General features: G+C 70.6%; 109 protein-coding genes, 3 tRNA genes and 4 pseudogenes (2 of these 116 running past the window's edge). 67 read left to right on the top strand and 49 right to left on the bottom strand.

The genetic code is table 11. The features are described from left to right. From secF to DRV85_RS02050, 8 genes are all read left to right on the top strand, one after another. A protein-coding gene (gene secF, locus DRV85_RS02080; protein ID WP_113287744.1) for a protein translocase subunit SecF crosses the window boundary here: on the top strand, window positions 1-830 show its 3' portion. Its footprint begins 139 nt before the window's first position; only the last 830 of its 969 coding nucleotides appear in the window; its start codon lies off the left edge, out of view; the stop codon is at window positions 828-830. A gap of 67 nt (window positions 831-897) precedes the next feature. Beyond that, entirely contained in the window at window positions 898-1,251 is a 354-nt protein-coding gene (locus DRV85_RS02075; RefSeq protein WP_113287743.1) for an Mth938-like domain-containing protein, read from the top strand. Window positions 1,252-1,444: 193 nt separating this feature from the next. After that, window positions 1,445-1,906, top strand: a complete 462-nt coding sequence (locus DRV85_RS18955; RefSeq protein ID WP_147238799.1) for a hypothetical protein — start codon at window positions 1,445-1,447, stop codon at window positions 1,904-1,906. A gap of 464 nt (window positions 1,907-2,370) precedes the next feature. Beyond that, window positions 2,371-2,982: a heme ABC exporter ATP-binding protein CcmA gene (ccmA, locus tag DRV85_RS02070; protein ID WP_113287742.1), complete on the top strand. Its 612-nt coding sequence runs from the start codon at window positions 2,371-2,373 to the stop codon at window positions 2,980-2,982. Continuing rightward, window positions 2,979-3,635 (top strand): heme exporter protein CcmB, encoded by a 657-nt coding sequence (gene ccmB / locus DRV85_RS02065; RefSeq protein ID WP_113287741.1) that lies wholly within the window; start codon window positions 2,979-2,981, stop codon window positions 3,633-3,635. The genes ccmA and ccmB overlap by 4 nt, the downstream gene beginning before the upstream one ends. A gap of 53 nt (window positions 3,636-3,688) precedes the next feature. Beyond that, window positions 3,689-4,435, top strand: a complete 747-nt coding sequence (locus DRV85_RS02060; protein WP_113287740.1) for a heme ABC transporter permease — start codon at window positions 3,689-3,691, stop codon at window positions 4,433-4,435. Then, window positions 4,432-4,590 (top strand): heme exporter protein CcmD, encoded by a 159-nt coding sequence (ccmD, locus tag DRV85_RS02055; RefSeq protein WP_113287739.1) that lies wholly within the window; start codon window positions 4,432-4,434, stop codon window positions 4,588-4,590. Before DRV85_RS02060 ends, ccmD begins: the two co-directional genes overlap by 4 nt. After that, on the top strand, window positions 4,577-5,122 hold the full coding sequence (locus DRV85_RS02050) for a DsbE family thiol:disulfide interchange protein (protein WP_113287738.1): 546 nt from the start codon (window positions 4,577-4,579) through the stop codon (window positions 5,120-5,122). Before ccmD ends, DRV85_RS02050 begins: the two co-directional genes overlap by 14 nt. Before the next feature lie 200 nt (window positions 5,123-5,322). Here DRV85_RS02050 and acnA read toward each other — a convergent pair whose 3' ends face one another. Continuing rightward, window positions 5,323-8,109 carry an aconitate hydratase AcnA gene (gene acnA / locus DRV85_RS02045; protein WP_113287737.1) on the bottom strand — a complete coding sequence of 929 codons (2,787 nt, stop codon included), beginning with the start codon at window positions 8,107-8,109 and terminating at the stop codon, window positions 5,323-5,325. Between the two features lie 273 nt (window positions 8,110-8,382). Between acnA and DRV85_RS02040 the strand changes: the two genes are divergently transcribed. Then, window positions 8,383-9,090, top strand: a complete 708-nt coding sequence (locus tag DRV85_RS02040) for a DUF1223 domain-containing protein (RefSeq protein WP_199525754.1) — start codon at window positions 8,383-8,385, stop codon at window positions 9,088-9,090. Here DRV85_RS02040 and DRV85_RS02035 read toward each other — a convergent pair. The 7 genes from DRV85_RS02035 to dddP all read right to left on the bottom strand — a co-directional run bounded on the left by DRV85_RS02035 (window position 9,054) and on the right by dddP (window position 16,946). Beyond that, on the bottom strand, window positions 9,054-9,986 hold the full coding sequence (locus DRV85_RS02035) for a lysophospholipid acyltransferase family protein (protein WP_113287736.1): 933 nt from the start codon (window positions 9,984-9,986) through the stop codon (window positions 9,054-9,056). The two genes, DRV85_RS02040 and DRV85_RS02035, sit on opposite strands and share 37 nt — an antisense overlap. Window positions 9,987-9,996: 10 nt before the next feature. Beyond that, complete coding sequence (locus tag DRV85_RS02030; RefSeq protein ID WP_233495369.1) at window positions 9,997-10,926, bottom strand: DMT family transporter; 930 nt, start codon at window positions 10,924-10,926, stop codon at window positions 9,997-9,999. A gap of 467 nt (window positions 10,927-11,393) precedes the next feature. Next, window positions 11,394-12,470: a FliG C-terminal domain-containing protein gene (locus DRV85_RS02025; protein WP_113287735.1), complete on the bottom strand. Its 1,077-nt coding sequence runs from the start codon at window positions 12,468-12,470 to the stop codon at window positions 11,394-11,396. A 163-nt stretch (window positions 12,471-12,633) separates the two neighbouring features. After that, on the bottom strand, window positions 12,634-12,795 hold the full coding sequence (locus tag DRV85_RS02020) for an adenylosuccinate lyase (RefSeq protein ID WP_113287734.1): 162 nt from the start codon (window positions 12,793-12,795) through the stop codon (window positions 12,634-12,636). A gap of 51 nt (window positions 12,796-12,846) precedes the next feature. Further along, window positions 12,847-14,160 (bottom strand): adenylosuccinate lyase, encoded by a 1,314-nt coding sequence (gene purB / locus DRV85_RS02015; protein ID WP_113287733.1) that lies wholly within the window; start codon window positions 14,158-14,160, stop codon window positions 12,847-12,849. Window positions 14,161-14,225: 65 nt separating this feature from the next. After that, window positions 14,226-15,443 (bottom strand): bifunctional alpha/beta hydrolase/OsmC family protein, encoded by a 1,218-nt coding sequence (locus DRV85_RS02010; protein WP_113287732.1) that lies wholly within the window; start codon window positions 15,441-15,443, stop codon window positions 14,226-14,228. Window positions 15,444-15,602: 159 nt separating this feature from the next. After that, a complete protein-coding gene (dddP, locus tag DRV85_RS02005; RefSeq protein ID WP_113287731.1) occupies window positions 15,603-16,946 on the bottom strand; it encodes a dimethylsulfonioproprionate lyase DddP in 1,344 nt (447 codons plus the stop codon). Between the two features lie 114 nt (window positions 16,947-17,060). Between dddP and DRV85_RS02000 the strand changes: the two genes are divergently transcribed. Next, window positions 17,061-18,272 carry a class I SAM-dependent methyltransferase gene (locus DRV85_RS02000; RefSeq protein WP_113287730.1) on the top strand — a complete coding sequence of 404 codons (1,212 nt, stop codon included), beginning with the start codon at window positions 17,061-17,063 and terminating at the stop codon, window positions 18,270-18,272. Then, on the top strand, window positions 18,269-19,039 hold the full coding sequence (locus tag DRV85_RS01995; protein WP_113287729.1) for a heme-dependent oxidative N-demethylase family protein: 771 nt from the start codon (window positions 18,269-18,271) through the stop codon (window positions 19,037-19,039). The genes DRV85_RS02000 and DRV85_RS01995 overlap by 4 nt, the downstream gene beginning before the upstream one ends. Here DRV85_RS01995 and DRV85_RS01990 read toward each other — a convergent pair. The 5 genes from DRV85_RS01990 to DRV85_RS01970 form a co-directional block, all read right to left on the bottom strand. Then, a complete protein-coding gene (locus DRV85_RS01990; RefSeq protein ID WP_113287728.1) occupies window positions 19,001-19,867 on the bottom strand; it encodes a hypothetical protein in 867 nt (288 codons plus the stop codon). The two genes, DRV85_RS01995 and DRV85_RS01990, sit on opposite strands and share 39 nt — an antisense overlap. Window positions 19,868-20,060: 193 nt before the next feature. After that, window positions 20,061-20,870, bottom strand: coding sequence for a lytic murein transglycosylase (locus tag DRV85_RS01985; protein WP_113287727.1), 810 nt, complete (start codon window positions 20,868-20,870; stop codon window positions 20,061-20,063). 70 nt (window positions 20,871-20,940) lie between these two features. Then, the gene (locus DRV85_RS01980; RefSeq protein ID WP_113287726.1) at window positions 20,941-21,693 is read right to left on the bottom strand and encodes a hypothetical protein; all 753 of its coding nucleotides are present in this window, start codon (window positions 21,691-21,693) and stop codon (window positions 20,941-20,943) included. A 185-nt stretch (window positions 21,694-21,878) separates the two neighbouring features. After that, window positions 21,879-23,285 (bottom strand): type I glutamate--ammonia ligase, encoded by a 1,407-nt coding sequence (gene glnA, locus DRV85_RS01975; protein WP_113287725.1) that lies wholly within the window; start codon window positions 23,283-23,285, stop codon window positions 21,879-21,881. A 41-nt stretch (window positions 23,286-23,326) separates the two neighbouring features. Next, window positions 23,327-23,665, bottom strand: a complete 339-nt coding sequence (locus DRV85_RS01970; RefSeq protein WP_113287724.1) for a P-II family nitrogen regulator — start codon at window positions 23,663-23,665, stop codon at window positions 23,327-23,329. 242 nt (window positions 23,666-23,907) lie between these two features. On the opposite strand from DRV85_RS01970, the gene DRV85_RS01965 reads away from it, so the two are divergent. Continuing rightward, a complete protein-coding gene (locus tag DRV85_RS01965) occupies window positions 23,908-25,443 on the top strand; it encodes an NAD(P)H-hydrate dehydratase (RefSeq protein WP_113287723.1) in 1,536 nt (511 codons plus the stop codon). Here DRV85_RS01965 and DRV85_RS01960 read toward each other — a convergent pair. Continuing rightward, window positions 25,440-25,934 (bottom strand): Hint domain-containing protein, encoded by a 495-nt coding sequence (locus DRV85_RS01960; RefSeq protein WP_113287722.1) that lies wholly within the window; start codon window positions 25,932-25,934, stop codon window positions 25,440-25,442. The two genes, DRV85_RS01965 and DRV85_RS01960, sit on opposite strands and share 4 nt — an antisense overlap. 136 nt (window positions 25,935-26,070) lie before the next feature. Between DRV85_RS01960 and DRV85_RS01955 the strand changes: the two genes are divergently transcribed. The 3 genes from DRV85_RS01955 to tig all read left to right on the top strand — a co-directional run bounded on the left by DRV85_RS01955 (window position 26,071) and on the right by tig (window position 28,230). Further along, a tRNA-Leu gene (locus tag DRV85_RS01955) sits at window positions 26,071-26,155 on the top strand. A gap of 90 nt (window positions 26,156-26,245) precedes the next feature. Further along, window positions 26,246-26,749 carry a ferritin-like domain-containing protein gene (locus DRV85_RS01950; protein ID WP_113287721.1) on the top strand — a complete coding sequence of 168 codons (504 nt, stop codon included), beginning with the start codon at window positions 26,246-26,248 and terminating at the stop codon, window positions 26,747-26,749. 149 nt (window positions 26,750-26,898) lie between these two features. Next, entirely contained in the window at window positions 26,899-28,230 is a 1,332-nt protein-coding gene (gene tig / locus DRV85_RS01945) for a trigger factor (RefSeq protein ID WP_113287785.1), read from the top strand. A gap of 55 nt (window positions 28,231-28,285) precedes the next feature. On the opposite strand, the gene DRV85_RS01940 is transcribed toward tig, so the two are convergent. The 6 genes from DRV85_RS01940 to rpsF all read right to left on the bottom strand — a co-directional run bounded on the left by DRV85_RS01940 (window position 28,286) and on the right by rpsF (window position 32,103). After that, window positions 28,286-29,182 carry an acyl-homoserine-lactone synthase gene (locus DRV85_RS01940; protein WP_113287720.1) on the bottom strand — a complete coding sequence of 299 codons (897 nt, stop codon included), beginning with the start codon at window positions 29,180-29,182 and terminating at the stop codon, window positions 28,286-28,288. A gap of 230 nt (window positions 29,183-29,412) precedes the next feature. Continuing rightward, the gene (locus DRV85_RS01935) at window positions 29,413-30,114 is read right to left on the bottom strand and encodes a LuxR family transcriptional regulator (protein ID WP_113287784.1); all 702 of its coding nucleotides are present in this window, start codon (window positions 30,112-30,114) and stop codon (window positions 29,413-29,415) included. 52 nt (window positions 30,115-30,166) lie between these two features. Beyond that, window positions 30,167-30,565 carry a helix-turn-helix domain-containing protein gene (locus tag DRV85_RS01930; RefSeq protein WP_113287719.1) on the bottom strand — a complete coding sequence of 133 codons (399 nt, stop codon included), beginning with the start codon at window positions 30,563-30,565 and terminating at the stop codon, window positions 30,167-30,169. Window positions 30,566-30,855: 290 nt separating this feature from the next. Continuing rightward, window positions 30,856-31,494 (bottom strand): 50S ribosomal protein L9, encoded by a 639-nt coding sequence (rplI, locus tag DRV85_RS01925; protein ID WP_113287718.1) that lies wholly within the window; start codon window positions 31,492-31,494, stop codon window positions 30,856-30,858. 10 nt (window positions 31,495-31,504) lie between these two features. Then, window positions 31,505-31,732 (bottom strand): 30S ribosomal protein S18, encoded by a 228-nt coding sequence (rpsR, locus tag DRV85_RS01920; protein WP_037262148.1) that lies wholly within the window; start codon window positions 31,730-31,732, stop codon window positions 31,505-31,507. Between the two features lie 17 nt (window positions 31,733-31,749). Beyond that, the gene (gene rpsF / locus DRV85_RS01915) at window positions 31,750-32,103 is read right to left on the bottom strand and encodes a 30S ribosomal protein S6 (protein WP_113287717.1); all 354 of its coding nucleotides are present in this window, start codon (window positions 32,101-32,103) and stop codon (window positions 31,750-31,752) included. Between the two features lie 241 nt (window positions 32,104-32,344). On the opposite strand from rpsF, the gene DRV85_RS01910 reads away from it, so the two are divergent. The 26 genes and pseudogenes from DRV85_RS01910 (at window position 32,345) to DRV85_RS01795 (ending at window position 52,963) form a co-directional block, all read left to right on the top strand. Further along, entirely contained in the window at window positions 32,345-32,578 is a 234-nt protein-coding gene (locus tag DRV85_RS01910; protein ID WP_113287716.1) for a hypothetical protein, read from the top strand. Window positions 32,579-32,657: 79 nt separating this feature from the next. After that, a complete protein-coding gene (gene fabD / locus DRV85_RS01905; protein ID WP_113287715.1) occupies window positions 32,658-33,593 on the top strand; it encodes an ACP S-malonyltransferase in 936 nt (311 codons plus the stop codon). Window positions 33,594-33,621: 28 nt separating this feature from the next. Beyond that, window positions 33,622-34,359, top strand: a complete 738-nt coding sequence (fabG, locus tag DRV85_RS01900) for a 3-oxoacyl-[acyl-carrier-protein] reductase (protein WP_113287714.1) — start codon at window positions 33,622-33,624, stop codon at window positions 34,357-34,359. Window positions 34,360-34,569: 210 nt separating this feature from the next. Beyond that, entirely contained in the window at window positions 34,570-34,803 is a 234-nt protein-coding gene (locus DRV85_RS01895) for an acyl carrier protein (protein WP_113287713.1), read from the top strand. Window positions 34,804-34,946: 143 nt separating this feature from the next. Beyond that, window positions 34,947-36,206, top strand: coding sequence for a beta-ketoacyl-ACP synthase II (fabF, locus tag DRV85_RS01890; RefSeq protein ID WP_113287783.1), 1,260 nt, complete (start codon window positions 34,947-34,949; stop codon window positions 36,204-36,206). After that, complete coding sequence (mltG, locus tag DRV85_RS01885; RefSeq protein WP_113287712.1) at window positions 36,207-37,370, top strand: endolytic transglycosylase MltG; 1,164 nt, start codon at window positions 36,207-36,209, stop codon at window positions 37,368-37,370. A gap of 247 nt (window positions 37,371-37,617) precedes the next feature. Beyond that, the gene (locus tag DRV85_RS19460; protein WP_233495368.1) at window positions 37,618-37,965 is read left to right on the top strand and encodes a hypothetical protein; all 348 of its coding nucleotides are present in this window, start codon (window positions 37,618-37,620) and stop codon (window positions 37,963-37,965) included. Continuing rightward, a complete protein-coding gene (locus tag DRV85_RS01880; RefSeq protein ID WP_233495374.1) occupies window positions 37,925-39,247 on the top strand; it encodes a DNA-packaging protein in 1,323 nt (440 codons plus the stop codon). Before DRV85_RS19460 ends, DRV85_RS01880 begins: the two co-directional genes overlap by 41 nt. 302 nt (window positions 39,248-39,549) lie before the next feature. Continuing rightward, a complete protein-coding gene (locus tag DRV85_RS01875) occupies window positions 39,550-40,728 on the top strand; it encodes a phage portal protein (protein ID WP_113287710.1) in 1,179 nt (392 codons plus the stop codon). Then, window positions 40,721-40,957 carry a GTA head formation protein, RCAP_rcc01685 family gene (locus tag DRV85_RS01870; RefSeq protein ID WP_113287709.1) on the top strand — a complete coding sequence of 79 codons (237 nt, stop codon included), beginning with the start codon at window positions 40,721-40,723 and terminating at the stop codon, window positions 40,955-40,957. The genes DRV85_RS01875 and DRV85_RS01870 overlap by 8 nt, the downstream gene beginning before the upstream one ends. A 14-nt stretch (window positions 40,958-40,971) precedes the next feature. Continuing rightward, complete coding sequence (locus DRV85_RS01865; protein WP_113287708.1) at window positions 40,972-41,508, top strand: HK97 family phage prohead protease; 537 nt, start codon at window positions 40,972-40,974, stop codon at window positions 41,506-41,508. Between the two features lie 26 nt (window positions 41,509-41,534). Next, entirely contained in the window at window positions 41,535-42,707 is a 1,173-nt protein-coding gene (locus DRV85_RS01860; protein ID WP_113287782.1) for a phage major capsid protein, read from the top strand. 105 nt (window positions 42,708-42,812) lie between these two features. Next, complete coding sequence (locus tag DRV85_RS01855) at window positions 42,813-43,409, top strand: head-tail connector protein (protein ID WP_113287781.1); 597 nt, start codon at window positions 42,813-42,815, stop codon at window positions 43,407-43,409. Then, window positions 43,406-43,744, top strand: a complete 339-nt coding sequence (locus DRV85_RS01850) for a head-tail adaptor protein (RefSeq protein WP_113287707.1) — start codon at window positions 43,406-43,408, stop codon at window positions 43,742-43,744. The genes DRV85_RS01855 and DRV85_RS01850 overlap by 4 nt, the downstream gene beginning before the upstream one ends. After that, on the top strand, window positions 43,741-44,151 hold the full coding sequence (locus DRV85_RS01845) for a DUF3168 domain-containing protein (RefSeq protein WP_113287706.1): 411 nt from the start codon (window positions 43,741-43,743) through the stop codon (window positions 44,149-44,151). The genes DRV85_RS01850 and DRV85_RS01845 overlap by 4 nt, the downstream gene beginning before the upstream one ends. Window positions 44,152-44,173: 22 nt before the next feature. After that, window positions 44,174-44,587, top strand: coding sequence for a phage major tail protein, TP901-1 family (locus DRV85_RS01840; protein WP_113287705.1), 414 nt, complete (start codon window positions 44,174-44,176; stop codon window positions 44,585-44,587). Next, window positions 44,587-44,910, top strand: a complete 324-nt coding sequence (locus DRV85_RS01835) for a gene transfer agent family protein (protein WP_113287704.1) — start codon at window positions 44,587-44,589, stop codon at window positions 44,908-44,910. Before DRV85_RS01840 ends, DRV85_RS01835 begins: the two co-directional genes overlap by 1 nt. Beyond that, window positions 44,907-45,116, top strand: coding sequence for a rcc01693 family protein (locus tag DRV85_RS01830; RefSeq protein ID WP_113287703.1), 210 nt, complete (start codon window positions 44,907-44,909; stop codon window positions 45,114-45,116). Before DRV85_RS01835 ends, DRV85_RS01830 begins: the two co-directional genes overlap by 4 nt. Next, window positions 45,109-45,774, top strand: a complete 666-nt coding sequence (locus DRV85_RS01825; protein ID WP_113287702.1) for a phage tail tape measure protein — start codon at window positions 45,109-45,111, stop codon at window positions 45,772-45,774. The genes DRV85_RS01830 and DRV85_RS01825 overlap by 8 nt, the downstream gene beginning before the upstream one ends. A 91-nt stretch (window positions 45,775-45,865) precedes the next feature. After that, window positions 45,866-46,498, top strand: coding sequence for a DUF2460 domain-containing protein (locus tag DRV85_RS01820; RefSeq protein WP_113287701.1), 633 nt, complete (start codon window positions 45,866-45,868; stop codon window positions 46,496-46,498). Further along, the gene (locus DRV85_RS01815; RefSeq protein WP_113287700.1) at window positions 46,498-47,376 is read left to right on the top strand and encodes a DUF2163 domain-containing protein; all 879 of its coding nucleotides are present in this window, start codon (window positions 46,498-46,500) and stop codon (window positions 47,374-47,376) included. Before DRV85_RS01820 ends, DRV85_RS01815 begins: the two co-directional genes overlap by 1 nt. Continuing rightward, window positions 47,373-47,819: pseudogene (locus tag DRV85_RS01810) on the top strand (NlpC/P60 family protein); the annotation flags it as partial. The gene DRV85_RS01815 and the pseudogene DRV85_RS01810, both read left to right, overlap by 4 nt. 93 nt (window positions 47,820-47,912) lie before the next feature. Continuing rightward, window positions 47,913-49,829, top strand: a pseudogene (locus DRV85_RS19780) (baseplate multidomain protein megatron); the annotation flags it as partial. An 18-nt stretch (window positions 49,830-49,847) separates the two neighbouring features. Next, a pseudogene (locus tag DRV85_RS19775) lies at window positions 49,848-50,633 on the top strand (glycine-rich domain-containing protein); the annotation flags it as partial. Window positions 50,634-50,660: 27 nt separating this feature from the next. Continuing rightward, window positions 50,661-52,652: pseudogene (locus DRV85_RS19770) on the top strand (baseplate multidomain protein megatron); the annotation flags it as partial. After that, a complete protein-coding gene (locus DRV85_RS01795; RefSeq protein ID WP_113287698.1) occupies window positions 52,652-52,963 on the top strand; it encodes a DUF7742 family protein in 312 nt (103 codons plus the stop codon). The pseudogene DRV85_RS19770 and the gene DRV85_RS01795, both read left to right, overlap by 1 nt. 16 nt (window positions 52,964-52,979) lie before the next feature. Here DRV85_RS01795 and DRV85_RS01790 read toward each other — a convergent pair whose 3' ends face one another. Next, complete coding sequence (locus DRV85_RS01790; RefSeq protein ID WP_113287697.1) at window positions 52,980-53,318, bottom strand: TraR/DksA family transcriptional regulator; 339 nt, start codon at window positions 53,316-53,318, stop codon at window positions 52,980-52,982. An 83-nt stretch (window positions 53,319-53,401) separates the two neighbouring features. On the opposite strand from DRV85_RS01790, the gene cysE reads away from it, so the two are divergent. Then, complete coding sequence (gene cysE, locus DRV85_RS01785) at window positions 53,402-54,208, top strand: serine O-acetyltransferase (protein ID WP_113287696.1); 807 nt, start codon at window positions 53,402-53,404, stop codon at window positions 54,206-54,208. Between the two features lie 229 nt (window positions 54,209-54,437). On the opposite strand, the gene DRV85_RS01780 is transcribed toward cysE, so the two are convergent. The 4 genes from DRV85_RS01780 to DRV85_RS01765 form a co-directional block, all read right to left on the bottom strand. Then, window positions 54,438-55,802 (bottom strand): pyruvate dehydrogenase complex dihydrolipoamide acetyltransferase, encoded by a 1,365-nt coding sequence (locus tag DRV85_RS01780; protein WP_113287695.1) that lies wholly within the window; start codon window positions 55,800-55,802, stop codon window positions 54,438-54,440. Window positions 55,803-55,815: 13 nt separating this feature from the next. After that, on the bottom strand, window positions 55,816-57,198 hold the full coding sequence (locus tag DRV85_RS01775) for a pyruvate dehydrogenase complex E1 component subunit beta (RefSeq protein ID WP_113287694.1): 1,383 nt from the start codon (window positions 57,196-57,198) through the stop codon (window positions 55,816-55,818). A gap of 14 nt (window positions 57,199-57,212) precedes the next feature. Continuing rightward, on the bottom strand, window positions 57,213-58,220 hold the full coding sequence (gene pdhA, locus DRV85_RS01770; RefSeq protein WP_113287693.1) for a pyruvate dehydrogenase (acetyl-transferring) E1 component subunit alpha: 1,008 nt from the start codon (window positions 58,218-58,220) through the stop codon (window positions 57,213-57,215). Between the two features lie 176 nt (window positions 58,221-58,396). Next, window positions 58,397-58,699 (bottom strand): FtsB family cell division protein, encoded by a 303-nt coding sequence (locus tag DRV85_RS01765; protein WP_420820899.1) that lies wholly within the window; start codon window positions 58,697-58,699, stop codon window positions 58,397-58,399. 139 nt (window positions 58,700-58,838) lie between these two features. On the opposite strand from DRV85_RS01765, the gene DRV85_RS01760 reads away from it, so the two are divergent. Then, the gene (locus DRV85_RS01760) at window positions 58,839-60,464 is read left to right on the top strand and encodes an acyl-CoA dehydrogenase family protein (protein WP_113287692.1); all 1,626 of its coding nucleotides are present in this window, start codon (window positions 58,839-58,841) and stop codon (window positions 60,462-60,464) included. A 63-nt stretch (window positions 60,465-60,527) separates the two neighbouring features. Next, entirely contained in the window at window positions 60,528-61,838 is a 1,311-nt protein-coding gene (locus DRV85_RS01755) for an MFS transporter (RefSeq protein WP_113287691.1), read from the top strand. A gap of 7 nt (window positions 61,839-61,845) precedes the next feature. Here DRV85_RS01755 and DRV85_RS01750 read toward each other — a convergent pair whose 3' ends face one another. Together DRV85_RS01750 and DRV85_RS01745 are read right to left on the bottom strand one after the other, a co-directional pair. After that, on the bottom strand, window positions 61,846-62,739 hold the full coding sequence (locus DRV85_RS01750) for a fructose bisphosphate aldolase (RefSeq protein WP_113287690.1): 894 nt from the start codon (window positions 62,737-62,739) through the stop codon (window positions 61,846-61,848). Window positions 62,740-62,819: 80 nt separating this feature from the next. Then, on the bottom strand, window positions 62,820-64,016 hold the full coding sequence (locus DRV85_RS01745) for a phosphoglycerate kinase (RefSeq protein WP_113287689.1): 1,197 nt from the start codon (window positions 64,014-64,016) through the stop codon (window positions 62,820-62,822). Between the two features lie 147 nt (window positions 64,017-64,163). Between DRV85_RS01745 and DRV85_RS01740 the strand changes: the two genes are divergently transcribed. The 7 genes from DRV85_RS01740 (at window position 64,164) to DRV85_RS01710 (ending at window position 70,447) form a co-directional block, all read left to right on the top strand. Beyond that, window positions 64,164-64,670 carry a peptidylprolyl isomerase gene (locus tag DRV85_RS01740; protein WP_113287688.1) on the top strand — a complete coding sequence of 169 codons (507 nt, stop codon included), beginning with the start codon at window positions 64,164-64,166 and terminating at the stop codon, window positions 64,668-64,670. After that, entirely contained in the window at window positions 64,663-65,214 is a 552-nt protein-coding gene (locus DRV85_RS01735; RefSeq protein WP_113287687.1) for a peptidylprolyl isomerase, read from the top strand. The genes DRV85_RS01740 and DRV85_RS01735 overlap by 8 nt, the downstream gene beginning before the upstream one ends. Window positions 65,215-65,290: 76 nt before the next feature. Further along, window positions 65,291-66,028 (top strand): RNA methyltransferase, encoded by a 738-nt coding sequence (locus DRV85_RS01730; RefSeq protein ID WP_113287686.1) that lies wholly within the window; start codon window positions 65,291-65,293, stop codon window positions 66,026-66,028. 76 nt (window positions 66,029-66,104) lie between these two features. After that, window positions 66,105-67,076, top strand: coding sequence for a homocysteine S-methyltransferase family protein (locus DRV85_RS01725; RefSeq protein ID WP_113287685.1), 972 nt, complete (start codon window positions 66,105-66,107; stop codon window positions 67,074-67,076). Window positions 67,077-67,159: 83 nt separating this feature from the next. Then, window positions 67,160-68,305, top strand: coding sequence for a heme A synthase (gene ctaA / locus DRV85_RS01720; protein WP_113287684.1), 1,146 nt, complete (start codon window positions 67,160-67,162; stop codon window positions 68,303-68,305). Then, window positions 68,302-69,771: a carboxypeptidase M32 gene (locus DRV85_RS01715; protein ID WP_113287683.1), complete on the top strand. Its 1,470-nt coding sequence runs from the start codon at window positions 68,302-68,304 to the stop codon at window positions 69,769-69,771. Before ctaA ends, DRV85_RS01715 begins: the two co-directional genes overlap by 4 nt. A gap of 43 nt (window positions 69,772-69,814) precedes the next feature. After that, a complete protein-coding gene (locus DRV85_RS01710) occupies window positions 69,815-70,447 on the top strand; it encodes a DUF998 domain-containing protein (RefSeq protein WP_113287682.1) in 633 nt (210 codons plus the stop codon). Here DRV85_RS01710 and DRV85_RS01705 read toward each other — a convergent pair. After that, window positions 70,434-70,703 carry an usg protein gene (locus tag DRV85_RS01705; protein WP_113287681.1) on the bottom strand — a complete coding sequence of 90 codons (270 nt, stop codon included), beginning with the start codon at window positions 70,701-70,703 and terminating at the stop codon, window positions 70,434-70,436. The two genes, DRV85_RS01710 and DRV85_RS01705, sit on opposite strands and share 14 nt — an antisense overlap. Window positions 70,704-70,892: 189 nt before the next feature. Between DRV85_RS01705 and gyrA the strand changes: the two genes are divergently transcribed. Further along, complete coding sequence (gene gyrA, locus DRV85_RS01700; protein WP_113287680.1) at window positions 70,893-73,628, top strand: DNA gyrase subunit A; 2,736 nt, start codon at window positions 70,893-70,895, stop codon at window positions 73,626-73,628. Window positions 73,629-73,655: 27 nt separating this feature from the next. On the opposite strand, the gene DRV85_RS01695 is transcribed toward gyrA, so the two are convergent. The 4 genes from DRV85_RS01695 to thpD all read right to left on the bottom strand — a co-directional run bounded on the left by DRV85_RS01695 (window position 73,656) and on the right by thpD (window position 77,335). Continuing rightward, complete coding sequence (locus DRV85_RS01695) at window positions 73,656-74,471, bottom strand: class I SAM-dependent methyltransferase (protein WP_113287679.1); 816 nt, start codon at window positions 74,469-74,471, stop codon at window positions 73,656-73,658. A 65-nt stretch (window positions 74,472-74,536) separates the two neighbouring features. Next, the gene (locus DRV85_RS01690) at window positions 74,537-75,094 is read right to left on the bottom strand and encodes a lipid-binding SYLF domain-containing protein (RefSeq protein WP_113287678.1); all 558 of its coding nucleotides are present in this window, start codon (window positions 75,092-75,094) and stop codon (window positions 74,537-74,539) included. Between the two features lie 126 nt (window positions 75,095-75,220). Further along, window positions 75,221-76,231 (bottom strand): porphobilinogen synthase, encoded by a 1,011-nt coding sequence (gene hemB, locus DRV85_RS01685; protein WP_113287677.1) that lies wholly within the window; start codon window positions 76,229-76,231, stop codon window positions 75,221-75,223. A 168-nt stretch (window positions 76,232-76,399) separates the two neighbouring features. Beyond that, window positions 76,400-77,335, bottom strand: coding sequence for an ectoine hydroxylase (gene thpD / locus DRV85_RS01680; RefSeq protein ID WP_113287778.1), 936 nt, complete (start codon window positions 77,333-77,335; stop codon window positions 76,400-76,402). Window positions 77,336-77,583: 248 nt separating this feature from the next. On the opposite strand from thpD, the gene DRV85_RS01675 reads away from it, so the two are divergent. Together DRV85_RS01675 and mfd are read left to right on the top strand one after the other, a co-directional pair. Further along, the gene (locus DRV85_RS01675) at window positions 77,584-78,111 is read left to right on the top strand and encodes a component of SufBCD complex (protein ID WP_113287777.1); all 528 of its coding nucleotides are present in this window, start codon (window positions 77,584-77,586) and stop codon (window positions 78,109-78,111) included. A 23-nt stretch (window positions 78,112-78,134) separates the two neighbouring features. Next, window positions 78,135-81,596, top strand: coding sequence for a transcription-repair coupling factor (mfd, locus tag DRV85_RS01670; RefSeq protein ID WP_113287676.1), 3,462 nt, complete (start codon window positions 78,135-78,137; stop codon window positions 81,594-81,596). A gap of 33 nt (window positions 81,597-81,629) precedes the next feature. On the opposite strand, the gene DRV85_RS01665 is transcribed toward mfd, so the two are convergent. Then, window positions 81,630-81,887, bottom strand: coding sequence for a hypothetical protein (locus DRV85_RS01665; protein WP_113287675.1), 258 nt, complete (start codon window positions 81,885-81,887; stop codon window positions 81,630-81,632). A 13-nt stretch (window positions 81,888-81,900) separates the two neighbouring features. Further along, window positions 81,901-82,554 (bottom strand): alpha/beta hydrolase, encoded by a 654-nt coding sequence (locus DRV85_RS01660; RefSeq protein WP_113287674.1) that lies wholly within the window; start codon window positions 82,552-82,554, stop codon window positions 81,901-81,903. 152 nt (window positions 82,555-82,706) lie between these two features. Here DRV85_RS01660 and iscR point away from each other — a divergent pair, with 152 nt between their 5' ends. The 10 genes from iscR (at window position 82,707) to DRV85_RS01610 (ending at window position 91,285) form a co-directional block, all read left to right on the top strand. Further along, window positions 82,707-83,165 (top strand): Fe-S cluster assembly transcriptional regulator IscR, encoded by a 459-nt coding sequence (gene iscR, locus DRV85_RS01655; protein ID WP_113287673.1) that lies wholly within the window; start codon window positions 82,707-82,709, stop codon window positions 83,163-83,165. Window positions 83,166-83,265: 100 nt separating this feature from the next. Next, a complete protein-coding gene (locus DRV85_RS01650; protein ID WP_113287672.1) occupies window positions 83,266-84,309 on the top strand; it encodes a cysteine desulfurase family protein in 1,044 nt (347 codons plus the stop codon). A 121-nt stretch (window positions 84,310-84,430) separates the two neighbouring features. Further along, window positions 84,431-85,969, top strand: a complete 1,539-nt coding sequence (gene sufB, locus DRV85_RS01645; RefSeq protein WP_113287671.1) for a Fe-S cluster assembly protein SufB — start codon at window positions 84,431-84,433, stop codon at window positions 85,967-85,969. Window positions 85,970-85,985: 16 nt separating this feature from the next. Next, window positions 85,986-86,297, top strand: a complete 312-nt coding sequence (locus DRV85_RS01640) for a heavy metal-binding domain-containing protein (protein WP_113287670.1) — start codon at window positions 85,986-85,988, stop codon at window positions 86,295-86,297. 82 nt (window positions 86,298-86,379) lie between these two features. Then, window positions 86,380-86,910, top strand: a complete 531-nt coding sequence (locus tag DRV85_RS01635; RefSeq protein WP_233495366.1) for an O-methyltransferase — start codon at window positions 86,380-86,382, stop codon at window positions 86,908-86,910. A 28-nt stretch (window positions 86,911-86,938) separates the two neighbouring features. Continuing rightward, window positions 86,939-87,694, top strand: coding sequence for a Fe-S cluster assembly ATPase SufC (sufC, locus tag DRV85_RS01630; RefSeq protein ID WP_113287669.1), 756 nt, complete (start codon window positions 86,939-86,941; stop codon window positions 87,692-87,694). After that, window positions 87,694-88,977: a Fe-S cluster assembly protein SufD gene (gene sufD / locus DRV85_RS01625; protein WP_113287668.1), complete on the top strand. Its 1,284-nt coding sequence runs from the start codon at window positions 87,694-87,696 to the stop codon at window positions 88,975-88,977. Before sufC ends, sufD begins: the two co-directional genes overlap by 1 nt. Beyond that, complete coding sequence (locus DRV85_RS01620; RefSeq protein ID WP_113287667.1) at window positions 88,977-89,468, top strand: YIP1 family protein; 492 nt, start codon at window positions 88,977-88,979, stop codon at window positions 89,466-89,468. The genes sufD and DRV85_RS01620 overlap by 1 nt, the downstream gene beginning before the upstream one ends. Beyond that, window positions 89,465-90,043 carry a Yip1 family protein gene (locus tag DRV85_RS01615; RefSeq protein WP_113287666.1) on the top strand — a complete coding sequence of 193 codons (579 nt, stop codon included), beginning with the start codon at window positions 89,465-89,467 and terminating at the stop codon, window positions 90,041-90,043. Before DRV85_RS01620 ends, DRV85_RS01615 begins: the two co-directional genes overlap by 4 nt. A 21-nt stretch (window positions 90,044-90,064) precedes the next feature. Further along, window positions 90,065-91,285 (top strand): cysteine desulfurase, encoded by a 1,221-nt coding sequence (locus tag DRV85_RS01610; RefSeq protein WP_113287665.1) that lies wholly within the window; start codon window positions 90,065-90,067, stop codon window positions 91,283-91,285. A 3-nt stretch (window positions 91,286-91,288) separates the two neighbouring features. Here DRV85_RS01610 and DRV85_RS01605 read toward each other — a convergent pair whose 3' ends face one another. Then, window positions 91,289-92,797, bottom strand: a complete 1,509-nt coding sequence (locus DRV85_RS01605) for a fused MFS/spermidine synthase (RefSeq protein WP_113287775.1) — start codon at window positions 92,795-92,797, stop codon at window positions 91,289-91,291. Between the two features lie 110 nt (window positions 92,798-92,907). Here DRV85_RS01605 and DRV85_RS01600 point away from each other — a divergent pair. Then, window positions 92,908-92,984 (top strand) — tRNA-Arg (locus DRV85_RS01600). 37 nt (window positions 92,985-93,021) lie between these two features. Here the strand turns inward: DRV85_RS01600 and DRV85_RS01595 are convergent. Together DRV85_RS01595 and DRV85_RS01590 are read right to left on the bottom strand one after the other, a co-directional pair. Then, window positions 93,022-93,831 (bottom strand): metallophosphoesterase family protein, encoded by an 810-nt coding sequence (locus DRV85_RS01595; RefSeq protein WP_113287664.1) that lies wholly within the window; start codon window positions 93,829-93,831, stop codon window positions 93,022-93,024. Next, window positions 93,828-94,739: a diacylglycerol/lipid kinase family protein gene (locus DRV85_RS01590; protein ID WP_113287663.1), complete on the bottom strand. Its 912-nt coding sequence runs from the start codon at window positions 94,737-94,739 to the stop codon at window positions 93,828-93,830. The genes DRV85_RS01595 and DRV85_RS01590 overlap by 4 nt, the downstream gene beginning before the upstream one ends. Before the next feature lie 142 nt (window positions 94,740-94,881). Between DRV85_RS01590 and DRV85_RS01585 the strand changes: the two genes are divergently transcribed. Beyond that, window positions 94,882-94,957 (top strand) — tRNA-Phe (locus DRV85_RS01585). 126 nt (window positions 94,958-95,083) lie between these two features. Here the strand turns inward: DRV85_RS01585 and DRV85_RS01580 are convergent. The 3 genes from DRV85_RS01580 to DRV85_RS01570 all read right to left on the bottom strand — a co-directional run bounded on the left by DRV85_RS01580 (window position 95,084) and on the right by DRV85_RS01570 (window position 98,739). Beyond that, window positions 95,084-95,857 (bottom strand): acyl-homoserine-lactone synthase, encoded by a 774-nt coding sequence (locus DRV85_RS01580; protein ID WP_233495365.1) that lies wholly within the window; start codon window positions 95,855-95,857, stop codon window positions 95,084-95,086. Between the two features lie 279 nt (window positions 95,858-96,136). Beyond that, window positions 96,137-97,444: a sensor histidine kinase gene (locus DRV85_RS01575; RefSeq protein ID WP_113287773.1), complete on the bottom strand. Its 1,308-nt coding sequence runs from the start codon at window positions 97,442-97,444 to the stop codon at window positions 96,137-96,139. 161 nt (window positions 97,445-97,605) lie between these two features. Further along, entirely contained in the window at window positions 97,606-98,739 is a 1,134-nt protein-coding gene (locus tag DRV85_RS01570) for a response regulator (RefSeq protein ID WP_113287662.1), read from the bottom strand. A 296-nt stretch (window positions 98,740-99,035) separates the two neighbouring features. On the opposite strand from DRV85_RS01570, the gene DRV85_RS01565 reads away from it, so the two are divergent. Further along, window positions 99,036-100,379 (top strand): cytochrome P450, encoded by a 1,344-nt coding sequence (locus DRV85_RS01565; RefSeq protein WP_113287661.1) that lies wholly within the window; start codon window positions 99,036-99,038, stop codon window positions 100,377-100,379. A gap of 49 nt (window positions 100,380-100,428) precedes the next feature. Here the strand turns inward: DRV85_RS01565 and DRV85_RS01560 are convergent, their stop codons facing one another. The 9 genes from DRV85_RS01560 to DRV85_RS01520 form a co-directional block, all read right to left on the bottom strand. Then, window positions 100,429-101,562 carry a response regulator gene (locus DRV85_RS01560; protein WP_113287660.1) on the bottom strand — a complete coding sequence of 378 codons (1,134 nt, stop codon included), beginning with the start codon at window positions 101,560-101,562 and terminating at the stop codon, window positions 100,429-100,431. Window positions 101,563-101,840: 278 nt separating this feature from the next. Further along, the gene (locus DRV85_RS01555; protein ID WP_113287659.1) at window positions 101,841-102,644 is read right to left on the bottom strand and encodes a hypothetical protein; all 804 of its coding nucleotides are present in this window, start codon (window positions 102,642-102,644) and stop codon (window positions 101,841-101,843) included. A gap of 34 nt (window positions 102,645-102,678) precedes the next feature. After that, window positions 102,679-103,029: a hypothetical protein gene (locus DRV85_RS01550; protein ID WP_158540092.1), complete on the bottom strand. Its 351-nt coding sequence runs from the start codon at window positions 103,027-103,029 to the stop codon at window positions 102,679-102,681. A gap of 91 nt (window positions 103,030-103,120) precedes the next feature. After that, window positions 103,121-104,074: a P-loop NTPase family protein gene (locus DRV85_RS01545; RefSeq protein ID WP_233495364.1), complete on the bottom strand. Its 954-nt coding sequence runs from the start codon at window positions 104,072-104,074 to the stop codon at window positions 103,121-103,123. Further along, window positions 104,071-106,155: a dynamin family protein gene (locus tag DRV85_RS01540; RefSeq protein ID WP_113287657.1), complete on the bottom strand. Its 2,085-nt coding sequence runs from the start codon at window positions 106,153-106,155 to the stop codon at window positions 104,071-104,073. The genes DRV85_RS01545 and DRV85_RS01540 overlap by 4 nt, the downstream gene beginning before the upstream one ends. 30 nt (window positions 106,156-106,185) lie before the next feature. Next, window positions 106,186-107,379, bottom strand: a complete 1,194-nt coding sequence (locus DRV85_RS01535) for a hypothetical protein (protein WP_113287656.1) — start codon at window positions 107,377-107,379, stop codon at window positions 106,186-106,188. Window positions 107,380-107,383: 4 nt separating this feature from the next. Next, window positions 107,384-108,280 (bottom strand): PP2C family protein-serine/threonine phosphatase, encoded by an 897-nt coding sequence (locus DRV85_RS01530; protein WP_113287655.1) that lies wholly within the window; start codon window positions 108,278-108,280, stop codon window positions 107,384-107,386. Beyond that, window positions 108,270-109,262: an FHA domain-containing protein gene (locus DRV85_RS01525; RefSeq protein WP_113287654.1), complete on the bottom strand. Its 993-nt coding sequence runs from the start codon at window positions 109,260-109,262 to the stop codon at window positions 108,270-108,272. The genes DRV85_RS01530 and DRV85_RS01525 overlap by 11 nt, the downstream gene beginning before the upstream one ends. Beyond that, window positions 109,259-109,598 carry the 3' end of a serine/threonine-protein kinase gene (locus DRV85_RS01520; RefSeq protein WP_113287653.1) on the bottom strand. The gene runs 1,127 nt beyond the window's last position, so only the last 340 of its 1,467 coding nucleotides appear in the window; its start codon lies off the right edge, out of view; the stop codon is at window positions 109,259-109,261. Before DRV85_RS01520 ends, DRV85_RS01525 begins: the two co-directional genes overlap by 4 nt.

The raw sequence follows: 109,598 nt of genomic DNA, 5'->3' as shown, positions 1-109,598 counted from the left end.
TCCGCGGCGGGACGACGATCCGCACCGAAAGCGCGCAGCCCGTGGACGTGGGCGCCTACCGGGACGCGCTGCAGCAGCTGGAGCTGGGCGACATCGCGATCTCCGAAGTCTTCGACCCCACCTTCGGGCCCGACCAGAACGTGGCGATGATCCGGATCCAGGCGCAGGAGGGCGAAGAGGCCGTCTCGGCCGAGGTGATCGAGACCGTGCGAACCACCCTGCAGGAGGTGGCGCCGGACATCCGCTTCGTCTCGGTCGAATCGGTGGGGCCGAAGGTCTCGGGCGAGCTCATCCAGACCGCGATCATCGCCGTGCTGCTCGCGATCGGGGCGGTGCTGATCTACATCTGGCTCAGGTTCGAATGGCAGTTCGCGCTGGGCGCCGTGGCCGCGCTGGTGCACGACGTGATCCTGACCATCGGCATCTTCTCCGAGCTTCAGATCCGCTTCGACCTCGCGATCATCGCGGCGCTGCTGACCATCGTGGGCTATTCGCTCAACGACACGGTGGTGGTCTTCGACCGGGTGCGCGAGAACCTGATGAAATACAAGAAGCGCCCGCTGCGCGAGGTGCTCAACATCTCGATCAACGAGACGCTGAGCCGGACCTTCATGACCTCGGCCACCACGCTGCTCGCGCTGGTCTCGCTCTTCGTGCTGGGCGGCGACGTGATCCGCGGCTTCGTCTTCGCGATGATCTGGGGCGTGATCGTGGGCACCTATTCCTCGATCTTCGTGGCCTCCACGATCCTGCTGGTCCTGGGCGTCAAGCGCGACTGGTCCAAGCCCGATCAGGCCGCCGGCACGCAATTCTCGGACGTGGACGCCTGAGGCGCCCCGGTGGTGCGCGCCGCGCGCGCATGATATCCCCGGCGCAGCCCAGCGACGGAGGCATCCCATGCGCATCAACGAAGTCGTCTTTTCCGACGCGCTGCCGGTCGACGGCTACGGCCCCGGCTTCTTCCGCATCGGCGGCGAGGTCCGCGAGGGCGCGGTACTGCTGACGCCCACCGGCCTGCGGAGCTGGGGCGGCTACGAGGACGAGGCCCCACTGCTCGAACTCGCCGGCGAGATCGACGTGCTCTTCATCGGCACCGGCGCGGAGACCGCGCATGTCCCCGCCGCCCTGCGCCGCAAGCTCGAGGAGGCGAACGTGGGCGTCGAGGGCATGGCCACCGGCCCCGCCTGCCGCAGCTACAACGTGCTGCTCTCCGAAGGCCGCCGCATCGCGCTGGCCGCCCTGCCGGTCTGACGGCGCGCAGGCCCCGGTCCACCCCGCATGGGGGCAGGAGCCGGCCCTGATCCGGTCGCAGGCGACCGCGGTCCGGAAAACGCGGACCCTGAGGGGGCAGGGGAGAGGGCTGGCCTTCCACAGCCGGCCCCTTGACAGAGACCGCCTCTGTCTTGCCTGATGGCGCCGGTCAGGATCGTGAAATGGTGCCGCCATGAGCCGCGCCCGTCACATTGGTATCGCCTGCTGTGTCGCGGCGTCGCTCGCATTTCCCGCCGGGCCGCTCTGGGCGGACGAGGCAGACGACGGAATGGACCCGCAGCCGACGCGTGATGTGGGGGCCGCCGTTGGACAGGTCTCCGAGTTACAGGGCGATCTTTGCGACGAACTCCCGCCCCTGCCGATGCCGGCGGTCACTCCCCGGTGCGAGGGAGATGATCGGTATATCATTCCTCGGTGTACTTACACCGACAATGGAGGTTTTCTGGTCTTCAAAGAAGGGAGCCTTGCTTCCTTACTTGATCCTGTGGGGATTACCATCGAGCAGTTTCGGGAGGCCAACGGCCTGGGACCGCGCTACTGCCGCAATTCCCCGCTTCCGCCGGTCGGTACCCGAGCCATCTGGCGCATTGCTCCGATTCGGGATGAGACCTTGCGGGTCGAACCGGATGGTTGAAGCCGTTGGCGACTCCGGCCGCGTCCACGAATCTGCCGGACCGCGTCTGTGGTAGACTGGAAGGCGACGGTTCTCGGCCGGTCGTGCGTCAAGGGCAGCTTCGCTCCGCTCCGCTCTCCACCCGCATTTCGGGCGGCCGGCGCGGGCCACACACCCTGCGCGCGGCCCCGGTACGGGCGGAGGTGCGCATCGTCAGGATCGGCACGCGGTGCGCCCGGGTGCGCAGCGACCACCGATCGGGGGCTGCGCACCTGCCGGGCGGGGCTGGCCTTGGCCTATGTTACCGGACGGGATCGAGCGGGGATGGCGCCGCGAGACGGGTATTTGAGGACCATTGAAAGACCCGTCTCCCGCTTTCAATGGTCCCGAAATACCCAGGTCCACATCGTCTGTCCCCTGCGATGCCTCGGGGACGGCACGCCCCCGCTTCCCCCCGGCCCTGCAATGGGCTAAGCGGCCTCTCGATGCTGTTGACGGTCCATGATCTTGCCGTCGCCCGGGGGGGCGTGCCGGTGCTGGAGGGGGTGAGCTTCGCGCTCGGCCCCGGCGAGGCGCTGATCCTGCGGGGCCCCAACGGCTCGGGCAAGACCACGCTGTTGCGCACGGTGGCGGGATTGCAGCCGCCGCTCGCGGGCCGCATCGAGGCCGCGCCCGACGCCATCGCCTATGCCGCCCATGCCGACGGGCTGAAGGCCACGCTGACGGTGGCCGAGAACCTGACCTTCTGGGCGCGGATCTTCGGCACCGGCGACATCGCGCCGGCGCTTGCGGCCTTCGACCTGGAGGATCTCGCCGACCGGCCGGCGGGCGCGCTTTCGGCCGGGCAGAAGCGGCGGCTGGGCCTTGCGCGGCTGCTGGTCACCGGGCGGCCGGTCTGGGCGCTCGACGAGCCCACCGTGTCGCTCGACGTGGCCTCTGTCGGACTCTTCGCCGAGGCCGTGCGGCGGCACCTGGGGCAGGGGGGTGCCGCGCTGATCGCGACGCACATCGACCTCGGGCTCGAGGCGCGGGTCTTCGACGTGACGCATCTGAAGGCGCGGCCGCGCGCCTCGGCAGAGGACGAGGCCTTCCTGTGATCGCGCTGCTCTCTCGCGACCTGGCGCTTGCCGTGCGCGCGGGCGGCGGCTTTGGCCTTGGCCTCGCCTTCTTCCTGATCGTGACGGTGCTGGTGCCCTTCGGCGTGGGGCCGGACACGGAGCTTCTGTCGCGGATCGCGCCCGGCATCCTCTGGGTCGGCGCCTTGCTGGCTTGTCTCTTGTCGCTCGACCGGATCTTTGCGCTCGACTGGGAGGACGGCAGCCTCGACCTGCTGGCTACCGCACCCCTGCCGCTCGAGGCACTGGTGAGCCTCAAGGCGCTGGCGCACTGGATCACCACGGGCCTGCCGCTGGTCCTGGCCGCGCCCGTGCTGGGGGTGCTGATGAGCCTGCCGCCCGAGGGCTACCTCTGGATCGTCGCCTCGCTTGCCGTGGGCACGCCCGCGCTGTCGGTGATCGGCACCTTCGGCGCGGCGCTCACCGTGGGGATCAAGCGGGGCGGGCTGCTTCTGTCGCTGCTGGTGCTGCCGCTCTACGTGCCCACGCTGATCTTCGGGGCCGAGGTCGCCCGCCGCGGCGCCGAGGGGTTGGCGACCGCCACGCCGCTCGCGCTCCTGGGCGGGGTAACCTGCGGCACTATCGCGCTTTTGCCTTTCGCCTCGGCCGCTGTACTGCGCATCAACCTGAGGTGAATTGCGCAGGCCGCGCGGAGCCATTAGATCGGAAGGCGAGGAAAGGGAGGACGATGGAACAGCGCGCATCCGCCTCGCTCTGGGAATGGGCCAACCCGGTCAAGTTCCTGCGCCTGACAGAGTGGCTCTTGCCCTGGGTGTCCTGGGGTGCGGCGATCTGCCTTGCCGTGGGCCTTGTCTGGGGCTTCTTCTTCACGCCGGACGACTTCCGCCAGGGCTCGACCGTCAAGATCATCTACCTGCATGTTCCGGCCGCGCTCATGGCGATCAACATCTGGATCATGATGCTGGCCGCCTCGCTCGTCTGGGTGATCCGGCGGCATCACGTCTCGGCGCTGGCCGCCAAGGCCGCGGCGCCCGTGGGCGTGGTGATGACGCTGATCGCGCTCGTCACCGGGGCGCTCTGGGGCCAGCCGATGTGGGGCACCTGGTGGGCCTGGGATCCGCGGCTCACGAGCTTCCTGATCCTGTTCCTCTTCTACCTGGGCTACGTCGCCCTCTGGGAGGCGATCGAGAACCCTGACACCGCCGCGGACCTCACCGCCGTGCTCTGCCTCGTGGGCTCGGTCTTCGCGCTGCTCAGCCGCTACGCGGTGCTCTTCTGGAACCAGGGGCTGCACCAGGGCGCCTCGCTCTCGCTCGATGCGGAAGAAAATGTGCACGACGTCTTCTATCTGCCGCTTCTGGTCTGCATCGCGGGCTTCGTGCTGCTTTTCGTGGCGCTGCTGCTGCTGCGCACGCGCACGGAGATCCGGGCGCGGCGGATCAAGGCACTGATGGCGCGGGAGCGGATGGGATGATGCCCGATCTCGGCAAATACGCCTTCGCGGTGCTCGCCTCCTACGGGGCCAGCCTCGCGCTGCTGGCGGTGATCGTCTGGGCCAGTCTCCGGCGGGCGCGGAAGGTGCGCGCGGAGCTCGAACAGGTGGAGGCGCGCCGCGATGCCAAGGGTTAGCCCGCTGATGATCCTGCCGCCGGTGCTCTTCGCGGCGCTGGCGGCGCTCTTCTATTTCGGCATGATGCGCGAGGACAAGGATGCGCTGCCCTCGGCGCGGCAGGGCCAGCCCGCACCGCCGGTGCAGATGGTCGAGTTGCAGGGCAAGACGCCCTTCACCGACGCGGACCTGCGCAAGGGGGGCGTCAAGCTGGTGAACTACTGGGCGAGCTGGTGCGCGCCCTGCCGGGTTGAGCATCCCCATCTCGAGACGCTGGCCGAAGAGGGTGTGCCGATCTACGGCGTCAACTACAAGGACGACCCCGGCAAGGCGCTGGGCTTTCTCGAGGAGCTGGGCGACCCCTACGTCGCCATCGGCGCGGATGCCACGGGGCGCATGGCGCTCGACTGGGGCGTCTACGGGGTGCCCGAAACCTATGTCCTCGACGCCGACGGCACCATCGTGCTGCGCTTCGCGGGGCCCATCACCGAAAGCGTGCTGGAGAACCGGATCCGCCCGGCGATCGCCGAGGCGGGCGGCGTCGGCGGCTAGCCGCCCGGCCGCGCCACGGTCACAGGGCGTAGACCATCGCCATCGCGCTCAGCAGGACAATCTCGAGGAGCGGGACAGGGAGGCCCGGTCCGCCGCGGTGGCGAGGGTCGTGCTGCAAGACATGCACTCCTGAAAATGGCTGCCCCCGCCGAGGGCGGGGGTAGCACGACAGGGTTAACAGGTCGTTTACGCGCCCGGGATCACTCCGCCGCCATGGGTTCCTGCGCGAGGTTGCGCAGCACGTAGTGCAGCACGCCGCCGTTCTCGACGTAATCCTTCTCGACGGCCGTATCGATCCGGCACTTGAGGGTGATCTCCTTCGTCGTGCCGTCGCCGTAGGTGATGGTCGCGCTCACCTCGTCCTGCGGCCTGACCTCCGCCAGGCCCTTGATGGTGAAGCTCTCGTCGCCCTTCAGGCCCAGCGACTTGCGCGTGTCGCCGCCGGTGAACTCGAAGGGAATGACGCCCATGCCCACCAGGTTGGAGCGATGGATGCGCTCGTAGCTCTCGGCGATCACCGCCCGCACGCCGAGGAGCGCCGTGCCCTTGGCGGCCCAGTCGCGGCTGGAGCCCGCGCCATACTGCTCGCCCGCGATGACGACGAGCGGCACGCCCTTCTCCTGCCAGGCCATGGCCGCGTCGTAGATCGGCATCTGCGTGCCGTCCGGCCCCAGCGTGTAGCCGCCCTCGACCCCGTCCAGCATCTCGTTCCGGATGCGGATGTTGGCGAAGGTGCCGCGCATCATGACCTCGTGATTGCCCCGGCGGCTTCCGTAGCTGTTGAAGTCGCGCGGCGCCACCTGCCGCTCGGTCAGGTATTTGCCTGCGGGCGTGTCGGCCTTGAAGGAGCCGGCGGGCGAGATGTGGTCGGTGGTGATCATGTCGCCGAAAATACCGAGGATTCGCGCGCCCTCGATGTCCTCGATGTCGCCGGCCTCGGGGCTCATGTCCTGGAAGTAGGGGGGATTGCGGACATAGGTGGACTGCGGCGGCCAGTCGTAGGTCTCGCTGTCGGTCGTCTCGACCTCGCGCCACTTCTCGTCGCCCTTGAAGACGTCGGCGTATTTCTCCTGGAACGCCTCGCGCGTCACCGTCTTCTCGACGAGCTCCGCGATCTCCTTGGGGTCGGGCCAGATATCCTTGAGGTAGACCGGATTGCCGTTCTTGTCCTCGCCCAGCGGCTCGCGGGTGATGTCCACGTTCATGTCGCCCACCAGCGCGTAGGCCACGCAGAGCGGCGGGCTGGCCAGATAGTTGGCGCGCACGTCGGGGCTGATCCGGCCCTCGAAGTTGCGGTTGCCCGAGAGCACCGAGACCGCGATCAGGTCGTTGTCGTTGATGCACTTGGAGATTTCCGGCGCGAGCGGGCCGGAGTTGCCGATGCAGGTGGTGCAGCCGTAGCCCACGAGGTTGAAACCGATGGCGTCGAGATCCTCCTGCAGCCCGGCGGCCTCGAGGTAGGCGCTGACGACCTGGCTGCCCGGCGCGAGCGAGGTCTTGACCCACGGCTTGCGGTTCAGCCCCAGCTCGCGCGCCTTCCGCGCCACGAGCCCCGCGCCGATCATGACGTAAGGGTTCGAGGTGTTCGTGCAGGAGGTGATCGAGGCGATGACGATCGAGCCGTCGTGCATCTGATAGTGATGCTCGTCGGTCTGCACGAAGCCGCGCTTGTGGTGGCCCTCGTCGCCGGGGATGTCCACGGGCTCGGGCGCGCCGCCCTCGCCCTCCCAGCGGACTTCCGAGGTATGGTTCGCGTCCTTGCAGCTGCGCTGGCCTTTCACGTACTCGTGGAAGGCCCTGGCCGCCTGGTCGAGCGCGATGTAGTCCTGCGGGCGCTTCGGCCCCGAGATCGCCGGCACGATGGTGCCCATGTCCAGGTGCAGCGTGTCGGTGTAGACCGGCGCGTAGTCCGGCCCGCGCCACATGCCGTTGGCCTTGGCGTAGGCCTCGACCAGCGCGACGCGATCCTCGTCGCGCCCCGTCTGGCGCAGGTAGCGCAGCGTTTCGTCGTCGACGGGGAAGAAGCCGCAGGTGGCGCCGTATTCGGGCGCCATGTTGGCGATGGTCGCCCGGTCGGCGAGCGGCAGGTGATCGAGGCCGTCGCCGTAGAACTCGACGAACTTGCCCACCACGCCCTTGGCGCGCAGCATCTCGACGACCTTGAGCACGAGGTCCGTGCCGGTCGCGCCCTCCATCATGCGCCCCGTCAGCTCGAAGCCCACGACCTCGGGAATCAGCATCGAGATCGGCTGGCCGAGCATCGCGGCCTCGGCCTCGATGCCGCCCACGCCCCAGCCGAGCACGGCGGCGCCGTTGATCATGGTGGTGTGGCTGTCGGTGCCCACGAGCGTGTCGGGATAGGCGACCTCCTCGCCCGACTGGTCGGTGTCCGTCCAGACCGTCTGCGCGAGGTATTCGAGGTTCACCTGGTGGCAGATGCCGGTGCCCGGCGGCACCACGCGGAAGTTGTCGAAGGCCTTCTGCCCCCACTTGAGGAAGGTATAGCGCTCGATGTTGCGCTCGTATTCCCGGTCCACGTTCATCTGGAAGGCGCGGGGGTTGCCGAACTCGTCGATCATCACCGAATGGTCGATGACGAGATCCACGGGGTTGAGCGGGTTGATCTTCTGCGCGTCGCCGCCCAGCTGACGGATGCCGTCGCGCATCGCCGCGAGGTCCACGACCGCCGGCACGCCGGTGAAGTCCTGCATGAGAACGCGCGCGGGGCGATAGGCGATCTCGCGCGGGTTCTTGCCCCCCTTCGCCGCCCACTCGGAGAAGGCCTTGATGTCCCCGACATCGACTGTCTTTCCGTCCTCGTAGCGCAGCATGTTCTCGAGCACGACCTTGAGCACCGCGGGCAGGCGGGTGAAATCGCCCAGCCCTGCCTCTTCCGCGGCGGCGATCGAGTAGTAGGCGTAGGACTTGCCGGCCGCCTCGATCCTGCGGCGGGTGCTGGCGGTGTCCTGTCCTGTGACGATGGGCATGGCTGGCCTCCGTGAGGTGAACGCTGGCGCGCGCGTCCGGGTCCGTCGGCGTCCCCGGACGGCGCTGTCGCCGCTCCTTTACCGCCTCGCCCGCGGCCCGATCAAGGGGCCGTGGGGGATTTTTGTATACGACGGTGCACAAAATTGCGCCGACCGGGAACCGGAGAGGTCGCGCGCTCTCGCAAAAGGGTGATTGGCCATCCGGCCTGCCGATGCTTAGACAGGATAACCGGACAGACAGGGTCGCCGGGGCGGCCGGGAGACAGGCGCACGATGAAGGGACTCCTCGCACCGATCGCAGCGGTCTGGGTCGCGGTGCTGGCCGCAGCGGCCGGCCCGGCCGGCGCAGGGGAACGCGGCGTCCTCGTGGAACTCTTCACCTCGCAGGGCTGCTCGGCCTGCCCGCCCGCGGACCGGATGCTGGCCGAGCTCGCCGGGCGCGAGGGCGTCATCGCGCTCGCCCTGCATGTGGACTACTGGGACTACATCGGCTGGAAGGACAGCTTCGCCCAGCCGAAGTTCACCGCCCGGCAGAAGGCCTACGCCCGCGCCAACCACAGCCGTTCCGTCTTTACCCCGCAGATCATCGTGGGCGGTCAGGACCGGGTGATGGGCGCCAAGGCGATGAAGGTGATGGACCTGATCCGCGCCCATGCGCAGGCCAGTTCCCCGGTCTCGGTCGCGCTGGCGCGCGAGGGGGGCACGCTCTCGGTCACGCTCGCGACCGAACAGGCCGTCGGGCCGGCGGACGTGCAGCTCGTCCGCTACCGCCCGGCCGCGACCGTCCACATCAAGCGCGGCGAGAACGCGGGCCGGACGCTCGACTATGCCAACATCGTCACCGACTGGAAGCCGCTCGGCCGCTGGGACGGCAGCGCGCCCCTGCGGCTCAGCGTCGAGGTCGAGGGCGACCGCCCGATCGTCGTGGTCGTGCAGAAGGCCGGTCACGGCCCCGTGCTCGCCGCCGCGCGCTTGCGCTGACGCTTCGCCTGCCGCCGCGGCTTCCAGCGGCGGTGGATCCAGAACCACTGGCCGGGATCCTCCGCCACGCGCGCCTCGAGCCGGCGGGTCATCTCGCGCGTCATCTCCACCGGGTCGCCGTGCGGCACCGGCGCCTCGAAGACGATGCGGAAGCCGAGCCCGTCGCTCTGTCGGATGCCGAAGAAGGGGATCAGCAGCGCGCCGGTCTTGAGCGCGATCTCCGCGGCGGAGGTGAGCGTGGGCGCAGGCCGGCCGAGAAAGTCGATCGGCGCCCCGGCGCCGGCGTAGATGTCGAACAGCAGCACCCCCATGCCGCCGCTGCGGATGTGGCGGAATAGCCCGCGCGTGCCCTTCGCCCCCTGCGCGAAGACCGGCCCCGAGAGCGCATGCATGTTGGCCGCGTAATGCGCGTTGAAGAAGGGGTTGGCCATCGGCCGGTAGAGCCCGCCCACCTGAAAGCCGCGCTCGACCAGCGCGGCGCGGGGAACTTCGTGGTTGCCGTAGTGCCCGGTGACGAAGAGGACGGGCCGCCCCGCCGCGCGCGCGGCCTCGGCCGCGTCCAGCCCCGGGCCCTCGACGGTGGCGCGGCGTGCCTGCGCGCGCAGGCCCGCGATGTCGTAGTTCTCGATCATCGTGCGGCCGGCGTTGTCGGCGGCGGCGTCGGCGATGCGCCGGCGCTCCGCGAGGGGCATCTGCGGCCGGACATGGGCGAGATTGGCCAGCGCACGCGCCCGCCAGCCGGCCATCGGTGCCACGATGCGGCGCACCAGCCAGCCCATCAGCCGCACGCGGGCCGCCCAGGGCAGCAGGAGGGCGAGCCGGATCAGACCCCGCAGCGCGAGGTCCGTGAGGCGGTCCGCCAACCCGCCGCGCGCCCGCTCCGCCCGCTTCGCCATCGTCGCTCGCTCAGGCCCCCCGCGTCTCGCGGTGCCAGACGTAGACGCCCGCCCCGGCGATCACCGCCATGCCCGCGAGCGTCCACAGATCGGGCACCTCGGCGAAAAAGATCAGCCCCCACACGGTCGCGAAAAGCAGCCCCGTGTAGGAGAAGGGCGCGACCAGCCCTGCCTCGCCCTGCTGCAGCGCGGTGATGAGCAGAAGCTGCCCGAGCGTCGCGACCACCGCGATCGCGCCCACCAGCAACAGCGAGCTGCGGTCGAACGCGGGCCAGTGGAACGGCACCAGGCATGTCAGCACCACCGCGCCCAGCAATCCGGTATAGACCAGCGAGGTCCAGCGATCCTCGTCGCGGCCGACGAAGCGGGTCGTCAGCGCGTAGGCGGAATAGAAGCAGGCGGCGCCCAGCGGCAGCAGCGCATAGGGCGAGAAGACCTCCGTTCCCGGGCGGATGATCATCAGCGCGCCGCCCAGCGCGGCGAGCACGCCCAGCGCCCGGCGCGGCCCGATCCGCTCGCCCAGAAAGAGCGCCGCGCCCAGCGTGATGAGCAGCGGATTTACGTTCATGATGCCAGCGGCCTGCGCGATGCCGATGTTTGCGAGGCCCCAGAAGAAGAGCGCCGTCGCGCAGAGCAGATAGATCGAGCGCAGGATCTGCAGGCGCGGGTAGCGCGTGCGCAGCACGCTGGTCAGGCGCGGCGCGACCATCAGCAGCACCACGAGGGTCTGGCCCAGGTAGCGCACCCAGAGCGTCGGGACGAGGCCGATGCGGTTGGTCAGGGCCTTGGCGATCGCGTCCATCAGCGTGAAGCAGAAGACCGCGCCGATCATCAGCAGAATGGCGCGCGCGGCGCTGCCCGGCGCGGCGAACCTGCGCGGCGGCGGCTGCATGGCCGGGTCGGGTGTCGGCAGCGGCGGAGGGACGGCGGGCGGCGGCATGGCGCGACCCTAGGCGCGGGCGCGTCGGCTGTCCATGCCGGGCGACGGGGTGAGGCGCCGGATCGCGAGCCGGCCGGCGCCGCCCGCATGTCCCGACGCGAAGCCCTGCTCAACCGGCCCTGTGCCGGGCGCCGTGCCGCCGCGCCGCGACGGCGACACCGGCGTCCTGGCGGCGCACGCCGGTGGCTGGCGCTCTTGCGCGACTTGCCTGGCCGGTGGCGCGGATCGACGGGCGGCGGGGCCTTCTGCGGGCGGCGCGGCCGCGGTCTCGCGCGGCCGAGCGTGCGCGGCGCGCGGGTTGTGCGGCCCGCCGGCGCCCCGGAACCTGTTTCCACAGATCGGATTCACCTGCCCGTCGTGCCTGCGGCGGGCACGCGCCCGCCCGCCCCCAAGGCGGGCGCGTGCCGCGCCCACCCGGGCGGTCGCGGGCCCGTCGTCGAACCGTTTCCGTTTATGAGCAACACGCCCTAGCCGTCCGCGTCCTCGGGCGGCGCGGCGAGCTTGACCTCGCCCGCCGCCTCCAGGCGCCGGATCGCTGTCACCACAGCGGTCATCGCGGCGTCGCCATCGGCCGCGTCAGGGGCGCCCCGCGCCTCCATGTCCTCGCGCAGGGTGCCGGCGAGGCGGCCGGGCAAGCTGGAGAGGAGGAAATCGACCACCTCCGTCAGACCGGCCGCCTGCGCGCCGGCGAGAGCGACGACGAGCCGGGGCTGCTCGAGCCCGCGCATCACCTTCGGCACGTCCTGCCGGTCGAGCCGCGCGGGGATGTCGGCGAAGGCGAAGATCGTCTGCCGCACCTGCGTGGCGAAGGCGCGGTCCGTCGCCTCGAGCCCCTCGAGCAGCTCGTCGCGGGTGGCGGCCGCGGTGGAGTCGAGGATTGCGCCGACCCGCTTGACCGGCTCTTCGTCGAAGGCCCGCGGCGGGCGCGCGTCGATCTGCGCGGCGAGGCTAACGCCGATCCGCTCCACGGCCTCTGGCGTGATGCCGTCGGTGAGCGACACGGCGTAGGTGATGCGGCGGGCGTGCTCCCCCGGCAGCTTGCCCAGAAGCTCCGCGGCCTTGGAGACATCGAGCTTCGAGAGCAGCACCGCAGCGACCTCGGTGCTCTCCTGCTGTGCGAAGGGCACAAGCTCCTCGACGCTGAGGGCGCGCAGCCGTGCCCAGGGGTCGCCCGTCTGCCGCACGCCGGCCTCGCGGCGGATGCGCTCCGCGGTGTGGCGGCTGATCCGCCCGTCGAGCAGGGAGAGCGCGCCGGCCATGCCGCCGGGAAAGGCGAGACCGACTGCCTCCAGCTCGTCGATGAATTCGCGCACCACCTGCTCCAGCGTCGCGCGATCCACGATGCGCAGGCGCGCCATCGCGTCGGTGAGCTCGGCCTGCATCGGCTCGGGCAGCTGCGCGAGCGGCAGGTCGGCGCCCTCGGTCAGCAGCAGGCGCACGATGATCGCCGCCTTTTGCCGGCGGGTGAGGGCGGGCGAGCGGGACTCTGCCCGCTGCGAGGCGGCGGGCAGCCCGGGCGGGGCGAGCTGTGGCTGACGATCCATTCAGGCGGCGGTCTCCGGCGGTTTGGTCGCATCGAAGCACCCCCGCGTGAAGAAAGCCTGAACGGGGACGCGGCCGCGGTCTCGTGCGGCCGTCGAAATGAAAAGGCGGCCCCGCGGGGCCGCCCTTCCGTCGCATGACGTTCGAGGTAAGTCCGTCTGTCGGTCAGCTCGTGACCTGCTGGACGCAGGCCTGCTGCTGCGCGTCCCAGACCATGCCTTCGGCGCAGGACATCGCCTGATGCGACTTGCCGCCGCACAGGGCCATCGAGATTGCCGGGACGACCGACAGCGCCGCCGCGACGACAAGGGTTTTCACACTGGTCATTGCACTCTCCCGTTGGAACGTGCGCAGAAGGTAGCATGCCGCAGGGGCAAATCAAACGCGCGCGGTGCCGAAAACCCGCTCGAAGATCGTGTCCACCTGCGCGAGGTGATAGCCGAGGTCGAACTGCGCCGCGATCGCCTCTTTTCCGAGCGCGCCGACCACATCTTCATCGGCCATCAGTTCGGTCTGAAAGTCGCGCCCCTCTTCCCAGACCTTCATCGCGTTGCGCTGCACCATGGCGTAGGCGTCCTCCCGGCTGACGCCCGCCTGGGTGAGCGCGAGCAGCACCCGCTGGCTCATCACCAGGCCCTTGTAGCGGTCCATGTTCTCGCGCATCCGCTCGGGGTAGATCACCAGCTTGTCGATCACCTGCGTGAGCCGCGCGAGCGCGAAGTCGAGCGTCACGGTGGCATCGGGCGCGATCACCCGCTCGACCGAGGAATGGCTGATGTCGCGCTCGTGCCAGAGCGCCACGTTCTCCATCGCGGGGATCACCGCCGAGCGCACGAGGCGCGCGAGGCCGGTGAGGTTCTCGCTCAGCACCGGGTTGCGCTTGTGCGGCATGGCCGAGCTGCCCTTCTGGCCCTGGCTGAAGAACTCCTCGCCCTCCAGCACCTCGGTGCGCTGCATGTGCCGGATCTCGGTGGCGACGTTCTCGATCGAACTGGCCACGACGCCCAGCGCGGCGAAGAAGGCCGCGTGCCGGTCCCGCGGGATGACCTGGGTGCTGATCGGCTCGGGCGCGAGGCCCATTTTTGCGCAGACGTGTTCCTCGACCCTGGGATCGACGTTGGCGAAGGTGCCGACGGCCCCGCTGATCGCGCCGGTGGCGATCTCTTCGCGCGCAGCGACGAGGCGCCGGCGGCCCCTGTCCATCTCGGCGTAGAAGCGGGCGAATGTCAGGCCCATCGTGGTGGGCTCTGCGTGGATGCCGTGGCTGCGGCCGATGCGCACCGTCTCCTTGTGCTCGAAGGCGCGGCGCTTCAGCGCCGCGAGCAGCGCGTCCACGTCCGCGATCAGGATGTCGGCGGCGCGGGTGAGCTGCACGTTGAGGCAGGTGTCGAGCACGTCCGAACTCGTCATGCCCTGGTGGACGAAGCGCGCGGCGTCCTGGCCCACGATCTCGCCCAGGTGGGTGAGAAAGGCGATGACGTCATGCTTCGTGACTGCCTCGATCTCGGCGATGCGGTCCACGTCGAACTGCGCGTCCTTGGCGCGCCAGACCGCCTCGGCGTTCTCCTTCGGGATCACGCCGAGCGCGGCCATCGCGTCGCCCGCGTGCGCCTCGATCTCGAACCAGATGCGAAAGCGCGTCTCCGGCGACCAGACGGCGACCATCTCGGGGCGGGAATAGCGGGGGATCATGGGCGGCACCTCGTGAGCGATCGGCGCGCGGTCTAGACCGGACGCCGGGCCGAGACAAGCGGCCCTCAGCCCTCGGCCGCCACCGTCTCGACGCGGCTCGACCGCTCGAGCGTGCGGTGCACCGGGCAGCGGTCGGCGATTTCCATCAGGCGGGCGCGCTGCTCGCCGGACAACTCGCCCGTCAGCCGGATCACGCGGCGGAACACGTCCACCTTGCGGTCCTCGCCCTGCGCGGCGTCCTCGGCGTGGATCTTGTCGTGGGTCACGTCCACCGAGACATGCTCGAGCGACCAGCCCTTGCGCCGGGCGTACATGCGGATGGTCATCGAGGTGCAGGCGCCGAGCCCCGCGGCCAGAAATCCGTAGGGCGACATGCCGCGGTTCGTGCCGCCGAAGTCCTCGGGCTCGTCGGCCTGCGCGTGGTGCCATGGCCCTGACTGGATGTCCTGCAGGAAGCCGTTCGGGTCGGCTTCGGTGATGCGCACGACGCCCTCGGGCGCGTCGGCGGGCGGCTCGGGCTGCCGAAGCTCGAGGTAGCGCCGCGCCCAGGCCGCAATGACCGAGGCGGCGTAGTCGGCATCGCGCGCGCGGCTGACGAGGTGATCGGCGTCGTCCAGCGTCACGAAGCTCTTGGGGTGTTTCGCATGGGCGAAGATGCGGGCCGCGTTCTCGATGCCCACCACCTGATCGAGCGGCGCGTGCATCACCAGAAGCGCCCGGCCGAGCGCGCGGATGTCCTCCACGAGGCTGGCGCCCTCGACATCCTCGAGGAACCTGCGGGTGATCGTGAAAGGGCGGCCGCCCAGATCGACCTTCGCGGAGCCGGCCGCGCGGATCTCGTCGAGGTGGGCGCCGAAATTGTGGGTGACGTGATCCGGGTCGCAGGGCGCACCGATCGTCGCCACGGCGCGCGCGCTCTCGATCCGGCGCGCCGCGCGCAGCACCGCGGCTCCGCCGAGCGAGTGGCCGATGAGCAGCGAGGGGGCGAGCCCGCGCGCCGCGAGCGCCTCGGCGGCAGCGACCAGATCCTCGATGTTCGAGGTGAAGGAGGTGTTGGCGAACTCGCCCTCCGAATGGCCGAGCCCGGTGAAGTCGAAGCGCAGCACCGCGATGTCCATCGCCGCGAGGCGCCGCGAGATCCGGCGCGCGGCGGCGATGTCCTTGCCGCAGGTGAAGCAATGCGCGAAAAGCGCCGTGGCCGATGGCCGGCCTGCAGGCAGTTCGAGCCGCGCGTCGAGGGCGTGCCCGTCATGTCCTTCGAAGGTGAAGCGTTCGCTCTGCATTCGCGCTCTCCCGGCTGCCGTCGGGCCGAAACCTGTCGGGCGTGCACGCCGGGCGCAACCGGGCGTGCGCCGATCTCGCGCGCCGGTGACCTGTGCGGAGCCAAGCCGCTTGAAAAGCGGCTTGCCAAGCGGTTTCCAAACCGCTTGGCGCCCGGAGGCTCATGCCGTGCCCATGAGCCGCGGATCGAAGGGGGAGGCGGTCAGGTTCTCGTGCCCGTCCTCGGTGATCAGCACCTGATCCTCGAGCTTGATCGAGAAATCGCCGCCCACCTCGCCCACCAGCGCCTCGACGCAGAGCACCATGCCGGGTTCGAGATGATAGTCGAAGGCGCCTTCCACCAGCCGGTCGGGATAGGCGATCAGCGGCCACTCGTCGCAGAGGCCGACGCCGTGCATCATGCAGCCGTATTTCTGCGCCTGATACTTGTCGTGCAGGCGGTGGCAGTTCTCCGAGAGTTCACGCATGTGCACGCCGGGCCTGAGCATCTCCATGTTCGTCATGATGTGCTCGTGCGCGTGGCGCATGGCGTCGATCATGTCCGGCCGCGGGGGGGCCTCGCCCACCCACCAGGTGCGCGAGATGTCCACGCAGATGCCGTAGGCGCCCACGAGATCCGTGTCGAAGGCCACGATCTCGTTGTCCTGCACGATCCTTGGCCCGCATTCCTGGAACCAGGGGTTGGTGCGCGGGCCGGAGGCCAGCAGCCGGGTCTCGATCCACTCGCCGCCGCGGCGGATGTTCTCGGCGTGGAGCACCGCCCAGATGTCGTCCTCGCTGACGCCGCCCACGGGCACGCGGCTGCGGGCGAAGCGCTCCATCTCGGCCACGGCCGCCTCGCAGGCGTGCGCGGCGCAGCGCATGGCGCGGATCTCGTCTGGCCCCTTGACGCTGCGCGCCTTCTCGGTGACCTCCTCGCCCTCCATGATCTCGAAGCCCGCGGCCTCCAGCGCGCGCAGCCCGTGCAGCATGATCTTGTCCACCGCGAGACGCATGTTGCCGCCGCCATGCTCGGCTACAAGGTCGCGCAGCTCGTGCGAGAAGGCGTCGGCCGCCACGTCCACCTTGTCGCCCCGGTCGAAGTAGAAGAGGTCCGCGCCGGAGCGGACTTCGCGCACCAGGGGATTGAATCCGCTCAGGAAGGGCGCGTTCTTGTAATCCCAGAGCACCATGTGCCCGTCGGCGCAGAGCAGCAGCGCCCGGAACGGGTTGTGCGTGTTCCAGAGCTGCATGTTGGTGGAATCGGTGGCGTAGCGGATGTTGAGCGGGTCGAAGAGCAGCAGCCCGCCATAGTCCCGCGCCACGACGTGATCCGTGAGCCGGCGCCAGCGATAGCGGCGCATCTCGGCGAGGTCGGGCAGCGCGAGGCCCGCCGCCTCCCATTCCCGGAAGGCGAGCTGCGTCGGCCCGATCTCGACGCGGTCGGCGTCGTTGGGGCTGCCGTCGCCCAGCGTCGCGCCGCGCGAGGGGTCGATCTTGCGGGTGTCGCGGAAATGGGTGTTCATGGCGTGGCCTCCGTCCTCACCCGCCATTGCAGCATCGCGGCGCGGCCGGCGGCCGCCTGCGCGCGACACGCGCGCATGTCGTTTTCCGACCCGCGAGCGGGCAGGGGGGGCCGCATGAGCGAGATCGCCGAGCAGTACGACGCCTATCCCTACCCGGCGCGCGATCCCGAGGACGAGCGCCGCCGCCTCGTCACGGGCTCGCCCTCCTGGCTGCCGGAGGTGGAGCATTTCCTTTTCGCCGGCCGGCGGGACTGGTCGCGGCCCTTCCGGGTGCTGGTGGCCGGCGGTGGCACGGGCGACGGGCTGATCCAGCTCGCCGCGCTGCTCGACCATGACGGGCGCGCGGCCGAGATCACCTATCTCGACCTCTCGCGCGCGGCGCGCGACATCGCCGAGCGGCGCGCGGCGGTGCGCGGCCTTTCGGGTATCCGCTTCGTCACCGGCGACCTGCTGACGGCGCCCGAGCTCGGGCGCTTCGATTACATCGACTGCTGCGGCGTGCTGCACCACCTGCCCGAGCCGCAGACGGGCTTCGACGCGCTGGCCGCGGCGCTCGACCCTGGCGGCGGGATCGGGCTGATGGTCTATGCGCCCCACGGCCGCAGCGGGGTCTATCCGTTGCAGGAGGCGTTCCGCGCGCTGCTTGGCGGCCTGCCACCGGCAGAGCGTCTGGCACGGGCGCGGCGGATACTGGAACAGGTGCCCGCGGGGCACCCGTTCCGCCGCAACCCGCATTTGTCGGATCATCTCGCAAGCGATGCGGGGTTTTACGACCTGCTGCTGCATTCGCAGGACCGCGCCTTCGCGATCGACGAACTCGCGGCGATGCTCGGGCGCGCGGGGCTGGCGCTGATCGCCCCGGCGACGCCCGCGCTCTACGATCTCGCGCGGCTTCTGCCGGAGGGCGTCGCCGCGCCCGAGGCGCTCGGGGAGGTCGAGCGCATGGCGCTGGCCGAAAGGTTGCGCGGCACCATCCGCACCCATGCCGTCTATGCCGCCCCGGCCGCCCGCGCCGCCCGCGCCCGGGCCAGGGGACGCGAGATGGGGCTGGTGCCCCTGCTGCGGGGCCTCGACGCGGCGAAGCTCGCCCGGCAGATCGAGCGGACGGGCCGTGTCACGCTCGAGGTCGGCGGGGCGAGCATGAACGACCTCGTGCCCGCGGACGCCGCGCCGCTCGTCGCGCGCATCGACGGGCGGCGCAGCCTTGCGGAGATCGCGGCGCAGGCGGGGTCGGAGCCGCTCGCCTTTCTCGGGCTCTGGGGGCGGGTGGACAGGGTGCTGGGCGACTGGGGCCTCATGCACTACTGCAGTCCGGCGCCGGCATGAGCCAACGGCCGATCCTCCAGCGCCGGCTGCCCTTCGACGCGACGCCGCGCCCCCTTCCGGGCGTCGCGCCGCTCGATCCGGCGGACTGGCTGATCGCCGACGAGGCCTTCGCCCAGCAGATGGCCCTGCGCGACCGGCTCATCGCCGGGCGGCGCGACGCGGTGCTCCGCCTCGACCCGGCCGCGCGCCCGGCGGCGGAGGAGCTGCTCGACACGGTGCTCGCGCATCTCGACGGGCGCCCGGGCTATCGCATCGGCGCGGAGGAGGTGACACGGCCCGACGGCGTGACCCTGCCGATCGACCGCGCCGACCCGATGGCGACTGTCGGCCGGCTGGCGCAGGAGGATTTCTGTGTCATGGAGAAGCGCGGGGACGAGCATGTGCTCACCGCCGCCGTGCTCTGCTTTCCTGCGAGCTGGTCGCTGGAGGAGAAATTCCTGCGCCCGCTGGTGCGCATCCACGCGCCGATCGCGGCCTATGACGGCGACATCGCGCGCCGGGTGCAGCGCCTGTTCGACGGGGTGCGCGCGGGCCGTCCGCTGTGGCGCTTCAATCTGCTGACCTACGAGGATCCCGCGCTGTTCCAGCCACGGCGCGAGAGCGATCCCCGCGCGCCCGTCCCGGCCGGGGCGGGCTACCTGCGTTCGGAGCGCCAGTGTCTTCTGCGGCTGCCGTCGACCGGCGCGGTCGTCTTCTCGATCCACACCTTCGTGCTGGCGAGACCTGCCTCAGAGCAGGAGCGCGAGGTCGGAAAGCCCCTGACCTGAGGCGGCGAGCGCCATGAAGGTGCCCGTGAGCGCCAGGGCATGGGCGTTGAGTCGGAAATCCTCGCCCCGCAGCAGGTTGTAGACCGCGAGCGAGGCGCCCACGGGCGGTGCGAAGATCGCGACCGAGGCGTTGACCGCCCAGGTGGCCAGGCGCGCCTCGACGGGCACGAGCTCGGAGCCGGTTCCGTCGTGGTCCCCCGCGCCGCCCTTGGCGCTTTCGTTCTGTCGGCGCCATTCGCGGTCGAGCCGCGCCTCGGTGAGATCGATGTCGGGAAAGATTTCGGCGCCCGTGCAGCCGTCCGAATCGCCCTCCTCGAAGCGCATGTCGCTGCCGGGGGAGCCGGGGGCCGCGCTCCGTGCGAGCCGGAACTCGGACTTGAAGCGCGCGCCGGTCATCAGACCCGAGCGACCCGGCAGCCGGACGAAGTCGGCCTCCGTTCGCTCCACGAGCAGATCGACGACCTGCGCGAGCACGGCCGACAGCAGCAGATCGTCCGTCTCTTCCGAGTCCTTCGGGAAGACCTGGATCGAGACCAGCGACCTGGGCTCGGCCAGGTCGGGATAGGCCTCGGCGAAGACCTCAAGGCCCTCGACGCACTCGTCCTCCGGCACGGTGCCGCCGCGCTCGGTCGGCGCGAAGACGTCGAAGCGCGCGCAGACCGAGCGCCCTGGCACCGCCGTCGGATCGCCCTCCGCGGTCGCGCCGGGACGCCACTCTTCGGTGGCGCGGAAGGCGGCCTCGATGTCGCGGCGCATCGCAGGGCGGTCGAACTGTCGGGCGCCGGTGAACACCAGCACGGCATGATAGATCGGCGCGTCGCCCGTCATGATCCTCTCCACAACTGCTCGTTTCTTCTGAAAATTGTGACCGACAATCAGGGAGAAACTATGTCGAAGACCTAGAAACAGTTGGGCAATTCGGGAAAACGGCTGCGATTGTCCTTGTCCTTCGAACAGTCGTCGGCGGATTTCCCCCATCCGGGGTGTCCGGGGCGCGCATGCGCGAACAGAGCGTTTCCGCTCAGCGATCAATGCGGGCGGCCGCGGCCGCGATCGCCTGTTGGTAAACGGTGGCGGCGTTCCATTCGCCGATGACGCTGAAGTTGTGCGATCCGGGTTGGTAGCCCTCGCCCGCGCGCCAGCCTTTCCGGGCGAGGAAATTGGCGGTGGAGGCCAGCGCGTCGCCCGTCTCGTAAAGGTTCACGCGCCCGTCGCCGTCGATGTCCACGCCGTAGCGCAGGGCGTTGCCGGGCAGGAACTGGGTGTGCCCGAGTTCGCCGTGAAAGGCGCCGAGCTGCGTGGGGCTGAGCATCCCGCGGTCCACCATCTGCAGTGCGGCGATGGCGTGCGGGGTGAAGAACTCGGCGCGCCGGCAGTCGTAGGCGACGGTCAGGATCGAGGAGACGACGGGCTCGGAGCCCATCGTGCGGCCGAAGCCGGTCTCCATCCCGTGGATCGACAGCAGGATGCCCGCCGGCACGCCGTAGCGCTGCTCGAGCGCGGCGAAGAAGGCGCGGTTGGGCTCGAGCCGGCGGCGGGCCTGCGCCGCGAAACCGTCGAGCGAGCCGAGACGGATGCGCACGAAATCCTCGAAGCTGTAGCGCACCCCGGTCTGGTTGCGGTCGGCATTGATCGTGCGCTGCGAATAGCGCGCCTGGGCGAGCGCCTGAAGGCCCCGTTCGCCCACCCCGGCCGCGGCGGCCTCCTGCGCGAAGGCGGCCTTCCACTGCTCGAAGCCGGCGGATGTGTCGCCGCAGGGCGCCGCGGCGACGGCGGCGGCGCAGAGCAGGGCGGGAAGGGCGGTCAGACTGGCACGGCGGAACGGGAACATGGGCTACTCCGGATGGCACTGGCGCGAATCAGCCTACCCGCGCCCGTCCGTCGCGCAAGTCATCACCGGATCAGACGGGCATCATCGCGGCGACCTGCTGCAGCGCCCCCGCATCGTCGAGCGCGAAGAACAGTCCGATCAGGGCGCAGGCCTGCGCCGCAAGACGCAGATCGGCCCCCTGGCGAAGGTTGACCGCCAGAAGCACGGGCGCGAGCGGCAGGCAGAGGACTCCGGCGGCGCCCGAAAGGGCCCATGCCGCGCAGCGGATCTGCGGGCTCGGGGCGGGCGCCTCCTGCTCCTCGGACAGGGCGCGAAAGGCCGCGCGCAGCCTCAGGCTCTCGGTCGGGTCGGGCTCGGCCGGCAGTTGGGCGGGACGTGCGGCCTCGCGCTCGGACGGGCGCAGTTTCACAGGCCGGGCGGGACGCACGCTGCCGGCGACGCGTCCGGCCACCTGCATGAACTCCCGCGCGTCCAGCCAGCTGCCGGGGGCCTGCCACTCGATCCGGTCCGGCGTCAGCCGGGCGGCCAGCCGGTAGACCAGGTGCAGCAGCAGCGCCTCGCCCGCAGGGGTCTGTTCGGCCGTGGCGCGCTCGGCGACATGCACGGTCAGGCGGTCCGGTCCCTCGGTGGCGAGCCGGATCGTCGCCTCCGGGGTCCGCACCCACAGCGCGCCGTCGGGAAGCGTGCCCGAGGCGTCGATCCCGTGCCCGGTCTCTTCGAGCCAGCAGGCGAGCCGGCCCTGCAGCGCGACCGGCTCGGGCATGTGGTGTGCGTCAAGGCGCAGCGCGGCGAAGTGGCAGGGCATTTCAAGCGCAGCGGTCATTTCCCCCTCCTGATCTCGTCAGGGTTGTAGTAAACACACCGTTGGGCAAATCTTTGGGCCAATTGTGCCCAAAACCGGGCAAGATATGGCGATGCATCCCGCGGGGCGGGGGCCGGTACGAAAGCGGGCCGGCACGAAAAAGGGGCGCCCGGCCGGGCGCCCCCTGAGTTCCGGCCGCAGCCCGGTCAGCAGCTGTAGTAGAGCTGGAATTCGACCGGATGCGGCGTGTGCTCGTACATCTCGAGCTCTTCCATCTTCAGCTCGACGTAGCCGTCGATCTGGTCCTTGGTGAAGACGTCGCCCGCGAGCAGGAAGTCGTGATCGGCGATCAGCGCGCCGATGGCCTCGCGCAGGCTGCCGCAGACCGTCGGAATGCCCTCGAGCTCTTCCGGCGGCAGGTCGTAGAGGTTCTTGTCCATCGCCTCGCCCGGGTCGATCTTGTTCTTGATCCCGTCGAGACCCGCCATCAGCAGCGCCGAGAAGGCGAGATAGGGGTTGGCCGAGGGATCGGGGAAGCGGACCTCGACGCGCTTGGCCTTGGGGCTTTCCGCCCAAGGAATCCGGACCGAGGCCGAGCGGTTGCGCGCCGAGTAGGCCCGCAGCACCGGCGCCTCGAAGCCGGGGATCAGCCGCTTGTAGGAGTTGGTCGAGGGGTTGGTGAAGGCGTTGATCGTCTTGGCGTGCTTGAGAACGCCGCCGATGTACCAGAGCGCCTCCTGGCTCAGGTCGGCGTATTTGTCGCCGGCGAAGAGCGGCTTGCCGTCCTTCCAGATCGACATGTTGACGTGCATGCCGGTGCCGTTGTCGCCCGCGATGGGCTTGGGCATGAAGGTCGCCGTCTTGCCGTAGGCCTGCGCCACGTTCTTGATGACGTATTTGTATTTCTGCAGCTCGTCGGCCTGCTTCTTGAGCGAGTCGAAGATAAGGCCCAGCTCGTGCTGGCAGGAGGCCACCTCGTGGTGGTGCTTGTCCACCTTCATGCCGAGCCGCTTCATGGTGGACATCATCTCCGAGCGGATGTCCTGGCCGTCGTCGAGCGGGGGCAGGGGGAAGTAGCCGCCCTTGATGCCGGGGCGGTGCCCGGTGTTGCCCATCTCGTATTCGGTGTCGGTGTTCCAGGAGCCGTCCTGCGCGTCCACCTCGTAGGAGACCTTGTTAATCGCCGTGGAGAAGCGCACGTCGTCGAAGAGGAAGAACTCCGCCTCCGGCCCGAAGAAGGCCGTGTCGCCGATGCCCGAGGACTTGAGGTAGGCCTCGGCCTTCTCGGCGGTGCCGCGCGGGTCGCGCTCGTAGGGCTCGCCGGTGTCGGGCTCGCGGATCGAGCAGTGCAGCGCCAGCGTCTTCTCGGCGAAGAAGGGATCGACGTAGTCGCTGCCGACGTCGATCTCCATGTTCATGTCGGAGGCCTCGATCCCCTTCCAGCCGTTGATCGAGGAGCCGTCGAACATGAAGCCCTCGTCGAGGAAGTCCTCGTCCACCTCGTCCGCGACCACGGTGACGTGATGCATCCGTCCGCGCGGATCGGTGAAGCGGAGATCGACGTAGGCCACCTCCTCGTCCTTGATTTTCTTGAGAATCGAATCCTTGCTCATTCCCTTCGTCCCTTTCGCTTGCTGGGGTCTCTTGCGGGGTGTCAGATCGCGTCCGAGCCGGTCTCGCCGGTGCGGATGCGGATGGCCTGTTCGACGGGGCTGACGAAGATCTTGCCGTCGCCGATCTTTTCGGTCTTGGCGGCCGCGACGATGGCGTCGACGGCGGCCTCGACCTGATCGTCGTCGAGCACGACCTCGATCTTCACCTTCGGCAGGAAGTCCACCACGTATTCGGCGCCGCGATAGAGCTCTGTATGGCCCTTCTGGCGGCCGAAGCCCTTCACCTCGATGACGCTGAGGCCCTGCACGCCCACGTCCTGCAGCGCCTCCTTCACCTCGTCGAGTTTGAACGGCTTGATGATCGCTTCGATCTTTTTCATGGGGGCCTCCTCGCTCCGTGCCGAGTGGGGTGAGACCACGCCGCCCCGGGGGGCTCAATCGAATTGCGCCACGGCCCCAATGGCCGCGGGCGGGGCTCGTCGGCAGTGGCGCGGATTTGGGCGAGGTGCCCAATAAGTGTGCAGATTGTCAAGACGAGCGTGCGCAGGGCGCGACGGGTTGCCGTCGGGGGGCTCCGACGCCCATAACCGGCGGGCCTCCCCCGGGCCGAGGAGCCGTCGCCATGACCGAATCCGAACCGCTGGTGACCGCCGCGCAGATGCGTGCGCTGGAGGGGGCCGAGATCGCCTCGGGCCGCGTCAGCGGCTGGACGCTGATGGAACGGGCCGGGGCGGGCATCGTCGAGGCGATCCTGCGCGCCTGGCCGGCCTTCGCCGCCCGGCCTCACAGCGCCGTGGTGCTCTGCGGGCCTGGCAACAATGGCGGCGACGGCTTCGTGGTGGCGCGGCGCCTCTATGGCCGCGGATGGCGCGTGCGCGTGCTGCACTGGGGCGCGCGCGAGAAGATGTCCGAGGACGCGCAGGCGGCGCACGACCGCTGGGCCGCGCTGGGACCGGTCGAGCCGATGGAGCCCGGCCGCATCGCCGGGCTCGAGGCCGACCTATTCGTGGACGCGATCTTCGGCACGGGGCTCACGCGCGAGGTGCCCGACATCGTGCGCGCGGCGCTGGTGGCGGCGCGGGGCGCCGCGGACGCGGCCGGCGGCCGGCTGGTGGCGGTGGACATGCCGAGCTGGTTCTCCTCGGATTCGGGCGCGCATCTGGGCGGCGGGGCGCGGGCGCGCTTCGACCTGGTGGCGGCGGTGCGGCCGATGAAGCTCGGACAGTTCACCGGCGATTTGCCCAATGACGTGGCGCGGGTAGCGCCGGTGGAGATCGGCCTGCCCGAGCCGGATGGCGCGGTGCGTCTCCTGGGGCCGCCGAGGGGCATGGCCAAGCGCGCAGGCACGCATGTGCACAAGTACACCCACGGCCATGCGCTGGTGCTCGCGGGCGGGGCAGGGCGCACGGGCGCTGCACGCCTCGCCGCGCGGGCGGCGCTGCGGGTGGGGGCCGGGCTGGTGACGGTCGGCGCGCCCGGCCCGGCGCTCGCCGAATGCGCGGCCCAGCTCACCGCGGTGATGCTGCGCGAGGTGGGCGACGGCGCGGCGCTCGAGGCGGCGCTGGAGGACCGGAGGCTCAGCGCGCTCTGCCTCGGCCCCGGCCTCGGCGTGGACGACCGGGGGGCGGGCCTCGTGGAGGTCGCGCTCGCCTCGGGGCGGCCTGCGGTGCTCGACGCCGATGCGCTCACGCTGATCGCCGATCCGGCGCGCGGGCTCTTCCGCAGGCTGCACGGGGGCTGCCTGCTCACCCCGCACATGGGCGAGTTCGCGCGGCTCTTCCCGGACCTTGCCGACCGCGTCAGGACGGAGGCCACGCAGGGCTTTTCGCGCGCCGACGCGGCGCGCGAGGCAGCGGCACGCGCGGGCTGCGCGGTCCTGCTCAAGGGGGCGGACACCGTCGTGGCCGAGCCGGAGGGCCGCGTGGCGCTCAACGCCGCGCTCTACGAGCGTGCCGCGCCCTGGCTCGCGACGGCCGGGGCGGGCGACGTGCTCTCGGGCCTCGCGGCGGGGCTGATGGCGCGCGGATTCGCGCCGGCCGAGGCCGGCGGCGCGGCGGCCTGGCTGCATGTGGCCGCGGCGCGCCGCGTCGGGCCTGGCCTCGTCGCCGAGGATCTGCCCGAGGCGCTGCCCGCCGTGCTGGCCGCGCTGGAGCGCTAGGCGATCTCTGCGGCCGCCGGCGCGGCGCTGGCGAGCTCCAGCCCGTTCGCGTAGATCAGATGCGGCCGGTCGAAGCCCAGCGTGAAGAGCCGCAGCCGCCCCTCGCCCAGCCGCACCACATGCGCCCCGTCCACGAGCCGCGACAGCGGCACCAGCAGCTGCGCGCGCCCGTAGAGCGCCTGCGCGCGCCAGTCGCGCAGGAGGATCCGCTGACCCGCGGGCAGCCGCATCGCGCCCCCGGGGCGATCGCGGCCGAAGGCGCCGCGGCCGACCTGCACCTGCGGCGCGACCGCCTCGCGCACCTCCAGCACGCGCAGCGTGACCAGTCCCGCGTCGCGCGTGATGATCCGGTCGCCGGGCACGAGGTGCTCGACCGGAAGAATGCCGTCCTGCGTGTAGATCAGCGTGCCCACGGCCACGCCGTGGAGATCGGGCGGCGCGAGCGCCGGTCCAGCCTGCACGCTGCCACGCCCGAGTGTGTCCCGGGTCATGACGCTGCCCCTTGTCCTGCCTCAGTCTTCGTTATTGTGCCGCACACTATCTGAAGGAAGGGTTGATGTCGCCGGCGAAATCGCCCTGCACCGGACTCTCGCCTCGGGCTGTGGCCTCTGGTAGACAGGCCGGCGTGCGGGTGTGGCGGAACTGGCAGACGCACTTGGTTTAGGTCCAAGCGCCGCAAGGCGTGGGGGTTCGAGTCCCTCCACCCGCACCATCGTCGTTTTCCGGCCGGCAGGAACCGGGCGGCTGCGACGGGCGTTGCCGCACGGATCCGAGACGACGATCATTCACAGGAGGACGACAGATGAAGGGCCCCGAGGTCTCTCTCAAGCATCTTCAGCGCGCGCTGACGATGGAGCTCACGACCATCAACACCTATCTCTATCAGGAGCGCCAGCTCGACGACTGGGGCATAGACCGGCTCGCCGCGCGGATGCGCGAGGAGACGGAGGAGGAGCGCGGGCACGCCAGCGCCTTCCTGACGCGGCTTCTCTTCCTCGACGGCGAGGCCGACATGCAGAAACTCGACAAGGTCGCCAAGCCTGAAAGCGTCCGCAAGATCTTCGAGACGCAGCTGGAGATGGAGCGCGAGGCGCAGAAGTATTACGCCAAGGCCGCCGACGAGTGCCGCGAGGCGGGCGATCTGGGCACTTTCGAGCTCTTCATGCGCATCCTCAAGGACGAGGAGGAGCATATCGACTTCGTCGAGGAGCAGTTCGACCTGATGGAGATGCTGGGCGACCAGCTCTACCTCGCGCGGCAGGTCTCGTCCGTCAGCAAGGACAGCGAGGACGAAGAGGTGCCCTGAGGCGCACAGGCCCCCGCCGCCGGACCCGGCGTTGCCGCCCGGTCCGGCGGCGGGCCTTTCGGCTTGCATGGCTGCGGCGCCCTTTCTAGAAGGGCGCCTAATTTTTCGAGTGCCTCCGCGCGCGGGGGCCGTTCCGACATGAGGGCATGATGCAGGTCACCGAGACCCTGAACGAAGGGCTGAAGCGCAGCTACGAGATCACCGTCACCGCGGACGAGCTCGACGAGAAGGTGAACGAGAAGCTCGCCGAGGCGCAGCCCGAGATCGAGATGAAGGGCTTCCGCAAGGGCAAGGTGCCCATGGCGCTGCTCAAGAAGCAGTTCGGCGAGCGCCTGCTGGGCGAGGCCGTGCAGGAAAGCGTCGACAAGGCGATGTCGGATCACTTCGAAGAGACCGGCGACCGCCCGGCCATGCAGCCCGAAGTGAAGATGAAGGGCGAGGACTGGAAGGCCGGCGACGACGTGCAGGTGGAACTCACCTACGAGGCGCTGCCCGAGGTGCCCGAGGTGGATCTCTCCTCGATCTCGCTGGAGCGCATGGTGGTCAAGGCCGATGACGCCGCCGTGGACGAGGCGCTGAAGAACCTCGCCGAGAACACGCAGGACTTCGAGGATCGCGAAGAGGGCGCCGAGGCGCAGGACGGCGACCAGGTCGTGATCGACTTCACCGGCAAGCTCGACGGCGAGCCCTTCGAGGGCGGCGCCGCCGAGGATTATCCGCTCACCCTGGGGTCGGGCAGCTTCATCCCCGGCTTCGAGGAGCAGCTCAAGGGGGTCAAGGCCGGCGACGAGACCGAGGTCAGGGTCACATTCCCCGAGGACTACGGCGCCGCGCATCTGGCCGGCAAGGAAGTCGTCTTCGACGTGACCGTGAAGGCGGTGAAGGCGCCCAAGCCCGCCGAGATCGACGACGAGCTGGCGAAGAAATACGGCGCCGAGGATCTCGACGCGCTCAAGGGCCAGATCCGCGAGCGGCTGGAGGCGGAATACAACGGCGCCGCGCGCCAGGTCGCCAAGCGGCGGCTGCTCGACAAGCTCGACGAGATGGTGGACTTCCCGCTGCCGCCGGGGCTCGTCGAGGCCGAGGCCAAGCAGATCGCGCATCAGCTCTGGCACGAGGAGAACCCGGAGGTTCAGGGTCACGACCATCCCGAGATCGAGCCCACCGAGGAGCACGTGAAGCTCGCCGAGCGTCGCGTGAAGCTGGGGCTCCTGCTGGCCGAACTGGGCCAGCGCGCCGAGGTCGAGGTGACGGACTCGGAGATGACCCAGGCCGTCATGCAGCAGGCCCGGCAGTATCCGGGCCAGGAGCGGCAGTTCTTCGAGTTCGTTCAGCAGAACCCCCAGATGCAACAGCAGCTGCGGGCGCCGATCTTCGAGGACAAGGTCGTGGACTATGTCTTCGAGCTGGCCGAGGTGACCGAGACGGAGGTCAGCAAGGACGAGCTCGAGAAGGCGGTCGAGGCCCTCGAGGACGAATGAGGCCCCGGCGGCCCCGCGCTCCCCTCTCCGGGGCGGCGCAGGGCCGCCGGTCTGCTCAGCTCGCCGCCCGGTCGAGCGCCTCGGGCTCTTCGGGCCGGTCGGAGCCCAGCAGCATCTCTGCCAGCGCCAGGGCCGCGTCGAGTTCCCTGGGCGTGCGCGCGTCGCGGATCTGGGCGCGGCAGTAGTCGCGTAGAGCGGTGCGGGTGACGCCGGCCTCGGGGGCGGGCGGGGCGGTGTTGCGGGAGACGATGGTCATGCTGCGGAGTCCTTCCTGGTCGCGCGGGGTGTCGTCGTCCGTCTGCGGGGCAGGCGCGCGCGCAAGCGCCTCCTCCTCGGTCAGGTGCACGTCGTGGTGGATGCCGGCGAAGGCGCGGATCCTGTCGACCCGTTCCTCCGTGCAGTCGAGCAGCGCGGCGAGCGCCGAGACCTTGCCCATCGGCGTCGGCTTGCCGAGATAGCCGTAGGGCGCGCTGTCGGAGCGCTTCAGCACCCGGTCCATGACCGGGTCGATCACGGTCACGATATCGGTGATCCCCGAGCGCATGGCGTATTCCAGCGATCCGATCATCAGTTCGCAGGTGGCATAGGAAATCGAGTGCCGCGACGTGCCGCGGGTCAACCGCTGCGTGTCCACGCAGAAGCGGGTCGACTCCCAGATCGTCGCGCCGCGCAGGGGCGGTTCTCCGTTCAGGATGTCGGCGAACACGTCCGAGAGCATGTGCGGCCCGGTGGTCTGAAGCGCCCGCACGCAGGAGACGACATGACCCTCGTCGTCGAGGCCCAGGATATAGGCCGGATCGAGGGCGTCGAACTTGTCGATTTCACGGCCGTCTTCCGTACAGTCCACCTCCCAGCCAAGGCGGTCGGCGAAGACGCGCTTGCGAAGACGGAACATGTCGTCCAGCAGATGCGTGAACCGGTGCGCGTTGAGAGCGTCGATCACGATGATCATGGTGCTTCTTCCCCCAGAGTCCCGTGTTTGTTGTTGGTAGGCACCAACATACCCGTCACGGGAGAATGCTCTATTGGGGGAATCCCGTAGGCCCGGCGCGATGCGCCAGGTTCCGCTCATGCAGAGGCAGGTCGGGAAGAATCAGCAGCGCAAGGTCTTCCTTTCACCACCTGAAGTTGTAGCATGCGCGGCCGCGTTACGCTAGCGTCAACTTTGCGGGCGGCGCGGCCTCAAAGCGGGGTGATGAGACCCAGACCGATGGCGCGGCCCACCGCCTGCGGCGTGGTGAGCGCGAAGAGCTTGCTGCGCGCCGAACGGAGATGCACCTCGACGGTGCGGTAGGAAATGCCGAGGATGTCGCCGATATCCTGCTGCGACTTGCCGGCGGCGGTCCATTGCAGGATCTCGATCTCGCGCGTGGAGAGCGCCGGGTGGCGGAGCGCGCGCGACAGCACGTCCGAGCCCATCACGGTGTCGTGCAGATGCACCGCGGCGGACTGCAGATCGCTGATCACCCGGCGTGTCAGCATGTCCCATTCCCGGACCGGGCAGTCGCGGGTGACGCTGAGCATGCCGATCTCGCCGTAGGGCCCCCGCACCGGCACGGTCAGGCCCCGGTCCACGATGCCGAAGTCGCTCGCGTCGCGGAACACCTGGTCGAAGCGGCGGTCACGCTCCAGACGGCGCCAGTCCACCGGCGCGATGCTGCGGCCGGCCGTGGTCAGCGTGGGGTCGATGTTCTGGAAGCCGCGTTCGGCATAATGCTTCTTCCAGCCTTCGGGATAGGTGACATAGCCGTGTATCGTGCCCTGCACCGGATTGGTGCCGGCATAGGCGGCGTAGTCGAAGCCCAGGCGCTGGCAGAGCTGCGCGAGAAAACTGTCGAAAGGCCGTTCGCCGGGCGGCAGCTGTCCGAGGTCGATTAGATCCATATCGCCCATACCCGGGCCGGCCAGACAGCGGCGTGCACCTCGTGCCGCGTCCTCAGGCCTCCAGCCCGGCCTCTTCGCGTTCGGCGGTGCGCTGCGACATCGACGTCACCATGTCGAGCACCACCTTTTTCTGATCATCCGGCAGCTTCAGGAAGTGGCGCACCAGCCGGACCGCGCGGGCGTCCTGCAACAGTTCGTCGCCCGGCGCCTGGGGCGCTGTTCCGCCCTTGCCGTCGGCCTGCACCCCTTCGAAGAAATGCATCACCGGGACGCCCAATGCCGAGGCGATCGCCCAGAGGCGGGACGCGCTCACACGGTTGGCGCCGGTTTCGTATTTCTGGATCTGCTGGAACTTCACGCCGGCCAGCCGCCCCAGTTCGGTCTGGCTCATGCCCAGCGCGATGCGTCTCTGGCGTATCCGGCTACCTACTTCGACGTCGATCTCGTTCATTCCTGTGACTCGGTCCTTGTCCGCGGATGCGGGCGATCCGGCGCCATGCCGCGTACGCCGGGGCGCGGCAGGCTGACGGGCTGCGCGCGCGGGCATCATCCCCAAATCCCGTTCAATAAACATGCCCATGGAGCCGACGGTTTGCAACGCCTTCGTTGCGAAACTGTCTTGTTCCACAATCGAAAGTTGATCGTGCGGTGGTCGCGGATCGTCACCGCGCCGTTCCGGGGGCGCGTCCGGATCGAGAGGCCCGCGCGGCGCGAGTGCCGCGCGGGCCGGGTTTCGGCGTGTCAGCTCTCGCGCTGCGCGCGCTCGGTCTCGTCGTCGCCCTCGGCCGGGCGCTCCGGCGCGGGGCCCTCGTCCTCGTCGAGGCCTGCCGCGCCGATATCCTCGAAGAGCTCGGAGATCTCGAACTCGGCCTGCGCCTCTTCTTCCGCGGCGACCTCCTGAATGGTCTTGCCGGCGGCCTGAAGCTCGGCCTCTTCCTGCGAGCGGGCGACGTTCAGCGTGATCTCGGCCTCGACCTCGGGGTGCAGGCGCACCTGCACCTTGTGAAGGCCGAGCTCCTTGATCGGGCGGTCGATCTGCACCTGCTTGCGGTCGATCGAGACGCCGGCCTCCGTGGCGGCGTCGGCCGCGTCGCGGGTCGTCACCGAGCCGTAGAGCGCGCCGCCGTCCGAGGCCTGGCGAATCACGACGAACTGCTGGCCGTCGAGGCGCGCGGAGAGCGCCTCGGCCTCCTTGCGGGTCTCGAGGTTGCGCGCCTCGAGCTCGGCCTTGCGTGCCTCGAAGGCGGCGATGTTGGCCTTGGAGGCCATCAGCGCCTTGTTCTGCGGCAGCAGGTAGTTGCGCGCGAAGCCGGGCTTGACGTCCACGACGTCGCCCATCTGGCCCAGCTTGGCCACGCGTTCCAGAAGGATCACTTGCATCGGGCTGGCCTCACTTCACGGCGTAGGGCAGGAGCGCGAGGAAGCGCGCGCGCTTGATCGCGCGCGACAGCTCGCGCTGCTTCTTCGAGGACACCGCGGTGATCCGCGACGGCACGATCTTGCCGCGCTCCGAGACGTAGCGCTGCAACAGCTTGGTGTCCTTGTAGTCGATCTTGGGCGCGTTCTCGCCGGAGAAGGGGCAGACCTTGCGGCGGCGGAAAAACGGTTTTGCGGCCATGGTTTACGCTCCTTTCCTCAGCGGCGGTCGCGGCGGTCGCCGCGCTCGTCGCGCTTCTGCATCTGCACCGACGGGCCTTCGTCGTGCTTGTCCACCTTGATGGTCATCACGCGCATCACGTCGTCGTGCAGGCGCATCAGGCGTTCCATCTCCTGCACGGCCGGCGCGGGCGCGTCGGTGCGCAGGAAGGCGTAATGGCCCTTCCGGTTCTTGTTGATCCGGTAGGCCATCGTCTTGACGCCCCAGTATTCGCTGTCCACGAGTTTCCCGCCGTTGTCGGCCAGGATGCTGCCGAAGTGCTCGATGAGCCCCTCGGCCTGCGCGTTGGAGAGATCCTGACGCGCGATGAAGACATGCTCGTAAAGCGGCATGTGCACTCCGTCTCTTTCGGGCGCATTTCATAGGGCCGGGGTCCGACCCTCCGCACCGGCCCACGAGAGACTGCGCCGTGGCGAAACATTCCGCGGAGGGAAGGCCGCCGTATACACGCCTGAGCCGCATGTGCAAGGCCGCGGTTTCGGCCGCATGCCGAACGCACGCCGCGGTTGTGCCGCATTTTCGGCGAATTACGCGGCGAGGCTGTCGGCGATCCGCCAAGACCGGGAGGAAACGATGGCTCTGACCGAATCGCAGGACCGCCCCGCTGCACCCGCCCCGACGCCCCTGACGCGGGCGCTCTTCGTGGTGAACGGCAGCGGTCTGCTCGCCGCGGCCGGCGGGCTCTGGCTTGTGCCGGGCTCGAACCTGGGCGCCGACGTGCTGCTGATGAAACTGGGTCTCAGCCTCTTTCTCGCCCTGGGCGGGCTGACCTTCCTGTCGGCGTCCCGCAACCGCCGCGGCGGCTGACGCGGGGCGGCGCCTGCGCCTGTTGCGCGCGTGGGACCGGCCCTGTATCTGGGCCGGAAACCAGCGGCATGGGGGTGGGATGAGCCGAGCCTTCGTCTTTCCTGGGCAGGGGGCCCAGAGCGTCGGGATGGGCCGCGCGCTGGCCGAGGCCTATCCGGCGGCGCGCGCGGTGTTCGAGGAGGTGGACGACGCGCTCGGCGAACGGCTGAGCGCGCTCGTCTGGGAGGGCGACCCCGAGACGCTGACGCTGACCAGCAACGCGCAGCCTGCGCTGATGGCGACCTCGCTCGCCGCGATGAGCGCGCTGGAATCCGAGGGGGTGCGCATCGGCGCCGCGGCCTTCGTGGCCGGTCATTCGCTCGGCGAGTACTCCGCGCTCGCCGCGGCCGGGGCGCTCACGGTGGCGGATGCGGCGCGGCTCCTGCGGCTGCGCGGCGAGGCGATGCAGCGCGCGGTGCCCGTGGGCGCGGGCGCGATGGCCGCGCTTCTCGGGCTGGGCCTCGACGCGGCGCGCGAGGTCGCGGCCGAAGCCGCGCAGGGCGAAGTCTGCGCGGCGGCCAACGACAACGATCCCCAGCAGGTGGTCGTCTCGGGCCACAAGGCCGCGGTGGAGCGCGCGGTCGAGATCGCCAAGGGCCGCGGCGCGAAGCGCGCGGTGCTGCTGCCGGTTTCCGCGCCCTTCCATTCGCCGCTCATGCAGCCCGCGGCGGAAGAGATGAAGGCCGCGCTCAACGAGGTGCGGCTCACGGCCCCCGCGGTGCCGCTCGTCGCGAACGTCCGCGCCGAGGCGGTGGACGACCCCGAGCGCATCCGCCTGTGGCTGGTCGAACAGATCACCGGCGCGGTGCGCTGGCGCGAGAGCGTCGAGTTCATGCAGGCTCAGGGCGTCACCGAATACTGGGAGATCGGCGCGGGCAAGGCGCTGTCGGGCATGATACGGCGCATCGACCGCCAGGCGGCGACCCGCCAGGTCGGCACCCCCGAGGACGTTCGGGCGGCCGCCGAGGCGCTTTGAGGACAGGCAACAGGAACAGGAAACCGCGATGTTCGATCTGACGGGAAAGGCGGCGCTCGTCACCGGCGCCTCGGGGGGAATCGGCGGCGAGATCGCGCGCGCCCTGCACGGGGCGGGCGCCACCCTCGGGCTGTCCGGCACCCGCGAGGGGCCCTTGCAGGCGCTCGCGGAGGAACTCGGCGAGCGCGCGCATGTTCTGCCCTGCGACCTGTCCGACCCGGCGGCGGTGGACGCGCTGCCCCGGCGCGCGGCCGAGGCGATGGGCGGGCTGGACATCCTCGTCAACAACGCCGGCATCACGCGCGACGGCCTGTTCATGCGCATGTCGGACGCGGACTGGCAGCAGGTGCTCGACGTCAACCTGACGGCCACGATGCGGCTCTGCCGGGCCTCGCTGCGCGGCATGATGAAGGCGCGCTGGGGCCGGATCGTCAACGTGGGGTCGGTCGTGGGCTCGATCGGCAACCCCGGGCAGGCGAACTACGCCGCCGCCAAGGCGGGGCTGTCGGGGCTGACCAAGTCCATCGCCCATGAGGTCGCCGCCCGCGGCGTGACCGCGAACCTCGTCGCGCCGGGCTTCATCACCACGGCGATGACCGAGTCGCTCACCGAGGACCAGCGCGCCGGGCTGCTGCAGAAGGTGCCCATGGGCCGCATGGGCGAGGCGCGCGAGGTGGCGGCGGCCGTGCTCTACCTTTCGAGCCCCGAGGCCGCCTATGTCACCGGCGCCACGCTGCACGTCAACGGCGGCATGGCGATGCTCTGAGGCGGGGCGGTGAATGGCTCTGGAAAGCGTTTGCCATCGCCGATGCATGTGCTATAGGCGCGCCTGATTTCGGGCCGGGGCGGCGCACCGCAACGGGCCGAGCCGCCACGCGCGGCGGGTGAGGCGCCCTGCCGGGCGCACGGATGCGCCAGACCCGAGGGGCGAGGGCAGAACAGGGCGAAGGCCCGGAAGGACAATGAGGACTTTGACATGAGCGACATCGCGGATCGCGTGAAGAAGATCGTCGTGGAGCATCTCGGCGTCGAGGAGGACAAGGTCAGCGACAGCGCCTCCTTCATCGACGACCTGGGCGCGGACAGCCTCGACACTGTCGAACTGGTCATGGCCTTCGAGGAGGAGTTCGGGATCGAGATTCCCGATGACGCCGCCGAGAACATCCAGACCTTCGGCGACGCGGTGAAGTTCATCGAGGACGCCCAGTAAGAGACTGGGACCATTGCGTTTCTGGCGGCATCCGGGAAGCCGGGTGCCGCCTTCGCATTTGTGAACGCCGCGGCCGCCGGCCCTTGCCCCGCGCGTGCGGGAGAGGCTAAGAGCGGGCGAGGCAAAATCGGGAGTGCATGGTCATGCGGCGCGTGGTCGTTACGGGATTGGGGCTTGTCACGCCGCTGGGCTGCGGGGTCGAGACGACCTGGTCGCGGATTCTCGAGGGGCGTTCGGGCGCCGGCACCATCACGCGGTTCGACGCCTCGCGTCTGGCCACGACCTACGCCTGCGAGGTGCCGCTGGGCGACGGCTCGGACGGCACCTTCAATGCGGACGACTTCGTCGAGCCCAAGGAGCGGCGCAAGATCGACGAGTTCATCGTCTATGGCCTCGCCGCCGCCACGCAGGCCGTCGAGGACGCGGGCTGGGCCGACCCCTCCGAAGAGGAGAAGCTGCGCACAGGCGTGATGATCGGCTCCGGCATCGGCGGGCTCAACTCCATCGCCGAGACCGCCTATCTGATCCGGGACAAGGGGCCGCGGCGCGTCTCGCCCTTCTTCATCCCCGGCTCGCTCATCAACCTCATCTCGGGGCAGGTGAGCATCCGCTACGGCTTCAAGGGGCCGAACCACGCGGTGGTCACGGCCTGTTCGACCGGCGCGCACGCGATCGGCGACGCGGCGCGGCTGATCCGCGACGACGACGCCGACGTGATGCTCGCCGGGGGCGCCGAGGCCGCGATCAGCGAAATCGGCATCGCCGGCTTCAACGCCTGCAAGGCGCTCTCGACCAAGCGCGGCAACGCCCCCGAGACGGCGAGCCGCCCCTACGACACCGACCGCGACGGATTCGTCATGGGCGAGGGCGCGGGCATCGTCGTGCTCGAGGAATACGAGCACGCGAAGGCCCGCGGCGCGACGATCTACGCCGAAGTGATCGGCTACGGCCTGTCGGGCGACGCCTATCACATCACCGCCCCCAGCGAGGACGGCGACGGCGCGGAGCGCTCGATGCGCGCGGCGCTGGGCAAGGCGGGGCTGGAACCCGCGGCCATCGACTACATCAACGCGCACGGCACCTCGACCATGGCCGACGTGATCGAACTCGCCGCGGTCGAGCGGATGATGGGCGAGGCGGCCGGCCAGGTCACCATGTCGTCGACCAAGTCGATGACCGGGCATCTGCTGGGCGCCGCCGGCGCGATCGAGGCGATCTTCTCGATCCTCGCGATCCGCGATCAGGTGGCGCCGCCCACCATCAACCTCGACGACCCGGCGGTCGAGACGGCGATCGACCTCGCGCCCAACGCCCGGCGCGAGCGCAGGATCGACATTGCGCTGTCGAACTCCTTCGGTTTCGGCGGCACCAACGCGAGCCTGCTCTTCGGGAAGGTCGCGTGAATGTGGCGCGCCATCGCGTCGAACGCTTTGACGCTGATCGCTGTCGTCCTCTTCCTCGGCGCGGGGCTGATCGTCTGGGCCGAGCGCGAGTATCGCAAGGAAAGCGCGCTTGACCGCACCGTCTGCGTGAGCGTCCCGCGGGGCGGCAACATCCGCGAGCTGTCGCGGCGGCTGGAGGATCAGGGCGTCGTCTCCTCGGGGCTGCTCATGCGGCTCGCTGCCGATTACGGCGGCATGGCCGACGATCTGAAGGCCGGCAACTTCCTGATCGAGCCGGGCGCCTCGATCGCCGACGTCGTGGGCAAGGTCACCGGCGACGGCATCAGCGACTGCGGCACCGTTGTGACGCTGCGCGTGGGCGTGAATGCCTCGCGCATCGACGTGCTGCAGTTCGACTCCGGGACCGCCGACATGGAGGTGGTGGCCGAGATCGATCTGCCCGCCGAAGAGATGCCCGAGGTCTATCGCGCGGCGGTGGACGACCCGATCACCGAATACAACGTGATCGTGGCCGAGGGCGTGACGAGCTGGCAGGTCGCCACGTCGCTCGAGGGCTTCGACGTGCTCTCGGGCGAGATCGCGGAGACCCCGGCCGAGGGCACGCTGGCCCCTGGCGGCTACACGGTGCGCCGCGGGGACGCGCGCGCGGAACTGATCGAGACCATGCAGGCGCGGCAGTCCGAAATCCTCGCCGCCGCCTGGGCGGCGCGCGCACCGGGCCTGCCGCTGGCGAGCCCCGAGGAGGCGCTGATCCTCGCCTCGATCATCGAGAAGGAGACCGCCGTGCCCGAGGAGCGCGGGCGCGTCGCCAGCGTCTTCGTCAACCGGCTCGAGCGGGGGATGCGGCTGCAGACCGACCCGACGGTGATCTACGGCATCACCGAGGGGCAGGGCGTGCTGGGCCGCGGGCTGCGCCAGAGCGAGCTGCGCGCGGCCACGCCCTGGAACACCTATGTCATCGACGGGCTGCCGCCCACGCCGATCGCCAATCCCGGCCGGGCGAGCATCGAGGCCGCGCTCGACCCGGACGCGACCGACTTTCTGTTCTTCGTGGCCGACGGCAGCGGCGGGCACGCCTTCGCCGAGACCCTGGCCGAGCACAACCGCAACGTCGCGCGCTGGCGCGAGATCGAGGCGGCGCGCGAGGCGGAAGGCGCGCAGTAGCAGGCGGGCTCATCGGCCCTGACGGGCCTCTTCGCCGGGCATGCGAGCGGCGGCAAGTTGTGAGATTTTCGTAATCGCAACGGGCGGTTAGTCCGTGTGGCGTTGCGCAACGGGCTTGACGCAGCGCCCGGTTTCTCCTATAGGTTGAGCCACGCTGGACGCAGTCCGAGGGGCGGCGCGGGGCACTCCCGCGGCCGCCCTTTTTCGTCCGCGCCCGGCGCTCTCGACCTCAACCGAAAGGCCGGCCGTGTCACGCATCCTGACCACCGAGACGGAGGAGGGATCGCCCCTCGACGAGGAGATCGCCAGCATCGCGCGCCAGCTGCGCGAGATGCGCCACGAGCTGGAGGACTTCCAGCACATGCTCGCGCGCGGCGACTGGGACGAGGCGCGCGAGGCGGGCAAGGCGGTCGCCTCGGTCAAGCAGTGGATCCGGCTGGCGATAGAAGCGGAGATGCTGCTGCATGCGCGACGACGCAAGGGCTCCGGGATCGCCCGGGGCGGCTACGCCCTCGACCTCGACGCCGCCCGCGCCGAGATCGGCGCTCGACTGGATCGCCTGCGCCGCACCGGAGGTCCGGCGCCGGTTCCTTGACGATCTGGGCGACGGGGAGCTTCTGGCGCTGCCCTTCCTCTTCGAGTTCTGGGCGATGGCGCATCAGATCGCCCCGCCCGGCGACTGGCGCACCTGGGTGGTGCTGGGCGGCCGCGGCGCGGGCAAGACGCGCGCCGGCGCCGAATGGGTGCGCGCCCAGGTCGAGGGCGCGCGGCCGCTCGACGAAGGCCCCGCGCGGCACGTGGCGCTGGTGGGCGAGACCTACGACCAGGTGCGCGACGTCATGGTGCTGGGCGAGAGCGGACTCCTCGCCTGTTCGCCGCCCGACCGGCGGCCCGACTGGGAGCCCTCCAAGCGCCGGCTCGTCTGGCCCAACGGCGCTGTGGCGCAGCTCTTCTCGTCGCACGATCCGGAGGCGCTGCGCGGGCCGCAGTTCGACGCCGCCTGGGCCGACGAGCTGGCGAAATGGCCGAAGGCGGAGGCCGCCTGGGACATGCTGCAGTTCGCGCTGCGGCTGGGCGCGGCGCCGCGCGCCTGCGTCACCACCACGCCGCGCAACGTCGCGGTGCTCAAGCGGCTGCTCGCGCTGGAGTCGACGGTGGTGACGCGGGCCGGCACCACGGCCAACCGCGCCAATCTGGCCGCGAGTTTCCTCGAAGAGGTGCGCGCGCGCTACGCCGGCACCCGGCTGGGCCGGCAGGAGCTGGAGGGGCTGCTGCTGGAGGAGGCCGAGGGCGCGCTCTGGAGCGCCGCGTCGCTGGCCGAGCTGCAGCTCGAGCGCGCGCCGGAGCTCGACCGGATCGTCGTTGCCGTGGACCCGCCGGCCACGGGCACGGCGCAAAGCGACGCCTGCGGCATCGTGGTGGCAGGCGCGGTGACGCGCGGCGACGTCCCCGACTGGCGCGCCGTTGTGCTGGAGGACGCGAGCGTGGCGGCCGCGCGTCCCTCGGACTGGGCGCAGGCGGCGGTGGCGGCGATGGAGCGCTGGGGCGCCGAGCGGCTCGTGGCGGAAGCCAATCAGGGCGGCGACATGGTGGCCGAGGTGATCCGGCAGGTCGACCCGCTGGTGCCCCTGCGCCTCGTCCGCGCGACACGCGGCAAGGTCGCCCGCGCCGAGCCGGTGGCCGCGCTCTACGAGCAGGGGCGCGTGCGCCACCTGCGCGGGCTCGCCGAGCTCGAGGCGCAGATGGGCCTGATGACGGCGCAGGGCTACGAGGGATCCGGCAGCCCCGACCGGGTCGACGCCCTGGTCTGGGCGCTGCACGAGCTGATGATCCTGCCGGCCGCGCGCTGGCGCCGGCCGCGCCTGCGCGCGCTGTGAGGCCGCAAGGGGGCGCTGCCCCCGTCCGGCTGTGCCGGACTCCCCCGGGGTATTTCAGGCAAGAGGAAGGACCGGACCTGCGCCGGGAGGCAGCGCCTGCCGGGGGGCTCTGCCCCCGTCGGCCTGCGGCCGACTCCCCCGGAGTGTTTGTCTCTAAGAAGAAGCAGGGGGGGGGCGTTGCGCTGATGCGCGGTGGAGCGTGCGGCGGGCTTTCGCAGGGTTAATCTGGGCGGCCTAGAAGGGCTCCCGAAGACGGCGCGCGGCCTGCCCGGCGCCCGAGACACCCGAAGGAGCCGCCGCCGATGGTCTTTCCCTTTCGCCGCCGCCCGACCGTGCCCGAGGCCAAGGCCAGCGCCGCCGCGCCGGTCATCGCCTGGGCGGGTGCGGGGCGCGTCGCCTGGAGCCCGCGCGAGACCGGGGCGCTGGCGCGCACGGGCTTTGCCGGCAACCCGGTGGGCTTTCGCGCGGTCAAGCTGATCGCAGAATCGGCCGCGGCGCTGCCGCTGGTGCTGCAGGACGCGACGCGGCGCTACGCGGCGCATCCGCTGCTGGCGCTGCTGCGCCGGCCCAATCCGGCGCAGGGGCGGGCGGAACTTCTTGAGGCTTTCTACGGCCAGCTTCTGCTGACCGGCGACGCCTACATGGAGGCGGTGGCGGGTGCGGAGGGCGCGCCGGCCGAGCTGCACGTCCTGCGCTCGGACCGGATGCGGGTGGTGCCGGGGCCGGACGGCTGGCCCGCGGGTTTCGACTACACCGTGGCGGGCCGGACGCATCGCTTCGATGCCACGGCCCGGCCCGGCCCGGTCTGTCACCTGCGCAGCTTTCATCCGCAGGACGACCACTACGGCCTCTCGCCGCTGCAGGCCGCGGCGCAGGCGATCGACGTGCACAACGCCGCCTCGCGCTGGTCCAAGGCGCTTCTGGACAATGCCGCGCGGCCCTCGGGCGCGATCGTCTATCGCGGCGCGGACGGGGCCGGCGGACTCTCGCCCGAGCAATACGACCGGCTGGTGGCGGAGATGGAGAGCTATCACCAGGGCGCGCGCAACGCAGGCCGACCCATGCTGCTCGACGGCGGGCTCGACTGGAAGCCGATGGGCTTCTCGCCCTCGGACATGGAGTTCCAGAAGACCAAGGAGGCCGCGGCGCGCGAGATCGCGCTGGCCTTCGGCGTGCCGCCGATGCTGCTGGGGCTGCCGGGGGACGCGACCTATGCGAACTACCAGGAGGCGAACCGCGCCTTCTTTCGCCTGACGGTGGTGCCCCTGGCGAGCCGGGTGATGGCGGCGCTGGGCGACTGGCTCTCGGATCATTTCGGCGCGCCGCTGGAGCTGCGGCCCGACCTCGACCAGGTGCCGGCGCTGGCCGCTGAGCGCGACGCGCAATGGGCGCGGGTAGGCGCCGCCGAATTCCTGACCGATGCCGAGAAGCGGCGGCTGCTGGGGCTTCCGCCGGTGCCGCAGGAGGCGGGCGATGACTGACCGCCCCGGCGAGCGCTTCGGTTTCGAGGCGCAGGATTGCGCACCCGCGCTGCGGCTCGAGGCGCATCAGGCGATGGCGCGGCTGCAGTTCGAGACGGTGCACCGGCGGCTCGAGAAGATCGAGGCGATGATGGAACGGCTGGAGCGGCGGCTCTGGATCAGCGTCTACGGCGTCGTGGGGATGATCCTTGCCCAGGCGGTGCAGTCGATGGTGCAGGTGACGCCGTAAGGGAGGGGCCGCAGATGGAACTCGAGCGGAAATACGCGGGCGCCGAGGTGGCGCTGGGGGGCGACGCGCGGATCGAGGGCTACGCCAGCCTCTTCGGCGCGGCGGACCAGGGCGGCGATGCGGTGGCGCCGGGCGCCTTCGCGGCCTCGCTCGCGCGTTTCGGGGCAGCCGGGCGCCGCGTGCGGATGCTGTGGCAGCACGATCCCGCGCAGCCGATCGGCGTCTGGGAGGAGCTGCGCGAGGACGCGCGCGGGCTGTTCGTGAAGGGCCGCCTGCTGACGGAGGTGGCGCGCGGCCGCGAGGCGGCGGCGCTGCTGCGCGCAGGCGCGATCGAGGGGCTCTCGATCGGCTACCGCACGGTGCAGGCCGAGCGGCGCGGCGCGGGCCGGGTGCTGACCGAGGTCGAGCTCTGGGAGGTGTCGCTGGTGACCTTCCCGATGCTGCCATCCGCCCGCGTGGCCGCCAAGGAGGACGGCACGGCCGAGGCGCTGCGCGCGCTGGCCGAGGGGTTCCGCGCCGCGCGGGCGGCGCTGGGAGAGACGCGCGAATGAGGGCGCAGGGCAATCCGGAGGTGGAGATGACGGAGACGACGGAGAGCGGCGCGACCCTTGCGCCGGTCGCGGAGGTGAAGCGCGCGGTTGCGGGGTTCGCCAGGGATTTCGCGGAGTTCCGGGAGGGAATTCACGCGCGGCTTCAACAGCAGGAAGAGCGACTGACCATGCTTGATCGCAAGATGCAGAGCCCGGCGCGCCCGGCGCTCGCCCGCGCCGCCGACGAGGCCGCGCCCCACACCAAGGCCTTCGGCGCCTACCTGCGCTCGGGCGACGACGACGGGCTGCGGGGCCTGGAACTGGAGGGCAAGGCGATGTCGTCCTCGGTGGCGGCCGACGGCGGCTATCTGGTGGACCCCGAGACCGCCGAGACGATCCGCGGCGTGCTGAATTCCTCGGCCTCGATCCGCCAGATCGCCAATGTCGTGCATGTCGAGGCCACGGCCTATGACGTGCTGGTGGACACCACCGAGGTGGGTGCGGGCTGGGCGACCGAGACGGACCCGGCCGCCGAGACCGGCACGCCGCAGATCGACCGGATCTCGATCCCGCTGCACGAGCTCTCGGCGCTGCCCAAGATCAGCCAGCGGCTGCTCGACGACGCGGCCTTCGACATCGAGGGCTGGCTCGCGGGTCGCATCGCGGAGAAGTTCGCGCGCGCCGAGGCCGCGGCCTTCGTCGCCGGCGACGGCACCGACAAGCCCACCGGTTTCCTCGCGCACCCGGCGGTGCCGCAGGCGAGCTGGGCCTGGGACAGCCTGGGCTATATCGCCAGCGGCGCGGACGGCGCCTTCGCCGGCGCCGAGGCGGTGATCGACCTGGTCTATGCGCTGGGCGCGCGCTACCGCGCCAACGCGCATTTCGTGATGAACTCGCGCACCGCGGGCGCCGTGCGCAAGCTCAAGGACAACGACGGGCGCTTCCTGTGGTCCGACGGACTGGCGGCGGGCGAGCCCGCGCGGCTCCTGGGCTATCCGGTGCTGATCGCCGAGGACATGCCCGACATCGCCAGCGGCGCAGACGCCATCGCCTTCGGCGATTTCCGCGCAGGCTACACCGTGGCCGAGCGGCCGGACCTGCGGGTACTGCGCGATCCCTTCAGCGCCAAGCCGCACGTCCTGTTCTACGCGACCAAGCGCGTGGGCGGCGACGTGACCGACTTCGCGGCGATCAAGCTGCTGCGCTTCGCCGCGGTCTGATTCGCGGCGAGAGAGGGGGCGCGCGCCCGGGGCAGGCCGGGCGACCGGCCGCGCGCGCCTCCGTATTCGGCCCCGGCGGGGCGGGACCATCCGGAGATGTCATTCATGCTGATCGAAGAGACGCCGCTCGATCCCGCGGCCCTGCCGGTGGAGGCGTTCCGCGCGCATTTGCGCCTCGGCACCGGGTTTTCGCAGGACGACCTGCAGGGCCCGGTGCTGGAGGCCACGCTGCGCGCCGCCATCGCCGCGATCGAGGCGCGCACGGGCAAGATCCTGCTGGCGCGGGGCTTCGCGCTGATCCTGCCGGCCTGGCGCGATCCGGGCGGCCAGCCCCTGCCGCTGGCGCCGGTGGCCAGCGTGACGGAACTGGCGCTGCGCGACGCGGCCGGAGAGGAAAGCGCGGTGGATCCCGCGCGCTGGTGGCTGGAGGCGGACCACCACAGCCCCGTGTTGCGGCCGGCCGGCCTCGCGCTGCCCGCGATCCCCGCGCGCGGCGCGGGCGTGATCCGCTTCACCGCGGGCTTCGGCGCCGACTGGGCCGCGGTGCCCGCCGATCTGCGGCAGGCGGTCCTGCTGCTGGCAGCGCATTACTACGAATACCGCGACGCGGGCGCGCTGGGCGAGGCGGCGATGCCCGCCGGAGTCGCCGGGCTCCTGGGCCCCTGGCGCGCGCTGCGTCTGGGGGCGGGAGGGGCTGCATGAGCGCGCCCCGTCTCAATCGCGCGCTGGTGCTCGAGGCGCCGGTCGAGGCGCCGGACGGCGCCGGCGGCGTGACCGAAGGCTGGGTGGCGCTGGGCACCCTCTGGGCCGCGGTCGCGCCGCGCCAGGCCCGCGAGAGCTCCGGCGCGGCGCAGGCTCTGGCCACGACTGCCCACCGCATCACCGTGCGCGCCGCGCCGCCGGGCTGCGAGGCGCGCCCGCGCCCCGGCCAGCGGTTCCGCGAGGGCGCGCGCGTCTGGCGCATCCTCGCCGTGGCCGAGGCCGACCCCGAAGGCCGCTACCTCACCTGCTTCGCCGAGGAGGAACTCGCGCCATGAGCTACGCCCTGGCCGCCGCGCTGCAGGAAGCTGTCTATCAGCGGCTTTCGACCGACCCGGCGCTCGCCGCCCTGGTGGGCGACAACATCCACGACGACCTGCCCGCCGGCCGCCTGCCGCCCGTCTACGTGGCGCTCGGCCCCGAGACGGTGCGCGACCGGTCGGACGCCAGCGGTGCGGGCGCGCTGCACGACCTGCAGATCACCGTGGCGGGCGCGCGTGACAGCTTCCACGCGGTGAAAGCGGCGGCGGCGGCGGTCTCGGACGCGCTGCTGGCCGCGCCGCTCGCCTTGGCCCACGGCCGCGTCGTGAACCTGCACTTCCGCCGGGCGACGGCGCGCCGGGGCGGCCGCGGCCGCGGCCGGCGGATCGACCTGACCTTCCGCGCGCGGCTCGCGGCGGACTGACCAACCCGAGGAGAACGAGATCATGGGCGCCCAGAGCGGCAAGGATCTTCTGATCAAGGTGGACCTGACCGGCGACGGCCAGTTCCAGACCGTCGCGGGGCTGCGCGCCACGCGTCTGTCCTTCAACGCCGAGCAGGTGGATGTCACCAGCCTCGAAAGCCAGGGCGGCTGGCGCGAACTGCTGGCCGGGGCGGGGGTGAAATCGGCCTCCATCGCCGGGTCGGGCGTCTTCCGCGACGCCGACACCGACGAGCGCGCGCGGCAGATCTTCTTCGACGGCGAGACGCCGGAGTTCCAGGTGGTGATCCCCGGCTTCGGCACCGTCGCGGGCCCCTTCCAGGTGACGGGGCTGGAATATGCCGGCACCCACGACGGCGAGGCGACCTACGAGATCGCCCTCGCCTCGGCCGGCGCGCTCAGCTTCACGGCGCTGTGATGGCCAATCCCTATCGCGGAGAGGTGACGCTGGTGATCGACGGGGCGCCGCAGGTGATGCGGCTGACCCTGGGCGCGCTGGCCGAGCTGGAGGAGGCGCTGGGCGCGGACAGTCTGGTGGATCTCGCGGCCCGCTTCGAGAGCGGGCGCTTCTCGGGGCGCGACGTGCTCGCCGTGATCGTGGCGGGCCTGCGCGGCGGCGGGTGGGAGGGGGCGGCAGCCGACCTGCGCCGTGCCGAGATCGAGGGCGGGCCGATGGCCGCCGCGCGCGCCGCGGCGGAGCTTCTGGCGCGCGCCTTCCTGCCGCCGGAGGAGGCGCGATGAGCCGCGTCGACTGGGCCGCCTTGATGCGCGCCGGGATCGGCCGCCTGGGCCTGCGCCCGGCGGAGTTCTGGGCGCTCACGCCCGCCGAACTGGCGGTGATGCTGGGCACGGGGAGCGGGCATGCGCCAATGGGCCGCGCGCGGCTCGACGCGCTGATGGCCGCCTATCCGGACGACCTGGCGAGCGAGGAGCACGCGAATGGCTGAGACAGAAGACGACGCGGACGCGCTCGCCGAGGCGCTCGACGCGCTGGAGACGCGCCTCGGCGCCACCGCGGGCGTCGCCGCCGGCTTCGACGCCGAACTGCGGCGCATCCACGAAACCTTCGCCGCCACGGGCAAGGGCGCGCAGCGGCTCGAAAGCGCGCTCTCCCGCGGCCTGCGCCGGGCGATCGACGGGGCGGTCTTCGACGGGGCGAAGCTCTCGGAGGCGCTGGGCCAGGTGGGCCGCGCGCTGGTCGACGCCGCCTATTCCGCGGCGGTGAAGCCGGCGACCGACCACGTCGCGGGTCTGGTCACCGATGTCGCGGGCGGGCTCTTCGGCGGGATGACCGGCTTCGGCAAGGGCGCCGGCTTCGCGCAGGGGCGCGTCATGCCCTTCGCCAATGGCGGGGTCGTCCAGCAGGCCACGCGCTTTCCCATGCGCGGCGGCTGGGGGCTGATGGGCGAGGCGGGGCCCGAGGCGATCCTGCCGCTCGCGCGCGGCGCCGACGGCCGGCTGGGCGTGCAGTCCTCGGGCGCCGGGCGGCCGGTCTCGGTGACCGTCAGTGTCGCCACGCCGGATGTCGAGGGCTTCCGCCGCTCGCGCACCCAGATCGCCGCCGAAGTGACCCGCGCGCTCGCCCGCGGGCAGCGCATCCGCTGAGCCTTTCAATGGTCCCCCAATACCCCGGGGGAGTCCGGCGCAGCCGGACGGGGGCAGCGCCCCCCGTGTCGCAGACGCAAGGAGCCCGCGCATGAGTTTCCACGAGGTCCGCTTCCCGCCCAACCTGAGCTTCGGCTCCGTGGGCGGCCCCGAGCGCCGGACAGAGGTCGTCACGCTCGCCTCCGGCCACGAGGAGCGCAACACGCCCTGGGAACAGTCGCGCCGCCGCTACGACGCGGGCGTGGGCCTGCGCTTGCTCGACGACATCGAGGCGCTGGTGGCCTTCTTCGAGGCGCGGCGCGGCCGGCTGCACGGCTTCCGCTGGAAGGACTGGTCCGATTTCAAGTCCTGCCGGCCCAGCCGCGCGCCTTCGCCCACCGACCAGCTGATCGGAGACGGCGACGGCGAGACGACCACGTTCCGGCTGGTCAAACGCTACCGCTCGGGCGAAGCCGTCTACGAGCGGCCGATCGCCAAGCCGGTGGCGGGCAGCGTGCGCCTGGCCGTGCAGGGCGACGCGCTGCGCGAGGGCGTGGATTTCGAGGTCGACGTGACGACCGGCACCGTGACGCTGGTGCGCGCGCCCTCGGAGGGCATGCAGATCACCGCGGGCTTCGAGTTCGACGTGCCGGTGCGCTTCGACACCGACACGATCCAGACCGGCGTGGCGAGCTTCCGCGCCGGCGATCTGCCCTCCGTGCCGGTGGTGGAGGTCCGGGTCTGATGCAGGCGGGATTGCAGGCGCATCTGGCGGGCGGCGCGACCACGGTCGCCCGCTGCTGGGCGGTGACGCGCGCCGACGGCGTCACCCTGGGCTTCACCGACCACGACCGGCGGCTGGTCTTCGAGGGCGTGGAGTTTCGCCCCGAGACCGGGCTTTCGGCCGCGGCGCTTCAGCAGACCACCGGGCTTTCCGTGGACAACACCGAGGCGCTGGGCGCGCTCTCGGACGCGGCGATCACCGAGGAGGACATCGCGGCGGGCCGCTACGACGGCGCCGCGGTGCGCGCCTGGCTCGTCGACTGGACCGATCCGGCGCGGCGTCAGCTCGTGTTCCGCGGCAGCATCGGCGAGCTGCGGCGCGCCGAGGGCGCCTTTCACGCCGAGCTGCGCGGGCTCGCGGAGGTGCTCAACCGCCCCGGCGGCCGGGTCTACCAGAAGCCCTGCGCCGCCGTTCTGGGGGACGCCGACTGCGGCGTGGATCTCTCCGATCCGGGCTACCGGCACGAGGGGCCGGCCCGCGCCGTCGAGGCAGGGCGCGTCTTCCGGTTTCCGCCGCTCGCGGGGTTTCCGCCGGAGTGGTTCGCGCGCGGCCGTCTCACCGTGCTGGACGGGGCCGCCGCCGGGCTCTCGGGCAGCGTGAAGCGCGACGTCTCGGACGGGGATGCGCGGGTCGTCGAGCTCTGGACGCCCCTCGGGGCGGCGCCGGCGCCGGGGGATGCGCTGCGGCTCGAGGCGGGCTGCGACAAACGGTTCGAGACCTGCCGCCTCAAGTTCGCGAACGCGGCGAACTACCGCGGGTTTCCGGACCTGCCGGCGGCCGACTGGGTGACGGTGCATCCGGCGCAGTCGGGCGAGACCGGCGGGGGGAGCCGCAGATGACGGAAGAGACACGGGGCGCGCGGGTCGTGGCCGCGGCGCGGGGCTGGATCGGTACGCCATACGTGCATCAGGCGAGCGCGAAAGGCGCGGGCGCCGATTGCCTGGGGCTCATCCGCGGCGTCTGGCGCGAGGTCGTGGGCGCCGAGCCGGCGGCGGTGCCGCCCTACACGCGCGACTGGTCCGAGCCTGCAGGCGAGGAAAGGCTCTGGGCCGCGGCGCGCGCCAACCTGCGCGAGGTGCCGCTGCAGCGGGCCGCGCCGGGCGACGTGCTGCTTTTCCGGATGCGCGCGGGCGCAGTGGCGAAGCACCTCGGGATCCAGGGGCGCGCGGGCGCGGCGCCCACGGTGATCCACGCCTACTCGGGGCGCGGCGTGGTCGAAAGCGCGCTTGGCCCCGCCTGGGCGCGCCGGATCGTGGCGCGTTTCCGGTTTCCCGAATCTGCGGACGAGGGCTCCGGGGGCCAAGCGCCTTGCAAGGCGCTTGCAAGGCGTTTGCAAACGCCTTGTCGGCGCGGGGATGCAGACGGGAGCGCGTGAATGGCGACGATCCTTCTTTCCGCCGCCGGGGCGGCGCTGGGCAGCTCGCTGGGCGGGACCGTGCTGGGCCTGTCGATGACCGCCGCGGGCCGTTTCCTGGGGGCCGCCGCCGGCCGCGCGATCGACCAGCGGCTTCTGGGCGAGGGCGCCGAGGCGGTCGAGACCGGCCGGCTGGAGCGGATCCGCCTGACGGGCGCGGGCGAGGGCGACCCGATCCCGCGCGTCTTCGGGCGGATGCGCGTGGGCGGGCACGTCATCTGGGCGAGCCGCTTCACCGAGGTCGTCACGACGGAAGGCGGCGGCGGCAAGGGCGCGCCCGCGGCGCCCACGGTCACGCATCACAGCTATCGCGTGAGCCTCGGCATCGCCCTCTGCGAGGGCGAGATCGCGGGCGTGGGCCGGACCTGGGCCGACGGCGCCGAGATCGCGCCGGCCGACCTCGAGATGCGCGTGCATTCGGGCGCGCGCGACCAGATGCCCGACCCGCTGATCGAGGCCATCGAGGGGGCCGGGGCGGTGCCCGCCTATCGCGGCACCGCCTATGTGGTGATCGAGGATCTCGACCTCGCGCGGTTCGGCAACCGCATCCCGCAGTTCAGCTTCGAGGTCATTCGCCACGAACAGCCCGCCCGCGCGGGCGCGGAGGCGAGCGTGGCGGGATCGGTGCGCGGCGTCGCGCTGATCCCCGGCACGGGCGAATACGCGCTGGCCACGCAGCCGGTCGCGCTGCCCGAGGGACCGGGCGCCTGGCGGATGGCCAACGTCAACACGCCCCTGGGCGTGCCGGATCTGCCCGCCTCGCTCGATGCGCTGGGCCGCGAGCTGCCCGCGTGCGGGGCGGTCTCGCTGGTGGTGAGCTGGTTCGGCGACGACCTGCGCTGCGGCGATTGCAGGCTCCAACCGCTCGTCGAGCAGCGCGAGGCGGACGGCAAGGGGATGCCCTGGCGCGTCGCGGGGCTCTCCCGCGCCGCGGCGGGCCTGGTCCCGATGGCGGAGGGGCGCGCGCTCTACGGCGGCACGCCGGCCGATGCCGCGGTGGTGCAGGCGATCCGCGCGATCCGCGAGAGCGGGCGCGCGGCGCTCTTCTATCCCTTCGTCCTGATGACCCAGACCGAGGGCAACACGCTGCCCGACCCCTGGACCGGGGCCGAGGGCCAGCCGGTCCTGCCCTGGCGCGGGCGGATCACCGCCTCGGTCGCGCCGGGGCGGGCGGGCACGCCCGACGGCACCGCCCAGGCCGACGCCGAGGTGGCGGCCTTCTTCGGCACCGCGGCCGCGTCGGATTTCACGCCGGGCGACGGCGCGGTGAGCTATCACGGCCCGGAGGAATGGAGCTTCCGCCGCTTCATCCTGCACTATGCGGCGCTCTGCGCGGCCGCGGGCGGGGTGGAGGCCTTCTGCATCGGCACGGAGATGCGCGGGCTCACGCAGATCCGGGGCGCGCAGGGCTTCCCGGCCGTCGAGGCGCTGCGCGCGCTCGCGCGGGAGGTGCGCGCGCTGCTCGGGCCGGAGGTGAAGCTGGGCTACGCCGCGGACTGGTCGGAGTATTCCGGCTACCAGCCGCCCGACGCGCCCGGCGACTTCTACTACCATCTCGATCCGCTCTGGGCGGACCCCGAGATCGACTTCGTGGGCATCGACAACTACCTGCCGCTCTCCGACTGGCGCGAGGGCGAGGATCACCTCGACGCGCACTGGGGCGCGGTCCACGACCTCGATTACCTCAAGTCCAACATCGAGGGCGGCGAGGGCTACGACTGGTACTACCACTCCGAGGAGGCCCGCGCGGCGCAGATCCGCACGCCGATCACCGACGGGGCGCACGGCAAGCCCTGGGTGTTCCGGCCGAAGGACATCCGCAACTGGTGGTCCAACCCGCATGTCGACCGCATCGGCGGGCGCGAGGCGACCGCGCCATTGGGCAGCGGTGGCGAGATGCGCAGCTTCACAGACGACTCCGGCGAAGACTGGACGGCGCATGTCTTTACCGCAGATGGCACGTTCAATCTCTCCGAGACGGCCGAGGTCGACTATCTGCTCGTCGGCGGCGGAGGCGGCGGCTCCACGGCCGGCGGCGGCGCCGGGGGCGTGGTGCAAGGCACGATCACGCTGGCGCCGGGCGACTATCCGGTCACCGTCGGCGCGGGCGGTGCCGGCATCAGGGGCGACGCCGACCCCCGGCCCGTGCCGGCCTCGCCCGGCGGGGACAGCACCTTCGCCGGAATCACCGCTCTCGGCGGCGGGCCGGGCTCGGGCACGCGCGGCGGCGCGGATGTGACCGGCGACGAGACGGACGGCGGCTCGGGCGGCGGCGGCGGCTCCAGCGCCCAGCCGGGCGAATATGTCTCGGTGAAGGGCTCGGCGCTGCAGCCGGGCTCCCCGGATGGCGGGCTGGGCCACGACGGCGGCGACGTGACCAACTTCAACAGCCCCTTCTACGCCGGCGGGGGCGGCGGCGCGGGCGGTCCTGCGCCGGATGCAGGGTATGATTGGGCGCCCGGCGGGCCGGGCATCACCACCACGATCGACGGCACCGAGCGGCAGATCGCCGGCGGCGGCGCGGGCGGCAGGTGGGACAACGGAACGGGGCTCGCCGGGACGCATGGCGGCGGCTCCGGCGGCAGCGGCAACGCGCGCGACGGCGCGCCCAACACCGGCGGCGGCGGGGGCGGCGGCGCGAGGACCATCCCCGGCGGCACCGGCGGATCTGGCCTCGTCGTGATCCGCTACCGCAGCGGGCCGGGGCAGACCGCCTGGGTGCCGGAAAGCAAGCCAGTCTGGTTCACCGAGATCGGGTGTCCGGCGGTGGACAAGGGCACCAACCAGCCCAACAAGTTCCTCGACCCGAAGTCCTCCGAGTCCGCGCTGCCGTATTTCTCGGACGGGCGGCGCGACGAGGCGATCCAGGCGCAGTACATCCGCGCGCTCACGGACTACTGGTCCGACCCGGAGAACAACCCGGTCTCCGGCGTCTACGGCGGGCGCATGGTGGACATGGATCGCTGTTTCGTCTGGGCATGGGACGCGCGGCCCTTTCCGTGGTTCCCGGCCGAGCGCGAGACCTGGGCCGACGGCGACAACTACGCGCGCGGCCACTGGATCTCCGGGCGCGCCTCGGGGCGCAGCCTCTCCTCGGTGGTGGGCGAGATCTGCGAAGCCGCGGGGCTTTCTGCCTGCGATACGGCCCGCCTGCACGGTCATGTGCGCGGGTATCTCGTGTCCGAGCCCGGCACGGCCCGCGCGGCGCTGCAGCCGCTGATGCTGGCGCATGGCTTCGACGCGGTCGAGCGCGACGGCGCGCTGCGCTTCCTGCCGCGCGCGGGCGCCCGTGCCGCGCCCGTCGTCTCCGCGGCGCTGGCGGAGTCGGACCGCCTCGAGGGGACGCTCGAGCGGGGCCGCGCCGCCGAGGCCGAACAGAGCGGGCGGGTGCGCCTGCGCTTCACCCTGGCCGAGGGCGATTTCCAGGCCGCGGCCGAGGAGGCGATCCTGCCGGGCGAACCCGGCCGCAGCGCGCGCGAGACGGAGCTGCCGCTCGCGCTCACGCGCGGCGAGGCGCGGCAGGTCGCCGAGCGGTGGCTGGCCGAGGCGCAGGTCGCCCGCGACACGGCGCGTTTCGCGCTGCCGCCCTCGGCCTGGGCGCTGGGCGCGGGCGACGTGGTGCAGATCGACGGCGGCGCGCGCTTCCGCATCGACCGGGTGGAGCAGGGCGAGGCGCGGCTGGTCGAGGCGGTGCGCGTCGATCCCTCGGTCTACCGGCCGGCGCGGGTCGAGGAGCGCCCGGCCCGCCTCGCGCCCTTCGTCCCGCCCGTGCCGGTGACGCCGCTCTTTCTCGACCTGCCGCTGATGCGCGGCGACGAGGCGCCGCATGCGCCGCACCTCGCCGTCACCGCCACGCCCTGGCCCGGGCGGGTCGCGCTCTACGAGGCGGCGGAGGACGAGGGCTATGCGCTCTCCGCGCTGATCGAGGCGCGCGCCGCGATCGGCGTGACCGAGAGCCCGCTGGCCGCCGCGACGTCCGGCCGGATCGACCGGGGACCGGCGCTGCGCGTGCGGATGATCTCGGGCGCGCTGGCGGCCACGGACGACGCGGGGCTGCTGGCGGGCAAGAACCTGATCGCGGTGGGCGACGGCAGCGCGGGCGGCTGGGAGCTTCTGCAGTTCCGCGACGCGCAGCTTGTCGCCCCGCGCAGCTGGCTGATCTCGCACCGGCTGCGCGGGCAGGCCGGCAGCGACGGGATCATGCCGGCCCAGTGGCCGGCGGGCAGCTGGGTCGTCGTCATGGACGGCGTGCCCCGGCAGATCGCGCTCTCGCCGGCGCTGAGGGACGTGGCGCGGCACTGGCGGATCGGGCCGGCCGGACGGCCCTACGACGATCCGAGCTACCAGCATCGCGTCCTGGCCTTTGCGGGCGAGGGGTTGCGGCCCTACCGGCCATGCCACCTGCGGCTCGCCGAGGCGGATGGCGGACTGCACGCGCGCTGGATCCGGCGCACGCGCATCGACGGGGACGGATGGGAGGCGCCCGAGGTGCCGCTTGGCGAAGAGGCGGAGCGCTACCTCGTGCGGGTCACCGCCTCCGGCGCGGTGCTGCGCGAGGCGCAGACGGAGGCCCCCGAGTGGATCTATCCGGCCGATCAGCGCGCGGCCGACGCGGGCGCGGGGCCGCGCCGGATCGAGGTGGCGCAGATCTCGGCACGCTACGGGCCGGGGCCCTTCGCCGTGGCGGCGGTGCCGGACTGATGCGGCCCGTGCACTGGGGGGACGTGACGGCCGCGGCAAGGGCGCTGCTGGAGTGGCCGCCCGCGCTGCGCGCGGCCCGCGCCCGCGCCCTGATCGAGACCGCCCACGCCGCCCACGCCTACATGAAGCGGCAGGGCCGCGCGCATCTGCATCTCGGCAACGGCGCCCTGCAGACCTGCGCGCGGCGGCGACCGCTGCCGCCCGAGCCGCCCTTGTCGGACCCGGACTATGCCGATTGCCTCGTCGCGGTGCTCACCGCCCTGAGAGACTGGCGCGCCGATCCGGCCCGCCGGTCGCGGCGCCGCGGCTGAGGCACCCCGCGGCCGCTTACCCCCCGGCGCAGCCCACGCAGCGCGCCGCGGCCGGGTCGAGCTCGAGCCGCCGGGGCGCGATCGGCTCGCCGCAGGCTTCGCAATAGCCGTATTCGCCGTCCTCCAGCCGGGCGAGGGCGGCGGTCAGGCGCCGGCGTTCGGCGTCGCGCCGGGCCTGCGTCGCCCGCGCCATGGACTGCGACATCAGCGCGTCCTGGCGCGAGAGCCGCCCCACGGCCTGCTGATCGAGCGCCACGGTCTCCTGGCCGCCGCGCCCGCGCGCGTCGCCTGCGTCAAGCTCGGCCAGAAGCGCCTCGAGCCGGGCGCGCACGGCCCCGGTGTCGGTCACGTCCATGTCCACCCTTTCCGCCGATGCGTTCCAAGACTAGATCAGATCTGCTAGGGTGAGCCAACCAGCCCCGCGAGGGAGGAGAGGACATGGCCGAGAGCCGCGCGAGACTAGCCAAGTTCGATCCCGTCTGGGACCGGATCCGCGACGAGGCCGAACAGGCCGTCCTCGACGAGCCGCTTCTGGGCGGGCTGGTGCATTCCAGCGTGCTGCACCACGCCTCGCTTGCCCGTGCGCTGGCCTTCCGCATCTCGATGAAGCTCGCCTCGGGCGAGATGTCCGAGCAGATCCTGCGCGAGATCGCCGACGAGGCGCATGCCGCCGATCCGGGCCTCGTGCAGGCGGCGCGCGCCGACATCGCCGCGGTCTACGACCGCGACCCGGCCTGCCACCGCTTCCTGCAGCCGCTGCTGTTCTTCAAGGGCTTCCAGGCGCTGCAGGCCTACCGCCTGGGCCACTGGCTCTGGCGCGAGGGGCGCGCGGATCTGGCCTATTTCGTGCAGATGCGCGTCTCGGAGGCTTTCGGCGTCGATATCCACCCGGCCGCGCGGATCGGGCAGGGGATCATGATCGACCACGCCCATTCCATCGTGATCGGCGAGACGGCGGTGGTGGGCGACAACGTCTCGATGCTGCACTCGGTGACGCTGGGCGGGACCGGCAAGGAAGAGAGCGACCGTCACCCGAAGATCGGCTCCGGCGTGCTGATCGGCGCGGGCGCCAAGGTGCTGGGCAACATCACCGTGGGCGACTGCTGCCGGATCGCGGCGGGCTCCGTCGTGCTGGAGGACATACCGCCGAAGAAGACCGTGGCCGGCGTGCCCGCCCGTATCGTGGGCGAGGCCGGCTGCGCGCAGCCTTCCGTCACGATGGATCACCTGCTGGCGCGCGACTGAGCGGCTTGCCGGCGCGGTGCGGCCTTGCGGCCGCATTCCCTCTGGCACTTCGTGCGGGCGAGGGGCGCTGCCCCTCGCGCTCCCCGGGATATTTTCACCAAGAAGAAGCAGGGGATCGGCGCGCGGGAAGGCGCCCGGCGCGGGCTTTATGGCGGGTGCCGCGGGCGAGCGCCGGGCGCGCGGCAAGTGGTGGCCGTGATGGCGCAGAGCCCCCGTTGGCGCGACAGGGTCACGCCAGCATCGCCAGAGGGTTTTCCAGATGCGCCACGATGGCCGCGAGCAGCTGCGCGCCGAGCGCGCCGTCGATGACGCGGTGATCGACGGAGAGGGTCATCGACATCATCGTGGCGGTGCCGATCCCGCCGTCGTCGCGCACCACCGGCTGCTTGACGCCCGCGCCGACGGCGAGGATCGCGCCGTGCGGCGGATTGATGACCGCGTCGAAGTTCTCGATCCCGTACATGCCGAGGTTGGAGACCGCGAAGCTGCCGCCCACATATTCGTGCGGCGCGAGCTTGCGGTCGCGGGCGCGGGTGGCGAGATCCTTCATTTCGCCGCTCAGCGCCGAGAGCGACTTGAGGTGCGCGTCCTTGAGGACGGGGGTGAAGAGGCCGCCATCCACGGCCACCGCCACGGCCACATCCGAGGGCTCGAGCCGCAGGATGCGGTCGCCGGCCCAGACGGCGTTGGCCTCGGGCACCTCCTGCAGCGCCAGCGCCGAGGCCTTGATGATGAAGTCGTTGACCGAGAGCTTCACGCCGCGGGGCTCCAGCTGGGCGTTGAGCTGGGCGCGCAGCGCGAGCAGGGCGTCGATGTCGACCGAGCGGCGCAGGTAGAAATGCGGGATCGTCTGCTTGGCCTCGGTGAGCCGCGCGGCCACCGTGCGGCGCATCCCGTCGAGCGCGACCTCTTCGGTCTCGCGGTCCTCGTACATTCTCGCCACCTGATCGGCCGAGGGGCCGGCGGGCAGGGTGGCCTGCGGCGTGGCGGCCGGGGCGGCCTCGGGCGCTTCGCGCCTGGGCGCGGCCCGGGCGGGTTCGGCGGCCTCGACATCGGCGCGCACGATGCGGCCGCGTGGGCCCGAGCCCTTCAGCTGCGTCAGGTCGAGGCCCTTCGCCTCGGCGATGCGGCGGGCGAGCGGCGAGGCGAGGATGCGTTTGCCCTCGGCGTCGGTGGGCGCGGGCGGGGCCTTGTCGCCCGGCACCTCCGCCTTCGTCTGCGGTTCGGGCGCGCGGCCATAGCCCTGGGCGGGCGCCTGCGCCGCCTGCGTCTCGACCGGTGTGGTCTCTTCTTCGGGCTTCGGGGCGGGCTCGGCCTGCGCGGGTGCGCCTTGCAGATCCTCCGGGCTCTCGCCCTCGTCGAGCATCAGCGCGATGGGCGTGTTGACGGCCACGCCGTCGGTGCCCTCGGCCACCAGAAGCTTGCCGATGGTGCCCTCGTCCACCGCCTCGAATTCCATGGTGGCCTTGTCGGTCTCGATCTCGGCGAGCAGATCGCCGGCGGCGACGGTGTCGCCCTCCTTGACCAGCCATTTCGCGAGCCGGCCCTCCTCCATCGTGGGCGAGAGGGCGGGCATCAGGATTTCCGTGGACATGCGGCGCGCTCCCTCAGCGGTAGGTGACCTTGCGCACGGCGTCCACCACCTCGTCGGTGGTGACCAGCGCCATGCGCTCGAGATTGGCGGCGTAGGGCATCGGCACGTCCTTGCCGGTCACGTTGAGCACCGGCGCGTCGAGCCAGTCGAAGGCGTGCTCCATCAGCACCGCGGAGAGGTGGTTGCCGACCGAGCCCTGCGGCCAGCCCTCCTCGACCGTGACGCAGCGGTTGGTCTTCTTGACGCTCTCGATCACGGTGTCGTGATCCATGGGGCGCAGGGTGCGCAGGTCGATCACCTCTGCCTCCACGCCGTCCTCGGCCAGACGCTCGGCCGCTTCCAGCGCGTAGGTCATGCCGATGCCGAAGCTCACGATGGTCACGTCGCCGCCCTCGCGCCAGATCCGCGCGCGGCCGAAGGGCACGGTCCAGTCGTCGAGCGCGGGCACGTCGAAGGACTTGCCGTAGAGGATCTCGTTTTCGAGGAAGACGACCGGGTTGGGGTCGCGGATCGCGGTCTTCAGGAGCCCCTTGGCGTCGTCGGCGGCATAGGGCTGCACGACCTTGAGGCCGGGGATCTGGGAATACCAGGCCGCGTAGTCCTGGCTGTGCTGCGCCGCGACCCGGGCGGCCGCGCCGTTGGGGCCGCGGAAGACCATGGGGCAGCCCATCTGCCCGCCGGACATGTAGAGCGTCTTGGCCGCCGAGTTGATGATGTGGTCCATGGCCTGCATGGCGAAGTTCCAGGTCATGAACTCGACGATGGGGCGCAGGCCGCCGAAGGCCGCGCCGACGCCGAGGCCGGCGAAGCCGTGCTCGGTGATCGGCGTGTCGATCACGCGGCGCGCGCCGAACTCGTCGAGCAATCCTTGCGTGATCTTGTAGGCGCCCTGGTATTCGGCGACCTCCTCGCCCATGACGAAGACGTTGTCGTCGCGGCGCATCTCCTCGGCCATGGCGTCGCGCAGCGCCTCGCGGACGGTCTGCTGGCGGAACTCGGTGCCCTCGGGCACCTCCGGTTCCCGCGCCCTGGCCGGGGCAGCGGGCGCGGGGTGCTGCATTCCGGCCGCCGCCTGATCCTCGGAATTCTGCGCCTTGTCCGCAGGCACCGGCGCGCTGCCGGTCCCGGACGCCTCGACCTCGTCCAGCGCTTCGCCCTCTTCGGCCAAGAGCGCGATGGGCGTGTTGACGGCCACTCCGTCGGTGCCCTCGGCCACGAGGATCTTCGCGACGGTGCCCTCGTCGACGGCCTCGAACTCCATCGTGGCCTTGTCGGTCTCGATCTCGGCGAGGATGTCGCCGGCGGCGACGGTGTCGCCCTCCTTGACCAGCCACTTGGCGAGCTTGCCCTCCTCCATGGTCGGCGAAAGGGCGGGCATCAGGATCTCGGTGCTCATGCGCGGGGGCTCCCTCAGGCGGTCTGCGGCGTGACGTCGGTGTAGACATCGGTCCAGAGTTCCGACGGATCGGGCTCCGGGCTTTCGCGGGCGAAATCGGCGGCTTCGTTGACGATCTCCTTGATTTCCTTGTCGATCGCCTTGAGATCGTCCTCCTTGGCGCCCGCGTCCAGCAGCAGCTTGCGGACATGCTCGATCGCGTCGCGCTCCTCGCGCATCTTCTGCACCTCCTCGCGGGTGCGGTATTTCGCCGGGTCGGACATCGAGTGGCCGCGGTAGCGGTAGGTCATCACCTCGAGGATGTAGGGGCCCTTGCCGGCGCGGGCGTGCTTGACGGCCTTCTCTCCGGCGGCCTTCACCGCCAGCACGTCCATCCCGTCCACCGACTCGCCCGGGATGCCGTAGGCGGCGCCGCGCTCCCAGAAATCGGGGGACTTGGTGGCGCGCTGCACGCTCGTGCCCATGGCGTACTGGTTGTTCTCGATCACGAAGATCACCGGCAGCTTCCACAGCTCGGCCATGTTGTAGGTCTCGGCCACCTGTCCCTGGTTGGCCGCGCCGTCGCCGAAATAGGTGAAGGTGACGCGGTCGTTGCCCTTGTAGCGGTCGGAAAACGCCAGGCCCGCGCCGATCGGCACGTTGGCGCCCACGATGCCGTGGCCGCCGTAGAAGTGCTTCTCGCGCGAGAACATGTGCATCGAGCCGCCCTTTCCCTTGGAAAAGCCGCCCTCGCGCCCCGTCAGTTCGGCCATCACGCCCTTGGGGTCCATGCCGCAGGCCAGCATGTGGCCGTGATCGCGGTAGGCGGTGATGCGCTTGTCGCCCTCCTCGGCGCAGGCCTCCAGGCCCACCACGACCGCCTCCTGTCCGATGTAGAGGTGGCAGAAGCCGCCGATCAGCCCCATGCCGTAGAGCTGGCCCGCCTTCTCCTCGAAGCGGCGGATGAGCAGCATCTCGCGGTAGTGGCGCTTGAGCTCCTCGGCCGAGGCGGCGGGTTTCTTCGCCTGTCTGCGGGTGGCCATGCGGGTCTCCTCGACAGTGGGACGGGAATTGTTGAACGCTAAACAAAGCTGTAGCGGATTCGGGGGCGGGTTGCGAGGGCCTTCGACAAGCCGGGCTGAGCCGTCATATCCGCGCGCCGTCGTAAGCGCGCGCGGTCGCGCCGGCGCAAGCGCCGCGGGACGCTCCGGGGTCCGGTTCAGCGGATCACGATCTCGTCGGCGCGCAACAGGCCCAGCACGTCGCGGGCGCGCTCGTCGAGCAGGTCGAGGTCGAGATGCTCGTCGGAGAGGCGGCGGGTGAGGTTCTCCATCCGCGCGATCTCGGCCTCGAGCGCGGCGAGCTCCGTGGCGAGGCGCGCCGCCTCGAGCTCCACCTCCGCGCGGCGGAAGAGGCCGTAGTCGCCCTGCACCGCGGCGAAGGCGAAATAGAGTCCGAGTCCGAAGGCGACGGCGAAGAAGGCGATCACGCCAAAGGCTGGCCGGCTGCGGGTGCGGATCATGCTCTGCCTCGTCTGGCGGCCTCTGCCGGGCCGCTGGTCGTCACTATGGCACAGGTGATTCGCGCTGTGAATCCCCAACGTCACGGTTTCGGGGCGGGGCCCTCCTTCCTATGCTGCCGGGCAGGAGAGGAGGCCCGCGATGACCCAGCTGCCGCCCGCCGAGAGGCTCGCGACCCATACCGTCGAGAATCAGCCCGGCCTGATGCCGCCGCCCGATCTCTGGGCCGGCGACGCGCCGCTGCGTGCAGGCGTCGCCGCGCAGGGCGGCGACGCGCAGGCGCTCGCCGCAGCGGCCGCGCGTTTCGGCAGCGCAGAGGCGCGCGCCGAGGGCGAGGAGGCGCGCCGCGACGCGCCGCGGCTGGTGCTTTTCGATCGGGGCGGGCGGCGGCTCGACGAGGTGCGCTTCGCGCCGGGCTACCACAGTCTCATGCAGGCGGGGGCCGAGGCGGGCTATGCCGCCGTCGCCTGGGAGGGTCGGCCCGGCGGTCACGTCACCCACGCCGCGATGGTCTATTCTCTGAGTCAGGTGGAGCCGGGCGTCTGCTGTCCGCTGACGATGACCTACGCGGGCGTCCCGGCCATGGAGGCCGACCCGGAGCTCGCCGAAACCTGGATCCCGAAGCTCACCGCGCGGGCCTACGATCCCGCCATCGCGCCCATCCACGAGAAGCGCGCCGCGACCCTCGGCATGGCGATGACGGAAAAGCAGGGCGGCTCGGACGTGCGCGCCAACACGACGCGCGCCGACCCCGACGGCGATCTCTGGCGGCTCACCGGGCACAAGTGGTTCTGCTCGGCGCCGATGTCCGACGGCTTCCTGACGCTGGCGCAGACGGAGGCGGGGCTGACCTGTTTCCTGGTGCCCCGCTGGCTTGAGGGCGCGCGCAACGCGATCCGGCTCCAGCGGCTGAAGGACAAGCTCGGCAACCGCGCGAACGCCTCTTCCGAGATCGAGTTCCAGGGGGCGCTCGCGCACCGGCTGGGCGAGGACGGGCAGGGGGTGCGCACCATCATCCGCATGGTGCACCACACGCGGCTCGACACGGCGATGGCGCCCGCGGGGCTGATGCGCGCGGCGCTTGTCGAGGCGCTCTGGTGGGTCGAGGGGCGGCGCGCCTTCCAGAAGCGGCTGATCGACCAGCCCCTGATGCGCGCGGTGCTGGCCGATCTCGCGCTCGACTGGGAGGGCGCGCTGGCCGCGGGACTGCGCGCGGCGCGCGCCTTCGACGGCGGCGACGAGGGCGAGCGGGCGCTGGCGCGGATCGCCGTGGCGCTGGCGAAATACGTCTCGAACAAGCGCGCGGTGCCGGTGATCGGCGAGGCGATGGAGGTGCTGGGCGGCATGGGCTACGTCGAGGACACGCCGCTGCCGATGCTCTACCGCGAGGCGCCGCTCAACGGCATCTGGGAGGGGTCGGGCAACGTGATCTGCCTCGACATTCTGCGCACGCTCGCGCGCGAGCCGCGCGCGGGCGAGGCGCTCGCGGCCGAACTGGACGCGGCGAAGGGCGCCGAGCGCGCCTACGACGCAGCACTCGAGACGCACCGCATGCGCTGGCCCGGCCTGCCGGCCGAGTCCGAGGCGCGCTGGTTCGCCGAGAGCCTGGGCCAGCTTTTCGCCGCCTCGGTGCTGATCCGCACCGCGCCGGACGCGGTGGCCGCGGGCTATGCGCGCACGCGGCTGGGCGCCCCGCGCGGGCTGATGCCGGGCGCGGTCTCGGGGCTCGACGAGGGCGCGATCCTGGACCGCCTGGCCCAGGGGTGAGCCGGAACCAGTGCCGCGTTGCCGGGCGTTTCCCTTGCATCGAGGGAGAAGCGACGGGATACCATGACCGAGAGCACGACAGCCGAGGAACAGGCGGCCGGCAACCGCCGGACGGTGCTCACGGCCGGTTTCGTCGGCAACGTGGTCGAATGGTACGATTTCGCCCTCTACGGTTTCTTCGCCAGCACCTTCTCGACGATCTTCTTCCCCGAGGGCGACCAGGCCGCGCATCTGATCGCCGTCTACGGCATCTTCGCCGCGGGCTTCGTGATGCGGCCCATCGGCTCGGTGCTCTTCGGATGGCTGGGCGACAAGATCGGCCGCTCGCACACGATGATGATTTCGGTGGCGCTCATGGCGCTGCCGACCTTCGCGCTGGCCTTCCTGCCGGACTACCAGTCGATCGGTCTCTGGGCGGCCGTCGGGCTGGTGGCGATCCGGCTTCTTCAGGGGCTGTCGGTGGGCGGCGAGTTCTCGACCTCGGTGGTCTATCTGGTCGAGACGGCGCGGCGCGACCGGCGCGGGCTGTCGGGCAGCATGGCCAATCTCGGCAGCGTCGCGGGCACGGCGCTGGGCTCGCTCGCTGCGATGGCGGTCATGAACCTGCTGCCCGAGGCCGCGGCCGAGAGCTGGGGCTGGCGCGTGCCCTATGCCATCGGCGGGCTGATCGGCATCGGCGCGCTCTGGCTGCGCCGGCATCTGCCGATGTCGCCGGCCTTCGAGGCGCAGGAGGCCTCGCGCGAGACCAGCGCGCCCGTCCGCGACACCCTGCGCCGGCATCCGCGGCGCACCATGCAGGCTACGCTCTTCGCCGCGGGCTACGGCGTGTTCTTCTATCTCGCGCTCGTCTATTTCCCGAACTGGCTGGACCGGCACGGCGCGCTGGGGCTGGATCTCGCCATGCGGCTCAACACGGCCGCCCTGGTGGCCATTCTGCCGGTGGTGCTGCTGGGCGGCTGGCTGGGCGACAGGCGCATCGCGCGCAAGCGCGTCGTGGCGACGGCGCTGCTTTTCGGGGGGCTGGCCACAGGGCCGGCGCTCTGGCTGGGCACCGCCGGCTTCTGGGCGGCGGGCGCGGGGCAGCTGGCGCTCGCGGTGCCGATCGCGGTGATGCTCGGCGCCGGCCCCGCGCTCTTCGCCGAGCTCTTCCCCGCAGCGAGCCGCAACACCGGCTATTCGATTTCCTACGCCATCGGGATGGGGCTTGCCGGCGGCGCCACGCCGATGACGGCCACCTGGCTGATCGAAACCAGCGGCTGGAGCTATGCGCCCGCAGTCCTGATGGCCGCCGCGGCAGCGATCGGCGCGGGCGCGGCGCTCTCGATGCCGCTGCGCGACCGCGCCCCGCTGCAAGGCGCGGGGGCGGTGGCCTGATCGCGCCTCAGCCCGCGATCGAGGCGGCGTAGATCGCGTCGATCGCCTCTTCCAGGGTGCGGTCGAAGGCGTCGTCGTCCTGATCGGCGGTCAGCCCCTCGGTCAGCGCACGCGAGAAACTTGCGATCATGCCGGTGTTCTGGGCGAGCAGCTTGCACGCCTCCTCGCGGGTGTAACCGCCCGAGAGCGCGACGACCCGCATCACCCGGTCATGCACGATCAGCGGGGCGTAGAAATTCGCCATCGACGGCAGCGAGAGCTTGAGCATCACCTTGCTGCCGTCGGGAAGCGCGTCGAGATGCGTGTGCAGCGCCTCCAGCAGGAGCCGCTCGGCATCCGCCTTGTCCTCGATCGTGATGGTCACCTCGGGCTCGATGATCGGGACGAGACCCTTGTCGAGCACGCGCCGGGCCACCTCGAACTGCTGGTCCACCACCGCGCGGATCCCCGAGGGCGAGGCCGCGTCGATCACCGAGCGTTCCTTGGTGCCGAAGATGCCGTGGGCGACCGCGCGGTCGAGCAGCGCGTCGAGGCCGGGGTTGGGCTTCATCAGCCGGACGCCGTCGTCCTCGGGCTCGAGCCCCTTGTCGATCTTGAGGAAGGGCACGACGCCCTTCTTCTCCCACAGATACTGCGCGGCGGGCACGCCGGCGAAGTCGCGCTCCATGGTCTTTTCGAACAGGATCGCGCCGATCACCTTGTCGCCCGAGAAGGCGGGCGAGCGCACGATCCGGCTGCGCATCTCGTGCACGAGGTCGAACATCTCCTCTTCCGAGGAATAGCGATCCTCGGGGATGCCGTAGAGGCTGAGCGCCTTCGGCGTGGAGCCCCCCGACTGGTCGAGCGCGGCGATGAAGCCGAGGCCGGAGGTCATCTGGCGGATCTGGTCTTCGTTGGGCATCGGTCTCCCTCGCTCCTTTTCGCTCCGCTTCTAGGCAAGCGCGGGCGGCGTTTCAATCGCGCGGGCGGCCGCGGCGTGCGTCACTCCGCGGCGCAGAGCGCGGCCACGCCGGGCAGGGGCTTGCCCTCGATCCATTCGAGAAAGGCGCCGCCGGCGGTCGAGACATAGCTGAAGCGCTCCGCCGCGCCCGCCTGGTTGAGCGCCGCCACCGTGTCGCCGCCGCCGGCGACCGACACGAGCCGGTCGAGCTCCGTCAGCTCGGCCGCGCGCCGCGCGCAGGCGGACGTCGCGGCATCGAAGGGCGGATACTCGAAGGCGCCGAGCGGCCCGTTCCAGATCAGCGTGCGGGTGCGTTCGAGCCCCTGCAGGATATGCGCCACGCTGTCGGGGCCCGCGTCGAGGATCATCGCGTCGTCGGGGCAGTCCTCGACCCGGCAGACCTCGGAGGCCGCGCCGGCGGCGAGCGCGCGCGCCACCACCACGTCGCGCGGCAGCAGGATCTCGCAGCCCGTCTCCGCGGCGCGCGCGGCGATCGCGCGCGCGCTTTCGGCCATCTCGCGCTCGGCCAGCGAGCGGCCGACGTCGAAGCCCGCGGCGTAGAGGAAGGTGTTGGCCATGCCGCCGCCGATCACCAGCATGTCCACCTGCTCGACGAGATTGCGCAGCAACTCGAGCTTGGTGGAGACCTTCGAGCCGCCGACCACCGCCATCACCGGGCGGTCGGGGTCGCCCAGCGCGCGTTCGAGCGCGCCGAGCTCGGCCTGCATCAGCCGTCCCGCGCAGGCCGGCAGCAGCCGCGCGACGCCCTCGGTCGAGGCGTGCGCCCGGTGCGCGGCCGAGAAGGCGTCGTTGCAGTAGACCTCGCCCAGCCGCGCGAAGCCGCGGGCGAGCTCGGGGTCGTTCGCCTCCTCGCCCGGTTCGAAGCGGGTGTTCTCGAGCAGCAGAACCTCGCCCCCGGAGAGCGCCTCGGCGGCGGCCTCGGCCGCGGGGCCGGCGCATTCGGGCGCGAAGCGGACGGGACAGCCGAAGGCCGCCTGCAGCGCGGGCACGAGCGGCTCCAGCGACATCTCCGGCACGCGGCGGCCCCTGGGCCTGTCGAAATGCGCCAGCAGGATCGGCCGTCCGCCCCGGTCGAGAATGTCCTGCACGGTGGGGGCGATGCGCTCGATCCGGGTCGCGTCCGTCACCCGGCCGTCCTGCACCGGCACGTTGATGTCCACGCGCAGCAGAACGCGCCTGCCGCGCAGCGCCATATCGTCGAGTGTCTTCCAGCTCATCGCATCCCTCGCCCTGTGCTCCGCCGACCGGGGCCGCGCGCCTTTTCCCCGGAAGCCGGACGCGGGTCAATCCGCCCCGGCGGGGCTTGCCCGGCCGTCGCCGCGCGTCGTAACACAGGCGCGACAGAGCGTGACAGGAGCGCCACGATGGCCGAGATCCGAGACCCCGAGAACACGATCCTCATGGAGCTGAAGGACGGCACCGTGACGATCGAACTGCTGCCCGACGTGGCGCCGAAGCATGTCGAGCGGATGAAGACGCTGGCCCGCGCCGGCGCCTACGACAACGTGGCCTTCCACCGCGTCATCGACGGCTTCATGGCGCAGACCGGCGACGTCGAGCACGGCGACATGGAAGACGGCTTCGACCTGCGCCGCGCGGGCACCGGCGGCTCGGAGCTGCCGGACCTGCCGGCCGAGTTCTCGCGCATCCCGCACGACCGCGGCACGCTGGGCGCGGCGCGCGCGCAGAACCCCGACAGCGCGAACTCGCAGTTCTTCATCAATTTCAAGGACAACCACTTCCTCAACGGGCAGTACACGGTTTACGGCCGGGTGATCGACGGCATGGAGCACGTCGACGCCATCACGCGCGGCGAGCCGCCGGCCAGCCCCGACCGGATGATCAGCATGAAGGTGGCCGCCGATGCGTGAGTTCGCCGTCGCCGCGGCGCTGATCGCCGCAAGCCCCGCTTTCGCCACCGGCCTCGAGATCGAGGTGGACGGCGAGGCGCAGGGCACCATCCGCGTCGATCTGTTCGAGGACGTCGCGCCACAGCACGTGGAACGCATCACCACCCTGGCCGAACAGGGTGCCTATGACGGCGTCGTGTTCCACCGGGTGATCGAGGGCTTCATGGCCCAGACCGGCGACGTGGAATTCGGCCGGATCGAGGGCGGCGACATGGCGCGCGCCGGCATGGGCGGCTCGGATCTGCCGGACCTGCCCGCGGAGTTCTCGGACGTGTCCTTCGCGCGCGGCGTGATCGGCATGGCGCGCGCGGCCGATCCCGATTCGGCCAACTCGCAGTTCTTCATCATGTTCGCGCCCGCGCCGCATCTCGACGGGCAATACACCGTGGTCGGCCGCGTGACCGAAGGCATGGAGGTCGTGGACGCCATCAAGCGCGGCGAGGGCCGAAACGGCGCCGTGATCGGCCGGCCCGACGTGATGACGCGGGTCATCGTCACCGAGTGATTCCCTGTCGGCGATTGTTCGCACGAAGAATCGCGGACAGCTTCCGCTGCCGGACCGAAGATCGGAGACGCCCGCGATGACCCGTCAGCCCGACTTCGTTCTCGTCCGCCCGCAGATGGGCGAGAACATCGGCGCCGCGGCGCGCGCGATGTGGAACTTCGGGCTCGACCGGATGCGGATCGTCTCCCCGCGCGACGGCTGGCCCAACCCGGCCGCCGCGGCGATGGCGAGCGGTGCGGGCCGGCTTCTGGACACGGCGCAGCTCTTCGACGACACGGCGGCCGCGATCGACGACGCCACGCATGTCTACGCCACCACCGCCCGCCCGCGCGGCATGACCACGCCGGTGATGAGCCCCGAGCGCGCGATGCAGGATGCGGCCCTGCGCCTCGCCGGCGGCGAGCGGGTGTCGGTGCTCTTCGGGCCCGAGCGCGCGGGGCTGGAGAACGACGACATCGCCCGCGCCAACACGATCATCACGGTTCCCGTGAACCCCGCGTTTCCCAGCCTCAACCTCGCGCAATGCGTGCTGCTCACCGCCTACGAGTGGCGCCGCCAGGCGGCCGAGGTCACGCACGAGGCCGTCGTCCCCGGCCCCGACGGCTGGGCCGAGGCGGGCGAGGTCGAGCGGCTGGCGGAGCACTACGAGGAACGGCTGACCGAGGCCGGCTTCTTCTTTCCCGAGCACAAGGCCGCGAGCATGCGCCGCACGCTGCGCAACCTCTGGTCCCGGATGCCGCTGACGAAGGCCGACGTGCGGATCTTTCACGGCATCCTGCGCCAGCTGGTGCGCGACAGGGACCGCAAGACCTGAAGTCTGGCGTTGATCTGATCCGGGCACCAAGCTTACGCTACGGCAGCTGAATCCACCTCAGACTGCGGAGGGCGCCATGACCCACGCGCCAGGATTCTCCGGGCCGGAGCCCGGCATCCTCTATCTGACCGAAGGCGGCACCGAGACGGAAGTCATGTTCCGGTACGGGCATCAGCTGCGCGAGTTCGCCATGTTCGAGTTGCTGGACAACCCGGCCGCTGTCGCGGACCTGAAGGACATGTATCGCCGCTATCTCGATGCGGCTGCGCGGCACGGCTTCGGCGCGCTGATGGCGGGCTTCGACTATCGCGCGAGCCCGGACTGGGGCGAAAAGCTCGGCTATTCGCCCGAGGGTCTGGCCGAGATGCAGCACCGCTGCATCGACTTCCTGCGCGAGGTGTCCGCACCCTATCGCGACGATCTGCCCGACATCGCGATCTGCGGCTGCGTCGGTCCCCGCGGCGATGCCTATGCGCTCAACCGAGACATCACCGCGGAAGAGGCGGAAGAGTATCACGCCACGCAGCTCGACACGCTGAAGGCCTGCGACGTGGATCTCGTCTGGGCTGCCACGTTCAACAATGTGCCCGAAGCGGTGGGATTGTCGCGCGCTGCGGCCGCGGCCGGCCTGCCGCTCAACCTGCATTTCACGCTCACGGGCGACTCGCGTCTGCGCTCCGGCCCCAGTTTGCGTGAGTCGATCGAAGCGACCGATGCTCAGGCGGGCGATGCGCGGCCCGAGTCCTACGGCATCAACTGCTCGCATCCGGTGGAATTCGAGCCGGCGCTGGAGCCGGGCGGGTGGACGCGCCGCATCCGCGCGCTGCGGCCCAATGCTGCGAAGATGGACAAGATCGCGCTGTGCAAGCTCGGCCACATCGAGGATGGCGATCCCGAGGAGCTCGGCCGGATGATGGGCGATCTCGCCCGCCGCTATCCGCAGATCGATATCTGGGGCGGCTGCTGCGGCACCTGGGACCGACACTTCGACGAGATCGCGCGCGAGGTGCGAGCCGCGCGCGACGAGATGCCTGCCGCGCCCGCCTGAGCCTGCGACGCCTTGCACGTTGCCCCGCGCTTGCCGCGCCCGGTGCCCTCGCATAGGTATCGCCGCGCAGACGGGAGGCGCGCATGGCCGAGAAACGCAAGCTTTTCGAGGAAGTGGGCGAGACCGGGCGCCCCAGGCAGGAACCTCGCGGCGGGATGATCGACGCGGGCCGGCGCGGCGCGCGGGGCGCGGTGCGGGTCTGGCTGCAGATCCTCTTCGTGCTGGTCGTGGTGATGATCGCGGTGGGCGGGCTTACGCGGCTCACCGACTCGGGCCTCTCGATCACCGAGTGGGCGCCGCTCTCGGGCGCGATCCCGCCGCTTTCGGCCGAGGACTGGGCGCGCGAGTTCGACGCCTACCGCCAGATCCCCGAGTACCAGCTCCAGAACCGCGGCATGAGCCTTGCCGAGTTCAAGGTCATCTACTGGTGGGAATGGGGCCACCGGCAGCTGGGCCGGGTCATCGGTCTCGTCTGGGCGGCGGGCTTCCTGGGCTTCCTCGTGACGCGCAAGATGCCGCCGGGCTGGACGGGGCGGCTCTTCGCCCTGGGCGTGCTGGGCGGGCTGCAGGGCGCGATCGGCTGGTGGATGGTGGCCTCGGGCCTCGAAGGCACGATGCTGGACGTGGCGAGCTATCGGCTGGCCACGCACCTAGGCCTTGCCTTCGTGATCCTCGGGCTCATCGCCTGGTATGTCTTCCGCCTCGGCCGCGAGAGCCGCGAGCTGTTGCAGGCGCGGCGCCAGCGCGAGGGGCGGCTCGCGGGCTGGGGCACGGCGCTGATCGCGCTCGCCTTCGTGCAGATTCTGCTGGGCGCGCTGGTGGCGGGCATCGACGCGGGGCGGAACTATACCGACTGGCCGCTGATGGCGGGCGGCTTCCTGCCGCCCTATCCGTTCCAGCTCGAGCCCGTCTGGCGCAACTTCTTCGAGGATGACGGGCTGGTGCAGTTCATGCACCGGATGGCGGGCTATGCGCTGGTGCTGCTGGGGATCGTCGCCTGGGTCGTCGCGCGGCGCTCGGCCAACCCGGCCACGCGCTTCGGCTTCAACGCGGTGCTGGCGATGCTCGTCGTGCAGCTGGTGCTGGGAATCGCCACGGTGCTTTACGCCGCGCCCTGGCACCTGGCGATCCTGCACCAGTTCGGCGCGGTGGTGCTGTGGGTGCTGGTGCTGCAGGCACGGTTCCGCGCGCTCTATCCCCTGCCGCAGTCGCTGAGGGCCGCGCGATGAGTGCCTTCGACACCCTCATGGCGCATGCGCGCGAGACGCAGGCGCTGGCGCAGGTCGCCGGCCGGCTGGGCTGGGACCAGGAGACGGTGATGCCGCGCGGCGCGGCCCCCCAGCGGGCCGAGGAGATGGCGGCGCTGGAGGGCGTGCTGCACGCCCGCCGCACCGATCCGCGCCTGGCCGAGTGGCTGGCCGAGGCCGAGGCGCCGGATGCGGCCGGCGCAGCGCAGCTTCGGCTGATCCGGCGCCAGCACGAGCGCGCCGTGAAGGTGCCCGCGCGGCTCGCCGCGGAACTCGCGCGCGTCACCAGCCGGGCGCAGGGCGTCTGGGCCGAGGCGCGGGCCGCGCAGGACGCGGGCGCCTTCGTGCCCGTTCTGGCCGAAGTGGTCGCCCTGCGCCGCGAGGAGGGCGCGGCGCTGGCGCAGGGCGGCGATCTCTACGATGCGCTCCTGCAGGACTACGAGCCCGGCACCACGGCCGCCGAGATCGAGGCGATGTTCGGCGCGCTGGGCCCGCGGCTGGCGGAGCTGCGCTCGGCGGTGCTGGAGCGGCCAGCGCCCGCGGCGCTTTCGGGCCGCTTCGACGAGGCGGCGCAGCATGCGCTGGCGCGCGAACTGGCCCAGGCCTTCGGCTACGACCTGATGCGCGGCCGGATCGACACGGCGGTGCATCCCTTCAGCGCGGGCTCCGGCCTCGACGTGCGGATCACCACGCGGACGGACCCCGCGGACCCCTTCAACTGCCTCTATTCCACGATCCACGAGGTGGGCCACGCCACCTACGAACAGAACATCGACGCGGCCTATCTGCTGACGCCCGTGGGGCAGGGCGCCTCGATGGGCGTGCACGAGAGCCAGAGCCGGCTCTACGAGAATCAGCTCGGCCGCTCGCGCGCCTTCACCGGCTGGCTCTACGGGCGGATGCGCGAGATTTTCGGCGATCTCGGCATCGCGGACGAGGAGGCGTTTTACGCCGCCGTCAACCGTGTGCACCGGGGCTTCATCCGCACCGAATCGGACGAGCTGCAATACAACCTGCACATCCTGATGCGCTTCGATCTGGAGCGGGCGCTGATCTCGGGCGATCTCGCGGCGGGCGACCTGGAGGCGGCGTGGAACGACCGCTTCGGCGCCGATTTCGGCTATGCGCCCGAGCGGCCCTCGGACGGATTCCTGCAGGACGTGCACTGGTCCGTGGGCCTCTTCGGCTATTTCCCGACCTACACGCTGGGCAATCTCTACGCCGGATGCCTGCACGCGGCGATGCGGCGTGACCTGCCCGATCTCGACGAGAGCCTCGGCAACGGCGACCCCTCGCCCGCCACCGGCTGGCTGCGCGAGACGGTGCAGCGCCACGGCGGGCTGATGGAGCCGCGCGACCTTATCGCGGCCGCGACGGGCGAGGCGCCCTCGGAAATCCCGCTGCTGGCCTATCTCGAGGACAAGTTCGGCCACCTCTACGGGCTCTGAGCCGCGACTGGACAGCGGATGGCCTCTGCGCCACGCTTCCCGCATGGCCGATGCCGTGACGGGACGCGACCGGGCGACCGCGACGCTGGGCCTTTGCGGCCCGCTCGCGGCGCTCATGTTCCTGGCTGCCGACCTCGCGGGCGCGGCGGCCACGCCGGGCTATTCGATGACGTCGCAGGCGATCAGCGAGTTGATGGAGCGCGGCGCGCCCGCGAAGCGCATCGTCGATCCGCTGCTGGTGGCCTATCACGGGCTGGTCATGCCCTTCGCCCTCGCGCTGCACCGCGGCCTGCCGGCAGGCGGGGCCGCCGGCCCGCTGCTCATCGGCGTCGCCGGGGCGGCGGGCGTCATCCTGACGCTCTTCTTCCCCTGCGATCCGGGCTGCGCGCCCTTCGTGAGCCTGCGCGGCATGCTGCATATCTTCATCGCCATTCCGATGGGCTTCGCGATCCTGATCGGCCTGTGGCGTGTTGCGGGGCGGCTGCGCGCGCGCCCGGCGCTCGCGCGCTACACCCGCGTCACGGCGGCGCTGGGCCTCCTGCTCGCCGTGGTCACGGTGGCGCTCGCCGAGACGCAGGTCGTGGGCCTGTTCGAGCGCGCGCTCACCTGGTCCTACCTGCAGTGGTATGCCGTGACCGGCTGGCTGCTCTGGCGCGGCGCGCTCAGTGCAGCCTGAACTCGCCCACGACGCTGCGCCACTCGCCCGGCGAGATCATCTTGCGATGCGTGAAGCGGACCGAGTGCAGCGGGCCCTCGATCTCCTCCTGCCAGAATTCGATGAAGCGGAACAGCCGCGGGTGGTCCGGCGCGAGATCGTAGTCCTGCCAGACGAAGGTGTTGAGCACGTTGCGATAGTCCGGCATGTGGTAGAGGAATTCCGCCGTGGTCAGGCCGTAGCCCTTGAGCATGAGTTCGGTTTCGCTTTCCGTCATGGTCACCTCTGGGTGTCTGCACGGAAAATGATGCGGCCTCGGGATTATTTTTCAATGAAAACAATATACTAGCAGCAGGCCAAGGTGGCTGCTGACAGTGCCTGCGGGGCGGCGTTGCACGGCCCGGAGCGGGGGTGCTATAGAGAGCGAAAGCCGGCCCCGAGGCCCGCCCAGACGAGCAGGATCCCCGTGAGCGACACCCCCGAACCCCCTGAGGACTCTCCGGAAATTCCGCCCGTGTCCTACGACGGCCCGAGCGTGTCGATCGCCGAGGAGATGCGCGCCTCCTACCTCGATTACGCGATGAGCGTGATCGTGGCCCGCGCGATCCCCGATCTGCGCGACGGCCTGAAACCTGTGCATCGGCGCATTCTTTATGCGATGTCCGAGACGGGAAACACCTACGACAAGCCCTATCGCAAGTCGGCCCGGCCCGTCGGCGACGTGATGGGCCAGTATCACCCGCACGGCGACTCGGCCATCTACGACGCGCTGGTGCGCATGGCGCAGGACTTTTCCATGTCGCTGCCGCTGCTCGACGGGCAGGGGAACTTCGGCTCGATGGACGGCGACAACCCCGCCGCCATGCGCTACACCGAGGTGCGCATGGCCAAGGCGGCCGACTACCTTCTTGCCGACATCGACAAGGAGACGGTCGATTTCCAGGACAACTACGACGGCAAGCAGCGGGAGCCCACGGTCCTGCCCGCGCGCTTCCCGAACATGCTGGTCAACGGGGCGGGCGGCATCGCCGTGGGCATGGCCACCAACATCCCGCCCCACAACCTGGGCGAGGTGGTGGACGCCTGCCTCGCGCTGATCGACGAGCCGGACCTCTCGTCCGAGCGGCTGATCGACTACATTCCCGGCCCCGATTTCCCGACGGGCGGCATCATGCTCGGCCGCTCGGGGGCGCGGAAGGCCTATCTCGAGGGACGGGGCAGCGTGATCCTGCGCGCCAAGACGCGGGTGGAGGAACTGCGCAAGGACCGCTTCGCCATCGTCGTGGACGAGATCCCCTATCAGGTGAACAAGTCCTCGATGATCGAGAAGATCGCCGAGGCGGTGCGCGACAAGCGGATCGAGGGCGTGGCCCATGTGCAGGACGAATCCGACCGCTCCGGCGTGCGCGTGGTGATCGAGCTCAAGCGGGACGCGACGCCCGACGTGGTGCTCAACCAGCTCTGGCGCTTCTCGCCGATGCAGACCTCCTTCGGCTGCAACATGCTGGCGCTCAACGGCGGCAAGCCCGAGCAGCTGACGCTCAGGGGCTTTCTCACCGCCTTCCTGTCCTTCCGCGAGGAGGTCGTGGCGCGGCGCACCGCCTATCTGCTGCGCAAGGCGCGGGAGCGCAGTCACATCCTCTGCGGTCTGGCGGTGGCCGTGTCGAACGTGGACGAGGTGGTGGCGACGATCCGCGCCTCGGCCGACGCGGCGGAGGCGCGACGCCGGCTGATGGAGCGGCGCTGGCCCGCGGAGGACATCGCCGAATACATCCGCCTGATCGACGATCCCACCCACACGATCAACGAGGACGGCACCTACAACCTCTCCGAGGCGCAGGCGCGCGCGATCCTCGATTTGCGCCTGCAGCGGCTCACGCAGCTTGGCGTCAAGGAAGTGACCGACGAGCTTGAGGATCTGGCGGCCAAGATCAAGGACTATCTGGAAATCCTTGGCTCCCGCGACCGGATCATGGGGATCATCCGCGACGAGCTTGCGGAGGTGAAGGAACTCTTCGCCGTGCCCCGGCGCACCGAGATCGTGGACTGGGCGGGCGATCTCGAGGACGAGGACCTGATCGAGCGTGAGGACATGGTGGTCACCGTCACCCAGTCCGGCTGGATCAAGCGCACGCCCCTGGCCGACTACCGGGCGCAGAAGCGCGGCGGCAAGGGCCTGTCCGGCATGGCGACCAAGGAGGACGATGTCGTCACGACGCTCTTTGTGGCCAACACGCACACGCCGCTTCTGTTCTTCACCACCGACGGCATGGTCTACAAGCTCAAGACCTGGCGCCTGCCGCAGGGCGCGCGCACCGCGCGGGGCAAGGCCATCGTCAACATCCTGCCGATCCCCACGGGCGTCTCGATCGCCGCGATCATGCCGGTGGACCGCCCGGAGGAGGAGTGGGCCGACCTGCAGATCATGTTCGCCACATCCGCCGGCGACGTGCGGCGCAACGCGCTCTCGGACTTCACCAACGTCATGCGCAACGGCAAGATCGCGATGAAGCTGCCCGAGGGCGTGGAACTGGTGAACGCGCGCATCGCGTCCGAGGATGACGACGTGATGCTGGTCACCGACTCGGGCCGCGCGATCCGTTTCCCGACGACCGAGGTCCGCGTCTTCAAGGGCCGCGACTCGACCGGCGTGCGGGGCATCCGGCTGCAGAACGGCGACCGCGTGGTGTCGATGTCCGTGATCCGGCATTTCGAGGCCACGCCGGAGGAGCGCGCCGCCTACCTCAAGCAGCGCCGCCTGATGGCCGGCACCCCCGAGGAAGAGGTGGAGACCGACGAGGAGGAGGCGCCGGTCGCCGAAGGCCAGCTCTCGCCCGAGCGCTACGCGCAGATGTCGGCGGCCGAGAACCTGCTGCTGACGATCACCGCCAAGGGCCTCGGCAAGCTCACCTCCAGCCACGACTACCCCGTGCGCGGGCGCGGCGGCCTTGGCGTGCAGGCGATCGACAAGGCGATGCGCGGCGGGCCGGTGGTGGCCTGCTTCCCGGTCGAGATGGACGACCAGATCATGCTCGCCACCTCGCGCGGGCAGTCGATCCGCGTGCCCGTCGAGGGCATCTCGTTCCGCTCGCGCAACGCGGGCGGCGTCAAGGTCTTCGACACCCGCGAGGGCGAAGAGGTCGTCTCGGTCGCCTGGATCGCGGAACAGGCCGAGGACGAGGACGAAGGCGGCGAGGGCTGAGGGCCGCCGTGCTCAGGGACGGCGTGCTCAGGGACGGCGGGCCGTGACCATCATCGGTACGAGCCGCCCGTCCGCCACCGCCCGGCCGGCATTGGCGCGCCGCTGCGGCATGTCCGCACCCATCGCCACCGAGTCGTCGGGCTGATCGGGAGTCGCCGGCGGGGCAGGCCGCGGCGCATCGCTTGCGTGATCGGCGATCCCGACGAAGCCGGCCGCCGCGAGAAGCTTGCCGATCTCTGCAGGAGTCGAGAGAAACGACGTCTCCCCGGTGCGCGCCCAGGGCAGCGGATAGTCGATCGCGTCCGTATTGGTTCCCCGCGCGATATGGGTGAAGGCAAAGACGCCGACCGGGCGCAGGACGCGGAACGCCTCGGCGAACATGGCAGACTTGTCGGCGACGTTCATCGTCACGTTCTGGCTCCAGACCACGTCAAAGGTGCCGTCGGCCCACGGAAGACCCGTGACCGAGCCGACCCGGTGGGAGATGGCGGTGTCCAGACCGGTGAGTCGGTCCAGATCCTGCGCGCTGCGCACGAAATCCGGGCTCAGGTCGATGGCCTCGACCCGGCAGCCATGTCTTGCAGCGAGGTAACGGGCTGCGCCGCCGATGCCGCTGCCGGCGTCCAGAACCGTCATGCCCTGAGCCACGCCCGCGACATCCGCCAGCCGTTCGGTCAGGCTCAGGCCGCCATGATGCAACTGATCGACGGGAGCCAGGCGGTCCGGGTGCAGGCTTGCGGGGGCCGTGTCCCGGATGCCGAGCGCGGTCAGGATGCGAGCGGTCAGGTCCTCGCTGCCGTAGTGCGCCGCGACGGTGCGTTCGACGTCCGCCCCCTGTGTCATGCGCGCGATACTACCACGCCACGGGGCGCCGCGCCACGCTCAAGGCGGGTTGGCGGGCACTCGCGTCAGGGAATGATCCGCGTGTATTTCGTGCCCTCGAGCGTCGCGCCCAGGCGCAGCCCGGCCTGGCCGAAGATGATGGCGATCACCGGCGAGCGGGTGGTCGTCGTCTCGGCCGTCATGGCCTCGCCCAGGTCGCGGAAGACGTATTCGATGTCCGCCCCCGCGGCCCAGCCGGGTCCGCGGCGGAACTCCTCCAGCGCCTCGGCGGTCATGAAGAACAGCACGTGACTGTACTGCTGCGCGCCGATCTGCGGCCCGATGCTGGCCCGCGCGGCCGAGTAGTAGTCCACCGTCGCGCCGCCCACCCTGAGCGCGCCCCGGCCGTAGGCCCCGCCCACGCCGAAGCCCGCCTCGGTCATCAGCGGCATGACGAGCATGCCGGCGGATTTCTCCGCGAGGTCACGGGTGCCCGGATAGCTGGAATACATCCGCGTCAGCGTGGAATCCACGCGCGCGTCGACGGCGGCCGCGCCGCCGCTGCCGACGCCGTTGCTGCAGCCGGCGGCGACGCCGGCGGCCGCCAGCCCCGCCACGAAGGCGCGTCGTCTGAGAAGGGTCATGGTGCTCTGCCCCGATATCTGCCTGCCTGAAGCCTCATCGTCCGCGGTCTCTTGCAGGACCGTCCGATTACGAGCTTATACCGCCTCGCGCCGGGTCTGTCACCTTCGACCGGACGCTTCGGCGGCTTATTGCGCCTTTTGCAGGGCTTGGGCCGCGCGGGGCGCGAAATAGGTCAGGATCCCGTCGCAGCCCGCGCGCTTGAACGACAGCAGGCTTTCCAGCATCGCCTTGTCGCCGTCGATCCGGCCCGCGCGCGCCGCGCCCTCGATCATCGCGTATTCGCCGGACACCTGATAGGCGTACGTCGGCGCGCCGAAGGCGTCCTTCACCCGCCGGCAGATGTCGAGATAGGGCATGCCGGGCTTGACCATCACCATGTCCGCCCCTTCGGACAGATCGCGCGCCACCAGCCGCAGCGCCTCGTCCGAGTTGCCGGGGTCCATCTGGTAGGTCTTCTTGTCGCCCTTGAGCGCACCGGAGGCGCCAACCGCGTCGCGGAACGGCCCGTAGAAGGCGGAGGCGTATTTCGCGGCATAGGAGAGGAGCATCACGTTCGTGTGGCCCTGCGCCTCGAGCGCGTCGCGCAGTGCGCCGATGCGGCCGTCCATCATGTCCGACGGGCCGATGATGTCTGCCCCCGCCTCGGCCTGGGCAAGCGCCTGCTTCACCAGCGCCTCGACCGTCGCGTCGTTGACGACATAGCCGTCGCTCTCGCGCACGAAGCCGTCGTGGCCGTCGATGTTGTAGGGGTCGAGCGCCACGTCGGTCATCACCGCGATCTCGGGCACCTCCGCCTTGATCGCCCGCGTCGCGGTATTGCTCAGGTTGTCGGGGTTCCAGGCCTCGGCGCAGTCCTTCGTCTTCTTCGCGGGGTCGGTGTAGGGAAAGAGGCAGATCGCCGGGATGCCCAGGTCCGCCGCGCGCCGCGCGGCCTCCACCACGCGGTCCACGCTCAGCCGGTGCACGCCGGGCATCGAGGGGATCTCCTCCTCCACTCCCTCGCCGTCGCGCAGGAAGACGGGCCAGATCAGGTCATCCACCGTCAGGCTGTGCTGGCGCGTGAGCGCGCGCGTCGCGGCGCGGGCGCGGGCGCGGCGGAAGCGGGCCGCGGGGTAGGGGGCGTTGACGGGCTGCATGCGGGATACCTCCTCCTGATCGGGGGCAGGCTTGCCGCAGGCCGGGCGCGCTGTCCAGTCCGGACCGCGCACATGAAGCGGGGCCACGCGGCGCCGTGGCCCCTTCGGTCGATGGTATAGGGGCGCCACGGCGGTGCTGCGGCCGGGGCGCTCTGCTGGCAGGGCCGCTCAGCCCAGCCGCCCCTCTTCGACCTCGACCGCCTCGGCCGCGCCGCGACGGGCCAGCCAGTCGGGCCGCGGCTTTGCGGCGGCGAAGGGCTCGACCAGCGCGTTGGACACGGCGTTGTAGACGAAGAAGGCGTTGGAGCGCGGGAAGGGCGTGATGTTGCCGTTCGAGCCGTGCATGGTGTTGCAGTCGAACAGGATCAGCGTGCCGGCCGGCCCTTCCGCGTCCGTGATGCCGTGCGCCTCGGCGAGCCGGGCGAGGCTCTCCTGCGAGGGCGTGCCCACCTTCTGCGCCTTGAGCGAACTCTTGTGGTTGTCCTCGGGCGTCGCGCCCACGCAGCTGACGAAGGTCCGGTGCGAGCCCGGCATCAGCATGAGCGCGCCGTTGTGGGCGCGGTTGTCGGTCAGAAGGAGCGAGGCCGAGACGGCCCGCATCCGGGGCATCCCGTCCTCGGCGTGCCAGGTCTCGAAGTCGGAGTGCCAGTAGAACTCCTTGCCCGAGAAGCCCGGTTTGTAGTTGAGGCGCGACTGGTGGATGTAGACCTCGTCGCCCAGCAGGAAGCGCGCGATGCCGGCGATCCGCGCGTCGCGGCTGAGCCGCGCCATCAGCTCGTCGTGGTCCTCGAGGCGGAAGACGGTGCGCACCGCGTCCGAGCCGGGCTCCGTCACCACGTCGTCGCCGGCGCGGTCACGGCCCTCGGCTCTCAGTTGGGCGGCGGCATCGACCAGCGCCTCGACCTCGGCGGGCGAGAAGAGGTCGTGAAGCACGAGAAAGCCGTCGCGGGCGAAGCCGTTTGCCTGTTCGCGGGTGAGGGGCGCGTCCTCGGTCCAGTCCGACCAGACCACCTTGTCGGCACGCTCGATCCAGCGCTCGGGCCCCTCGCCTCGGGTCGGGTAGGCGTCGGTGATCTGGAAATCACGGCGTCGGGATGCGGTCATTTCCATCGGGAAATTCTCCTCTCTTCTGCGTTTCGTGGCGCGCTTGCGGATGTGCCCCGTCAACGGCCCGCCGGACCGGGGGTTCCTGCGTCCCCCTTTCGGCTTCGCTGAAGCGGTGTCGCGCGTCGGGCGGGTCCGGGCGTGGCCGCTGCGCCGTGTCGCGGCGGCAAGCCTGCCGCACGGGTATGGGCATTCGCGCGCGGGGCGGTTACGTAAAGCAGCGCAGCGAAGGGTGCAAGGGGGTGGCCGTGGCCTGGCAAAGCGCGGTCTTCGAAGTCATCGACATGCGGTCCTTCTCGAACCTGTGGTTCTGGATCGCGCTCGCCGTGATGTGGTCGACGGCCAGCCACTGGGTGCTGGGCGTGCCCTTCGACATGGTCACCCGCGCCGCGCGCCGCGGGGGCCAGGCGCAGGCCGATCTCGAGGATCTCGTGCGCATCAACGTGGACCGCATCCTGTTCTTCGCCGGGGCCGCCGGGGCCTGGCTGATCGGGGTGACGAGTTTTCTGCTGACCATGCTGGCGCTGCTCGGGTTCGTTTACGGTATCGAATTCGCGCAGGCGGTCTTCTGTCTGTTCTTGCCCATGAGCCTCGTCTGGGCGAAGGGGCTGCGGACCGCGCGGCGAATCCGGGCGGAAGCGCTCACCGGCGCGGCCCTGCGCCGCCGGCTGAAGGGCCAGCGCATCTTCACCCAGGCGGTGGGCATGGTGGCGATCTTCGTCACCGCTATGTGGGGCATGTATCGCAACCTCGCCTATCTGCCGCTGGGCGATTGACGGAAACAAGGGAAGACAAAGCGATGAACGGCCCAGTCTCAGGCGCCGGGCGTGTCACCATCGGCGGCGCGCCGGAAGGCTTCGACGCCGAACTCGTCCTGCGGGAGGTCGAGCGCGCGGGCGGCCCGGTGATCCATGTGGCGCGCGACGACCGACGATTGGCGGCGATGCGCGCGGCGCTCGCCTTCTTCGACCCCGCCATGCCGGTGCTGACCTTTCCGGCCTGGGACTGTCTGCCCTTCGATCGCGTCTCGCCCAACCCGGACATCTCGGCGGCGCGCATGGCGACGCTCGCGGCGCTGGTGCACGGCGCGCCCGCGCGCTTCGTGCTGCTGACCACGCTCAATGCGGTGACGCAGCTCATCCCGGCGCGCGCGGTGCTGGCCGAGGCGGCCTTCGTGGCCGAGGTGGGCAAGCGCATCGACGAGGACGGCCTGCGGGCCTTTCTCGCGCGGATGGGCTTCTCGCAGGCCCACACGGTGACCGAGCCGGGCGACTATGCGATCCGCGGCGGCATCATCGACATTTATCCGCCGGGCGAGGGCGGGCCGGTGCGCCTCGACCTCTTCGGCGACACGCTCGACGGCGCGCGCCGCTTCGACCCGGCGAGCCAGCGCACGACCGAGGCGCTGGAGCGGGTCGAGCTGGCCCCGGTGTCCGAGGTGATCCTCGACGAGCCCTCGATCCGTCGCTTCCGGCAGAACTACCGCATCGAGTTCGGCGGCGGCGGCACCGACGATCCGCTCTACGAGTCGGTGAGCGCCGGGCGCAAGCCGCAGGGCGCCGAGCACTGGCTGCCGTTCTTTCACGACCGGCTGGAGACGCTCTTCGACTACCTGCCGGGCGCGCCGGTCTGCCTCGACGATCAGCTGCACGCCGCCCACCGCGCGCGCTGGGAGGCCATCGCCGATCAGTACGAGGCCCGGCGCGAGGCGATGGGCCAGACCGGCCGCTTCGACACGATCTACAAGCCCGTCCCGCCCGACCGGCTCTATCTGGACGAGGCGGCGCTGGAGGGCGCGCTCGAGGGGCGGCGCGTGGCGCAGTTCCATCCGCTGCCGCAGCCCTCGGGGCCGGGTGTCACCGATGCCGGGGGGCGCATCGGGCGGAGCTTCGCGCCAGAGCGCCAGAACGAGAAGGTGAACCTTTTCAGTGTCCTGGCCGAGCATGTTCGCGCCCGGCTGCAGGAGGGGCCTGTCGTCATCGCCTCCTATTCCGAGGGCGCGCGCGAGCGGCTCGACGGGCTGCTGGAGGACGAGGGGCTCTTGGGCGCGGTGCCCGTGCCGGACGCGACGCGCCTGGGCAAGACCGGCCTGCACCTGGCCGTCTGGCCGCTGGAGCAGGGCTTCACCCGACCGGGCCTCACGGTCATCTCCGAACAGGACGTGCTCGGCGACCGGCTGATCCGCGGTGCGAAAAAGCGCAGGCGGGCCGAGAACTTCCTGACCGAAGCTCAGTCGCTCTCGCCCGGCGATCTGGTCGTGCACGTGGAGCACGGCATCGGCCGCTACCAGGGGCTCGAGGTCATCACCGCCGCGGGCGCGGCGCATGAATGCCTGGTGCTGGAATACGCCGAGGGCGCGAAGCTCTACCTTCCGGTCGAGAACATCGAGCTGCTGAGCCGCTACGGCCACGAGGAGGGGCTGCTCGACAAGCTGGGCGGCGGCGCCTGGCAGGCCCGCAAGGCGCGGATGAAGGAGCGCATCCGCGAGACGGCGGAACGCCTAATCCGCATCGCCGCCGAGCGCGAGCTCAGGAAGGCGCCGGTGCTGGAGCCGCAGCCCCACGCCTGGGAGGCCTTCTGCGCGCGCTTTCCCTACGAGGAGACCGAGGACCAGATGCGCGCCATCGAGGACGTGCTGGGCGATCTCGACGCGGGCCGCCCGATGGACCGGCTGATCTGCGGCGACGTGGGCTTCGGCAAGACGGAAGTGGCCATGCGCGCGGCCTTCGTCGCCGCGATGGCGGGACAGCAGGTGGCGGTCATCGCGCCCACCACGCTGCTCGCCCGACAGCACGCGCAGAGCTTCCGCGAGCGCTTCCGCGGCTTCCCGCTGGAGGTGCGGGCGTTGTCGCGCTTCGTCTCCCAGCGCGCGGCGAGCGAGACGCGCGCGGGCCTGGCGAAGGGAACGGTGGACATCGTGATCGGCACCCACGCGCTGCTCTCGAAATCGGTGCGCTTCGCCAATCTCGGTCTGCTGATCGTGGACGAGGAGCAGCGCTTCGGCGTGGCGCACAAGGAGAGGCTGAAGCAGCTGCGCTCGGACGTGCATGTGCTCACGCTCACGGCGACGCCGATCCCGCGCACGCTGCAGATGGCGCTTTCGGGCGTGCGCGATCTCAGCGTGATCGGCACGCCGCCCATCGACCGCCTCTCGATCCGCACCTATGTAGGCGAGTTCGACGCGGTCACGGTGCGCGAGGCGCTGCTGCGCGAGCACTACCGCGGCGGGCAGAGCTTCTTCGTGGTCCCCCGCATCTCGGATCTGCCGGAGATGGAGGAGTTCCTCCGGCAGCAGGTGCCGGAAGTCTCCTATGTCGTCGCCCACGGCCAGATGGCCGCGGGCGAGCTCGACGAGCGGATGAACGCCTTCTACGACGGCAAGTACGACGTGCTTCTGGCCACGACGATCGTGGAGTCGGGCCTCGACATCCCCACCGCGAACACGATGGTGATCTACCGCGCCGACCGCTTCGGCCTTGCGCAGCTCTATCAGATCCGCGGCCGGGTCGGGCGGTCGAAGACCCGGGCCTATGCCTACCTGACGACGAAGCCGCGCACGCCGCTCACGCCGGCCGCCGAGAAGCGGCTCAAGGTGCTGGGCAGCCTCGACGCGCTGGGCGCGGGCTTCACCCTGGCCAGTCAGGATCTCGACATCCGCGGCGCCGGCAATCTCATCGGCGAGGAACAGTCGGGGCAGATGCGCGACGTGGGCTTCGAGCTTTACCAGTCGATGCTGGAGGAGGCGATCGCCAGGATCCGCTCGGGCGAGGCCGAAGGGCTGTCGGACACGGGCGAGCAATGGGCGCCGCAGATCAATCTCGGCGTGCCGGTGCTCATCCCCGAGGATTACGTGCCGGATCTCGACGTGCGGCTCGGGCTCTACCGGCGGCTGTCCTCGCTGACGACCAAGGTGGAGCTCGAGGGCTTCGCGGCCGAACTCATCGACCGTTTCGGCAAGCTGCCGCGCGAGGTGAACACGCTGCTTCTGGTCGTGCGCATCAAGGCGATGTGCAAGCGCGCCCATATCGCCCGGCTCGACGGCGGGCCCAGGGGCGCGACCATCCAGTTCCACGAGGACCGCTTCCCCAACCCCGGCGGGCTGGTGGAATTCATCAAGGCCCAGAAGGGGCTCGCCAAGGTCAAGGACAACAAGGTGGTCGTCCGGCGCGACTGGAAGAGCGAGAAGGAGCGCATTCGCGGCGCCTTCGCCATCGCGCAGGATCTCGCGAAGCAGGCTGAGGCGGTCGCGGCAGAGGGCTGAGGCAAGCGGTTTGCAAACCGCTTGCAAGGCGCTTCAAGCGCCTTGCGCGCCGCCAGGACCGTGACCGGTGGCTGCCGCCCGCGCCGCGGCGAGCCGGGTCTCCAGGAGGCGGCGCGCGCGTTTCTCGGCCAGCCGGACGCGGACCGAGGTCATGAAGGCCTCCTGGGTGGTGGACGAGGTGTCGCCCAGCGACGCGGCGATCTCGTCGATCAGGCGCTCGTCGCCCGTCTCCTCCGCCGCGGCGATCGCGTCGCGCGCCAGCGCGTCGGCCAGATCCTCCGTCACGCCCATCACGTCACACCCATCAGCGGGTCGTTTCCGTCAGCCGCCGCTTCACGTAGTCGGTCACCGTCTCGATCATGGTTTCCATGTGCGCGCCCTCGAAGAAGTGGCCGGCGCCCTCGATCTCGGCGTGCGTGATGGTGATGCCCTTCTGCTCCTTGAGCTTGGCTACCAGCGATGCGGTATCGGCGGGGGGCGCCACGCGGTCGGCCGAGCCGTTGATGATCAGTCCCGAAGAGGGGCAGGGCGCGAGGAAGGAGAAGTCGTACATGTTGGCCGGCGGCGAGACCGAGACGAAGCCGGTGATCTCCGGCCGCCGCATCAGAAGCTGCATCCCGATCCAGGCCCCGAAGGAGAAGCCCGCCACCCAGCAGTGCTTGGAGTTCTGGTTCATCGACTGCAGGTAGTCGAGCGCCGAGGCGGCGTCGGAGAGCTCGCCCACGCCCTGGTCGTATTCCCCCTGGCTGCGGCCCACGCCGCGGAAGTTGAAGCGCAGCACGCTGAAACCCATCCGGTGGAAGGCGTAGTGCAGGTTGTAGACCACCTTGTTGTTCATGGTGCCCCCGAACTGCGGATGCGGGTGCAGCATGATGGCGATGGGGGCGTCGCGGTCCTTCTGCGGGTGGTAGCGGCCTTCGAGACGGCCCTCGGGGCCTGGAAAGATGACCTCGGGCATGTGGGCGGCTGACTCCTGGTGACGCGGCTTTGTATCGTTGACTGGAACGCTGCGAGATCTTAGAATAATTCTAAGGGCATCGTCTGAGGCTCGTGTGCAGGTAAGCGCTGTGGCGCTTGGGGTCAATATTCCCGCGAAGGAGGCGGTGGCCGGTGAAGCTCAGCACCAAGGGGCGCTACGCGATGGTCGCGCTGGCCGACATGGCGCTCCAGCCGGAAGGCGCGCTGGTCAGCCTGGGCGACATCGCCAGGCGGCAGTCGATCTCGCTGCCGTATCTCGAGCAGCTCTTCGTGCGCCTGCGGCGCGCGGGGCTGGTGAGTTCCGTGCGCGGGCCGGGCGGCGGCTACCGGCTGGCGCGGCCGGCCTCCGAGATCCGCGTGGTCGAGGTGCTGGCCGCGGTGGACGAGACGGTGGACGCGATGCACACCGGCGCGGGCGCGACCGGCGCGCTGTCGGGAACCAAGGCGCAGTCGCTGACCAACCGTCTGTGGCAGAGCCTCTCTGCGCAGGTCTACGTCTTCCTGCACCAGACGCGGCTCTCGGATGTCGTCGAGAACACGCTCGCCCCCTGTCCCGCGGTACCCGACCTGTTCTCGGTGGTGGACGAGTGAGCGCATGCGGCCGCCGCCGCCGGGGGGCGCTGCCCCCCGTCCGCTGCGCGGACTCCCCCCGGGGTATTTCCGGCAAGAGGAAGGAACGGCAGGGGGCGCGATGAACAGGGTCTATCTCGACTGGAACGCGACCGCGCCGATCCGGCCCGAGGCGCGGGCGGCGGTGATCGAGGCGCTCGACATGACGGGCAACCCCTCCTCCGTGCATGCCGAGGGGCGGGCGGCCCGCGCGCTTCTCGAGCGCGCCCGCGCCCAGGTGCTCGAGGCGATCGGCGGCGAGGGCTACGACCTGGTGTTCACCTCGGGGGCGACCGAGGCGGCGGCGCTGGCCTGCGCCGGGCGCGGCCTTCTGGGGGCGGGCGTGGAGCATGACGCCGTGCGCGCCTGGATCGCGGAGACGCTGCCGGTGGACGCGGCCGGGCGGGTCGGCGTCGCCGAGCCCGCGCGCTCGGTGCTGCAATACGCCAATTCCGAGACGGGCGTGGTGCAGAGCCTCCCCCCCGGCCTCGCGGTCAGCGACATGACGCAGGCCTTCGGGAAGCTGCCGTTCGCGCTCTCGGAGACCGGCGTGGAGATGGCGCTCGTCTCGGCGCACAAGCTGGGCGGGCCGAAGGGCGTGGGGGCGCTGCTGATCCGGCAGGGCCTCGACCTGGCCGCGCAGATCCGCGGGGGCGGGCAGGAGATGGGCCGCCGCTCGGGCACCGAGAACCTGGCCGGCATCGCGGGCTTCGGCGCGGCGGCGGCCGCGGCGCGGCGCGATCTCGAGGCCGGGGTCTGGGAGGAGGTCGCGGAACTTAGAAATATTCTAGAAAAAAGCCTTGAGGGGCCCGAAGACCAGATTATTTTCATCGGGAAATCGGCGGAGCGGCTGCCCAACACGGCCTGTTTCGCCGCGCCGGGATGGAAGGGAGAGACGCAGGTGATGGCCATGGATCTCGCCGGCTTCGCGATATCGGCCGGATCCGCCTGTTCGAGCGGGAAGGTCCGCGCGAGCCGGGTGCTGGAGGCGATGGGCCTGGGCGAGGAGGTGGCGGCGAGCGCCGTGCGCGTGAGCCTCGGGCCCGGCGTGACGCGCGACGCGGTGCTGCGCTTCGCCGAGACATGGCGTGCGGCGCAGAGGCGGCACCGCGCGCGGGCGGCCTGAGGCCGGCGGCGCGACACCACAATGCGTCCCGCGGCGGCGGGGCGGAACAGCCCCTGACGGGGCGGGAGATGCAAACCCGGCGCAGGTCTCGGACTTTGGCGTCAGATCGAGGAGAGCGGCGATGAGCGCATTGGACAAGCTCGACGTGAAGGAAGGCGTGGATCGCGACACGGTCGAGACCGTGCGCGAGGTCGGCGGCAAGTACAAGTACGGCTGGGAAACCGACATCGAGATGGACTACGCGCCGAAGGGCCTGACGGCCGATATCGTGCGCCTCATCTCGGAGAAGAACGGCGAGCCGGAGTGGATGACCGACTGGCGGCTCAAGGCCTACGAGCGCTGGCTGCAGATGAAGGAGCCGACCTGGGCCTTCGTCGACTACCCCGCGATCGACTTCCAGGAGCAGTACTACTACGCCCGGCCGAAGAGCATGGCCGAGAAGCCGAAGTCGCTCGACGAGGTCGATCCGAAGCTGCTCGAGACCTACGAGAAGCTCGGCATCCCGCTCAAGGAGCAGATGATCCTGGCCGGCGTCGAGGGCGCCGAGAACGCCGCGCCCGCCGAGGGGCGCGAGGCCGAGCGCAAGGTCGCGGTGGACGCGGTCTTCGACAGCGTGAGCGTCGGCACCACCTTCCAGGCGGAGCTGAAGAAGGCGGGCGTGATCTTCTGCTCGATCTCCGAGGCGATCAAGGAACACCCGGAGCTCGTGAAGAAGTATCTGGGCTCGGTGGTGCCCGTCAGCGACAACTTCTACGCCACGCTGAACAGCGCGGTCTTTTCCGACGGTTCCTTCGTCTACGTGCCGCCGGGCGTGCGCTGCCCGATGGAGCTTTCGACCTATTTCCGCATCAACGCGGAGAATACCGGGCAGTTCGAGCGCACGCTCATCATCGCCGACAAGGGCTCCTACGTGAGCTACCTCGAGGGTTGCACCGCGCCGCAGCGCGACGAGAGCCAGCTGCACGCGGCCGTGGTCGAGATCATCGCCGAGGAGGACGCGGAGGTGAAATACTCCACCGTCCAGAACTGGTATCCCGGCGACGAGGAGGGCAAGGGCGGCATCTACAACTTCGTCACCAAGCGCGCCGATTGCCGCGGCGACCGCTCCAAGGTGATGTGGACGCAGGTGGAGACGGGCAGCTCGGTGACCTGGAAGTATCCCTCCTGCATCCTGCGCGGCAACGACAGCCAGGGCGAGTTCTACTCGATCGCGATCACCAACAACCATCAGCAGGCCGACACCGGCACGAAGATGGTGCACCTGGGCAAGAACACCCGCTCGCGGATCGTCTCGAAGGGGATCAGCGCGGGGCAGAGCTCGAACACCTACCGCGGGCTCGTCTCGATGCACCCGCGCGCCAAGAACAGCCGCAACTACACGCAGTGCGACAGCCTTCTGATTGGCGACACGTGCGGGGCGCACACGGTTCCCTACATCGAGGTGAAGAACAACTCCTCCCGGGTGGAGCACGAGGCGACCACCTCGAAGGTGGACGACGACCAGCTCTTCTATTGCCGCCAGCGCGGCATGGACGAGGAAGAGGCCGTGGCGCTGATCGTCAACGGCTTCGCCAAGGAGGTGCTGCAGGCGCTGCCGATGGAATTCGCGATGGAGGCGCAGCAGCTTGTCGCGATCTCGCTCGAAGGATCGGTTGGCTGAGGACGGAGTGCGCGCGATGATCGTGACCACCACGCCGCTTGTCGAGGGGCGCAAGATCACCGATTACCATGGCATCGTCACCGGCGAGGCGATCATCGGCGCCAATGTCTTCCGCGACGTCTTCGCGGGTATCACCGACATTCTCGGCGGTCGGTCCGGCGCCTATGAGGCGAGCCTCGCCGAGGCGCGTGAAACGGCGATCCGCGAGATGGAGAGTCGTGCGGCGGCCCTGGGAGCCACGGCCGTGATTGGCGTGGACCTCGACTATGAGGTCATAAACAACATGCTGATGGTCTCGGCCTCCGGCACCGCCGTCTCGCTGGGGTGATGTCGTGGACGCGCCAACGCGACAAGCCTCTCCGGTCCGGCCGGAGCTGCCTCTGCCGCCAGCCGAGGCGGAGGCGCTGCGAATGGCCTGCGACAGGGCGGGCACCATCCTCGAGTATGGCAGCGGCGGCTCGACGCTAATGGCGGCGGAGATGCCGGGCAAGCGGATCGTGTCGGTCGAGAGCGATGCGGCCTGGGCCGACGGAATGCGCGCGTGGTTCGCGGCGCATCCGCCTGCCGCGGGCACCAAGGTCGAGGTGCTCTGGGCCGACATCGGCCCCACGAAGGAGTGGGGCCATCCGGCCGACGACAGCGGCTGGCGGCGCTACGCCCGCTATCCGCTCAAGGTGTGGGAGCGTGAGGGCTTCGCGCCGGAGGTGGTGCTGGTGGACGGACGGTTCCGCGTGGGCTGCGCGCTGGCCGCGCTCTTCCGCGCGCCGGCGCCGCTCAGGCTGCTGTTCGACGACTACGCGCCGCGGCGGCACTACCATGTCGTCGAGGAGTATCTCGGCCCCCCGGCGATGGTCGGGCGCATGGCCGTCTGGGACATCGAGCCGCGGCCGGTGCCGGCCGAGCGGCTCATGCAGATCGTGACGCTGATGACGCGGCCCTGAGCGCCGCGGACGAAGAAAGGACGACAGAATGCTGGAAATCAAGAATCTTCACGTGAAGCTCGAGGAAGAGGACAAGGCGATCCTCAAGGGCGTGGACCTGACGGTGGAGGCCGGGAAGGTGCACGCCGTCATGGGGCCGAACGGCTCGGGCAAGTCGACGCTCTCCTACGTGCTCGCCGGCCGCGAGGGCTACGAGGTCACCGAGGGAACGGCCACGCTCGACGGCGAGGACATTCTCGGGATGGAGCCGGAGGAGCGCGCGGCGGCGGGGCTCTTCCTGGCCTTCCAGTATCCGGTCGAGATTCCCGGCGTGGGCAACATGACCTTCCTGCGCACCGCGGTGAACGCGCAGCGCAAGGCCCGCGGCGAGGAAGAGATGAACTCGACCGAGTTCCTCAAGACGATCCGCGCCCGCGCCAAGGAGCTCGACATCGACGCCGAGATGCTCAAGCGCGGCGTGAACTCCGGCTTTTCGGGCGGCGAGAAGAAGCGCAACGAGATCCTGCAGATGGCGATGCTCGAGCCGCGGATGTGCATTCTGGACGAGACCGACTCGGGCCTCGACGTGGACGCGATGAAGCTCGTGGCGCAGGGCGTGAACAAGCTGCGCGACGCGGGCCGCGGGTTCCTCGTCATCACGCACTACCAGCGGCTTCTGGACCACATCGTGCCCGACGTGGTGCACATCATGGCCGGCGGCCGCATCGTGAAGTCGGGCGGGCCGGAACTCGCGCTCGAGGTCGAGAAGAACGGCTACGCCGACATCGTCGAGGAGGTGGCGTGATGGCGCTGCCGCAACCCAAGCTCGACGCTCTCGACGCGCGGATCGCCGCGCTCTCCATGCCCGAGGACGGCTGGCCGCGCGCGGCGCGCGAGGCGGCGCTGGCGCGGCTGCGGGAGATGGGGCTGCCGGGGCCGCGCGACGAATACTGGCGCTTCACCCGGCCCGATACGCTCGTGCAGGCCGAGGCCCCCGCGGCGGCGCTCTTCGAGAACGACGAGGCGCCGATGTTCGACGCCTTCGACCGGCTGAAGATCGTCTTCACCGACGGCGTCTTCGATGCCGAGGCGTCGGACGACCTGGCCCTCGAGGGGATCGAGATCGAGCGTCTCGCCGAGGCCGCGACGGCCGATCTGCACTGGGCGCGCGATCTCTACGGCGTGCTCGAGGCGCGCGGGCATTCGCCGGTGCCGCGCCCGCTCGCCGCGCTGAACACCGCCTTCGCCGCGGATGGTGTTCTCATCCGCGTCACGGGCAGGCCCTCGAAGCCCGTAAGCCTGATTTATCGCCATGAATCAGAGACATCGGACGCATATCTTCATCATTGCGTGAAGGTGGAGGCGGGCGCCGAACTCACCCTGCTCGAGAACGGGCCCGCCGCCGCGCGCTTCAACAACGTGATCGAGGCGGAGATAGCCGACGGCGGCACGCTGCATCACGTCCGCGCGCAGGGCCGCGACCACGAGCGGCGCGCGGCCACGCATGTCTTCGCCCGGCTGGGCAGGCAGAGCGTCTTCAAGTCCTTCTCGGTCACGGTCAACGGCGTTATGACGCGCAACGAATGCGTGATCGAACTCGACGGGGAGGAGGGCGTCGCGCATGTCGCCGGCGCCTGCGTCGGAGACGGCGATTTCCACCAGGACGACACGGTCTTCATCACGCATGCGGCCGAGCGCTGCGAAAGCCGGCAGGTCTTCAAGAAGGTGCTGCGCAACGGCGCGACGGGCGTGTTTCAGGGCAAGATCCTGGTGAAGCCCGGCGCGCAGAAGACCGACGGCTACCAGATCAGCCAGTCGCTGCTGCTGGACGAGGACAGCCAGTTCCTCGCCAAGCCCGAGCTCGAGATCTACGCCGACGACGTCGCCTGCTCGCATGGGTCGACAAGCGGCGACATCGACGAGGACGCGCTGTTCTATCTCCGGGCCCGCGGCATCCCCGAGGGAGAGGCGACCGATATCCTGACGCTGGCCTTCCTCGCCGAGGCCGTCGAAGAGATCGAGGACGAGACGCTGGCGGGCGACATCACCGCGCGGCTCGAGGCCTGGCTCGCGCGACGGCGCGGCTGATGCCGGTCACGACCGACATCGCGGCGACCTACCGGTCGCCGCGGGCGGTGATGCGCCGCCTGCTCGACGCGGGCCGGCGCGAGGACCGGGCGCTCGCCATCCTCATGGGCGGCTGTCTTCTCGCCTTCGTCGGGCGCTGGCCTGCGCTGCAGCGCGCGGCCACGCTGCAACCCGACGCACCGCCGCTCGAGGCGCAGATCGCGGGCGCGCTCTTCGGCTGGGTCTTCATCGCGCCGCTGCTGCTTTACGGGCTGGCGGCGCTGTCGCACCTCGTCGCGCGGCTCGTGGGCGGGCGGGGCAGCTTCTACGGCGCGCGCCTCGCGCTCTTCTGGGCGTTCCTGGCCGCGGCGCCGCTCTTGCTGCTGCAGGGGCTGGTCGAGGGGCTCGTCGGGCCGGGGCCGGGCTTGCAGATCGTCGGCGTTTTGTGGTTGGTCGCTTTCGGGTGGTTCTGGATCGCGAGCCTGCGCGAGGCCGAAAAGGAAACAGCATGACGACCGCGGCGCTCGGGCAGTTGGCCATCGAAACGATCCGCAACCCGCGCGAGGCGGCGCGCCAGCTCATCGGGCTGAACCTGCCGATGAACGCGCTCTGGACGGCGCTCGCGCTGGTGGTCGTGCTCAACGCGGGCGTCTACAGCCTGTCCAACGTGATCTCGCCGCCCCCTGCGGATCTGGCCGTGCCGACGATCGCGCCGGTGCCCTTCGCGCTCTTCCTCGGCGCGGGACTGGTGGGGACGATCTACGCGCTCTGGTACGTCGGCCGCACGCTGGGGGGCGAGGCGGGGCTGGCCGACATCATGGTGTTGCTGGTCTGGCTTCAGGCGCTGCGCCTCGCGGTGCAGGCGGCGCTTCTGGTGCTGGTGCCGCTCAGCCCGGTGCTCTCGTCGCTGGTGGTGCTGGCGGCGGCGGTGATCGGCTTCTGGATACTGCTCAATTTCGTCGATGTGGCACATGGTTACGAAAGCCTTCTGAAGTCGCTGGGCGCGATCGCGCTCAGCGTGCTTGCGATGGCGCTGGGTCTCACGCTGCTCGTGACGCTGTTCGGCGGCGCGCTAGTTCCGGCGTGAGGCAGGCAAGGGAAAGACGCGATGTACGACGTGAAGGCCATCCGGGCGGAATTTCCGATCCTCTCGCGGGAGGTGAACGGCAAGCCGCTCGTCTATCTCGACAACGGTGCCTCGGCGCAGAAGCCGCAGTGCGTGATCGACGCGGTGACGCAGGCCTACGCCCAGGAATACGCCAACGTGCACCGGGGCCTGCACTATCTCTCGAACCTCGCCACCGAGAAATACGAGGCCGTGCGCGGGACAATTGCCCGCTTTCTCGGCGCCCCTTCGGAGGACGAGATCGTGATGACCTCGGGCACCACCGAGGGGATCAACCTCGTGGCCTATGGCTGGGCCATGCCGCGGATCGAGCCGGGCGACGAGATCGTGCTCTCGGTGATGGAGCATCACGCCAACATCGTGCCGTGGCACTTCCTGCGCGAGCGCCACGGCGCGGTGCTGAAATGGGTGGACGTGGACGCCACCGGCGCGCTCGATCCGCAGGCGGTGATCGACGCGATCGGGCCGAGGACGAAGCTGGTGGCCGTCACGCATCTGTCGAACGTGCTGGGCACCAAGGTGGACGTCGCGGCGATCTGCGCGGGCGCCCGCGAGAAGGGCGTGCCGGTGCTTGTGGACGGCAGCCAGGGCGCCGTTCACATGCCGGTGAACCTGGCCGAGCTCGGCTGCGACTTCTACGCCATCACCGGGCACAAGCTCTACGGCCCTTCGGGCTCCGGCGCGATCTGGATCGCGCGCGAGCGGATGGACGAGATGCGCCCCTTCATCGGCGGCGGCGACATGATCCGCGAGGTGCACAAGGACAGCGTGACCTATGCCGATCCGCCGATGAAGTTCGAGGCGGGCACGCCCGGCATCGTGCAGCAGATCGGGTTGGGCGTCGCGCTCGAGTGGCTGATGGATCTGGGCATGGAGGCCGTGGCCGCGCATGAGGACAGGCTGCGCGACTACGCGGTGGACCGGCTGGGCGGGCTCAACTGGCTCAACCTGCAGGGCACGACGCCGGACAAGGCGGCGATCTTCTCCTTCACCATGCAGGGCGCGGCGCATGCGCACGACATCTCGACCATCCTCGACAAGAAGGGCGTCGCGGTGCGCGCGGGCCATCACTGTGCCGGCCCGCTGATGGATCACCTCGGCACGCCGGCCACCTGCCGGGCGAGCTTCGCGCTCTACAATACCGAGGCCGAGGTCGATGCGCTGGTGGATGCGCTCGAGCTCGCGCACGAGCTCTTCGCCTGACCCTCAGCCGCGTGTGTCCGGGTCGTGGCCGACCAGCCGGTCGATCGGCGCGTAGTCGTCGGTAAGCACGACCGGGTCCTTGGCCGCGAGCAGAATGTCGAGGTAGTCCTCCGACAGCGCCGCGTAGGTGGTGGGCGCCGGGCTGCGCGCCACGATCCGGCCGAAGGGACTGCGCGCCTCGCCCGCGAGGATCACGAAGACCAGCCGCGCGCGCGGCGGCGGTTCGGCTGCGGCCGTCCAGACCTCGACGGCCGGAAACACCTCGCGCAGCGTGGCGACCAGCGCCGCCAGCGCCTCGAGCCGGTGCTCGAAATCCACGACGTTCATGGCGAACACGCCGCCCGGCGCGAGCCGAGCGCGCACGAGTTCGAAGAACTCGCGGGTGACGAGATGGGCGGGCACGGCGATGTCGGTGAAGGCGTCGCCGAGGATGACGTCGTAGCGCCTGGGGCTTGCACGCAGGGCGCGGCGCGCGTCCGTGGCCAGCACCTCGGCGCTCTCCGGGTCGAACCAGAAGTCGCGCGCGGCAGTGGCGGTCACGGCCGGGTCGATCTCGGCCACCGTGAGCGGCCCGATGCCCCGGTGGGCCCAGGCACGCGGGACCGAGAAGGAGCCGCCGCCGATGAAGAAGGCCGAGAAGGGCCGCTCGCCCATGCGCGCGCGCGGCAGAGCCTCCAGCATGGCGGTGTGATCGGTGAACATCACCCGCGGCGCGTCGCGCGCCGATATCCCGTGGGCGAGATGGTCGAGCACCATGAGGTTCACCGGACGGTCGGGATCGGCGGCGATGTCCACCGTCCGGATGCAGAAGTACTGGCTTTCGGTGTCGCAGACGCTCGCGCGCGTGACGCCGAGCGCGGCGAGTCCCACGGCGGCGGCCGCGACGCCGGCCCCGAGGGCGCGCCCGCGCCCGCCCGCCAGCCAGAGGCAGAGCCCGCCCGCCGCCAGGTAGAAGGCGGTGACCACCGCGAGCGTGAGCGCGCTGCCCAGCCAGGAGATGAAGAGGAAGCCCGCGAGCAGGGTGCCGGCGATCGCGCCGACCGCGCCCGCGGCGAACATCGCGCCCAGGGCGGGGCCGGAACGCGCGGCGTCGCGCGCGATGGCGATCTGCGCGAGCACGGGGGCAGGTATCCCCGCGAAGAGCGACGGCAGGAAGAAAACGGCGGTGCAGAGCGCCGTGATTCCGGCGACCGGATGGCCCGCGAGCGCGAGTACCGGGTCGGCCACGAGGCGAAGAAGCGCCGCCGCGCCGCCGGTCGTGGCCGCCGCGGCCAGCAGCGCCCAGCCCGTCGCCCGCAACGCGGCGTCGGCCGGGCGCGCGGCGATCCGGCCGCCCCACCAGTGGCCCGCGGAGAATCCGGCCAGCACCACGGCGATCACCGCGGTCCAGGTATAGAGCGACATGCCCACATAGGGCGCGAGCATCCGCCCCGCGACGATCTCGACCACCAGACTCGCCGCCGAGACGCCGCCCTGAATCGCGACCAGAAGGGGCAGGGGGGTGGACCGCATGGACATGCTCCGATGACCTCCGGCGCAGTTAAGGGACGTGGCCGGCAGGCGGCAAGGGCGCAGTTTCGGTTTGCAGATACGCCGGCTTTTGCCTATACGCCCAAGGCGAGGCACCCGTAGCTCAGCTGGATAGAGCGCTGCCCTCCGAAGGCAGAGGCCATAGGTTCGAATCCTATCGGGTGCGCCACCGCTCTTCGCCGGACGGATCGCATGAGGCGGATCGCTCAGCGGCTGTCGCCGGAGCTCGCGCAGCGCCGCCAGCCGTCCGGCCGCCGCGTGAAGCCGTGGCTGCCTGCCGGGGCGAAGCGGGCGCCCTGCGCCAGCATGCGCGTCACCACGATCCGTTCGCGCTCGACCGCGAGCACGGCGAAGTCGTTGCCCTGGCCGCGGTGTCGCGTGGAGACGCCGGTGCCCACATGCACCTGAAGGATGCGTGTGCCGCCCTTGCGCTCCACGAAAGGCTCGGCGCGCCAGCGATGGAGATGGCCCGACAGGATCAGATCCGTGCCGCACTCCGCGAGCGACTCCAGCATGGCGCGGGCGTGCTTCATCAGCGTCTTGCCGCTGCCCGGAAGATCCTCGAAGGGGTGATGGGCCAGCACGACGTTCGCGCGGCCGGACTCCCTGAAATCGGCGCAGGCGCGGCGAAGCTGCCGGCGGCGCACGCGGCCGCGCTGCCAGGCGAAGGGATCGGCCGTGTTGAAGCCCTGCACCGAGAGCGCCTCGTCCGACCAGACCGGCGCCAGATCCGGCGAGAGATGGCGCCGGTAGCGCGCGAAGGGCCGGGAAAACCGCAGGTCCGGCCGGTCGAGGGGGATGTCGTGGTTGCCGGGCACGCAGAGCGTGGGCGCCGGCAGCGCGGCGAGGAATTCGGCCGCCGCGCGGAACTGCGCGGGCCGCGCGCGCTGCGTGAGATCGCCGGTCACGGCGATCAGGTCGGGCCGGGCGGCCTCGATCGCGTCCAGCAGCGGCGCGAGAAGCTCGGGCGACTCGCGCCCGAAGTGCAGGTCGGAGATGTGCACGATGCGCCTCATCTCCCCTCCGCCGGCACGATCACGCGGAGCGGGCGCTCGGCCGTGGTGACGCGGAGCGGCATGTGCATCCACTCGCGCTCGCCGTCGCGCGCGACCAGCCCGCGCGCGCGCCCCGTGTCGATCTCGATGCGCCGCCCGGTGCCCAGCGCGAAGTCCTCGCCGCGCCGCGCCTTGCCGCGGGCGAGGCCCCAGGCCGCGCGCACCAGATCGCGCCGTCGGCGTCCGCGCGCGGCGAAGACGGCGAGACCGCCCTCGCGGACGGCGCGTGCCCCTTCGAGGTTGTAGGTATCGAGCTGGAAGGCCGAGCGGGCGACGAAGAGAAGCGGCGTGCGCAGGCGCCGCGTCCGCCCGTCGAGCGTGAGCGACAGCCGCATCGGCCGTTGCATGCCGGCCAGCGCCAGGAGTACCGACCAGTAGGCCGCGGGCCTGGAGCGGCCCCAGCGCGCATAGACGCCCTCGCGCCGCTCGAGGATCGAGGGGTAGAGGCCGAGGCTCATGTTGTTGAGAAAGACCCGTCCGTTGACGATGCCGGGCCGGACCTCGCGCGTGGCGCCGGCGGCGATCGCCTCCACGGCCGCCTCCGGCGTCTGGGGAAGACCGAGGCCGCGCGCGAAGTAGTTGAAGGTGCCCAGCGGCACCACGCCCAGCGGCACGCCCGGCCGATGCGCGCAGACCGCGTCGGCCACCGAGGAGACCGTGCCGTCGCCGCCCGCGGCCACGATGCTGCCCACGCCGGCGGCGAGCGCCTCGCGCGCGACGTCGCCGGGCGTCTGCTTCGCACCCACGCGCCGGATCTCGGGGCGGAGGCCGACCCGCCGGAAAAGCCGCGCGAGCCAGTCGGCGCGGCTCTCGCCGGCAGTGTCGTCGCCGGCGGCTGGATTGACGATGAGGGCGACCTGGCCTGCCATGCGACCGTGCCTCTTCTTCGGTCCGGGGACGGGCGACCAACCCGGCGATGCGCCCTTGCGTTCCCCTCCATGACGTCGCGGCACCGCTCCCGTCGATCGGCGTTGACACCCCCCGGAGGCTCGACTAAGACCGCGCGGCGAGGCCGAGGTAGCTCAGTTGGTAGAGCAGACGACTGAAAATCGTCGTGTCGGCGGTTCGATTCCGTCCCTCGGCACCATTCCGATCATGTGACGGCCGTGAGCCGAGACGGCAACATGCGCCGCGCAGTCGGCTGGAAGCTCCCTGGCGTCGCTGCCTGATCGAAAGCCGCCCATGATCTGATCCGCGGGCGGGAGACGCCTTGTCAGGCCGCTGCGCGACCGCGGTGCGGCAGGAGCCTTTCCGACGGCTCGCGGGACGGCGTGTCGAGCAGGAAGTCGTCGACGCTGAACAGCACCGACTGGCTCGACGCGCCCTCGATGGAGAAGCGTGCGCCGATCGGCGTGGCGTCCGCGCCCAGCCGCCGGGCCCACCGCGACCACACGGAGGGAACGATCCCCAGGATGTGGCGCGCGCCGTGGCGTCTGGCCGTCAGACTCATGCTTTCGAACAGCAGGCTCTGCAGGAGCGGGCGGCGTGCGGACGGCACCAAATCGGTTATGAAGAAGCGCGAGGCCTCCCAGACCAGAGGGTCCACGGGGGCTTCGAAGAACAGCACGTCGGTCGGCAGGTCCGGCAGCAATCCCCGCTGCGCGTCGCGCAGCATGTAGCTGTAGACACCGCATTGCGCCGTCGTCGGGAGCAGGCGGACCCCCGCAAGGACGTCGCCGAACTCGTGCAGGACGATCCAACGGCAGAAGGGCGTGTCGTACTGGTCGAATTCCATCCCGTCCGCCTGGGCGACGTTCCAGTGCAACCGGTCGATGAAGATGGCGCGGCGGGCTCTGAGATACTTCACCAGAAGATCGCCATGCATGTGCATGTCGGCGAAGGACATCGCCGTGGACCTGATGGAGCCGGTGCGCGCGGCGGAGTCGGCCGCGGCACGCCCCGGCGTCCGGCGCTCTGCGGCGCGCGTCGTGGTCTTTCCGGAGGCCGGGACCAGCTCGGGGAACCCTGCTGATGCCGCGCGGGTCAAGCCCGACGCCTTCGTATGTTTCATGAACCTGCCCGTATTTTTCCACATTTATGGCAAATTTCATCCGGCACGGCCAGAGAAACTTGGGGCAGGATACATCCAATGGTTGTGTGATGCACGCGCGCCGCGCCGCAGGCCGGTCCGGCGCGATGCCGGACGGCCCGGCGGCCCGGCGCGAAAGGCGGGGCGCAAGGGCGCAGGCGGCCGGTCTGGCCGCGGCGGAGGCCGGAGGAGGGGCGCCGCGTCCCGCCGGACGAAGCGCGAAAGGGGGAGGGCGACTCAGTCTGCGGCGCGGGCCGCCAAAGGCAGGTCCACGAAGAAGGTCGTGCCCACGCCGACCTCGCTGACGAAGTCGATCTCGCCGCCGAACTGCTCGACGATCTCCTTCGAGATGTTCATGCCCAGCCCGGTGCCGCCCACATGGCGCTCGTCGGAGGAATCCACCTGCGAGAAGCGCTCGAACACCTTGTCGCGCGCATGTTCGGGGATGCCGATCCCGTCGTCCTGCACGTAGATCCGGGCCGTGTCGCCGCGCCGCGCGCACCCGGCCCGGACCGTGCCGCCGTCGGAAGAGAACTTGGCGGCGTTGGAGATCATGTTCGACAGCACCTGCATCAGCCGCGCCTCGTCGGCGATCACGTTGAGCGGCTCATCGCCTGGCGGCACTTCCTCGATGGTGACCCGGTAGCGTTCCGAAAGTCCCTGATTGCTCGCCACGGCCTCGCCGACCAGCGTGCGCAGGTCGAAGACCTCGGAGCGGAACTTCATCTCGCCGGCCTCGATCTTCTGCAGGTCGAGCACGTCGTCGATGAGGTTCGACAGCCGCAGGCCGTTCTTGCCCGCCATCTCGAGCAGGCTGCGCATCTTCTCGGGGACGGGGCCCAGCGCCCCGGAATTGATCAGGTCGAGCGACCCCTTGATCGAGGTCAGCGGCGTGCGCAGCTCGTGGCTCACCGTCGAGACGAATTGCGACTTGACGATATAGGCCGCCTTGGTCCGCTCGTGCTCCTCGCGCAGGCGGTCGAGATGCGCGAGGTTCCGCCGGTAGAGCTTGAGAAAGACGATCGAGCAGTCGATCAGGAAATACATCACGAAGATGACTGTGAAGAACTGCAGCCACAGTTCCGAGGAAAGGTCCGGCCGTTCCACCCAGATGTCCCTTATCACGATGAAAAGAAACGATATCCCGTAGATCGTCAGCCTGATCACGAGAGCCCAGAGAACCTGATGATTGTTCATCGCCGCGAAGAGCGCGGCGGCGAAGAGAAAGAAGAGGGGCGTGAAATGTCCCCCCGTGCTCTGCTCGAGCGCGACGGAAATCGAATAGAGGCTGATGGCCGTGGCGCTCAGGATGGTGTTCACCATGATCCAGATGAAGCACACCCCGATCGCCGCGTGATCGCCCGGCTTCAGACGCTTCACCCGCCGGCCGATCATCAGATCCTGCACCTCGCACAGGAGGATCACCACGTAGAAGATGAGGGCGTTGATGGGGTCGAAGAAGAACGCCGTCAGGATCGCCGCCGCGAGGAAGATCGCCTGCCGCTGCCAGAGCAGCGCGAAGGTCATGGCGGTGTAATCCGTCATGTTCTGAAGCAGGCGGTTGCTCGCGGAGGCGACGCGCGAGTCGGGCCGGTCGCCCGACGGCGCCGACGCTCTCGCCTCCTTCGGACCCTCGTCCGGGGGCAGCCATGTCTCGGTCTGATCCAAAGTCGTCGCGGCTCGCGTGCTGTTGCGTGGAACGCCGGTCAATGCTCCCGGCCCCGCACCCCCTTTCTCAGGAAATCGTCGAGGAGGCTCTCGTAGGCGGTCTGCTGGACGCGGCGCTGTTCCCGGCCCATCGATTTCCGCGCAGACCACCACTCCTTGTAGGTGCGCCAGCCGAACCTGCGCTCCTCCGCCTGCTCGGCGACATCGATGGCTTGCTCGAGTGCGAAGTGCACCTCGGACGTGACCCTGCTCGACACCGGGATCTGCCGGCCGACCAGCAGGCGCAGGTTGTGCGGCGGCGCGGTGAGCGCGAAAAGCTCCGGGCAGGTCTTCAGCCGTTCTGCCAGCCGGTCGCGCCGCAGGGCGCTTTGGCCCACGCTCAGGCTCAGAAAGATGCCGTTGCCGTAATGGGTCAGAATGTCCGAGCTTTCCGCCGTCTCGTCCGAAAGCGTGCGCGCGATCCGTTCGACGGTCGCCTGGTAGTCCCGGGCGGAGAGCCCGGAGTAAAGCTCGTAGACCCGCGCGATCTTCGTGGCGCGCACGAAGAGGCTGTCGTTGTAGCGCGCCGCGGTCTGCTGAACGAAAACCTCGAAGGCGTCGCGCTTGATGCATCGGTCCACGTTCTGCACGGCGACCGCATCCTCCAGTTCGCGGACGATGTCGGGCGCGTGCGGGACGCGATACTCGCCCGGCGCGGGCGACTCCGCCTTCAGGATCGCGCGATGCTGCTCTTTCGTGCGTTCCCGGCCGAACCGGAACCGCAGCTCGGCCAGATCGAAGGGCTTGGAGATATAGTCGCTCGCGCCCTTCGCGAAGGCCTCGTGGAGGTAGCGTCGTTCGGTCATCGCGGTGAGCATGATCACCGGCACATCGGCGTAGCCGGGCGTGCTCCGCAGGATCGAGCAGAGCTCGATCCCGTTCGTGCCGGGCATCTGGATGTCGAGGAAGACGCCGTCGTAGGGCACGGTCTGATCCGCCATGGCGTGCAGCGCGTCCTGGGCGCCGTAGGCCACATGCACCTCGTAGCCCGCGAGGCTGACGAGCGCTGTCTCGAGCACCTCGCACAGATCCGGATCATCGTCGACGACGAGCACCTGGGTCGCCCTCGCGCCGTTGCTCCGCTGGATATCGGCCGGCTGGTTGCTGCGTTCCGCCCCGAACGGATCCGACATGGACTGACCCCCTTTGTGCTGTAACGTCCCGATTAGGCATTTCAAGTTTGTCTAAAAAAAGGACTGGATGGTGAGATCGTGAGGTTTCGGCCCGCGGCGCAGGCCGGCCGCGCGGGCGGGACGGGGGCGGCAAACCGTGGTGCCGCGGCAACGCTGCCGCGCCGCGTCGCGCCCGAACCGACCTTGTGGTGGGTTGCCTGCGCGTTCCGGATAGTATCATACCGAGCGCGCCGCCGGCGCGTCACGCGCGCGTCCTTGCGGCGGCGCATGGAAAGCGGCCAGGACCGTTTGCGACGATGAACGCGAGAAGCACCTGCGCGCCCGTTCCGGTCGCCGCGAAACTGGCGGAAGAGCCCGTCGGGCTCCTTCGGTTCGCCCGGCTCGCCGGGCGCAACATGCTCGAGGTCATTCCCGCCGAGACGCTCCGCGAGACCTACGTCCGCGGTCCGCTCAACATCCACTACATCGGCGCGCCGGCGGCGGTGACGGAGCTTCTGGTCGGCCGCGGCCGGGCCTTTCCGAAGGCGAAGTTCACCAAGGACATCATCGGCTCGGCCGTCGGCAACGGGCTGATCCTGTCGGAGGGGGCGAAGTGGCGCGAGCAGCGCCGGCGCTATTCTCCGCTCTTCGCGGCGCGCAACCTGCCGGTGCTCGCCACCCATTTCGCGGAAACCGGGATCGAGGTTGCGGACTCGCTCGCAGAGAACCCCGGGCGCGTCGATGTCTCGCAGGTGGCGCCGGCGGCGACGCTGACCAACATCTCGCGCGTCATGTTCTCGGGCAACGCGGAGGTGAGCGCCGAGACCATCCGCGCCGGGCTTCGCGCCTATTTCGAATACATCTCGAAGCTGTCCCTGTTCGACCTCATGGGCCTGCCGGGCTGGGTGCCGCGCGCGAAATGGCTGCGCAGCATGGCCCCCGTGACCTCGATGCGCGCGCTCGCGCGGCAGGTGATCGAGCATCGTCGGGCGGAGATGCGCGCGGAGCCCCGCGACTTTCTCGACCTGCTCATCGAGGCGCTGGAAACCGATTTCGAGGACATCGAAACGACGGTCGACAACCTTCTCACCTTCGTCGTGGCGGGCCACGAGACATCGGCCAACGCCATCGCCTGGGGGCTCTATCTGTTCGCGCTGCATCCCGAGATGCAGCGCCGCATCCGCGAAGAGGTGCTGTCCGTGCGTCCCTCGGGCCCCGTCGGCTTCGAGGATCTCGAGCATCTGCCGCTGCTGCGCGCGCATGTGAAGGAGACCCTGCGTCTCTATCCCTCGGCGGCCTTCTTCGCGCGCGACGCCGCGGACGATCTGACCGTCGACGGATTCGACATCGCCAGGGGGGACGCCCTGTTCTTTTCCGTCTACTCGATTCACCGTAACGCGCGGCTCTGGGACGAGCCCGACCTCTACCGGCCGGCGCGTTTCATGGGCCCCGCGATTCCGCGTGGGCAGTACATTCCCTTCGGCGACGGCCCGCGAATCTGCATCGGGGCGCAATACGCCGAGACCGAGATCATGATTCTGATGGCCAGCGTGCTGCGAAAGGTCGCCGTCTCGCTGGGTGACGCGCCGATCCCTCGGCCGGTGCTGACCTTCACGATGCGCCCGGGCGGACCGCTGCTCCTGGACGTCGCGCGGGTCTGAGCCGCGCGCCGGCACGTCAGGCGCGCGGGGACCGCGGCGCCTCACCGGCCTACTTGGTGCCCAGGTATGTCTCGTCACGGAACAGTTCGAAGAGAACCTTCTCGTAGACGCGCCGGCGCATGTGGTCGCGCTGTTCCGGCGCACAGGCCAGGTCGTCGCCCGGATCCTCGTCGAGCTTGCACAGGATCTGTCGCTCGCGCGCATCGGCGCTCTCGACGGCGCGTTTCAGCGCCGCGAAGGCCCAGGACTTGGAGAGCGAGCGCATCGAGACGCCTTCGCCGACCAGGGCCCGCTGCGTGCTCGCCACGCCGCGCTGTCCGAGGATCGAATTGAAGATCTGATTGAGGCGCTTTTCGCCCACGAACTCCTGCTGGGGATCGCGCCCGTGCTCCACGGCGAGGAACACGCCGCTGCCGCGGTAGGAGAACATGAAGTCCTTGTCCCTGGCGCATTTCGCGATCGCCTTGGCGAGGTCCGAGATCGTCCTCCGGAACTCGCTGCTGGTCGAGACGTCGTAGAGAAAGCTCGCGTCGTAAAGCTTGATCGCGACCGCCTGCGAATTGAACATGCGGCCCCGGGACAGTTGCGCGATGTAGTTGTCGAACTCCACATAGCGCAGCAGCCGCTCGACATCGTCGAAGGCCAGCGGATCCTCGAAGCTGAACTGCATGTTGAAGTCCAGCTCGTCCTGCAGTGCCTTGACCGATTCCATGCTCTTGCGCGTCTTCATCCGCTCGCGCATCAGCGCCTCTGCGCTGTGCATGCGGCTGCGCAGTTCGAGAAAGTCGAACGGCTTGGTGATGTAGTCGGTCGCGCCCTCGAGGAAGGCGTCGTCGACGTATTTCCGGTCGCACATGGCGGTCAGCATGATGACCGGCGCGTCCTCGTAATCCGGCATCTGGCGCAGGGCGCGCAGAAGCTCGATCCCGTTCGTGCCGGGCATCTGGATGTCGAGCAGGATGCAGTCGAAGGGCTTCGCGGCCTTGTCGATCGTGCTGAGGGCGGCCGCCGCCGAGCCCGCGATCGAGACCTCGTAGCCTTCGAAATTGTCGAGCGCCGTCTGGAGAAGCTCCAGGATGCTGGGCTCGTCGTCGACCACGAGCACGCGAAAGGGCGATTGCCGCCGCTGCCGCTGATCGAGCTTCTCCTTGAAACGCTCCGTCGCCTTGTTTGCGAGTTCCATGACCGGTCGCCAGTCCGCTTCGGTTTACGGTTAATGAACTATTAGGAGAAAGCGACGAAACTTGGGCCTTTCACCATGAGCTTTCGCCACACCGTGGTGACTTCTGGGAGTTTTCGGGGCAGCTTTCGCCGAAGTGGAAACAGTGGCCTCGATCGCCGCTGTCGGGTGCCGATCGCGAAACGATGCGCGCGGATCCCTGCAATTCATGGTTGAGGTCCGCCGGCCGGGTTCTTGCAAAAGCATGTGCCCCGGTGGGCCGCGCGCGTGCCTCGGCCGTGTCAGTCGCGCGCGGCCAGGCGGCGCCAGGCCGCAAGCGTCGCCGCGTCGTCGAGGCCGTCCACCTCGGCGATCAGAAGCTGGCCGCGTGAGCCCGCGATCAGCCTGTGGCAGCCCGCGTCCTGCGGCGCGCCGAAGACGAGGATCCCCCGCGTCTGCAGGCTCTGCGCCAGGGGAAAGTCCGGCGATAGCAGCCTGTCCAGCGTCTCCGCGGCCCAGGTCGACAGATCGGAGACGGCGTCCTGACCTCCGGTTTCCACGGTCAGGTCTTCGTCCGCCGCCAGGCTCAGCGCGGCGCGGACGCGGGGCCCGAGTTCGGCGAGAAGGGCCTGCAACAGATCCGCGTCGCGCGCGAAGCCTGGCGTGCTCTCGGGCAGGGGCAGGGCGCGTCTGACGGCAGCGGGCGCGAGGCCGGTCTCGGTCGGTCCGGGGCGGACCTCGGGGGTCTCGGGGCGCACGGTCAACGCGCTGCGGCCTTCGCAGACCGCGCGCAGAAGCGCGGCCGCCGCCTCGGCGTCCTGCGCCGTGAGCTGCGATCCGTCGATCAGCCGGGAGAGATCCCGCCCCAGGGCGGCCGGCACGGGGGCCGCGAAGCGGATCAGCCGTCGGCCCGACGCGATGCAGGCGAAGCGCGCGCCGTCGTCGAACTCGAACACCAGCTTGCGGGCGAGCATCGTCCGTCCGATATGGTCGAGCATCAGGGCCGCGCCCCCGACCGGGTCGGCGAAGCGCTCCTGCTGTCGGTCGATCGCCCCATCGGTCGCCGCCCGTCTGAGCACGGCGCGGAGCCTGTCGCGCGCGCTCATGGCCGGACCCTCGGGAGCTGCGGGAGAGTGACGGTCATTCGCTCGCACCTGCCAGCATCTGCCGGACGCCGGGCAGCGCCGCGGCGAAATCCGTGTCCGGGGCACAGATACAGCAAAGCGCCTCGCTGCCGGCGTCTGGCGCGCGCAGGAACACGCGTGCCCCCGTCTCACTGAGAAAGACCGCATGCCCGGATGCCGGCGCGCCGGTGTCGTCGTCGCGCGCGAAGAGTGTCGCGGCGCAGCGGCACAGGGCGTCGAGATGCTCCTGCGGGTAGCGCAGGTCGCCATCCGACCCCAGAACGGTTTCCGAGGCGAAATCGACATAGACCGCGAGTTCGCAGCCTGGGAGTCGGGCACGAAGATCGGCGAGCGCGTTCGGGGTCATGATCTCGGCGAACCGGGCGTTTGCATCCTGCACTGCTTTAGCGGCAAGCGCACCGGCGCCACAAGCCCGCTCACCTTCCCCGTATCATGCCTCAGATCAGCGATTCGGTCTGTGCCGGGCGGCTCGGCCTCGGAGTCCGGGAGGAGGTTTTCCTGACGACGCGGCGGGGCATGACGCCGGACTCCTGCATCTCACCCGCGCCATCGGTCTGCGTGGCCCGGTGCGGCGGCTGACCGTCCGAACCGACGACGGCGAGGCCGTCCTGCGCGTCCTGCGGAAAGGGCCGCGCGAGGCCCGGTGCCGTGCCGCCCTCGGGGTGTGCCGCGGCGCCGGTCGCCCCATCCAGATGGGCCTCGAGATCCTCGAGCATCGCGACGAAAGTCTCGCAGAAGCTGTCCATGCCGCTCGCGCGCCATGCCTCCTCGTCCTCGCGCGCCGCGAGGGCGTCGGTCAGTGACGCGGCCTGGACGTGGCGAAAGAGTCCGTCCACCTCGCGTTCCACACGGGCGAGCAGGCGCTTGCCGTCCTCGGGCGTGCGCACCTTGTCGAAGCGCGTCACGAGCAGCGCGCTGCGCTCGTGCAATTCCGGCGGCATGTCCTCCCAGATCGCCGCTTCGGTCTGGCGCCAGGCCTGCGTGGCCGGCGTGCACCAGATCACGGCGTCGGCGAGCGGCAGCATGCTCTGCCAGACCTCGGCGGCGATGTTGGGGTCGGAGCTGCCGGGCATGTCGATGATGTCGCAGAGCCGCAGAACGTCGGCCTGCAGGAAGACGCGGACCGCGCGCGTGTCGTCCGGCGAGATGCCGGTCAGATCGTCGCCGTCGAGCGGTGTCTCGTTGCCGTCCGCGTCGATGCGAACGGGCGGTGCGTCACCCAGGGAATACCAGATCGGCGGGAGCTGGGTGGCCGTCACCCGCACAGGCGATTTCGCCTGCTCCATCAAAAGGTTGGCGAGCGTGCTCTTGCCGGCGCTGAATTCGCCCATCAGCGCGATGCGGGGCTTGCGGCGGCCGCCGTCCGCGGCCGGAGCTGTCAGGTCGGTCATGCTGGCACCCTTTCTTCTTCCGGGGCGGGCCGGCGCGAGAGCACGGCGAGCGACGCGTCGAAGGCTTCCGCGGCCGTCCGGTCGGCGGCGCCGACACGTTCGCGGAGCTCCTCTCCATCGACCTCCGTCTGCGCCGCCAGTTCCCGCAGACTGGCCCGCTGGGTTTCGGCGAATTCGCGCAGGCTCGCCTTCACCGCGTCCCTGTAGGCCTCGGCGTGTTCCGTCCGAAGCGCGGCGATCATCGGCTCGACCTCCGCCGCGATGAGATCCGCGAATTCCTCGGCATAGGCCTGCGGGTTGCGCCGGCGCCGCCACCAGCGCGACCACCAGCTGCCGCCGATGTCGAGCGCGATGGTCTTGCCGAGCGAGATCGGTGCGGGCGGCTGCGGCACGGGCGGGCCCTCCAGCGCGAAATCCTCCTCGGGAATCTCGAAGGCGCCGATGCAGGCGTCGCGGATCTCGCTGGTCATGCCGAGGGCGATCTCCTTGCTCGATTTCGCCACGGCGACCGCGAAGACCCGGTAGGCGGCGCGCAACAGCACGCGCAGGCCGGAGGGATCGTAGGTCCAGACCCTTTCCTCGCCGTTGGTCTCGAGATGCCGGGCCAGCGCCGAGGTCGCCCGCGCGACGAAGGTGCGCCGCGCCCCGTCGAGGCGTCCGTCGAGATCGCGCAGCGCCGCGTCGAAACGCGCGTCGAGCTGCTCGAGCGACCGTTCCGCGATCGCGTCGATCTCGCCGCCGATCTGCTCGCGCGAGATCGTCCGCACCGGCATGCTCCCGACACGGCGCGACACGATGTTGCGGGTCGCGGTCATGCTCGTGGCGAGGTTGCGCGCGGCGCGCGTGACGCGCTCTTCGAACTCGGCGCCCTCTCCCGTGCGCACGCGCCGCGCGATGATCCCGCAGAGTGCCGGCAGCCCCGAAAGCTCCCAGACGACCTCCTCGACCGTCTTGCCGTCGGCCTCCTCGCCATACTGGTGCTCGGCCCACTTGAGCAGCGTCTCGGCGCTGGCCAGCCCGAGGCCCTCGAACGCGCCCTGGAGCGCATGGATCGCCCAGTGCGCGGAGCCGAAGATGATTTCGGCGTCCTCCGGGCCGTCATGCGCCTTCAGCGTCGCGCGGATGCTCTCGCGGATCTCGGGGATGTCGCGCACGGGATCGGAAAGCTCGTCGATCCGATTGACGAAGATGACGACCTGCCGTGCCCGGATGTTCGAGATCAGGCGAATGAGCGCCATGTCGACGGTGGACAGGGCCTGATGCGCCGAGAGCACCAGAACGCAGAGCCGGCTGTCGCGGATCGCGTTGATGGTGATCTGCTCGCGGATCATGAAGGTGTCGTTGACGCCGGGCGTGTCGCGGATGCACAGCCGCATGGGCATTTCCGGCTGACCGAGATAGAGGTCGGCGGACCGGGTGATGTCGGCGAAGCGGCCGCGCAGCCGGTCTGTCGCGGAGTCCGCGTCCATCGCGTCGCCGAGGCAGACGTAGCGCTGGATGAGATCCTCGTCGAAGTAGCCGTAGTCGTGGGTCTGCCCCAGCAGCATCTCGAACTTGCGCCCCAGACGCCGGCGCGAGGTCTCGCGCATCTCGTTCAGCTGGCGGCGCACCTTCTCCAGCTCCTGATCCGCCCCCGCGCGCCGGGCGAGTTCGCCGATGCGCCCGCCCTTGGTGAGCAGCCGGCTCCATTCCTCCTCGGTGAAGAAGCGGAACTTCGCCGCCTGGGCGCCGCCGCGCGCCGCGGGTTCCATGTGCAGCGAGGTCACGACCGAAGTCCACGGGTTGATGTCCGCGGGCAGCAGGCCGGGCCAGCCGATCATCGCGTTCACCAGCGTCGTCTTGCCGGCCTTCACCTGACCGATCATGGTCACGCCGGGTTCGAACTCGCGGATCTGGCGCCTGAGCTTCCGGGCCGCGACCTCGTTCGCCCCCTCGGCCTGTCCGGCCAGGGTCTCGATGGCGGCATCGACCGCGCGCAGGCGCTCCGAATAGGCATGAAGCTCGCCGAAGGCGCGGGCCAGCAGACCCGTCCGCGGCGGCGTCGCGCGGGGTTCTTCCGTGACTGGCGCTTCTGCGTTCATGTTTCCCACTCCTCGGATCGGCCAGCCGGCTCAGGCGGCCAATTCGCGTTCGAATTCCTGGCGAATCTGCTCCAGCAGAACGGCGGCATCCTCCACCTGGTCCTCTCCGCCTTCCGCCTGCAGCAGGACGGAGACGTCACAGGCCTCCTCGACGGCCTCGCGCAGTTCGTGCGCGCGAAAATCGTCCTCGGGCCAGCGGGCGGCGCGTTCCCTGAGACCTTCGAGCGTCTCGGTGCAGCCGGCGAGCACCTCCGCCGCCCAGTCGCCCGCACCGGCCTCGCAGAGCTCGAGCGTCTCGTGGAGCAGGCGCGCGCGGCGTCGAAGGTAGAGCAGCGGCTCGGAAAGCAGCTCGACCCTCTCCCGATCGGGGCGGCTGTCGTCCCTCGTCCGCGCGGCAGGGTTTCCGCGGGCAGACGGCCCGTCCTCGACCGATCGCGGCCCGGCCTGCGCGGCCGCGAGATGCCCGAAACGATGCAGAAACAGCCGCGCGGCGTCGACATCGGCGCGCAGCGCCTCGTCGATATCCGCCTCGAGACGCGCGAGCAGCCGATCGAGACCGCGCGGCTTGTCGTCCTGCCCGAGCCGTTCGGGCGCGCGGGCCACCGTGAAGGTGCCCTCGAACGCCTCCGTCGCCTGGCAGGCGAGGGGCGGCGCCGCGTCTGTCGCGACCTGCACCATCAGGGCGTGGTTCTTGAGGCGGGCCGGCGCCTCGGCCCAGATCGCGGCCTCGGCGGCATCGAAGCGCCGGGTGCACCAGATGGCGATGTCGGTGCGCCGCGCGGCCCACGCCAGCGCGGCCGCCTGCTCCGCCGGATCGGCCGTCGCAGGAAGCGCCAGGAACGACATCCGCTTCAGCGCGGGCCAGGGCACCGTGATCGACAGAAAGACCGGCTCGGACGACAGCAGATCGGCGGCCGGCGGTCCCTCGCGCGCCAGCGTGCTCCCGTCGGCGAGCGTGACCTTCGCGCGCGGCGGGTCGCCATGCGCGAGCTCGATCGCCGGCCAGCCCTGCGCGCCGGCGAGCGGATCGGCGCCGAGGATCGCGCAGAGCAGCCATCGCGTGTCCGCCGCCCGGGAACCGAAGATGCTGATCCGCGCCGGCCGTCGCAGCTTGTCGAGAAGCCGCGCGCAGTCCTGCGCGGCGCGCTCGGGGATCCCTGGCGCGTTCAGCGCGGCTTCGAGCCGGGCCAGCGCCGCCGTCGTCTCCTGCGAGAGCGAGGCCATCGCGTCAGCTCCGTCCAAGCGGCCGGCGTTCGGGCGCCAGCGTCTGCAGGCCCGCGAAGACCGACTCCATGTTCAGCAACGACATGAAAGGTCTGCGTGCGCCGGCCGCCTTGCGGTCGGCCTTGACGACCACGAGCGAGGTATTGTCCTGTTCGGGGTCGTTCATCCCGGTCACGCCCGCCATCAGCCGGCTCGCGATATCGCCGCTGCTGCGCCGCTTGCAGCGACGCAACAGGGCGGCGATCTCGTCTTCCGAGAGGTGCTCGAGCCCGTCGCTCGCCACCAGCACCAGGTCGTCGGGCCGCAGAGGCACGGGGGTGTCGGGGCAGTCGATCGCCGGGATGTCCTCGCCGAACAGGGCGGAGGTCAGGCAGTTGCGCTGCGGATGATCGCGCGCGTCCTCCACGTCGATCAGGCCCTTGCGGACCATCAGGTCGATCTGAGGCGCCATCGAGTGATCCTCGTTCAGCCGGATCAGCTTGCCGTCGCGGAAGAGATAGAGCACGGAGTCGCCGACCGAGATCCAGTGCAGCCGCCCGTCGGCAAGCACGATCGAGATCACCGTGCCCCCCATCCCGTGCATCGAGGGATCGGCGTCTATGTTGGCGCGCAGGCAGCGGTTGGCCGCCTGCACGGCCTCTCTGAGCATCACGGGGATGCCCGCCGGGCGGAAGCCCGGCAGGGTGGTGCGGATCGTGAGCTCGGCGAAGATCTCCGAGACGATGATGCGGCTCGCGACATCGCCGGCGGCATGGCCGCCCATGCCGTCCGAGAGAACCGCGAAGCCGACGTCGGCGCCCTGCGAAAAGGCCGTGGCGACCGCGTCCTCCTGGCGGTCGCGCGCGCCCAGCAGAAGCGCGGACGATACGTCGAACCGCAGCACGCCGACGTCAGCCGTCATGCTCGCGGTCTTCCTGCGCCGGGGTCCAGCTGAACTCCGGTCCGCAGAAAGCGACGAAGCGCAGTTCGGTCTTGCCGACCCGGATGTGGTCGCCGTGATCGAGCTCCTCGGTCGCCAGCACGGGGTTGCCGTTGCGCCGCACGATGTTGCGCTTGCCGCCGTGACCGATGAAGAACTTGGCCTGCTCCTCGTCGTAGGCGATGGAGGCGTGGTTCTCGCGCGAGACGCTGGCGTCGCCGAAGTCGAGGCAGATCGTCTGATCCTCGCCGCGGCCGATGGTCGAGACGCCCGCCGTCACCGTGAAGGAGGTGCCGCGCCCCGGCCCATCGACGATGACCAGCCATCCCGCCGGGAAGGCCCCGGTCGCCGCCGGTCGCTCGGCGGTCGCCGACAGGGCGTCGACGGCGATCTCCTCGGAATGGAAGCCGAGAATGCGCGTCTTGACCCGGCTTCCGCCGTTCGCGGCGGGGCGGGGCGCCTCCGCCGGGACGGCGCGGCCCGGCTCGGACGGCTCCGCGGCGGGCTCTTCGCGGCGCAGCGCCGCCGCCTTGACCCGCGCCGCGAACGCGTCTTCGGGATCGTCCTGCCCGACCTCGTCCTCCGGGTCGGGTTCCGGCGCGTCCCGAAGGGCGTCCAGCACGCGGGCCTGCTCGTCGTCCTGCTCGATGTCCCAGATGTTCCGGCGCGGCGGCGCGTGCGGCTCGGCTGCCTCGGCCTCTGCCGCGGCGCTCTCGTCCGTGTCGTCCGCGTCCGGCGTTTCCATGTCGGGGAGGGGGGCCGGTTCGGCCTCCGCGGGCGCCTCGGTCGCGCGCATGCTGGCAGCCAGCGAGCGCACGGTGGTCTCTGCGGCCGCATCGGACGGCTCGGCCGGGACGGGGCGAGTCGGCTCGGGCCGCTCTGCCGCGGGCTCGTCGACGCGCTTGCCCGCCTCGTCCAGTTGCAGCGGGCGCCGCCGCACGATGACTTCACGCAGCTGTCTCATTTCATGGCCTCCTGTGCCGAGAACGAGTCGAACTTCCTCGCGACCGAGTAGAACCGGCCGGTCGCGGCGATGATCCTGCGCAGCTTCGAGACGCCGGCGGCCGTCGCCTCGCGCAGGGGCGCGGGAGCGGGAGCGGCAGCGCGCGCCGGCATTGCCTCGTGCGTCTCGAGACCCGCGGCCTCGGGCGCCTCTGCCGGGGCCGAGGCGTGCCGGTGCGCGGTCGGCTCGGCCGCATGGGCGGCTCTCTCGGGGCGGCCGGGCTTGGCCGCTTTCCGTGGCCGGGCGGGCCTTGGCGGCGGCGTGCAAGCAGGCTGCACCTCGCGGGCCGCCGCGGGC

The sequence above is a fragment of the Rhodosalinus halophilus genome (assembly GCF_003298775.1).
Taxonomy (GTDB): domain Bacteria; phylum Pseudomonadota; class Alphaproteobacteria; order Rhodobacterales; family Rhodobacteraceae; genus Rhodosalinus; species Rhodosalinus halophilus.
This window is presented reverse-complemented; position numbering and strand designations above follow the sequence as displayed.

Excerpts from the sequence above, each read along its gene's own strand:
- DRV85_RS02075 (WP_113287743.1), top strand. The coding sequence starts at position 898 with ATGCGCATCAACGAAGTCGTCTTTTCCGACGCGCTGCCGGTCGACGGC.
- DRV85_RS18955 (WP_147238799.1), top strand. The coding sequence starts at position 1,445 with ATGAGCCGCGCCCGTCACATTGGTATCGCCTGCTGTGTCGCGGCGTCG.
- ccmA (WP_113287742.1), top strand. The coding sequence starts at position 2,371 with ATGCTGTTGACGGTCCATGATCTTGCCGTCGCCCGGGGGGGCGTGCCG.
- DRV85_RS02060 (WP_113287740.1), top strand. The coding sequence starts at position 3,689 with ATGGAACAGCGCGCATCCGCCTCGCTCTGGGAATGGGCCAACCCGGTC.
- ccmD (WP_113287739.1), top strand. The coding sequence starts at position 4,432 with ATGATGCCCGATCTCGGCAAATACGCCTTCGCGGTGCTCGCCTCCTAC.
- DRV85_RS02050 (WP_113287738.1), top strand. The coding sequence starts at position 4,577 with ATGCCAAGGGTTAGCCCGCTGATGATCCTGCCGCCGGTGCTCTTCGCG.
- acnA (WP_113287737.1), bottom strand. The coding sequence starts at position 8,109 with ATGCCCATCGTCACAGGACAGGACACCGCCAGCACCCGCCGCAGGATC.
- DRV85_RS02040 (WP_199525754.1), top strand. The coding sequence starts at position 8,383 with ATGAAGGGACTCCTCGCACCGATCGCAGCGGTCTGGGTCGCGGTGCTG.
- DRV85_RS02035 (WP_113287736.1), bottom strand. The coding sequence starts at position 9,986 with ATGGCGAAGCGGGCGGAGCGGGCGCGCGGCGGGTTGGCGGACCGCCTC.
- DRV85_RS02030 (WP_233495369.1), bottom strand. The coding sequence starts at position 10,926 with ATGCCGCCGCCCGCCGTCCCTCCGCCGCTGCCGACACCCGACCCGGCC.
- DRV85_RS02025 (WP_113287735.1), bottom strand. The coding sequence starts at position 12,470 with ATGGATCGTCAGCCACAGCTCGCCCCGCCCGGGCTGCCCGCCGCCTCG.
- DRV85_RS02020 (WP_113287734.1), bottom strand. The coding sequence starts at position 12,795 with ATGACCAGTGTGAAAACCCTTGTCGTCGCGGCGGCGCTGTCGGTCGTC.
- purB (WP_113287733.1), bottom strand. The coding sequence starts at position 14,160 with ATGATCCCCCGCTATTCCCGCCCCGAGATGGTCGCCGTCTGGTCGCCG.
- DRV85_RS02010 (WP_113287732.1), bottom strand. The coding sequence starts at position 15,443 with ATGCAGAGCGAACGCTTCACCTTCGAAGGACATGACGGGCACGCCCTC.
- dddP (WP_113287731.1), bottom strand. The coding sequence starts at position 16,946 with ATGAACACCCATTTCCGCGACACCCGCAAGATCGACCCCTCGCGCGGC.
- DRV85_RS02000 (WP_113287730.1), top strand. The coding sequence starts at position 17,061 with ATGAGCGAGATCGCCGAGCAGTACGACGCCTATCCCTACCCGGCGCGC.
- DRV85_RS01995 (WP_113287729.1), top strand. The coding sequence starts at position 18,269 with ATGAGCCAACGGCCGATCCTCCAGCGCCGGCTGCCCTTCGACGCGACG.
- DRV85_RS01990 (WP_113287728.1), bottom strand. The coding sequence starts at position 19,867 with ATGACGGGCGACGCGCCGATCTATCATGCCGTGCTGGTGTTCACCGGC.
- DRV85_RS01985 (WP_113287727.1), bottom strand. The coding sequence starts at position 20,870 with ATGTTCCCGTTCCGCCGTGCCAGTCTGACCGCCCTTCCCGCCCTGCTC.
- DRV85_RS01980 (WP_113287726.1), bottom strand. The coding sequence starts at position 21,693 with ATGACCGCTGCGCTTGAAATGCCCTGCCACTTCGCCGCGCTGCGCCTT.
- glnA (WP_113287725.1), bottom strand. The coding sequence starts at position 23,285 with ATGAGCAAGGATTCGATTCTCAAGAAAATCAAGGACGAGGAGGTGGCC.
- DRV85_RS01970 (WP_113287724.1), bottom strand. The coding sequence starts at position 23,665 with ATGAAAAAGATCGAAGCGATCATCAAGCCGTTCAAACTCGACGAGGTG.
- DRV85_RS01965 (WP_113287723.1), top strand. The coding sequence starts at position 23,908 with ATGACCGAATCCGAACCGCTGGTGACCGCCGCGCAGATGCGTGCGCTG.
- DRV85_RS01960 (WP_113287722.1), bottom strand. The coding sequence starts at position 25,934 with ATGACCCGGGACACACTCGGGCGTGGCAGCGTGCAGGCTGGACCGGCG.
- DRV85_RS01950 (WP_113287721.1), top strand. The coding sequence starts at position 26,246 with ATGAAGGGCCCCGAGGTCTCTCTCAAGCATCTTCAGCGCGCGCTGACG.
- tig (WP_113287785.1), top strand. The coding sequence starts at position 26,899 with ATGCAGGTCACCGAGACCCTGAACGAAGGGCTGAAGCGCAGCTACGAG.
- DRV85_RS01940 (WP_113287720.1), bottom strand. The coding sequence starts at position 29,182 with ATGATCATCGTGATCGACGCTCTCAACGCGCACCGGTTCACGCATCTG.
- DRV85_RS01935 (WP_113287784.1), bottom strand. The coding sequence starts at position 30,114 with ATGGATCTAATCGACCTCGGACAGCTGCCGCCCGGCGAACGGCCTTTC.
- DRV85_RS01930 (WP_113287719.1), bottom strand. The coding sequence starts at position 30,565 with ATGAACGAGATCGACGTCGAAGTAGGTAGCCGGATACGCCAGAGACGC.
- rplI (WP_113287718.1), bottom strand. The coding sequence starts at position 31,494 with ATGCAAGTGATCCTTCTGGAACGCGTGGCCAAGCTGGGCCAGATGGGC.
- rpsR (WP_037262148.1), bottom strand. The coding sequence starts at position 31,732 with ATGGCCGCAAAACCGTTTTTCCGCCGCCGCAAGGTCTGCCCCTTCTCC.
- rpsF (WP_113287717.1), bottom strand. The coding sequence starts at position 32,103 with ATGCCGCTTTACGAGCATGTCTTCATCGCGCGTCAGGATCTCTCCAAC.
- DRV85_RS01910 (WP_113287716.1), top strand. The coding sequence starts at position 32,345 with ATGGCTCTGACCGAATCGCAGGACCGCCCCGCTGCACCCGCCCCGACG.
- fabD (WP_113287715.1), top strand. The coding sequence starts at position 32,658 with ATGAGCCGAGCCTTCGTCTTTCCTGGGCAGGGGGCCCAGAGCGTCGGG.
- fabG (WP_113287714.1), top strand. The coding sequence starts at position 33,622 with ATGTTCGATCTGACGGGAAAGGCGGCGCTCGTCACCGGCGCCTCGGGG.
- DRV85_RS01895 (WP_113287713.1), top strand. The coding sequence starts at position 34,570 with ATGAGCGACATCGCGGATCGCGTGAAGAAGATCGTCGTGGAGCATCTC.
- fabF (WP_113287783.1), top strand. The coding sequence starts at position 34,947 with ATGCGGCGCGTGGTCGTTACGGGATTGGGGCTTGTCACGCCGCTGGGC.
- mltG (WP_113287712.1), top strand. The coding sequence starts at position 36,207 with ATGTGGCGCGCCATCGCGTCGAACGCTTTGACGCTGATCGCTGTCGTC.
- DRV85_RS01875 (WP_113287710.1), top strand. The coding sequence starts at position 39,550 with ATGGTCTTTCCCTTTCGCCGCCGCCCGACCGTGCCCGAGGCCAAGGCC.
- DRV85_RS01870 (WP_113287709.1), top strand. The coding sequence starts at position 40,721 with ATGACTGACCGCCCCGGCGAGCGCTTCGGTTTCGAGGCGCAGGATTGC.
- DRV85_RS01865 (WP_113287708.1), top strand. The coding sequence starts at position 40,972 with ATGGAACTCGAGCGGAAATACGCGGGCGCCGAGGTGGCGCTGGGGGGC.
- DRV85_RS01860 (WP_113287782.1), top strand. The coding sequence starts at position 41,535 with ATGACGGAGACGACGGAGAGCGGCGCGACCCTTGCGCCGGTCGCGGAG.
- DRV85_RS01855 (WP_113287781.1), top strand. The coding sequence starts at position 42,813 with ATGCTGATCGAAGAGACGCCGCTCGATCCCGCGGCCCTGCCGGTGGAG.
- DRV85_RS01850 (WP_113287707.1), top strand. The coding sequence starts at position 43,406 with ATGAGCGCGCCCCGTCTCAATCGCGCGCTGGTGCTCGAGGCGCCGGTC.
- DRV85_RS01845 (WP_113287706.1), top strand. The coding sequence starts at position 43,741 with ATGAGCTACGCCCTGGCCGCCGCGCTGCAGGAAGCTGTCTATCAGCGG.
- DRV85_RS01840 (WP_113287705.1), top strand. The coding sequence starts at position 44,174 with ATGGGCGCCCAGAGCGGCAAGGATCTTCTGATCAAGGTGGACCTGACC.
- DRV85_RS01835 (WP_113287704.1), top strand. The coding sequence starts at position 44,587 with ATGGCCAATCCCTATCGCGGAGAGGTGACGCTGGTGATCGACGGGGCG.
- DRV85_RS01830 (WP_113287703.1), top strand. The coding sequence starts at position 44,907 with ATGAGCCGCGTCGACTGGGCCGCCTTGATGCGCGCCGGGATCGGCCGC.
- DRV85_RS01825 (WP_113287702.1), top strand. The coding sequence starts at position 45,109 with ATGGCTGAGACAGAAGACGACGCGGACGCGCTCGCCGAGGCGCTCGAC.
- DRV85_RS01820 (WP_113287701.1), top strand. The coding sequence starts at position 45,866 with ATGAGTTTCCACGAGGTCCGCTTCCCGCCCAACCTGAGCTTCGGCTCC.
- DRV85_RS01815 (WP_113287700.1), top strand. The coding sequence starts at position 46,498 with ATGCAGGCGGGATTGCAGGCGCATCTGGCGGGCGGCGCGACCACGGTC.
- DRV85_RS01795 (WP_113287698.1), top strand. The coding sequence starts at position 52,652 with ATGCGGCCCGTGCACTGGGGGGACGTGACGGCCGCGGCAAGGGCGCTG.
- DRV85_RS01790 (WP_113287697.1), bottom strand. The coding sequence starts at position 53,318 with ATGGACGTGACCGACACCGGGGCCGTGCGCGCCCGGCTCGAGGCGCTT.
- cysE (WP_113287696.1), top strand. The coding sequence starts at position 53,402 with ATGGCCGAGAGCCGCGCGAGACTAGCCAAGTTCGATCCCGTCTGGGAC.
- DRV85_RS01780 (WP_113287695.1), bottom strand. The coding sequence starts at position 55,802 with ATGTCCACGGAAATCCTGATGCCCGCCCTCTCGCCCACGATGGAGGAG.
- DRV85_RS01775 (WP_113287694.1), bottom strand. The coding sequence starts at position 57,198 with ATGAGCACCGAGATCCTGATGCCCGCCCTTTCGCCGACCATGGAGGAG.
- pdhA (WP_113287693.1), bottom strand. The coding sequence starts at position 58,220 with ATGGCCACCCGCAGACAGGCGAAGAAACCCGCCGCCTCGGCCGAGGAG.
- DRV85_RS01765 (WP_420820899.1), bottom strand. The coding sequence starts at position 58,699 with ATGATCCGCACCCGCAGCCGGCCAGCCTTTGGCGTGATCGCCTTCTTC.
- DRV85_RS01760 (WP_113287692.1), top strand. The coding sequence starts at position 58,839 with ATGACCCAGCTGCCGCCCGCCGAGAGGCTCGCGACCCATACCGTCGAG.
- DRV85_RS01755 (WP_113287691.1), top strand. The coding sequence starts at position 60,528 with ATGACCGAGAGCACGACAGCCGAGGAACAGGCGGCCGGCAACCGCCGG.
- DRV85_RS01750 (WP_113287690.1), bottom strand. The coding sequence starts at position 62,739 with ATGCCCAACGAAGACCAGATCCGCCAGATGACCTCCGGCCTCGGCTTC.
- DRV85_RS01745 (WP_113287689.1), bottom strand. The coding sequence starts at position 64,016 with ATGAGCTGGAAGACACTCGACGATATGGCGCTGCGCGGCAGGCGCGTT.
- DRV85_RS01740 (WP_113287688.1), top strand. The coding sequence starts at position 64,164 with ATGGCCGAGATCCGAGACCCCGAGAACACGATCCTCATGGAGCTGAAG.
- DRV85_RS01735 (WP_113287687.1), top strand. The coding sequence starts at position 64,663 with ATGCGTGAGTTCGCCGTCGCCGCGGCGCTGATCGCCGCAAGCCCCGCT.
- DRV85_RS01730 (WP_113287686.1), top strand. The coding sequence starts at position 65,291 with ATGACCCGTCAGCCCGACTTCGTTCTCGTCCGCCCGCAGATGGGCGAG.
- DRV85_RS01725 (WP_113287685.1), top strand. The coding sequence starts at position 66,105 with ATGACCCACGCGCCAGGATTCTCCGGGCCGGAGCCCGGCATCCTCTAT.
- ctaA (WP_113287684.1), top strand. The coding sequence starts at position 67,160 with ATGGCCGAGAAACGCAAGCTTTTCGAGGAAGTGGGCGAGACCGGGCGC.
- DRV85_RS01715 (WP_113287683.1), top strand. The coding sequence starts at position 68,302 with ATGAGTGCCTTCGACACCCTCATGGCGCATGCGCGCGAGACGCAGGCG.
- DRV85_RS01710 (WP_113287682.1), top strand. The coding sequence starts at position 69,815 with ATGGCCGATGCCGTGACGGGACGCGACCGGGCGACCGCGACGCTGGGC.
- DRV85_RS01705 (WP_113287681.1), bottom strand. The coding sequence starts at position 70,703 with ATGACGGAAAGCGAAACCGAACTCATGCTCAAGGGCTACGGCCTGACC.
- DRV85_RS01695 (WP_113287679.1), bottom strand. The coding sequence starts at position 74,471 with ATGACACAGGGGGCGGACGTCGAACGCACCGTCGCGGCGCACTACGGC.
- DRV85_RS01690 (WP_113287678.1), bottom strand. The coding sequence starts at position 75,094 with ATGACCCTTCTCAGACGACGCGCCTTCGTGGCGGGGCTGGCGGCCGCC.
- hemB (WP_113287677.1), bottom strand. The coding sequence starts at position 76,231 with ATGCAGCCCGTCAACGCCCCCTACCCCGCGGCCCGCTTCCGCCGCGCC.
- thpD (WP_113287778.1), bottom strand. The coding sequence starts at position 77,335 with ATGACCGCATCCCGACGCCGTGATTTCCAGATCACCGACGCCTACCCG.
- mfd (WP_113287676.1), top strand. The coding sequence starts at position 78,135 with ATGAACGGCCCAGTCTCAGGCGCCGGGCGTGTCACCATCGGCGGCGCG.
- DRV85_RS01665 (WP_113287675.1), bottom strand. The coding sequence starts at position 81,887 with ATGGGCGTGACGGAGGATCTGGCCGACGCGCTGGCGCGCGACGCGATC.
- DRV85_RS01660 (WP_113287674.1), bottom strand. The coding sequence starts at position 82,554 with ATGCCCGAGGTCATCTTTCCAGGCCCCGAGGGCCGTCTCGAAGGCCGC.
- DRV85_RS01650 (WP_113287672.1), top strand. The coding sequence starts at position 83,266 with ATGAACAGGGTCTATCTCGACTGGAACGCGACCGCGCCGATCCGGCCC.
- sufB (WP_113287671.1), top strand. The coding sequence starts at position 84,431 with ATGAGCGCATTGGACAAGCTCGACGTGAAGGAAGGCGTGGATCGCGAC.
- DRV85_RS01640 (WP_113287670.1), top strand. The coding sequence starts at position 85,986 with ATGATCGTGACCACCACGCCGCTTGTCGAGGGGCGCAAGATCACCGAT.
- DRV85_RS01635 (WP_233495366.1), top strand. The coding sequence starts at position 86,380 with ATGGCCTGCGACAGGGCGGGCACCATCCTCGAGTATGGCAGCGGCGGC.
- sufC (WP_113287669.1), top strand. The coding sequence starts at position 86,939 with ATGCTGGAAATCAAGAATCTTCACGTGAAGCTCGAGGAAGAGGACAAG.
- sufD (WP_113287668.1), top strand. The coding sequence starts at position 87,694 with ATGGCGCTGCCGCAACCCAAGCTCGACGCTCTCGACGCGCGGATCGCC.
- DRV85_RS01620 (WP_113287667.1), top strand. The coding sequence starts at position 88,977 with ATGCCGGTCACGACCGACATCGCGGCGACCTACCGGTCGCCGCGGGCG.
- DRV85_RS01615 (WP_113287666.1), top strand. The coding sequence starts at position 89,465 with ATGACGACCGCGGCGCTCGGGCAGTTGGCCATCGAAACGATCCGCAAC.
- DRV85_RS01610 (WP_113287665.1), top strand. The coding sequence starts at position 90,065 with ATGTACGACGTGAAGGCCATCCGGGCGGAATTTCCGATCCTCTCGCGG.
- DRV85_RS01605 (WP_113287775.1), bottom strand. The coding sequence starts at position 92,797 with ATGCGGTCCACCCCCCTGCCCCTTCTGGTCGCGATTCAGGGCGGCGTC.
- DRV85_RS01595 (WP_113287664.1), bottom strand. The coding sequence starts at position 93,831 with ATGAGGCGCATCGTGCACATCTCCGACCTGCACTTCGGGCGCGAGTCG.
- DRV85_RS01590 (WP_113287663.1), bottom strand. The coding sequence starts at position 94,739 with ATGGCAGGCCAGGTCGCCCTCATCGTCAATCCAGCCGCCGGCGACGAC.
- DRV85_RS01575 (WP_113287773.1), bottom strand. The coding sequence starts at position 97,444 with ATGACGGATTACACCGCCATGACCTTCGCGCTGCTCTGGCAGCGGCAG.
- DRV85_RS01570 (WP_113287662.1), bottom strand. The coding sequence starts at position 98,739 with ATGTCGGATCCGTTCGGGGCGGAACGCAGCAACCAGCCGGCCGATATC.
- DRV85_RS01565 (WP_113287661.1), top strand. The coding sequence starts at position 99,036 with ATGAACGCGAGAAGCACCTGCGCGCCCGTTCCGGTCGCCGCGAAACTG.
- DRV85_RS01560 (WP_113287660.1), bottom strand. The coding sequence starts at position 101,562 with ATGGAACTCGCAAACAAGGCGACGGAGCGTTTCAAGGAGAAGCTCGAT.
- DRV85_RS01555 (WP_113287659.1), bottom strand. The coding sequence starts at position 102,644 with ATGAGCGCGCGCGACAGGCTCCGCGCCGTGCTCAGACGGGCGGCGACC.
- DRV85_RS01550 (WP_158540092.1), bottom strand. The coding sequence starts at position 103,029 with ATGACCCCGAACGCGCTCGCCGATCTTCGTGCCCGACTCCCAGGCTGC.
- DRV85_RS01545 (WP_233495364.1), bottom strand. The coding sequence starts at position 104,074 with ATGACCGACCTGACAGCTCCGGCCGCGGACGGCGGCCGCCGCAAGCCC.
- DRV85_RS01540 (WP_113287657.1), bottom strand. The coding sequence starts at position 106,155 with ATGAACGCAGAAGCGCCAGTCACGGAAGAACCCCGCGCGACGCCGCCG.
- DRV85_RS01535 (WP_113287656.1), bottom strand. The coding sequence starts at position 107,379 with ATGGCCTCGCTCTCGCAGGAGACGACGGCGGCGCTGGCCCGGCTCGAA.
- DRV85_RS01530 (WP_113287655.1), bottom strand. The coding sequence starts at position 108,280 with ATGACGGCTGACGTCGGCGTGCTGCGGTTCGACGTATCGTCCGCGCTT.
- DRV85_RS01525 (WP_113287654.1), bottom strand. The coding sequence starts at position 109,262 with ATGAGACAGCTGCGTGAAGTCATCGTGCGGCGGCGCCCGCTGCAACTG.